General features: G+C 60.2%; 97 protein-coding genes, 1 tRNA gene and 1 riboswitch. Of the genes, 57 read left to right on the top strand and 41 right to left on the bottom strand.

The window, feature by feature from the left end; genetic code table 11:
- Window positions 1-244: 244 nt before the first annotated feature.
- A complete protein-coding gene (locus tag DXD48_RS00500; protein ID WP_117563557.1) occupies window positions 245-949 on the top strand; it encodes a class I SAM-dependent methyltransferase in 705 nt (234 codons plus the stop codon).
- Window positions 950-997: 48 nt separating this feature from the next.
- Here DXD48_RS00500 and DXD48_RS00495 read toward each other — a convergent pair whose 3' ends face one another.
- Entirely contained in the window at window positions 998-1,294 is a 297-nt protein-coding gene (locus tag DXD48_RS00495) for a hypothetical protein (RefSeq protein WP_117563556.1), read from the bottom strand.
- Between the two features lie 77 nt (window positions 1,295-1,371).
- On the opposite strand from DXD48_RS00495, the gene DXD48_RS00490 reads away from it, so the two are divergent.
- Window positions 1,372-1,860, top strand: a complete 489-nt coding sequence (locus DXD48_RS00490) for an N-acetyltransferase (RefSeq protein WP_117563555.1) — start codon at window positions 1,372-1,374, stop codon at window positions 1,858-1,860.
- Window positions 1,861-1,978: 118 nt separating this feature from the next.
- Here DXD48_RS00490 and mscL read toward each other — a convergent pair whose 3' ends face one another.
- A complete protein-coding gene (gene mscL / locus DXD48_RS00485; protein WP_117563554.1) occupies window positions 1,979-2,404 on the bottom strand; it encodes a large conductance mechanosensitive channel protein MscL in 426 nt (141 codons plus the stop codon).
- A gap of 245 nt (window positions 2,405-2,649) precedes the next feature.
- On the opposite strand from mscL, the gene DXD48_RS00480 reads away from it, so the two are divergent.
- The 3 genes from DXD48_RS00480 to DXD48_RS00470 all read left to right on the top strand — a co-directional run bounded on the left by DXD48_RS00480 (window position 2,650) and on the right by DXD48_RS00470 (window position 8,410).
- The gene (locus DXD48_RS00480; protein ID WP_117563553.1) at window positions 2,650-4,653 is read left to right on the top strand and encodes a translation factor GTPase family protein; all 2,004 of its coding nucleotides are present in this window, start codon (window positions 2,650-2,652) and stop codon (window positions 4,651-4,653) included.
- A gap of 93 nt (window positions 4,654-4,746) precedes the next feature.
- Window positions 4,747-5,865, top strand: coding sequence for an AAA family ATPase (locus tag DXD48_RS00475; RefSeq protein WP_117563552.1), 1,119 nt, complete (start codon window positions 4,747-4,749; stop codon window positions 5,863-5,865).
- A gap of 52 nt (window positions 5,866-5,917) precedes the next feature.
- Window positions 5,918-8,410, top strand: coding sequence for an excinuclease ABC subunit UvrA (locus tag DXD48_RS00470; RefSeq protein WP_117563551.1), 2,493 nt, complete (start codon window positions 5,918-5,920; stop codon window positions 8,408-8,410).
- Between the two features lie 29 nt (window positions 8,411-8,439).
- On the opposite strand, the gene DXD48_RS00465 is transcribed toward DXD48_RS00470, so the two are convergent.
- The 4 genes from DXD48_RS00465 to DXD48_RS00450 form a co-directional block, all read right to left on the bottom strand.
- A complete protein-coding gene (locus tag DXD48_RS00465) occupies window positions 8,440-9,039 on the bottom strand; it encodes a tRNA (cytidine(34)-2'-O)-methyltransferase (RefSeq protein ID WP_117563550.1) in 600 nt (199 codons plus the stop codon).
- Window positions 9,040-9,132: 93 nt separating this feature from the next.
- Complete coding sequence (locus DXD48_RS00460; protein ID WP_117563549.1) at window positions 9,133-10,263, bottom strand: GTP-binding protein; 1,131 nt, start codon at window positions 10,261-10,263, stop codon at window positions 9,133-9,135.
- A gap of 86 nt (window positions 10,264-10,349) precedes the next feature.
- Window positions 10,350-10,691, bottom strand: a complete 342-nt coding sequence (locus DXD48_RS00455) for an arsenate reductase family protein (protein WP_022093957.1) — start codon at window positions 10,689-10,691, stop codon at window positions 10,350-10,352.
- A gap of 185 nt (window positions 10,692-10,876) precedes the next feature.
- Window positions 10,877-11,500, bottom strand: a complete 624-nt coding sequence (locus DXD48_RS00450) for a flavodoxin family protein (RefSeq protein ID WP_117563548.1) — start codon at window positions 11,498-11,500, stop codon at window positions 10,877-10,879.
- A gap of 334 nt (window positions 11,501-11,834) precedes the next feature.
- Between DXD48_RS00450 and DXD48_RS00445 the strand changes: the two genes are divergently transcribed.
- Window positions 11,835-12,155: a hypothetical protein gene (locus tag DXD48_RS00445; RefSeq protein WP_117563547.1), complete on the top strand. Its 321-nt coding sequence runs from the start codon at window positions 11,835-11,837 to the stop codon at window positions 12,153-12,155.
- Window positions 12,156-12,439: 284 nt separating this feature from the next.
- Here the strand turns inward: DXD48_RS00445 and DXD48_RS00440 are convergent, their stop codons facing one another.
- The 3 genes from DXD48_RS00440 to DXD48_RS00430 all read right to left on the bottom strand — a co-directional run bounded on the left by DXD48_RS00440 (window position 12,440) and on the right by DXD48_RS00430 (window position 16,813).
- The gene (locus tag DXD48_RS00440) at window positions 12,440-13,243 is read right to left on the bottom strand and encodes a diguanylate cyclase domain-containing protein (RefSeq protein WP_117563546.1); all 804 of its coding nucleotides are present in this window, start codon (window positions 13,241-13,243) and stop codon (window positions 12,440-12,442) included.
- Window positions 13,240-13,971 carry a GGDEF domain-containing protein gene (locus DXD48_RS00435; RefSeq protein ID WP_117563545.1) on the bottom strand — a complete coding sequence of 244 codons (732 nt, stop codon included), beginning with the start codon at window positions 13,969-13,971 and terminating at the stop codon, window positions 13,240-13,242. The genes DXD48_RS00440 and DXD48_RS00435 overlap by 4 nt, the downstream gene beginning before the upstream one ends.
- 124 nt (window positions 13,972-14,095) lie before the next feature.
- Window positions 14,096-16,813: an EAL domain-containing protein gene (locus DXD48_RS00430; protein ID WP_117563544.1), complete on the bottom strand. Its 2,718-nt coding sequence runs from the start codon at window positions 16,811-16,813 to the stop codon at window positions 14,096-14,098.
- Window positions 16,814-17,132: 319 nt separating this feature from the next.
- On the opposite strand from DXD48_RS00430, the gene DXD48_RS00425 reads away from it, so the two are divergent.
- Window positions 17,133-18,002 carry a patatin family protein gene (locus DXD48_RS00425; protein WP_117563543.1) on the top strand — a complete coding sequence of 290 codons (870 nt, stop codon included), beginning with the start codon at window positions 17,133-17,135 and terminating at the stop codon, window positions 18,000-18,002.
- Window positions 18,003-18,219: 217 nt separating this feature from the next.
- Here DXD48_RS00425 and DXD48_RS00420 read toward each other — a convergent pair whose 3' ends face one another.
- From DXD48_RS00420 to thiM, 3 genes are read right to left on the bottom strand one after another with little or no spacing between them, the layout of a single operon-like run.
- On the bottom strand, window positions 18,220-18,915 hold the full coding sequence (locus DXD48_RS00420) for a thiamine phosphate synthase (RefSeq protein ID WP_006234517.1): 696 nt from the start codon (window positions 18,913-18,915) through the stop codon (window positions 18,220-18,222).
- A complete protein-coding gene (locus DXD48_RS00415) occupies window positions 18,912-19,253 on the bottom strand; it encodes a thiamine-binding protein (protein ID WP_225093307.1) in 342 nt (113 codons plus the stop codon). The genes DXD48_RS00420 and DXD48_RS00415 overlap by 4 nt, the downstream gene beginning before the upstream one ends.
- Window positions 19,254-19,256: 3 nt before the next feature.
- The gene (gene thiM / locus DXD48_RS00410) at window positions 19,257-20,096 is read right to left on the bottom strand and encodes a hydroxyethylthiazole kinase (RefSeq protein ID WP_233502277.1); all 840 of its coding nucleotides are present in this window, start codon (window positions 20,094-20,096) and stop codon (window positions 19,257-19,259) included.
- Between the two features lie 51 nt (window positions 20,097-20,147).
- A riboswitch (TPP riboswitch) is annotated at window positions 20,148-20,258 on the bottom strand.
- 163 nt (window positions 20,259-20,421) lie between these two features.
- Here thiM and DXD48_RS00405 point away from each other — a divergent pair.
- The 4 genes from DXD48_RS00405 to DXD48_RS00390 all read left to right on the top strand — a co-directional run bounded on the left by DXD48_RS00405 (window position 20,422) and on the right by DXD48_RS00390 (window position 24,983).
- Window positions 20,422-21,330 (top strand): HAD-IIB family hydrolase, encoded by a 909-nt coding sequence (locus DXD48_RS00405; RefSeq protein ID WP_158548891.1) that lies wholly within the window; start codon window positions 20,422-20,424, stop codon window positions 21,328-21,330.
- 10 nt (window positions 21,331-21,340) lie between these two features.
- Window positions 21,341-22,237 carry a LysR family transcriptional regulator gene (locus DXD48_RS00400; RefSeq protein ID WP_117563541.1) on the top strand — a complete coding sequence of 299 codons (897 nt, stop codon included), beginning with the start codon at window positions 21,341-21,343 and terminating at the stop codon, window positions 22,235-22,237.
- Window positions 22,238-22,392: 155 nt separating this feature from the next.
- Window positions 22,393-23,526 carry a 5-methyltetrahydropteroyltriglutamate--homocysteine S-methyltransferase gene (locus DXD48_RS00395; protein WP_233502276.1) on the top strand — a complete coding sequence of 378 codons (1,134 nt, stop codon included), beginning with the start codon at window positions 22,393-22,395 and terminating at the stop codon, window positions 23,524-23,526.
- A gap of 122 nt (window positions 23,527-23,648) precedes the next feature.
- Window positions 23,649-24,983, top strand: coding sequence for a uracil-xanthine permease family protein (locus tag DXD48_RS00390; protein WP_117563539.1), 1,335 nt, complete (start codon window positions 23,649-23,651; stop codon window positions 24,981-24,983).
- A gap of 60 nt (window positions 24,984-25,043) precedes the next feature.
- On the opposite strand, the gene DXD48_RS10050 is transcribed toward DXD48_RS00390, so the two are convergent.
- The 5 genes from DXD48_RS10050 to DXD48_RS00370 form a co-directional block, all read right to left on the bottom strand.
- Entirely contained in the window at window positions 25,044-25,196 is a 153-nt protein-coding gene (locus DXD48_RS10050) for a hypothetical protein (protein WP_158548890.1), read from the bottom strand.
- Window positions 25,193-25,708, bottom strand: a complete 516-nt coding sequence (locus DXD48_RS00385) for an alpha/beta hydrolase-fold protein (RefSeq protein WP_117563538.1) — start codon at window positions 25,706-25,708, stop codon at window positions 25,193-25,195. Before DXD48_RS00385 ends, DXD48_RS10050 begins: the two co-directional genes overlap by 4 nt.
- Before the next feature lie 207 nt (window positions 25,709-25,915).
- Complete coding sequence (locus DXD48_RS00380) at window positions 25,916-27,706, bottom strand: hypothetical protein (RefSeq protein ID WP_158548889.1); 1,791 nt, start codon at window positions 27,704-27,706, stop codon at window positions 25,916-25,918.
- Between the two features lie 302 nt (window positions 27,707-28,008).
- On the bottom strand, window positions 28,009-29,781 hold the full coding sequence (locus DXD48_RS00375) for a carbohydrate-binding domain-containing protein (protein ID WP_158548888.1): 1,773 nt from the start codon (window positions 29,779-29,781) through the stop codon (window positions 28,009-28,011).
- A gap of 207 nt (window positions 29,782-29,988) precedes the next feature.
- The gene (locus tag DXD48_RS00370) at window positions 29,989-31,302 is read right to left on the bottom strand and encodes an NCS2 family permease (protein WP_117563535.1); all 1,314 of its coding nucleotides are present in this window, start codon (window positions 31,300-31,302) and stop codon (window positions 29,989-29,991) included.
- A 193-nt stretch (window positions 31,303-31,495) separates the two neighbouring features.
- Between DXD48_RS00370 and DXD48_RS00365 the strand changes: the two genes are divergently transcribed.
- Together DXD48_RS00365 and bsh are read left to right on the top strand one after the other, a co-directional pair.
- The gene (locus tag DXD48_RS00365) at window positions 31,496-31,915 is read left to right on the top strand and encodes a peptide deformylase (RefSeq protein WP_117563534.1); all 420 of its coding nucleotides are present in this window, start codon (window positions 31,496-31,498) and stop codon (window positions 31,913-31,915) included.
- A 131-nt stretch (window positions 31,916-32,046) separates the two neighbouring features.
- Window positions 32,047-33,012 carry a choloylglycine hydrolase gene (gene bsh, locus DXD48_RS00360; protein WP_089573355.1) on the top strand — a complete coding sequence of 322 codons (966 nt, stop codon included), beginning with the start codon at window positions 32,047-32,049 and terminating at the stop codon, window positions 33,010-33,012.
- Between the two features lie 79 nt (window positions 33,013-33,091).
- Here bsh and DXD48_RS00355 read toward each other — a convergent pair whose 3' ends face one another.
- Both DXD48_RS00355 and DXD48_RS00350 read right to left on the bottom strand, forming a co-directional pair.
- Window positions 33,092-35,341 (bottom strand): KUP/HAK/KT family potassium transporter, encoded by a 2,250-nt coding sequence (locus DXD48_RS00355; protein WP_117563533.1) that lies wholly within the window; start codon window positions 35,339-35,341, stop codon window positions 33,092-33,094.
- A 211-nt stretch (window positions 35,342-35,552) separates the two neighbouring features.
- Window positions 35,553-36,464, bottom strand: coding sequence for a DMT family transporter (locus tag DXD48_RS00350; protein WP_117563532.1), 912 nt, complete (start codon window positions 36,462-36,464; stop codon window positions 35,553-35,555).
- 118 nt (window positions 36,465-36,582) lie between these two features.
- Here DXD48_RS00350 and DXD48_RS00345 point away from each other — a divergent pair, with 118 nt between their 5' ends.
- Together DXD48_RS00345 and DXD48_RS00340 are read left to right on the top strand one after the other, a co-directional pair.
- Window positions 36,583-37,440, top strand: a complete 858-nt coding sequence (locus DXD48_RS00345; RefSeq protein WP_117563531.1) for a LysR family transcriptional regulator — start codon at window positions 36,583-36,585, stop codon at window positions 37,438-37,440.
- Between the two features lie 162 nt (window positions 37,441-37,602).
- Window positions 37,603-39,123, top strand: a complete 1,521-nt coding sequence (locus DXD48_RS00340) for an aminotransferase class I/II-fold pyridoxal phosphate-dependent enzyme (RefSeq protein ID WP_117563530.1) — start codon at window positions 37,603-37,605, stop codon at window positions 39,121-39,123.
- A 183-nt stretch (window positions 39,124-39,306) separates the two neighbouring features.
- On the opposite strand, the gene DXD48_RS00335 is transcribed toward DXD48_RS00340, so the two are convergent.
- On the bottom strand, window positions 39,307-39,717 hold the full coding sequence (locus tag DXD48_RS00335; RefSeq protein ID WP_117563529.1) for a peptide deformylase: 411 nt from the start codon (window positions 39,715-39,717) through the stop codon (window positions 39,307-39,309).
- Window positions 39,718-39,921: 204 nt separating this feature from the next.
- Here DXD48_RS00335 and DXD48_RS00330 point away from each other — a divergent pair, with 204 nt between their 5' ends.
- Window positions 39,922-41,337, top strand: coding sequence for an MFS transporter (locus DXD48_RS00330; RefSeq protein WP_117563528.1), 1,416 nt, complete (start codon window positions 39,922-39,924; stop codon window positions 41,335-41,337).
- A 152-nt stretch (window positions 41,338-41,489) separates the two neighbouring features.
- Window positions 41,490-42,329, top strand: coding sequence for a hypothetical protein (locus DXD48_RS00325; protein WP_117563527.1), 840 nt, complete (start codon window positions 41,490-41,492; stop codon window positions 42,327-42,329).
- A 339-nt stretch (window positions 42,330-42,668) separates the two neighbouring features.
- Here DXD48_RS00325 and pdxT read toward each other — a convergent pair whose 3' ends face one another.
- On the bottom strand, window positions 42,669-43,256 hold the full coding sequence (pdxT, locus tag DXD48_RS00320) for a pyridoxal 5'-phosphate synthase glutaminase subunit PdxT (RefSeq protein WP_117563526.1): 588 nt from the start codon (window positions 43,254-43,256) through the stop codon (window positions 42,669-42,671).
- 20 nt (window positions 43,257-43,276) lie between these two features.
- Entirely contained in the window at window positions 43,277-44,167 is an 891-nt protein-coding gene (pdxS, locus tag DXD48_RS00315; RefSeq protein WP_117563525.1) for a pyridoxal 5'-phosphate synthase lyase subunit PdxS, read from the bottom strand.
- Window positions 44,168-44,312: 145 nt separating this feature from the next.
- Here pdxS and DXD48_RS00310 point away from each other — a divergent pair, with 145 nt between their 5' ends.
- Both DXD48_RS00310 and DXD48_RS00305 read left to right on the top strand, forming a co-directional pair.
- Window positions 44,313-45,752, top strand: a complete 1,440-nt coding sequence (locus DXD48_RS00310) for a PLP-dependent aminotransferase family protein (protein ID WP_117563524.1) — start codon at window positions 44,313-44,315, stop codon at window positions 45,750-45,752.
- A 565-nt stretch (window positions 45,753-46,317) separates the two neighbouring features.
- A complete protein-coding gene (locus DXD48_RS00305) occupies window positions 46,318-47,175 on the top strand; it encodes a hypothetical protein (protein WP_124786405.1) in 858 nt (285 codons plus the stop codon).
- Window positions 47,176-47,417: 242 nt separating this feature from the next.
- On the opposite strand, the gene DXD48_RS00300 is transcribed toward DXD48_RS00305, so the two are convergent.
- Complete coding sequence (locus DXD48_RS00300) at window positions 47,418-47,981, bottom strand: ferritin family protein (RefSeq protein ID WP_070097113.1); 564 nt, start codon at window positions 47,979-47,981, stop codon at window positions 47,418-47,420.
- 253 nt (window positions 47,982-48,234) lie between these two features.
- Here DXD48_RS00300 and DXD48_RS00295 point away from each other — a divergent pair, with 253 nt between their 5' ends.
- From DXD48_RS00295 to DXD48_RS00260, 8 genes are all read left to right on the top strand, one after another.
- Window positions 48,235-49,455, top strand: coding sequence for an iron-containing alcohol dehydrogenase (locus tag DXD48_RS00295; protein WP_117563523.1), 1,221 nt, complete (start codon window positions 48,235-48,237; stop codon window positions 49,453-49,455).
- Between the two features lie 8 nt (window positions 49,456-49,463).
- Window positions 49,464-50,843, top strand: coding sequence for an aldehyde dehydrogenase (locus tag DXD48_RS00290; RefSeq protein ID WP_117563522.1), 1,380 nt, complete (start codon window positions 49,464-49,466; stop codon window positions 50,841-50,843).
- A gap of 264 nt (window positions 50,844-51,107) precedes the next feature.
- Window positions 51,108-51,287, top strand: a complete 180-nt coding sequence (locus DXD48_RS00285) for a hypothetical protein (RefSeq protein ID WP_117563521.1) — start codon at window positions 51,108-51,110, stop codon at window positions 51,285-51,287.
- Between the two features lie 51 nt (window positions 51,288-51,338).
- Window positions 51,339-51,899, top strand: a complete 561-nt coding sequence (locus DXD48_RS00280) for a metallophosphoesterase (protein WP_117563520.1) — start codon at window positions 51,339-51,341, stop codon at window positions 51,897-51,899.
- Window positions 51,900-51,972: 73 nt separating this feature from the next.
- Window positions 51,973-52,809, top strand: a complete 837-nt coding sequence (locus DXD48_RS00275) for a PRD domain-containing protein (RefSeq protein WP_158548887.1) — start codon at window positions 51,973-51,975, stop codon at window positions 52,807-52,809.
- A gap of 340 nt (window positions 52,810-53,149) precedes the next feature.
- The gene (locus tag DXD48_RS00270; protein ID WP_117563518.1) at window positions 53,150-54,598 is read left to right on the top strand and encodes a PTS transporter subunit EIIC; all 1,449 of its coding nucleotides are present in this window, start codon (window positions 53,150-53,152) and stop codon (window positions 54,596-54,598) included.
- 77 nt (window positions 54,599-54,675) lie between these two features.
- The gene (locus DXD48_RS00265) at window positions 54,676-55,440 is read left to right on the top strand and encodes a ChbG/HpnK family deacetylase (protein WP_117563517.1); all 765 of its coding nucleotides are present in this window, start codon (window positions 54,676-54,678) and stop codon (window positions 55,438-55,440) included.
- Window positions 55,441-55,579: 139 nt separating this feature from the next.
- Window positions 55,580-57,337, top strand: coding sequence for a DUF2130 domain-containing protein (locus DXD48_RS00260; protein WP_117563516.1), 1,758 nt, complete (start codon window positions 55,580-55,582; stop codon window positions 57,335-57,337).
- Window positions 57,338-57,417: 80 nt separating this feature from the next.
- Here the strand turns inward: DXD48_RS00260 and DXD48_RS00255 are convergent, their stop codons facing one another.
- The 3 genes from DXD48_RS00255 to DXD48_RS00245 form a co-directional block, all read right to left on the bottom strand.
- Window positions 57,418-60,099 (bottom strand): RNA helicase, encoded by a 2,682-nt coding sequence (locus tag DXD48_RS00255; protein WP_117563515.1) that lies wholly within the window; start codon window positions 60,097-60,099, stop codon window positions 57,418-57,420.
- A gap of 232 nt (window positions 60,100-60,331) precedes the next feature.
- Window positions 60,332-61,246 (bottom strand): tRNA (guanosine(46)-N(7))-methyltransferase TrmB, encoded by a 915-nt coding sequence (locus DXD48_RS00250; RefSeq protein WP_233514948.1) that lies wholly within the window; start codon window positions 61,244-61,246, stop codon window positions 60,332-60,334.
- A 118-nt stretch (window positions 61,247-61,364) separates the two neighbouring features.
- Window positions 61,365-62,237 carry a hypothetical protein gene (locus DXD48_RS00245; protein WP_117563514.1) on the bottom strand — a complete coding sequence of 291 codons (873 nt, stop codon included), beginning with the start codon at window positions 62,235-62,237 and terminating at the stop codon, window positions 61,365-61,367.
- A gap of 267 nt (window positions 62,238-62,504) precedes the next feature.
- On the opposite strand from DXD48_RS00245, the gene DXD48_RS00240 reads away from it, so the two are divergent.
- The 5 genes from DXD48_RS00240 (at window position 62,505) to DXD48_RS00220 (ending at window position 66,998) form a co-directional block, all read left to right on the top strand.
- Window positions 62,505-62,828, top strand: a complete 324-nt coding sequence (locus DXD48_RS00240; protein ID WP_117563513.1) for a helix-turn-helix domain-containing protein — start codon at window positions 62,505-62,507, stop codon at window positions 62,826-62,828.
- A 108-nt stretch (window positions 62,829-62,936) separates the two neighbouring features.
- Window positions 62,937-63,218 carry a hypothetical protein gene (locus DXD48_RS00235; protein WP_117563512.1) on the top strand — a complete coding sequence of 94 codons (282 nt, stop codon included), beginning with the start codon at window positions 62,937-62,939 and terminating at the stop codon, window positions 63,216-63,218.
- Window positions 63,215-64,114, top strand: coding sequence for a DUF4097 family beta strand repeat-containing protein (locus DXD48_RS00230; RefSeq protein ID WP_117563511.1), 900 nt, complete (start codon window positions 63,215-63,217; stop codon window positions 64,112-64,114). Before DXD48_RS00235 ends, DXD48_RS00230 begins: the two co-directional genes overlap by 4 nt.
- Before the next feature lie 97 nt (window positions 64,115-64,211).
- Window positions 64,212-66,119 (top strand): elongator complex protein 3, encoded by a 1,908-nt coding sequence (locus tag DXD48_RS00225; RefSeq protein WP_117563510.1) that lies wholly within the window; start codon window positions 64,212-64,214, stop codon window positions 66,117-66,119.
- Entirely contained in the window at window positions 66,120-66,998 is an 879-nt protein-coding gene (locus tag DXD48_RS00220) for a spermidine synthase (protein WP_117563509.1), read from the top strand.
- 27 nt (window positions 66,999-67,025) lie between these two features.
- Here DXD48_RS00220 and DXD48_RS00215 read toward each other — a convergent pair whose 3' ends face one another.
- The 9 genes from DXD48_RS00215 to DXD48_RS00175 form a co-directional block, all read right to left on the bottom strand.
- Window positions 67,026-69,470 carry a DEAD/DEAH box helicase gene (locus DXD48_RS00215; RefSeq protein ID WP_117563508.1) on the bottom strand — a complete coding sequence of 815 codons (2,445 nt, stop codon included), beginning with the start codon at window positions 69,468-69,470 and terminating at the stop codon, window positions 67,026-67,028.
- Window positions 69,471-69,586: 116 nt separating this feature from the next.
- The gene (locus DXD48_RS00210) at window positions 69,587-70,891 is read right to left on the bottom strand and encodes an ATP-binding protein (RefSeq protein ID WP_117563507.1); all 1,305 of its coding nucleotides are present in this window, start codon (window positions 70,889-70,891) and stop codon (window positions 69,587-69,589) included.
- Window positions 70,884-72,644 carry a TerB N-terminal domain-containing protein gene (locus DXD48_RS00205; protein ID WP_233514947.1) on the bottom strand — a complete coding sequence of 587 codons (1,761 nt, stop codon included), beginning with the start codon at window positions 72,642-72,644 and terminating at the stop codon, window positions 70,884-70,886. Before DXD48_RS00205 ends, DXD48_RS00210 begins: the two co-directional genes overlap by 8 nt.
- An 87-nt stretch (window positions 72,645-72,731) precedes the next feature.
- A complete protein-coding gene (locus tag DXD48_RS00200; RefSeq protein ID WP_199407860.1) occupies window positions 72,732-73,448 on the bottom strand; it encodes a DUF554 domain-containing protein in 717 nt (238 codons plus the stop codon).
- A 118-nt stretch (window positions 73,449-73,566) separates the two neighbouring features.
- The gene (locus DXD48_RS00195; protein WP_117563506.1) at window positions 73,567-74,997 is read right to left on the bottom strand and encodes a hypothetical protein; all 1,431 of its coding nucleotides are present in this window, start codon (window positions 74,995-74,997) and stop codon (window positions 73,567-73,569) included.
- A gap of 18 nt (window positions 74,998-75,015) precedes the next feature.
- Window positions 75,016-75,231: a hypothetical protein gene (locus DXD48_RS00190; RefSeq protein WP_147325407.1), complete on the bottom strand. Its 216-nt coding sequence runs from the start codon at window positions 75,229-75,231 to the stop codon at window positions 75,016-75,018.
- A 49-nt stretch (window positions 75,232-75,280) separates the two neighbouring features.
- Entirely contained in the window at window positions 75,281-75,880 is a 600-nt protein-coding gene (locus DXD48_RS00185; RefSeq protein ID WP_117563504.1) for a hypothetical protein, read from the bottom strand.
- A 90-nt stretch (window positions 75,881-75,970) separates the two neighbouring features.
- Window positions 75,971-76,480 (bottom strand): hypothetical protein, encoded by a 510-nt coding sequence (locus DXD48_RS00180; RefSeq protein ID WP_117563503.1) that lies wholly within the window; start codon window positions 76,478-76,480, stop codon window positions 75,971-75,973.
- The gene (locus DXD48_RS00175; protein ID WP_117563502.1) at window positions 76,477-76,773 is read right to left on the bottom strand and encodes a hypothetical protein; all 297 of its coding nucleotides are present in this window, start codon (window positions 76,771-76,773) and stop codon (window positions 76,477-76,479) included. Before DXD48_RS00175 ends, DXD48_RS00180 begins: the two co-directional genes overlap by 4 nt.
- A 346-nt stretch (window positions 76,774-77,119) precedes the next feature.
- Here DXD48_RS00175 and DXD48_RS00170 point away from each other — a divergent pair, with 346 nt between their 5' ends.
- The 3 genes from DXD48_RS00170 to DXD48_RS00160 are packed head-to-tail and all read left to right on the top strand — an operon-like array spanning window position 77,120 to window position 80,745.
- Window positions 77,120-78,721: an FAD-binding oxidoreductase gene (locus DXD48_RS00170; RefSeq protein ID WP_117563501.1), complete on the top strand. Its 1,602-nt coding sequence runs from the start codon at window positions 77,120-77,122 to the stop codon at window positions 78,719-78,721.
- Window positions 78,722-78,723: 2 nt separating this feature from the next.
- Window positions 78,724-79,539 (top strand): electron transfer flavoprotein subunit beta/FixA family protein, encoded by an 816-nt coding sequence (locus tag DXD48_RS00165; RefSeq protein ID WP_117563500.1) that lies wholly within the window; start codon window positions 78,724-78,726, stop codon window positions 79,537-79,539.
- Window positions 79,540-80,745 carry an electron transfer flavoprotein subunit alpha gene (locus DXD48_RS00160; protein ID WP_117563499.1) on the top strand — a complete coding sequence of 402 codons (1,206 nt, stop codon included), beginning with the start codon at window positions 79,540-79,542 and terminating at the stop codon, window positions 80,743-80,745. It abuts the gene before it with no gap.
- On the opposite strand, the gene DXD48_RS00155 is transcribed toward DXD48_RS00160, so the two are convergent.
- Window positions 80,742-81,554 carry an HD domain-containing protein gene (locus DXD48_RS00155; RefSeq protein WP_117563498.1) on the bottom strand — a complete coding sequence of 271 codons (813 nt, stop codon included), beginning with the start codon at window positions 81,552-81,554 and terminating at the stop codon, window positions 80,742-80,744. The two genes, DXD48_RS00160 and DXD48_RS00155, sit on opposite strands and share 4 nt — an antisense overlap.
- Before the next feature lie 126 nt (window positions 81,555-81,680).
- On the opposite strand from DXD48_RS00155, the gene DXD48_RS00150 reads away from it, so the two are divergent.
- From DXD48_RS00150 to DXD48_RS00135, 4 genes are all read left to right on the top strand, one after another.
- Complete coding sequence (locus tag DXD48_RS00150) at window positions 81,681-82,373, top strand: AzlC family ABC transporter permease (protein WP_117563497.1); 693 nt, start codon at window positions 81,681-81,683, stop codon at window positions 82,371-82,373.
- Window positions 82,363-82,686: an AzlD domain-containing protein gene (locus tag DXD48_RS00145; RefSeq protein ID WP_117563496.1), complete on the top strand. Its 324-nt coding sequence runs from the start codon at window positions 82,363-82,365 to the stop codon at window positions 82,684-82,686. The genes DXD48_RS00150 and DXD48_RS00145 overlap by 11 nt, the downstream gene beginning before the upstream one ends.
- A 142-nt stretch (window positions 82,687-82,828) precedes the next feature.
- Window positions 82,829-83,851: a 2-keto-3-deoxygluconate permease gene (locus DXD48_RS00140; RefSeq protein WP_117563495.1), complete on the top strand. Its 1,023-nt coding sequence runs from the start codon at window positions 82,829-82,831 to the stop codon at window positions 83,849-83,851.
- Window positions 83,852-84,041: 190 nt separating this feature from the next.
- Window positions 84,042-85,184: a diguanylate cyclase gene (locus DXD48_RS00135; protein ID WP_117563494.1), complete on the top strand. Its 1,143-nt coding sequence runs from the start codon at window positions 84,042-84,044 to the stop codon at window positions 85,182-85,184.
- A gap of 101 nt (window positions 85,185-85,285) precedes the next feature.
- On the opposite strand, the gene DXD48_RS00130 is transcribed toward DXD48_RS00135, so the two are convergent.
- Both DXD48_RS00130 and DXD48_RS00125 read right to left on the bottom strand, forming a co-directional pair.
- A complete protein-coding gene (locus DXD48_RS00130; protein ID WP_117563493.1) occupies window positions 85,286-86,221 on the bottom strand; it encodes a DMT family transporter in 936 nt (311 codons plus the stop codon).
- Window positions 86,222-86,320: 99 nt separating this feature from the next.
- A complete protein-coding gene (locus DXD48_RS00125; protein ID WP_117563492.1) occupies window positions 86,321-90,067 on the bottom strand; it encodes a phosphoribosylformylglycinamidine synthase in 3,747 nt (1,248 codons plus the stop codon).
- A gap of 184 nt (window positions 90,068-90,251) precedes the next feature.
- Here DXD48_RS00125 and DXD48_RS00120 point away from each other — a divergent pair, with 184 nt between their 5' ends.
- The gene (locus DXD48_RS00120) at window positions 90,252-91,814 is read left to right on the top strand and encodes a cation:proton antiporter (protein WP_006234446.1); all 1,563 of its coding nucleotides are present in this window, start codon (window positions 90,252-90,254) and stop codon (window positions 91,812-91,814) included.
- Between the two features lie 222 nt (window positions 91,815-92,036).
- Here DXD48_RS00120 and DXD48_RS00115 read toward each other — a convergent pair whose 3' ends face one another.
- Both DXD48_RS00115 and DXD48_RS00110 read right to left on the bottom strand, forming a co-directional pair.
- A complete protein-coding gene (locus DXD48_RS00115; protein WP_089573313.1) occupies window positions 92,037-92,786 on the bottom strand; it encodes an SDR family NAD(P)-dependent oxidoreductase in 750 nt (249 codons plus the stop codon).
- A 214-nt stretch (window positions 92,787-93,000) separates the two neighbouring features.
- Entirely contained in the window at window positions 93,001-94,344 is a 1,344-nt protein-coding gene (locus DXD48_RS00110) for a homoserine dehydrogenase (protein ID WP_089573312.1), read from the bottom strand.
- 251 nt (window positions 94,345-94,595) lie between these two features.
- On the opposite strand from DXD48_RS00110, the gene DXD48_RS00105 reads away from it, so the two are divergent.
- From DXD48_RS00105 to DXD48_RS00070, 8 genes are all read left to right on the top strand, one after another.
- A complete protein-coding gene (locus DXD48_RS00105) occupies window positions 94,596-95,762 on the top strand; it encodes an ABC transporter substrate-binding protein (RefSeq protein WP_117563491.1) in 1,167 nt (388 codons plus the stop codon).
- A gap of 271 nt (window positions 95,763-96,033) precedes the next feature.
- Complete coding sequence (locus tag DXD48_RS00100; RefSeq protein ID WP_117563490.1) at window positions 96,034-97,221, top strand: ABC transporter substrate-binding protein; 1,188 nt, start codon at window positions 96,034-96,036, stop codon at window positions 97,219-97,221.
- A 139-nt stretch (window positions 97,222-97,360) separates the two neighbouring features.
- Window positions 97,361-98,242 (top strand): branched-chain amino acid ABC transporter permease, encoded by an 882-nt coding sequence (locus tag DXD48_RS00095; RefSeq protein WP_089573309.1) that lies wholly within the window; start codon window positions 97,361-97,363, stop codon window positions 98,240-98,242.
- 9 nt (window positions 98,243-98,251) lie between these two features.
- On the top strand, window positions 98,252-99,331 hold the full coding sequence (locus DXD48_RS00090) for a branched-chain amino acid ABC transporter permease (RefSeq protein WP_089573308.1): 1,080 nt from the start codon (window positions 98,252-98,254) through the stop codon (window positions 99,329-99,331).
- The gene (locus tag DXD48_RS00085) at window positions 99,321-100,181 is read left to right on the top strand and encodes an ABC transporter ATP-binding protein (RefSeq protein ID WP_089573307.1); all 861 of its coding nucleotides are present in this window, start codon (window positions 99,321-99,323) and stop codon (window positions 100,179-100,181) included. The genes DXD48_RS00090 and DXD48_RS00085 overlap by 11 nt, the downstream gene beginning before the upstream one ends.
- A 12-nt stretch (window positions 100,182-100,193) precedes the next feature.
- A complete protein-coding gene (locus tag DXD48_RS00080; RefSeq protein WP_117563737.1) occupies window positions 100,194-100,895 on the top strand; it encodes an ABC transporter ATP-binding protein in 702 nt (233 codons plus the stop codon).
- Window positions 100,896-101,221: 326 nt separating this feature from the next.
- A complete protein-coding gene (locus DXD48_RS00075; protein ID WP_089573303.1) occupies window positions 101,222-101,899 on the top strand; it encodes a copper homeostasis protein CutC in 678 nt (225 codons plus the stop codon).
- A 3-nt stretch (window positions 101,900-101,902) separates the two neighbouring features.
- Window positions 101,903-102,700: a DUF4931 domain-containing protein gene (locus DXD48_RS00070; protein WP_117563489.1), complete on the top strand. Its 798-nt coding sequence runs from the start codon at window positions 101,903-101,905 to the stop codon at window positions 102,698-102,700.
- Window positions 102,701-102,730: 30 nt separating this feature from the next.
- Here DXD48_RS00070 and DXD48_RS00065 read toward each other — a convergent pair whose 3' ends face one another.
- Window positions 102,731-103,729 carry a bile acid:sodium symporter family protein gene (locus tag DXD48_RS00065; RefSeq protein WP_089573301.1) on the bottom strand — a complete coding sequence of 333 codons (999 nt, stop codon included), beginning with the start codon at window positions 103,727-103,729 and terminating at the stop codon, window positions 102,731-102,733.
- 276 nt (window positions 103,730-104,005) lie between these two features.
- Here DXD48_RS00065 and recJ point away from each other — a divergent pair, with 276 nt between their 5' ends.
- From recJ to rplT, 9 genes are all read left to right on the top strand, one after another.
- Window positions 104,006-107,293, top strand: a complete 3,288-nt coding sequence (gene recJ / locus DXD48_RS00060; RefSeq protein ID WP_117563488.1) for a single-stranded-DNA-specific exonuclease RecJ — start codon at window positions 104,006-104,008, stop codon at window positions 107,291-107,293.
- A gap of 15 nt (window positions 107,294-107,308) precedes the next feature.
- A complete protein-coding gene (locus tag DXD48_RS00055) occupies window positions 107,309-109,669 on the top strand; it encodes a bifunctional (p)ppGpp synthetase/guanosine-3',5'-bis(diphosphate) 3'-pyrophosphohydrolase (protein WP_089573299.1) in 2,361 nt (786 codons plus the stop codon).
- A gap of 84 nt (window positions 109,670-109,753) precedes the next feature.
- Window positions 109,754-110,437: an MBL fold metallo-hydrolase gene (locus DXD48_RS00050; RefSeq protein ID WP_089573298.1), complete on the top strand. Its 684-nt coding sequence runs from the start codon at window positions 109,754-109,756 to the stop codon at window positions 110,435-110,437.
- A 194-nt stretch (window positions 110,438-110,631) separates the two neighbouring features.
- Complete coding sequence (gene fba / locus DXD48_RS00045; RefSeq protein WP_035137086.1) at window positions 110,632-111,498, top strand: class II fructose-1,6-bisphosphate aldolase; 867 nt, start codon at window positions 110,632-110,634, stop codon at window positions 111,496-111,498.
- Between the two features lie 351 nt (window positions 111,499-111,849).
- On the top strand, window positions 111,850-113,283 hold the full coding sequence (locus tag DXD48_RS00040) for a transglutaminase-like domain-containing protein (protein ID WP_117563487.1): 1,434 nt from the start codon (window positions 111,850-111,852) through the stop codon (window positions 113,281-113,283).
- Between the two features lie 39 nt (window positions 113,284-113,322).
- A tRNA-Leu gene (locus DXD48_RS00035) sits at window positions 113,323-113,409 on the top strand.
- A gap of 431 nt (window positions 113,410-113,840) precedes the next feature.
- A complete protein-coding gene (gene infC / locus DXD48_RS00030) occupies window positions 113,841-114,410 on the top strand; it encodes a translation initiation factor IF-3 (protein WP_089573296.1) in 570 nt (189 codons plus the stop codon).
- 32 nt (window positions 114,411-114,442) lie between these two features.
- Window positions 114,443-114,634, top strand: coding sequence for a 50S ribosomal protein L35 (gene rpmI, locus DXD48_RS00025; protein ID WP_006234422.1), 192 nt, complete (start codon window positions 114,443-114,445; stop codon window positions 114,632-114,634).
- Between the two features lie 46 nt (window positions 114,635-114,680).
- Window positions 114,681-115,040: a 50S ribosomal protein L20 gene (gene rplT, locus DXD48_RS00020; RefSeq protein ID WP_022094123.1), complete on the top strand. Its 360-nt coding sequence runs from the start codon at window positions 114,681-114,683 to the stop codon at window positions 115,038-115,040.
- The last annotated feature ends 303 nt before the right edge of the window (window positions 115,041-115,343 follow it).

Genomic DNA, 115,343 nt, shown 5'->3' with positions numbered 1-115,343 from the left:
ATGAAGGCGTAACAAGGAGTTGGTCTAAGGAGGAGCCATGATGTACGGAACAGGGCAAGTGCGCGAGCCGCGGTCGTTGGGAAGGCGCATGAGTGATTCCGTGATCGCTGCCGTATGCACGGGATTGATGGCGGTGCTTTGCATTGGGATGCTGTGGGCCATGTCGCATGTGGGACAATAGCGGACGGTTGAGTGCCGACAGGGGCGGCGCTCACGTATTCATTTTGCTTGTGAAGGAGTGTCCATGGGCGTTATCGATCCCTTTTCTGTTGCTCGGGCCGCGGGGCTTGAGCTGATCGGGAAGTCCGAGGGCCTCACGCTCACCGACGGCGCGATGGAGCTGCGTGCCGATTTTGCCCGCATGCTTCCACGGCTCAAGCAGGGCCGTCTGCAGCAAGAGCTGCTGGTGAAAGCTGCGCGCACAAAAGGCATCGAGAGCCCATGGGCGATTGACGCCACGGCAGGCTTTGGCGAGGATTCGCTGCTGCTGGCCGCCGCGGGCTTTACCGTCGATTTGTATGAGCAGGACTGCGTGATCGCGGCGCTGTTGCAGGATGCCTTGGACCGCGCGGCGGATGATCCGGCGCTTGCGGCTGCTGTGGCGCGCATGCGCTTACATGCGGGCGAGGACAGCATTGCCGGCCTTCGCCATACAGCTGAGCTGGTCGAGCGCGGTGAGCTCGCGGCTCCCGATGTGGTGTATCTGGACCCCATGTTTCCCGAGCGCACCAAGAGCGCGGCGGTGAAAAAGAAGTTCCAGCTCTTGCACCATTTGGAACAGCCGTGTGCCGATGAGGAGGCGCTGGTCGAAGCTGCGCTTGCGCCGTGCCCGCGCAAGGTTGTTATCAAGCGGCCAGTGAAGGGGCCGCTGCTTGCCGGCGTTAAGCCGAGCTATCAGCTTGCGGGCAAGGCCGTTCGTTACGATGTTTTGGTGCCGCCGCGCCCGTAGCCTGCGCGCGATGGCCGGTGCTGCGTGAGCGCCGCGCCGATGCGGGGCCTATTTCCAAGGGTGGGACGTCAGGTGCCATCCGCCGCAGTATTCGCATTTATAGCAGGCCAAGCCACGACGCCCGTGGTTTTCGCAGTCGGCCATAACGGCCTCGGCCTCGGCGCGTGTGTCGTAGCGGTTTTTGCGCTCGCACGACTTGTAGCGCCAAGCCTCATCGCGCTTGGCGTCCAGGGCGTCGCGGCGCTCGTCCTCGCGCGCAAACAGGTCGCTCATATCGCCGCCGGTGGCAGCGCCCAAAAACTCGCTTTTGGCCTTTGACCAGGCGGCTCGCTTTTTGCTTCCCATCCGCATCGCGCCCCTCTCCAAACGTTGGTATCATTGCTCAATCAAAGTGATACCAATAAACGTGAGGTCGCCGCGTGATGATAAGAAAAACCCTCGATACCGACATTCCCGCCGTCATGGCTATCTATGGCGCGGCCCGCGCCTTTATGCGCGCGCATGGCAACGCCACGCAGTGGCCCGAGGGCACGCCTTCTGCCGAGCAACTGGCTGCCGATATTGCCGCTGGTGGCAGCTATGTGTGCGAAGTCGACGGTCGCGTGGTGGCGACGTTTGCCTTTTTACCGGGCCCGGACGAGTGCTATGACGTAATTGAGGACGGTCAATGGCGTAGCGACACTCCGTACGCCGTGCTGCACCGTGTGGCGTCCGACGGCGCCGTGCACGGTATCGCGGCTGCGATGTTTGCCTTTGCCAAGGAGCGTGCCGACCATCTGCGTATCGATACGCACGCGGACAACCTGCCCATGCAGGGCGCGAGCATGAAGGCGGGGTTCGAGCGCGCCGGCGTCGTGTATGTGTCAGACGGCACGCCGCGTGTTGCGTTCGACTGGCTGCGCGAGGCATAAGAGCGGGGACGCGTATCAACAATTCGCGCGAACGAAAATGGCCCCGGGTGGGGCCATGTTTGATTGCCACGTTGGTTTGCGAGGCGGTAGATGTGGCGCGCTGTTGGCTCTAAGGCGCCTACGCCCGGGGCAGCTCGCTTCCGCAGTGGCAACACTTGGTCGCGCCCTCGTGCACCTCTTCCAGGCAATAGGGGCAGACGGGCTTGGGCGCGGCTTGCTCGGCGGCGGTGCCGGCGAGCTTGTCGCCAATTTCCTGCGCCTTGTTGAATGCCTTGACGATGGCAAAGACGATCGCCGCCACGATCAGAAAGTTGATGCACGCGCCAATGAAGGCGCCAAAATCGATATTGGTACCCGGCACCACCAGCCCCGAGATCTCGGTGGCGCTACCGCCGGCAATCACGGCGATGAGCGGGTTGATGATGTTGTCGGTCAGCGAGGTCACGATGGCGGTGAATGCGCCGCCGATAATAACGCCGACGGCCATGTCTATCATGTTTCCGCGATTGATGAATTCCTTGAACTCGTTGAGTAATGCCTTCATGGTGGCTCCTCGCTGTAGTGGGGCTCGCGTTGCTACAGCCCCAGATGAGCCCCGGCAGACAAAAGGGGAGGTGCCGGCTTTCGCAAGGCGCGAACCTACGAAAATCGCCGCGCGGCAACGCAGGGCGATGAGCTCGGTTGGGGGGATAGGGCCCACTTCGCCCGCCGGCCCGTAAATTGTATCATCCAGTGTGGAACGAGGATGCCCGTTGCCGCGTGCGATGGGCTTGCAATAAGAGGAGAGCCATGTCGAAGCAAGCTGTCGTTGGAATCTTGGCGCATGTCGATGCCGGCAAGACCACGCTGGCCGAGGCCATGCTGTTCAACGCAGGTCGTATTCGCAAGCGCGGCCGTGTGGACGACGGCGACTCGCACCTGGATACCAACGCTATCGAACGCGAGCGCGGCATCACGATTTTCTCGTCGCAGGCTGTGCTCGATCACGACGAAACCCACGTTATGCTCGTGGACGCTCCCGGCCATGTCGATTTTTCTGCCGAGGCGGAGCGCACGCTGCGTGCCCTGGACTACGCGATTCTGGTGGTGGGCGCCAACGACGGCGTGCAGGGGCACACCGAAACCCTGTGGCGTCTGCTTGCACGCTATGACATCCCGACGTTCATCTATATCAACAAGATCGATTTGGAGAATCCCGGCCACGATGTTTTGCTGGCACAGCTCGGGCAGCGTCTTTCCGAGGGCTGCCTGGATGCCAACGAACTGCTGGCGGGCGGCGCCGTTCAGGAGGACGCTGCTGCGTTGGACGAAGCGGCGCTCGAGGAGTTTCTCGAGACGGGTGAGCTTTCTGTCGCAACGCTGTCGCGCATGGTTGCCGAGCGCAGGCTCTTTCCCTGCTTTGCCGGCTCGGCGCTCAAGGACCAGGGCGTGGGCGAGCTGCTGGATGGCATATGCATGCTGATGCGTGAACAGGCGTGGGCCCCGGAGTTCGCCGCGCGCGTCTATCGTGTCAGCCGAGGCGTTCGCGGCGAGCGCTTGGCTTGGGTTAAAGTGACCGGCGGCACGCTGCGCGCAAAGCAGATGATTGAGGGGCGCTCCGGTGCCGAGGTGTGGGAACAGAAGGTCGATCAGGTACGCATCTATAACGGCGAGAAGTACGAGCTTGCCCAGGAAGTTGCCGCTGGCGGTATTTGTGCCGTGACGGGTCTTGCGTACGTTCGCCCGGGTGATGCCCTGGGCGCGGAGCCCGCGGGCGATGCACCTGTCATTGCGCCGGTTCTCACCTATACCGTGCTACCGGGCGAACACGACGTCCATGTGGTATTCAAAGCGTTGGCTGAGCTGGCAGACGAAGACCCCATGCTCGGCGTAAGCTGGAACACGCATCTTGAACAAATACATCTGCAGCTCATGGGAGCGGTGCAGCTCGAGGTCGTGCAGCGCGTGCTGGCCGATCGTTTTGGCCTTGCGGTCGAGTTTGAGCCCGGCGGCATTCTCTATAAGGAGACTATTTCGCAGCCGGTTGAGGGCGTGGGCCACTTTGAGCCGCTGCGCCACTATGCCGAGGTGCACCTGCGCCTTGAGCCGTTGCCGGCGGGCTCGGGAGTGCAGTTTGGCACCGTGACCTCGACCGACGAGCTCGATCTTAACTGGCAACGTCTGGCGCTCACCAACGCTATGGAGCGCGATCACCTGGGCGTGCTGACCGGCTCGCCCATCACCGATGTGCGCATTACGCTCACGGGCGGCCGTGCGCATGCCAAACACACCGAGGGCGGTGACTTTCGGCAGGCAACGTACCGCGCGATTCGCCAGGGGCTCATGCAGGCGCGTGAGGCTGCCGCGGCGGTGCTGTTGGAGCCGTGGTATCGCTTTGAGCTCGAGGTGCCGGGGGAGTGCGTGGGCCGGGCGCTCTCGGATGCCACGCGCATGGGTGCCGAGTACGAGCCGCCGACGATGGCGGGAGACCGGGCGAAGCTTGTGGGTCGCGTGCCGGCATCCGAGGTGCAGGATTATGCGCTGGAGGTGGCTGCCTATACGAGTGGTCGTGGGCATCTGTACCTAGAGTTCGCCGGCTATGCGGCTTGCCATGATGCCGAGCGCGTCATCGAGGCGGCCGCCTATGAGCCCGAGGCCGATCTGCCCAACACGCCCGACTCGGTCTTTTGCGCTCACGGCGCCGGCTATACGGTCAAATGGTACGACGTACCCGCCGCGGCGCACGTAAAGATCGATCCCGCCACCTTCCGTCCCTATCGCCCCGCCGACGCGGAATTTTTCGGCCACATGTAACAAAGGGATCGTCCCTTTGTCACATCGAGTTGGTATAACTCGGTATAAGTTGGTATAACTATTATCAGCGTTTGCCAATCCGAGGAGGCCGATATGAATCCAAATCCCTTTAAGCCCACGGCTGGTAAGCGGCCTCCGATACTCATCGGTCGTGAGTCGGTCGTCGAAGATTTCGAGGAAGGGCTCGATAACGGCGCCGGGGCGCCGGGCAGGCTCATGCTCATTACGGGAAACCGCGGCTGCGGCAAGACGGTTCTCCTACGGGAGCTGCAACGTCTGGCCAGCGAGCAAGGATGGGCGGTTGTCTCCGATTCCGCTTCGCTTGGCTTATGCGACCGCTTGGCCGACGCGCTTCGCTCGAATAAACCCGTTGTGTCGTCGTTGGAGTTCGGTCCGTCGTTTGGCCGGATGTCAGTCGAGGCGGCGCGAGCAAAGGGCGAGACGTTGCGAGGGCTGGTCAACGAGCGCCTCAAGAAGCTCGGTCCAGGCAAGGGCATACTGTTTGCGATTGACGAGGCGCAATCTGCGTCTATCGAGGAGCTGGCGGCTCTTGCCGTTCTCTATCAGCAGGTGCTCGGAGACCAGGATGCCACGGGCTTGTCCGATAGCGACCAGCGTGGTCTTGCGCTGGTGTTCGCCGGCTTACCCAGTATGGTTGACGATCTGCTCGAAGAGCCGAGCGTGACGTTTTTGCGGCGTGCCCAGCAGCGTACGCTGGGGGCGATATCTTTGCCCAAGGTGCGCGACTCGTATATCCAGACGGTCAAAGACGCTGGTCTTTACGTTGACGCGGAGGCGGCGGACCTTGCGGCGCGCAAAAGCATGGGGCATCCCTATATGGTTCAGCTGGTGGGCTATTACATGTGGCGGTCTGCTGTCCGGCGTGGCTCGCAGGTCATCGAAAGGCGCGATGTCGAGGATGGCCATGCGGATGCCGTCTCCGAGTTCTACGAAGCGGTTGACGCGCCCCTGTATTACGGGCTGCGCAGTCCACAGCGCCTTTTTATCGAGGCCATGGCGGTTGACGAGGGTAAACCAACTCGCATGGCGGATATCATTGAGCGCTGCGATCGCACTCAGAGCTGGGCGAGTAAATATCGCGCAAGCCTGATTCGCGAGCGCGTCATCGAGGCTGCCGGATACGGCCTCGTCCGGTTTACCGTGCCCATGCTGGGCGAGTACATTCGAGATCGTGTTTTATGGCACGAGTAATGTGACAAAGGGACTGTCCCTTTGTCACATTCGATCAACAGGAAGGGAAGCGATGACGGTGTTGCAACAACCAAGTGCTATCGAGGTGCGCGGTGCACGTGTCCATAACCTCAAGGACATCGATATCGACATTCCGTTGGGAAGGCTCGTGGGCATTGCCGGTGTGTCGGGTTCGGGCAAGAGCTCGCTGGCACTGGGAGTTCTTTATGCCGAGGGCTCGCGCCGTTACCTGGAGGCGCTCAGCACCTATACCCGCCGTCGTCTGACGCAGGCCGAGCACGCCCAGGTGGACGAGGTGCTGCACGTGCCGGCGGCGCTCGCATTGCATCAGCGCCCCAGCGTACCGGGCGTGCGTTCCACTTTTGGCACCATGACCGAGCTCAACAATAGCCTGCGTCTGCTCTTTAGCCGCTGCGCCCATCACGTCTGCCCGCATTGCGGGGCGCGCGTGGAGCCGAGCCTTAACGTGGCCGCGGGCCTGTCGCTCACATGCCCCGCATGCGGGCGCGAGTTCTATGCACCGGGTGCCGAGGACCTTGCCTTTAACAGTGGCGGCGCGTGCCCTACCTGCGGTGGTACCGGCGTTATGCGCGAAGTGGACGAGGCGAGCCTGGTGCCCGACGAGTCAAAGACCATCGACGAGGGCGCGGTGCTTCCCTGGGGCACGCTCATGTGGGATCTGATGAAACAGGTGGCCGGCGAGATGGGTGTGCGCACCGACGTGCCGTTTAACCAGCTCACGCCCCAAGAGCGCGATATCGTGTTCCATGGCCCGGCGGTTAAGAAGCACATTCTCTACGTTCCCAAAAACGGCGAGGGCGCCACGCCGCTCGACTTCACCTATTACAACGCCGTCTATACCGTCGAGAATGCGCTCGCCAAGGTTAAGGACGATAAGGGGCTTAAGCGCGTGGCTCGCTTTTTGCGCGAGGGCCCATGCCGCGATTGCGGCGGCACTCGTCTCTCCGAGGCGGCACGCCAGCCTCAGGTGCGCGATATCAATCTGGCGCAGGCCGCGGCCATGACGCTGGGCGAGGCGATTGAGTGGGTGCGTGGGGTGCCCGCATCCTTGCCGACCGAGATGCGGCCCATGGCCGGGGACATCTGCGATTCGTTTTTGAGCACGGCCCGTCGCCTGATCGACCTGGGTCTCGACTACCTTTCGCTCGACCGCGCCGGTGCCACGCTGTCGACGGGCGAGCGCCAGCGCGTGCAGCTTGCCCGCGTGGTGCGCAACCGATCGACGGGCGTGCTGTATGTGCTGGACGAGCCTTCGATCGGCTTGCATCCTGCCAATGTCGATGGCCTGGTGGGCGTGATGCGCGATCTGGTGGATGACGGCAACACCGTGGTTGTTGTTGACCACGACACGCGCGTGCTGGCAGAAGCCGACTATCTGGTCGAGATGGGCCCCGTTGCCGGAGCAGGCGGCGGTCATGTGATCGCCGCCGGTACGGTGGGCGAGGTCGAACAATCGCAGGGTAGCCGCATCGCGCCGTTCTTGCGCTCGGACCCCAAGCGCTTGCGCCCGCAGGTGGCTGACGACGAAATGTTCGATCTGGGCCATATCCGCATGGCGACCGATGCCATCCATACCGTCAAACCGCTCGAAGTCGATATCCCGCGCGGCCGCCTTGTCGCGGTAACGGGTGTTTCAGGTTCGGGCAAGACGACATTGGTGCTCGAGACGCTCATCCCGGCGCTCAAGGCGCAAGCGGCTGGCGAGCGCCTGCCGAGGCACGTGCGTTGGGTCGATGCCGAGGGCATCGCGCGCGCCAACCTGATTGACGCCACGCCCATTGGCGCCAACGTGCGCTCGACGGTGGCGACCTATGCCGACATCCATGATGAGCTGCGCCGCGCCTTCGCCCGCACGCCCAAGGCCAAGGCGGCAGGGTATAAGGCGGGTGCCTTTAGCTACAACACCGGCGCCTTGCGCTGCCCCACATGCGATGGCACGGGCTCGATATCGCTTGACGTGCAGTTTTTGCCCGATGTCGAGATCGTCTGCCCTGCATGCCGTGGCTCGCGTTATGCAGACGCGGCTTCGCATATTCATCGCGAGGGCAAGGACGGCAGCCTGCTCACGTTGCCGCAACTTATGGATATGAGTGTGGACGAGGCCATCGACGCCACACTGGGACTCAAGAAAGTCCAGACGCGCTTACAGACCTTGCGCGACCTGGGATTGGGTTATCTCACGCTTGGTGAGCCCACGCCGGCGCTCTCGGGCGGCGAGGCGCAGCGTCTTAAGCTTGCGAGCGAGATGGGCCGCGTGCAGGATGATGCCGTATTTGTATTCGACGAACCCACAATTGGCCTGCACCCGCTCGATGTTCAAGTGCTGCTGAGCGTGTTTGACGGCCTCGTTGCCAAGGGCGCCACGGTTATCGTGATCGAACACGATCTCGACCTTATCCGCAATGCCGATTACGTGATCGACATGGGCCCGGGCGGTGGCGACGCGGGCGGGCAAATCGTCTGCGCCGGTACGCCGGGCGACATCGCGGCCTGCCCCAAGAGCATTACCGGCCGCTACCTCTAGCCGAATGTGACAAAGGGACTGTCCCTTTGTCACATTCCCGGAAAGCCTGTCTGGCGCAGGGCCTCGTAGAGGACGATGGCGGCGCTGTTGGAGAGGTTGAGGGCGCTGATGCGGTAGTCGTCCGGATTGACGAAGTTGCCGCAGATATCCTGCCGAAGGATGGCTTCGTGGCTGTCCTCGGTATGTCCGAGCGCCTCCTCGTGGGCTTCCCAAGCCTCGGCGTTATCGAGTGAGTCGCAATCGCGCAGCATCGGGATGCGCTCGCAGCGCGCGGGCGCCGCAGCAAGCAGGTCTTCGGGAATCCCCGAGCTCTCACTGCCAAAGACCAGATAGTCACCGTCGCGGTAGGTGCTTTGCGCATAGGTGCGGCGCGCCTTTTTGGTCAGCAGGTGCAGGCGTTCGTCGGCGGGGGAGAGGTCGTTGCGCGTAAGGAAATCCTCCCAGCCGGCATAGATCGTCACGTCCAAGTTTTGCCAGTAGCCCAGGCCGGCGCGACGCACCGTCTTGTCGTCGAGCGAAAAGCCCAGCGGCTCCACCAGGTGCAGGCGGGTACCGGTGACCACGCAGGTGCGGCCGATATTGCCCGTATTGGCCGGAATCTCGGGCGCGTACAGCACGATATTGAACATGAATCTCCTTGGCTCAGAATGAAAAACCACCACGAAGGGCACCTTCGTGGTGGTTTGGCGGTTACGTGGGCGGAAAACGCCCGCTTCGATAGCCTAGGCGCGGTGCCAGTCGGTCAGGCAGGCATCGAGGGCGGCGATGAGCGCCTCCTTGTCCATGTGACGGCCGATGATGCACAGGCTCGTCATGCGGTCGCCCGTCTCGTCGTCCCAAATCTGCATGATCTCGGGGTTCTCGTCGATAATCTTCTGCTTCTCGCCCTCGGGCGCGGAGTCAACGAACAGACCGTTCTCCATCAGGCGCATCTGGTGGCCGGCCTGCTCAAACATGTAGCACATGTCCGGATCGCCGGTCTGCCACAGCGGACCCTTGACGCGAATGACCTCATCGGGCCACTCCTGCTCAACAAAATCGGTGAACTTCTGCAGGTCAAACGGCTTGCGGCGCGAGTACACAAAGGTCTCGATGTCGTACTCGAGCACCTCGGGGTCGTCGTGCTCCTCGGGATGCTCCATGGCCTCGATCCAGGCGGCGGAGTTGTAGGCGCGCATAAAGTCGAAGCGATCGGTGTCGAGCAGTTCCTCCATGGGAACCTCGCCGTTTTGGGCCTCGACAATCACGGCGTCCTTCTGCAGGCTGCGCACGATGGCCTTGAGCTCGGCAATCTGCTCAGGCGTGACGGTATCGGTCTTGTTGAGAATCAGCGTGGAGCAAAACTCGATCTGCTGAATGAGCAGGCTCTCGATGTCGTCCTCGTCGATATCCTCGGCCAGCAGGTCGCGGCCGCCATTGAACTCGTCGTACATGCGGGCGCAGTCGACCACGGCTACGATGTTGTCGAGCGCGAGCTTGGGCTCGCCGCCCACCTTGGCCTCATCGCAGAAGCTCGAGATGGTGTAGGCGATGGGGATAGGCTCGCAAATACCCGAGGCCTCGATGATGATGTAGTCGAACTTGCCCGAATCGGCGATGCCCTGCAGCTGGTTGGCCAGGTCGTCCGAAAGCGTGCAGCAGATGCAGCCGTTGGTGAGCGGGATGAGGTCGTCGGTCTCGGAAAGGCCGCCGTCGGCGATGAGGCTGGCGTCGACGTTGATCTCGCCGATATCGTTGACGATCACGGCAGCACGGATGCCGCCGTCGTTGGCGAGGATGTGGTTGAGCAGCGTGGTCTTGCCGGCACCGAGGTATCCGGTAAGCATGATGATCTTCACGGGTTTGTTGGGCATGTGCCCTCCTTTGTTAGACATGGCTTACAGTTGAATCTTATGCCAAACGCCTGCTCTTATACCCACGCGCCGACAAATAACACAGGCTACTCCCAGGCTCCCCACACGTCGGGACAATAACCGACGGTGGCCTTTTTGCCGTTGCGCACGATGGGCTCGGCCAGAACCTGCTGGTTCTCGAGCAGCTTATCAAAGCGCTGGCTGGGGGTGAGGTGCTGGATAAGCGCGAGCGTCTCCTCGTCCTTGGCTTTGGGGTTGAGCAGCTTGTCGATGCCGCCAACCGCCTGCATCACGCTCGTGAGCTCGCCCTTGCTCATCTCCTTTTCCTTAAGGTCAATAAACTGCACCTTAATGCGGCGCTCCTTAAAATAACGCTGGGCCTTCTTGGTATCGAAGGACTTCTTAGTCCCGAAAATTTGAATATTCATATCTATGTTCCGCCGTTCTAACGAACGGCGGTCACCTCGACGCTGCAAAGCCATCTGATGGGCAATCTGCCTTTCAATCCTCGGGCGCGGGCAAAAGCCCAGCGCCCTCCTCTTTCAAGGCACCTTGCCTCATCAGCTGGCTTTTCGCTGACATTGATAGAACATCGAGGTGACCACCGCTGGACTTATCGAATAAAGTTGGTCCTGGCGCGATCGGCCTTGGGGGCCTCGATGCCGGCGGCTTTTCCCGCCTCGATGCAACGCAGCAACCAGGCCATGTTTTTGCCGATGTTTCGCATGGTGGCCAAGCCCTCGGCGTCCTGGGCGGCTTCGCCCGGCTGGGCGCCAAAGACGTTGTTCCAGTAGGTGGAGGCAACCACCGGCATCTGGTTGATGGTGAAGTACTTGTTGAGCACGTCGAACGTGGTCGACGTGCCGCCGCGACGGGCAACGGCGACAGCGGCGCCCGGCTTGTGCGCAAAGGCCTTGCTGCCAGCATAGAATGCGCGGTCGAGGGCCGAGAGGATGCGCCCGCTGGGGTGCGCGTAGTAGACGGGCGAGCCAAAGACAAAGCCATCTGCCTGCTCGGCGGCGGCAATTAGCTCGTTGACCACGTCGTCGTCAAAGATGCAACGGCAATCGAGCTTGCCGCACTGGCCGCAACCGATGCAATCGCGAATGCGCTTGGCGCCCAGCTGGAACACCTCGGTATCGATGCCCTCGGCGTTGAGTTGCTCGGCGACCTCGGCGAGTGCGCGGGCGGTATTGCCGTTTGCCTTGGGACTGCCATTGACCAAAAGAACCTTCATCACAAACTCCCTCTGCTGTCGATGACTTCTGTAGAGGATTATCTCACGAGCGGGCAGATAGCGTGGGGCGCGATGCCGGCCCCGAGGGCCCACGGCAGGCTCGCTCACCAGGTACGAGCGGGATACGGTCCAGAGGATGTTGGAGTGCGGGGCCTCGTGCGAGCAGATTGTAAGGGGTCTGGGCGGGTCGCCCTCGATGGCGAGCCTTGAGGCCTTGGAAGGCGGGCTGCTGCGGCGGCTATGGTTTATACTAAGGCGGTTGCTATCGAGTAATTCATACTTGGTTTGATTCGATTGTGAATGCGTAACTGGGATGGAAAGCAAAGGAAACTCTATGGAAACAGAGGATGCTGTTTGCTTGATGACTTCGATTGCCTTGATTGTCCTTTCAATCCAATACCGAAGAGGAAGATGGCTCTGCTCAATTGCTGGATATGATGTCACAAAAAGGGAGAGCGACATTGATATACGCCCTTACGCAAAGCTGATTTCTTCTGTGACGTTATGGATGGGGCTGCTGTTTTTCTTGTGGGCGGTAGAGGGCTGGGTACGCGATTGGAATACCAGCGTTTTTGAAGTTTTGGTTCTACTTCTGTTCAGCTTGGCCTCTTTGTCGTTCGTGCGGCTCGTTAGGTTTGTGTTTATGAGGCGATAGCCAGCGGAAGTGGCTGGACGACAAAAAGGACCAATGCAGCCAATTGTCAATAGCATTTGATAGGCTTGGCTTAACAGATTTACTCGAGGGCATATCCGTGGCGGGGGATAGGTTCTATCTTGTTGAGCACTTATTTGCATCAGGCAAAGTAAACCAAGAGTATCGAAACGGTGCCCCCGGGCCCCGGGAGGGACTGCGGGGACGTTCGGCTAACTGCGGGTACGACCTATTTGCCCAATGTGTTCGGTTGAGATCGGAAATTAACCATCATGCGCCCCATAACGCTAGTTCAGTTTGGTGCCCGGTACCTGCGACGCTTCTTCAAGTAGCACTTTGAGCTCATTCAGAACGGAAACGGGCTGTCGGTCGACGGCGTCCAGATGAAGCGTCGCCACGCGAAGGGGCGGCTGATATTCAAATGAGCCAAGGAGCACGGGCGATCCCAAGAACCGTTCGATTTCGTCTGCAACCGCGTCGGTCTCTTCGGGATCAAAGTCGTCAAAGAGCGCCACGAACATCGGTCCGGTCGAGCGGAACAGACGACCCTTGCCGCGCGAGCAATCCATGAGGCAGGCGGCGCTTTCTGCCAAAACGCGGTCGCCTGCATCAAAGCCAAAGCGGGCATTGACCTGTGCGATTTCGTCGATTTTAATGGCGATCAAGCCCGCGTTTCGTGCCACGCGACGCATCTCGCCAATGGCGTTGACCAGGGCGTGGATATCGCCCAGACCGGTCACGGAATCGGTCGTATCTGCCAAGCTTCGGTTGGTGACAATGCCCACATACATGTTGGGCTCGGTATCGGTGCCGTCCAGGCGGTAACCTGTGCAGTCGCAAAGCGCGTATTTTCCGGCGGTATTCATGACGCGATACTGCATGCAGTGGAAGTGCCACGTGCCGTTTACCACCATATCGAGCTCGGCACGTACGTTGTCGCGGTCCTCGGGGTGAACACGGGCAAGCCATATATCGAGCGAGTTGTAGGGATGCTGGGAGGGTAGGTCAAAATCGCGCACGGCATTAACCGACCATTGCGATTCGCCGGTGTCGAGGTTAATGATGAACGGATAGCGTGTCTCGGAGCTCATGGAGATCGCTTGGAACACTCGGTCGTTGCAGGGGGGGGTTGTTCGGTGACCGGGCGTTGCGGCGCATCGCCTTCTTCCGGTTGTTGCACACGGTACATGAGCTTGTAGCGATACATTTTGCGGTCGGCGTCCTTTGTCATCTGGCGACGCGTATCGCCTGCAAGTGGGTCGACGCGCGAGCAGCCAAAGCTAAAGCTGGCGATCATGGGCGCCTTGTCGCCTGATGTTGCCTCGATAAGATTGGCACGCGTCCGCTCCAGGCGCTGCTCGAGCTCGGCTTCGTCTGTCGTGGGGGATATAAGTACAAATTCGTCTCCACCGATACGGAACAGCAGCTCATCGTGCTCCATTGTCTCGGTGAGTGCGCGGCAGATGCTCAGAATGTAGCGATTGCCCTCGGCGTGGCCAAACTTATCGTTGCAATGCTTAAGGCGGTCGATATCGATATAGGCGCAGGTGAAGGGGGTGCCTTTGCGCCAGAGCTGATCGACATGGCGGTCGAGTCCGCCACGGTTGCCAAGATTGGTGAGCGAGTCGATATAGGCGCCGTGCTCAAGCAGCTCGCGTTCTTGTTGCAGGATGGCGAGCGTTTTCTGCAGTTGCTCACCAATGGCACGCAACTCCGGGGGCAGCGCGGCAACATCGAGCTCGGTGGTTGAGGCCCCGTTCGCAAGTCGCTGAAGATGAGCGATGATTGATTGCTCGCCCAGGCGATACGACTCGTTCATGATGGATGACCTCCTTGGATGGAACAATGGTTTGTATCTTACTCCCAATTCGGTTTAGATTGGGGTATTAGTTAGCTCATGGGAACAAACGCTCCCTCGACGGTGGCGTTTGCGCACGAGCGTATTAGTTGCTGTCGCCACCGTCGAGCAGTGCCTCAAAATCCTCCGCCTGCATGGGACGGTAGTAGAGGAAGCCCTGAGCGTAGCGGGCGCCCATTTGGCGTAGCATGTTTGCCTGCTCATTTGTCTCGATGCCTTCGATCACAACGGGCAGATGGAGCGACTGTGCCATCTCGAGCATTGATGAAATGATTTGCACGCTGCGGCCTTGATCGCCGTCGACGGGCACAAACGTGCGGTCGAGCTTGATGACGTCGACGTTGACGTTCTTGAGCATCGCGAGCGTGGACTGGCCGGTGCCAAAATCGTCCATGTAGGTCGAGAAGCCGCGGTTGTGCAGGTCGGCCGTCAGCTTATCCACAGCTTCGGACTCTCCCGTATAAGCCGTCTCGGTGATCTCGATGCGCATGAGCTCGGGCGGCAGATTGTATTGGTCGGCGAGTGCCCCCATATGCTCGGCAACGTCGCAGGCAAGGATATCCACACGCGACACGTTTAGCGAGATCGGAACCACGCGAAGCCCTCGATCGATGCGCCCACGCAGCCACGAGGCAACGCCCTGCCAAACGTATTTGTCGAGCGTCACCACAAAACCGCTTTCCTCGAGAGCGGGGATAAAGGTGACGGGTGAAATGAGGGAGCCATCCTTGTCAATCCAGCGTGTGAGCGCCTCGGCGCCAACGATCTCGCCGGTTTCCATGTCGACCTGGGGCTGCAAGTAGTAGGTAATGCGGCCGTTTGAGAGCGCATACTGGAATTCGGTCAGCGTGCGGTGGAACGCGATTTCGTGTTCGTATTCCTCGGGGCGGAAAATGGCAATGCGCTCCTTAAAGTCGTTTTTTGCGCGCCGATTGGTAAACATGGCCTTGGCCTGCGCATCGATGGTGATTTCCTCGTTGGAGTCGATGGGGTAGACGCCCATGGACGGCCAGAAGCCCACGCCGTCATCATGCTTGGCCACGGCCTGGCGAATGCGGCTATAGATCTGATGGACGGTGTCGTGTTCAAAGGGGATGAGTACGCAAAAATCGTCTTGGCCCCAGTACCCTGCGACGCCCATGGCGGCATTCTCGATGTCCTTGAGAACCGTGCCCACATCGGCGAGTACGCGGTCGCCCTCGGCCTGTCCGTGCCATTCGTTGAACAGTCGCATGTGCCCCATATCGACGGTGGTGATACACCAGGCGCCGTTGCGCCTTGTCTCGAGAAATTCGTTGGCGCGGCGCATAAACTCGCTGGGTCGATAGAGACCCGTGAGCGGATCGATGCGTTCGGCGATGGCGCTTTTGCGCTCCACCTCGGGTATGGGGAGGCTGTCGTTGGGAACAAGCCCGCCGGCCGTGCGAATGCGACGGTCGAGTTCGCCTAAAACGGCGGCCGTTTGATTGGTCAGGTGCTCGTAAAAGGCCGGAACGACAAGACAGACGGGGGTAATAGTGTCGCCCGCGATTCGAACGGGAGCGAAAACGGCCTCTTTGAGATGTTGGATCAGTTGCTCGAATGCCTCGTGGTCCAGATCGTTGCTGAGCACGACGAACTGGGCGTTTCGCGAGCGGAAGACGCGACTTCTGCCGCGGGTGATCGATAGCATGCGGCCTGCGTATTCGGCGAGCATGTTGTCGACAGCCTCGGCCCCGTAGAGCTCGTTGAACTTTGCCGTGCCACAAATGCGGACCGCTATAAGCCCCGTCTCGCAACGGTCGCGACGGCAGGCATCGATAGCGTTGATCAGCATACGCTGCGTTCCGAGGCCCGTGGCGGCGTCGACGGTCTCGGCGAGTGAGTGGTTGACGAGCTCGCCGACATAGAGCGAGGGGGTATTTCCGTCGCCGTCGATGCGAAACCCGCGAGCGCGGCAGAGGACGTAGTCGCCCGCGGCATTGCGCATGCGGTACTGCATGACGCGGCGGTGTTTGGAGCCATTATAGATTTGGTCGATGTCGTTGATGTAGGCCTCAAGGTCATCGGGGTGGACGCGCGTTTTCCAGTAATCGTGGCAGTTGTCTACATGCTCAGAAGGAAGACCGAGATCGCGCAGGGCGCCTTGTGACCATAGGGTGCGATGTTTGTCCAAGTTCTCGATAAAGCAATAACGGCCTTCGTTGAGCATCGAAAAGGCGTCAAAAACGCGATCGCTTATTTCGAAGTCGTCGGTGTGGACTTGCGCGATATTGCGTCGATCAAGATGCATGGCATGGCGTAGCTTGTAGTCGTACATGCGATGGTCGGCATCGAGTGTCATGCGATTGGAGACTTCACCCAGGGCGGGGTCGGCGTGCGACACTCCGTAGCTAAACGAGTGAGGCATCTCGGAATCGTTGTTTTTGAGTAGGACCGTTCGGCAGTGTTCCAGGCGCTCGGCGAGGTCGTCCTCGGTCGCAATCGTAGACAGGATGGCAAACTCGTCGCCGCCTATGCGAAACGCCGCCTCGTCCACTTTCATATACAGCTTGAGATAGAGACTTACCTGCAAGATATAGCGGTTGCCCTCGTCATGCCCAAAGACGTCGTTGCAGTGCTTAAGGTTATCGATGTCGATAAACGCCATGGTCACGGGCAGTTCCTGCTCCCAGATTTCCTCTAGGGAACGGGCAAAGCCGCCGCGGTTGCCAAGTCCGGTGAGCTGGTCGGTAAAGGCCGTCCTAATCAGATCATCCTGACGCTCGAGAAGGTCACGGACGGTCTTTTCGAGCGTTTCGGTGTAATTGCTGGCGGTGTCCATGTTGTAAGCGGCTTTCTGAGGTCGGGGCGGATGGCGTCGGGCGAGCTCGTAGTGTACACGCGTCGTTGCTCGGCGCCTTGCGTGTATCCAGGCCCCCGCCTTGCTGCGTTGTTGAGTTACTTTGCCGGCTAATGTTCGCTGTTGATAACAGCTGAGTAGTATAGACAACAGTGCACAATTATATATGGGCGCACATGCTGTGGGCGGCTATTATTCGCCAAACGGCAACGCCTGGGTGCGCATGAAAAATGCGACTGAGTCGATATATGTTGACGGGTATACTTGTCCCGTTTTAAAACGCAGGAACGGAGATGGTCACATGGCACAGCCGGATACGACGCGCACGGTGGGGCTTGCGCTCGAGGGAGGCGGCTACCGCGGTATGTATACGGCGGGCGTGCTCGACGTTTGGATGGAGTGCGGCTTAACTTGCGACCATATGGTGGGTGTCTCGGCGGGCGCGGCATTTGGCTACAACTTTAAATCGCGCCAGATCGGCCGTGCCATCCGCTACAACAAGGCCTATTGCGCCGACAAGCGCTATGCGAGTGTAACGAGCTGGTTGCGAACAGGGGACATGTTCAATGCCGATTTTGCCTATCACGAGGTGCCCGTCGAGCGCGATCCCATCGACCTGGAGACATATCGTGCCTGCCCCATGCGGTTTACGTGCGTGTGTACCGATATCGAGACGGGCAAGGCCGTCTATCACGATCTGCCGTATGGCGACGAGCGCGATATCGAGTGGATTCGGGCGTCATCGGCGATCCCTGTGGCAACGCGTCCCGTTGCTATTGAGGGCCGCAAGTATCTGGATGGTGGCGTGGCCGATTCCATTCCCAGTGCTTGGCTGTTTGCGCAGGGCTATGACCGCAACGTGGTGGTGCTGACGCAGCCGGCGGGCTTTGTAAAGCAGCCCAACAGCGTGATGCCCATGCTGCGGCGCGTGTTCCGTCACTACCCGGAGTTTGTCGCAGCGCTTGAGCATCGGCATGAGGTCTACAATGCCACGCTCGATGACCTGGCGCGTCGCGAGGCGGCCGGCGAGGTCTTTGTGGTACGGCCGAGCGAATCGGTAAAGGTGCCGTCGCTGTGCCGCGAGCCCGATGAGCTCGAGCGCATCTACCAGGTCGGTCGTCGTGATGCGGAGGCGACCTTGCCGGCGCTGGAAACGTATCTGGCGGGGTAGGGGCTGCGGCGGAAAGCGCGTCCCAGAATCGGCGCCCAGAACGGGATGCAGTTTCCCGGACGGGAGGGTTTTGGAAACGGCGTCCCGCGTCTGGAATGGGATGCAGTTTCCCACTGGCCCTCTATACGGAAAGCGCATCCCAGAATGGAGGTCCAAACTGGGATGCGCTTTCCGTTGCTGAAGATATGAGGCCGCGGAGCAGCTGCTCGGCCTATGCCTATGCCTGCTGCCAGGTGTCGACAAGCTCCTTGGCCGCGGCGTAGGGATCGTCGGCGCTGCAGACGGCGCTCACCACAAAGAAGCCGTCGACGCCGGTTGCCTTGAGCTGCGGCAAGTCGGCCGTCTTAACGCCGCCGCCCACCACGATGGGCACGGGGCTTGCCGCGTGGAGTGCGGCCAGGTCCTCAAAGCTCTTGGTGATGATGGAGCCATCGGCTGCGCGTCCGCAGTCGCGCTTGGTCTCGGTCTCGTGGAGCGGGCCGATGCCCAGGTAGTCGACCAGACTCATGTCGGCGGTCTTGACGTACTCGAGCATTTCCTCGCAACGGGCCGAAAGGCCCACGATGGCGTCGGGGCCCAGCAGCTTGCGACAGACCTCGACGGGAATATCGCTCTGGCCCACGTGCACGCCGTCGACCGCAATGCCCTGCTCGCGTGCGGCGAGTACGCAGTCAAGGCGGTCATCGATCAGCAAGGCGACCTGACCGGTCTTGCCGGCCTGTGCGATTGCCTGCGCGGCGTCGCCGGTCAGCGCAATGATCTCGCGGGCGCTTGCCACCTTGGAGCGCACCTGGATGCAGGTAAAGCCGGCGTCGAGTGCCTGGGCCACCACATCGCCCACGGGGCGTCCGAGGGTATTTTCGGGGCCGAGTACCAGATAGGCCGAGATATCAAGGTTGTCGCGGATGCTCATCGTGCTTCCTCCTGCTTTTTGATCTGCGCTTCCATGCGCTCGAGTTTGCCGGTCATGGTGTCGGTAAATCCAGGTCGAATATCGGCTTTGAGCACGACTTCGGTTCGGATGCCCTTGCTCGCTAACACAAAGGTCGCGTCGCGCACGACCTGCATGACCTCGTCCCAGTCGCCCTCGATCTCGGTGAACATCGAGGTGGTGCGGTTGGGAAGGCCGCTCTCGCGAATGACGCGCACGACTTCGGCGACCTCGGCGGACAGTTCATCGCCGGTGCCGCACGGGGCGATGGCCACGGCGACGAGCGTGTTCATGCCGGCATTGGTTGCGGGCTCGGACATGGCTTATGCCTCCTCGAGCTCGAGTTGGTTATCGGCGATGTCTTGGGCGGTTGCGCGGTAGAGCTCGTCGATAAAGGCGGCCTTAAAGCTTGCCGGGGCATCGGCGACGGCGGCGGCACGCGTGCCGGCGACGTTGTAGACGGCGGTACCGCAGACTGCTGCCGTAAACGGATCGGCAGCGCAGGCGTACACGGCCAGCACGCCGCCCTGCGAGCAACCGCAGCCGGTAATCTTTGACATGAGCGGGCTGCCGCCGTGGGATTTGGCCACGGTCGTGCCGTCGGTAATCAGGTCGACTTCGCCCGAGACCACAACGGCGCCGCCGGTGTGGCGAGCGAGCGCCACGGCGGCATCGCGGGCGGCGTCGACCGTGTCGGTGGTATCGACACCACGTACGCGGCTCAGATCGGCCGACTCGCCCTCAAGACCCCACAGGCCGGAGAGTGCGATGATCTCGGAGGCGTTGCCGCGTACGATGGCGGGCTTGTACTGCTTGAGCTCGTTTACCAGCTGGGTGCGCAGGCTACCGATGCCCAGACCCACCGGATCGAGCACCCAGGGCTTGCCGGCGTCGTGTGCCGCCTTGGCCGCGCGGGGAATCGTCTGCTCGTAGATGGGGAAGAGCGTGCCCATGTTGAGATAGATGGCGGCGCCGCCGGCAACGAGCGCCTCGCCCTCGTCGGGCAGATAGACCATGGCGGCCGAACCGCCCACGGCGAGCTGCGCGTTGGCGACAAAGTCGATCGTCACCGTGTTGGTGATGGAGCCGGCCATCGGATTGGTGGCTCGAATCTCCTCTACGGCCTTGACCATATGTTGCTTAAGCTGTTCCGAATCAATCACTGCACATGCCTCCTTGGCATAGAAAAGGGGCGCTGTGCATAGACAGCGCCCCTGTAAAGGCGGCATGCTCCCTACGCCAGCATTAACTGACAGGTTCAAAGGATTGGGCCCTATGCCCTCTCAGCCTTGTGGTTTGCACCGCCGGCACTCCCGCATCGAATCTGTTGTTCCCTATACTAGCGCACCTGCCAATATGGGACAGGTTTATTTTGGCAGGTGGCAACAGGGGCGCTGCATTTTCCCAGATAAAACCTGCCAAGATAAACCTGTCCCTTATTGGCAGGTCGTTACAATAGACGGGATAAAGAATGACCGAGGGGACCTTATGATCAAACTTGTGCTGACCGATATGGACGATACGCTGATTCCTGCTGGACACGATGGCGCCAGCGACTGCGCCATCGAGGGCATTCATGCCATGCAGGCGGCGGGCCTGCATTTTGGCCCGGTTTCGGGTCGCCAGCCGTCCGCGATGGGCTGGATGTTCCGCAATCGCTCCGAGTGCTTCTCGACCGGTGCGTTTTGCAACGGCCAGGTGATGTTTGTCGATGGCGAGGCGGTTGCCTCGCGCGCAACTGATAACGATGCCCTTATGCGCCTGGCCGACTACCTGGAGCAAGAGACCGACGATACCTATTTGAAGGTCTACCGTCTGGGTGATGACTTTTGGGACAACGACGCCTATTGCGTGACAAGCGATCCCGAGCGTGTGCGTCGCGCCATGGAGTCAGGCGGCAACGCGTGGCTCAAGGGCGAAGAGGCTCCCTGTCGCCCTGTCGTTGACGATGCCCCGGTATACAAGGCGAATATCTGGAGTGCCCGTTCGCGCGAGGAGCTCGCCGAGCTGCGCGAGCGTGTTGCCGTCGAGGTGCCGGAGCTCTCGCTCGTGTTTCCCAACAACCGCGTGCGCCTGTTCGACGTTCTTCCGACCGGCTGGGACAAGGGCTGTGCTGCGCTGGAGCTGGCGCGCGCTTTGGGCCTGACGCCCGACGAGGTGGCCGTATTCGGCGATTCCGATAACGATTTGCCCATGATCGATGCCGTTCCCAATTCCGTTGCAGTCGCCAATGCCAACGAGGCCGTCACGGCTGCCGCGCGCTGGCATATCGGCGCTGCGGCAGATGATGCGGTTGCCGGGGCTCTGCATCAGATTGCCGCCTGCGCCGCGACGGGGGAGATGCCGTCGTTTATGCGTCAGATGGACGCGACGGGTTTCGACGTCACGAACGTCTAGGGAGAAAGCCATGAAGCTCCAGCAGCTCAGATATGTCGTCAAAGTTGCCGAATGCGGCAGCATCACCGAGGCCTCGCGCCGGCTCTTTGTGTCGCAGCCTTCGATTACCGCGTCAATTCGCGATCTCGAAAACGAGATGGGTGTACACATCTTTGAGCGCACCAACAAGGGCGTCATTGTGTCCGAGGAAGGCGAGACCTTCTTGGGCTACGCGCGCCAGGTGCTCGACCAGGCCGACCTGCTCGAGGGCAAGTACAAAGGCACGTCCGAGCAGGTGCCGCACTTTAGTGTGAGCTGCCAGCATTATTCCTTTGCCGTTAATGCATTTGTCGATGTGATCCGCGAGTTCGATGCCGCGCGCTACGACTTTACCCTGCGCGAGGAGCAGACCCACGAGATTATCGAGGACGTCGCGCATATGAAAAGCGAGCTCGGCATCCTGTATCTGTCGGAGCACAATCGCGAGGTCATCGAGCGCATGCTGGCGGCCAACGAGCTCGTATTCGAAGGACTCTTCTGCGCTACGCCGCATGTCTTTGTGTGCTCCGACCATCCGCTGGCGGGTCGCTCGAGTGTGACGCTCGAGGACTTGGAAGACTACCCGTTCCTGTCCTATGAACAGGGCAGCTACAACTCGTTTTACTATTCCGAGGAGCTGACCTCGACCTTTGAGCGCCGCAAGAATATCCGCGTGCGCGACCGTGCGACGCTGTTCAACCTAGCTATGGGCCTTAACGGTTACACGGTGTGTTCGGGCGTGATCAGCCATGAACTTAACGGCCCCGGTATTATCTCGATTCCGCTCGATGTAGACGAGTACATGGAGATTGGCATCATCACGCGCAAGAACACGACACTTACGCGCTACGGGCAGGCCTATATCGAAGCGATTCGTCAGCACATCTAGACTGCTGCGTTCTGCGCGGGTCAAATCTCTTTATGGCAGTCCAAACTGATATAGGAAGCGTCTATATCAAACTGTTATAAACATATATTTTACGATGTCCATATGAGCGCTCATACTCTGTCCCAGTAAAGCAACCAATGCAAAGGGAGATATCTATGAGCACTTCGATTCAACCGAACGCGCCGTTTCGTGCCGATATCGTCGGCAGTTTTCTTCGTCCGCAGGCTGTAAAGGACGCCCGTGCCGCCTATGTCGCGGGTAAACTCGACGCTTCCGGCCTTAAGGCCGTCGAGGACGAGGCCATCCGCGACTTAGTGGCCAAGCAGAAGGCTGCCGGCCTGCAGGTGATTACCGATGGCGAGTTCCGCCGCAGCTACTGGCACCTCGATTTTATGTGGGGCCTCAACGGCATTGAGCGCCGCGCCTCGCGCACGGGCTACATGTTCCACGATGAGGAGACTACCGCCGACACCGCCGTGGTAACCGGTCCCATTAGCGGCGAGAATCATCCGTTCGTCGAGCACTTCAAATTTATCAAGTCGCTCGAGGGAGAGGGCCAGGTCGCGCGCCAGACCATTCCGGCGCCGATCCAGACGTTCTCCGAAGTCACACTCGACCGCTGCGATGGCCAGCAGGAGAGTCTGCACGCCGTCTACAAGACCGACGAAGAGCTCGTCGATGCCATTGCCGCAGCATACCGCACCGTGATTGCTGACCTGTATGCCGCGGGCTGCCGCAACATCCAGTTTGATGACTGCACCTGGGGCATCTACTGCGATACCGATTTTGTTGCCAAAACCGGCATGAGCCCGGTCGACCTGCAAAAGGTAAGCGAGCTGGGCGTGGCGCTCAACAATGCCGCCATCGAGGGCAAGCCCGACGATCTGGCTATCAACACGCATGTATGCCGCGGCAACTACCACTCCACCTACGCTTTTGAGGGCGGCTACGACCCCATCGCGCCGTACCTGTTTGCGCATGAGGACGTTGACGCGTTCTATCTGGAGTTCGACACGCCCCGCGCCGGTGGTTTTGAGCCGCTCAAGTACGTTGCTCCCGGCAAGAAGGTCGTGCTGGGCTTGGTGACCACCAAGGCGGCAGAGCTCGAGAACGAGGATGTTATCGTCGAGCGCATCCGCGAGGCGGCAAAGTACGTGCCGCTCGAGAACCTGTATCTGTCTCCGCAGTGTGGCTTTGCCAGCTGCGAGATTGGCAATAAGCTGACCGAGGACGAGCAGTGGGCAAAGATTGCGCTGGTCAGGCGTATTGCCGAGCACGTTTGGAAATAGCGCTAGCGTTTGCAGGTGGCGGCGCGTGCGAGGTACTGCATATCGCGTACAATGGTTCGGATCGTATCGTTCGGGCAGGTTATCCGATATGCCTGATCGCCCTTCCATTCGAAAGGACTTCCATGTCCCAATCCTCGACGCCCGCCGTCACCGATGCCATCTACGATGCATCGTCGCTCGGCCGCCCGCGCATGTTCGTGTTGGGTTTGCAACACATGTTTGCGATGTTCGGAGCCACGGTGCTCGTGCCCGTGCTCACCGGCCTTTCCGTTTCGACGACGCTTCTGTTCGCCGGCATCGGCACACTGCTGTTTCATTTTCTATCGCGCGGTAAGGTGCCCGCGTTCCTGGGCTCGTCGTTTGCCTTTATCGCGGGTTATGCCGCCATTGCGCCCAACGGCGAGGCCGAGCTTTTGCCCTACGCTTGTCTGGGCGTTGCCTGCGCCGGCCTGCTCTATCCGGTGCTGGCAGCGCTGTTCCGCGCCTTTGGCGCCAAGCGCATCATGCGCTTCTTCCCGCCGGTGGTGACCGGTCCCATCGTCATTTCCATCGGCCTGATCTTGGCAAGCTCTGCTATCGCCAACTGCCAGACCAACTGGTTTGTTGCTGCTATTGCCGTTGCCGTGATCATCATCTGCAACATTTGGGGCCGCGGCATGGTCAAGATCGTGCCGATTCTGCTGGGCGTTGTGGTGAGCTATGCCGTTGCGGCGGTGCTGGGCGAGGTTGATTTTTCGGGGGTTGCCGCCGCGCCGTGGGTCGGTCTACCTGTCGTGTGGGACAACACCGTGTTCGCGCTCTTTGGACCGCAGTTCGATAGCAGTCTTGCCACGACGGCCATTATCACCATCATGCCACTGGCCTTTGCGACCATGATTGAGCACATTGGAGATATTTCCGCCATTGGCTCTACCTGCGAACGCAATTACATTGCCGATCCCGGTCTGCACCGTACCCTGCTCGGCGATGGCCTGGCGACTATCTTGGCATCGCTCTTTGGCGCCCCTGCCAATACGACATATGGTGAGAACACCGGTGTGCTTGCCCTGACGCGCGTGTTCGACCCGCGCGTGATTCGCATTGCCGCCTGCTGTGCCATTGTGCTTTCGTTCTGCCCCAAGTTCGCTGCTGTGATCGCTGCTATGCCGGCATGCGTTATCGGTGGCGTGTCGCTTGTGCTCTACGGCATGATCAGTGCCGTGGGCGTTCGCAACCTTATCGAGAACCAGGTTGATTTCCAGAACAACCGCAACGTGCTGGTGGCGGCTCTGGTGCTCGTGCTTTCGCTCGGCATTGCCTACAGTACCGCCGGTGCCATCGTGCTGGAGCTGGGCGGCGTGACGATTTCGCTTTCGGGCCTTGCCGTGGGCTCGCTGGTGGGCATTGTGCTCAACGCCATCCTGCCAGGTAATGGCTTTGAGTTCGATACTTCCGAGCTTGAGGAGACTGCTGAATAGTAGCTGCGTTCAGCCAAATTAAAAATGGCGTCCATGCGTATGTACGCGTGGGCGCCATTTTTAATGCGTCAGTATCCAGTGGATGCCGCGCGCCATGCGCAGGTCAGTTTGGGCAAAGTGATTGCCGGGGTTGAGCTCCAGCATTGTTGGAATGTCACGCTCGATAAACAGCTCTTCCATCGCGCGCGTATCGTCGAGTACGTGCCGCATCATGCGGTTGGGCGTCTTGGTTTCCTTTTACCGAGTGACAGATAGACGGCCTGTGGGTTGCCGGCAAAAGGGGCCGTGCTGGCGCGATCGACAAAGTCGGGAAACCACAACGACCCCGATGCGCTTGCGGCGCGGCTAAAGGCGTCGGTTTGCCAGAGGGACCAGAGCGCGAAGAGGCCCGCGAGCGAGTAGCCGGCAATGCCGCGCCAGGTGGGCGGCTGAGGAAGCGACGACTCGGCCTCTGGGATTATCCAGTTCAACAGCTCATCGAGAAATCCGGATGCCTGACCGCCAAAGGGCTCGGCATCGCGCACGGTTCCGTCGCATCCCCAGGGGCTCAGCTCGCGATTCCAGTTGAGGCTGCCAATGCCGACAAGCGTGAAGGGCGGGCAGTTGAGCTCTCGGCAGCGTTCATAAACCTCCGTGCCATCGCCCATGACCACGGGAAGATAGATGACTGGTGCGCTTTCGGCATGCTGTGCATGAACGGTTATCTGCTTTTGATGCGCTTCCATGACGGGCTTCTCTCGGCGTTGTGATATCGACGGCCCCCATTGTTGCACGCCGGCTCATGCAGGTTGGGCTAGACCAAAGACAATCTCGTGCATACCCTGCGGACGCATATGGAAAACGCCACCGCCGGAGGGGAGCTCGGCGGTGGCGTTGTTAAACGGTGCTGGGACTCGGGGCCTTCGCGGGAGCTGCCATGTGCGCAGAGGCGTCTAAGAGCGCTTGCGGCTCGCCATGGTGCCTGCGGCGATAGCGGCTGTTCCCGCAAGGACGGTTGCCACGATGGCCGCACCCGAGGTGTCGCCGGTTGCCGCGAGCACGCCGGTAGTCTTGGCTTTCGTGATTGAAGCCGCAACGGCCTTGGTCGGCTTTGAGCCCTCAGGCTTGGGGTTCTGCTTGGACTCCGCGGGCTTGCTTTCTGCGGGCTTGGTCTCGTCGGGCTTGGGGTCTTCCGGCTTGGCTACCTCGGGAGGTGCGATGACCATGCTCTTGGCGACAGCTTCGTTATAGGGGGAGTCGATCACAGCGTCGCCCGTGCCGATGGCTTGGCCTGCCTCGTAGATGCCGTCACGGAGCTTGCGATAGTCAATGACCTTGCCGCCTTCGGGCGTCTGGATGGCGGCGTTCTCAATCTTGATGGTGCCGATTGTCTTGCCGTCAGCGCTCATGGCACGGGCAAAGATTGCCGCTGTATCTCCTTCGGCCGTTACCTTGCTGCGGATGATCGAGATGACTGCGGGTGTGACGCCCTCGCTGGTCTGGGCGATGATGCCGATGTTCTCGCCTTGGGGCTCGGGGCTCGTCTCACCATCTTGGTTTTCGCTGTAGGGGATGGGGCCGTCGCCGTTCTCGACATAGCGGGCTATGGCCTTGACAACGGAGTCGCTGATGTAGATGTGGCCACCCTCCTCGTTGGGTCGATCGTTTCTGGTGGAGAATGCAGCCGAAACCTCGCCTTCCGCAAACGCGTCCACGGTGGAGCCGTTCTTGACGACGATATCGTCTTGGTAGGTGAAGAGGGCAATGGCGCCACCGTATCTGCCTTTACTTGCGCGGACTGTCACGTTTGCATGATCGAGTGTGATGCCCTTGTGGGCATAGACGCCATATTCAACACCGTTTGCGTTGAGGGAGGCGTTTGTGGCTGCGAGGCTGCCCTTGGCCTCGACGGCGGCGTCTTTCTCGGAGCTCGCCTTGACCTGGCTGCCGTCCGAGATATTGATGTTGCCGCCGCTCCAAATGGCCTCACCATCGGCTGAGCTTGCCTCGACTGTGCCGCCACCCTTGATGGTGAGGTTCTTGTCGGTTCCGATACCCTTATCCTTGGTAGCCCTGGCGGTGACGGCCCCGCTGTCGTCAATCGTGATATTGCCGTTTGCCCTGATGCCATCCGATACGCCCGTGGCGTTGACGTTGCCCGAACCTTTGATAGCGAGATCGCCCTCGGCGTCGATGGCATCAAATCCAGCGCTCGTGGCGTTGACGGATCCGGCTCCGTCGATGTTGATATTACCCGTGGAGAGGATAGCGTCCTCAGTAGATGTCACGCTGAGCGTGCTGCCCGCGTCGCCTTGGATATTGAGCTCGGCGTTCTCATTCTTGCCATGAGAAGCCTTGATGCCTTCGATCCAGTCGGCAGTGACGATGTTGTTTCCCGAGTAATTCACGTTGAGCTTGCCTGCGGCCTGGATCTCGCCGCCGTTATAGTTGTTGAGCTTCAAGTCGTCGGCGCCGTCCCACGACCAGGTGCCGGTCTCGTCGCCCGCCGCAGTGCCGGCGTTGTATTTGGTTTCGCCGACCTTGACCCATTCCGCCGCGAGCGAGACGCTCGGCATGAGCAGCGAGCTCGCCGTGAGCGCGCACACGGCGCCTACGACGATGCGGCGCGTCACGCGGCGCCAGCTGCCGTGCGCGAGTCCTATGCGACGGCGAACGTCGGGTTCGGCAACATGGGTTCCGGCGGTAGTGTCATTGCGTTTGGGGGTCGTGAACAAGGCTGCCATGGTTGCTCCCGTTCTCATAGGGCCTATACGGCTAGGTTCAGCGTATCTGCTGGATGTTGCCGGCGGTAGTGCCGTTTGGAGGGCAAAATGTCCAAAATCCGGAAGAGGAATAAGCTGCGCACCTACGCGTTGTCGGGCATTAATCACAAAGCGCGGAGCCGCCTGTTGCGACTCCGCTCGCGTGTGCACCATACGAGTGCAAACAGGAAACGCCACCGCCGGAGGGGAGCTCGGCGGTGGCGTTGCTAAACGGTGCGCGGACTAGGCGGCTTTAAAAGTGTCGGTTCGTGTATGAAGGGCGTCTATGAGCGCTTGCGGCTCACCACGGCGCCCGCGGCGATGGCGGCTGTTCCCGCAAGGGCGGCTGCCACGATGGCTGCGCTCGAGGCGTCGCCGGTCGCTGCGAGTTTGCCGGCGATCTTGGCTCCCGTGGCTGCAACTGCAACGGTCTTGGTTGTCTTCGCGCTCTTAGACTTGGAACCCGGCTTGGTCTCGCCGGGCTTTTCCCCGGGTTTGGTCTCTTCGGGAGGCGCGATGACCGTGCTCTTGGCGACAGCTTCGTTATAGGGGGAGTCGATCACAGCGTCGCCCGTGCCGATGGTTTGACCCGCCTCGTAGACGATGCCGTCGCTGAGTTCTTCCTTGTTGCGATAGTCAATGACCTTGCCGCCTTCAGGCGTCTGGATGGTGGCTCCTTCGATTTCGATGGTGCCGATCGCCTTACCATCCGCGCTCATGGCAAGGGCGAAGATTGCCGCCGTGTCTCCCTCGGCCGTGACCTTGCTGCGGAGAATCGAAATGGTTGCGGGCGTGATGCCCTCCTTGGTCTGAGCAAAGATGCCGATGTTCATGCCTCGGGGCTGAGGGTTAGTTTCGCCATCCTGGCCTGCACTGTAGTGGCCGGGGCCGTCGCCGCCGGTCTCGGCATAGCGGGCTATGGCCTTGACAACGGAGTCGCTGATGTAGATATGGCCACCCGCTTCGCCGGAGTAGAAATTACTGGTGGAGATTGCAACCGAGAACCTGCCTTCTGCGAGCGCATCCACAGTCGAGCCGTTCTTGATGACGATGTCGTCCTCATCGGTGAAGAGTGCGCTGACTTCCCCGCCATCTGAGCTTGCGCGGATCGTCACGGTCGCGCCATCGAGCGTAATGCCCTTGTAGACATAGATGCCATACCCAACGCCACTTGCGTTGAGGGAAGCGTTCGTGACCGTGAGGCTGTTTTTACCGTCGATGGCGGCGTCTTCCTCGGAACTTGCCTTGACCTGGCTGCCATCCGAGATCTCGATGTTGCCGTCGGCCCAAATCGCATTGTCTTTGATAGAGCTTGCCTCTACCTTGCCGCCGCCCTTTATGATGAGGTTCTCGTTAGCATCGATACCCTGATTCTCGGTGGCCTTGGCGGTGACGGTTCCGCTGTTGTCGATCGTGATGTTGCCGTCGGCCCTGATGCCATCCGAATCGCCCGTGGCGTTAACGTTTCCCGAGCCCTTGATGGTGACATCGCCCCCGGCATCGATGGCATCGTGCTCGGTGCTCGTGGCGTTGACAGTGCCAGCGCCGTCGATGTTGATGTTGTCGACGGAAGTGATGGCGTCACGAGAAGATGCCACGTTGAGCGTGCTGGACGCGTCGCCCTGAATATTAAGCTCGGCGTTCTCGTTCGCGCCATCCTTAACCTTGATGCCGCGGCCGTCGTCGTTAGTGACGGTGTTGTTGCCCTCGTAGCTCACGTTGAGCTTGCCCGCTGCCTCGATCGCACCGCCGTTGTAGCCGTTGAGCTTCATATCATCGGCGCCGTCCCATGACCAGGTGCCGGCGGCGTCTCCCGCGGGCCCCGCGGCCGCTTCGTGGCGGACGCCATCGACGTCCACCCACTCCGCCGCGAGCGAGACGCTCGGCATGAGCAGCGAGCTCACCGTGAGCGCGCACACGGCACCCACGACGATGCGGCGCGTCACGCGGCGCCAGCTGCTGTGCGCGAGTCCTATGCGACGGCGAACGTCGGGCTCGACAAAATGGGCTCCAGAGGTTTTGTCATTGCGCTTGGGGGTCGTGAACAAGGCGGCCATGGTTACTCCCATCCTCATAGGGCCTATGCGATTACGCCCAGCATATCTGCAGGATGTAGCCGGCGGTAGTGCCGTTTGGAGGGCAAAATGTCCAAAACTTGGGAAGCAATACATCGCGCGTCCGTGTGGCGCCTGGCTTTAAAAGCAAAGCGCGGAGCCGCTCGATGCGACTCCGCGCTTTGCTGTTTGGTATTGCGAATCTTGCGCCTACGCTACAAAGAAGTAGACGAGGAAGGCAAGTGCTGCGATCCACATGAGCGGCTTGATCTTGGAGGCCTCGCCCTTAAAGAGCGCGACGATCACGTAGGCGATAAAGCCCAGGCCAATGCCGGCAGAGATGGAGTAAGTGAAGGGCACGCCGGCGACAATCATGAACGCCGGGAAACCTTGCGACACGTCGGACCAGTCGATCTCGGAGGCCTCGCTCATCATGAGGTAGCCGACGTAGACCAGAGCACCGCAGGTGGCGGCGCTGGAAACGATGGTGACGATGGGGGAGAAGAACGCGGCGAGGATGAACAGCACGCCGGTGGTGACGGAGGTGAGACCCGTGCGGCCACCGTCGGCAGCGCCGGACGTGGACTCGACGAAAGTGGTGATGGAGGAGACGCCCATAAAGCCACCGGCAGCAGCGGCCACGGAGTCGACGACCAGGATGGGACGGATGTCCTCGACATTGCCGTCCTCGGTCAGGAACTCGCCCTGCTTGGCGACGGCCATCGCGGTGCCCATGGTGTCGAAGAAGTCACTCATGAGCAGCGAGAAGGCCACGACGAGCAGCATCGGGTCGGTCAGGACCTTCACGATGGCAATGTTGCCATCGGCAGTGCTGGCAAACGGGGCGCCGAAGGTCGAGAAGTCGAGCGGTGCGATGAGGCCCTCGGGCGCATGGGTGACGCCCAGCGGGATTCCGGCGATAACGGCGACGATGATGCCGATGAGCAGCGAGCCCGGCACGTTGCGGGAAGCCAGGGCAACCGTCACGACGATGGAGATGATGCCGACGATAAAGGTGGGGGAGGCGATGTCGCCCAGGCCGACGAGCGTACCGGCGCCAGCGGTGATGATGCCGGCGTCGCACAGGCCGATCATGGCGATAAACAGGCCCAGACCCACCGAGATGGCGTGGCGCAGGACCACGGGGATGGCGTCCATGATGGCCTCGCGCAGGCCGCACAGGACGAGCAGCAAGATGACGATACCCTCGAGGAAGATAACGCTCATGGCCACGTGCCAGTCGCCGCCGCACATGGTGGTGGCGATGCCCGCGATCATGGCGTTGATGCCCAGACCCGACGCGCAGGCGAGCGGGCGGTTGGCGAAGATGCCCATGCAGATGGTCATGATGCCGGCGCCCAGGCAGGTGGCGCAGGCGAGCGCTCCCGCATCAATGCCAGCGCCCGAGAGCACTGCGGGGTTGACGGCGATGATGTAGGCCATCGCCAGGAATGTTGTCAGTCCAGCGCGAAGTTCGGTCCCGATTGTGGACTTGCGCTCACTGACGTGAAAAAGTTCGTCCATGCATACCCTTTCCTTGTTCGGCCCCGAGTTTAGGCCGATTGACACGAACTCATTTACTATATCGCCTTTACAACCTTGCTGTTCCTCGCATGTTAATGTTCGGCGCTTTGTAACAGACGGACGGTATCTATCGCATGAAAATGTGTGGGTACCGTATACTTAAGCGGTTACAACGACCCCTATGGAGGAACGTATGATTAAAGAGCTTTGCCACGACGAGGCTATCCTGTCCCAGCGTTGCGAGGTTGCGACCGTCGAGGACGAGTCGGTTGCTCAGGACCTGATCGATACCATCAAGTCGCTCGATGATGCCGGCTGCTTGGCCGCCAACCAGATCGGCGTTACCAAGAAGGTCTGCGTCTACCTGGACGACGCCGGCGAGCCCCACGTGCTCTACAACCCCCGTCTGGTGTTTGGCCTGGGCGCCAGCAAGATGGAGGAGAGCTGCCTGACGCACGAGGAGGTCACCAAGTCCACGCGCTATATCAAGTGCAAGGTTGCCTTTGACCAGATCGTCGATGGCAAGATGCGCGAGCGCAAGCAGGACTTTGTGGGCTTCGAGGCGCAGATGGTCCAGCATATGATCGACCACTGTCTTGGAAAGTTGGTCTAAGGGGACCAAAGCACCGCACTTCGTCTCTTTTGGTCCGGGCGTGACATTGTTGTCATGTCCGGGCTTTTGTGTTTAGCGCCTTTTTGTTTGGTGACAATGAGCTTAACAAGAACGTAAAGCTAGGAGGCGCTATGTGTACGAGCATTCGATTTACCGATAATTCTGGCCACATGTATCTAGGCCGCAACCTCGACTGGAGCTTTGACTACGGCCAACAGGTTCGCGTGATGCCGCGCGGGTTTCACATCCCGTATTCGTTTATCGACGATGCGTCGGCGGCACACGCGGTAATCGGCATGTGCATCGATTACAAGAACTATCCCATGTTTTTCGACTGTGGTAACGATGCGGGTCTGGCTGTGGCGGGGCTCAACTTTCCCGGCTATGCCGAGTATGCCGAGGGCCCGGTTGATGGAAAGACCAATATCGCGGCCTATGAGTTTCCCCTGTGGGTGGCAGCGACGTTCTCGACGGTCGATGAGGTCGAGGCCGCGCTGCGCGACACGGTGATTGTCGCCAAATCTGCCGGAGAGGGGCTGGGCGTGTCGCTGCTCCATTGGATTATCGGCGACAGCCAGCGCAGCATCGTGGTCGAGATGATGGCTGACGGCCTGCATGTATACGACGATCCGGTCGACACCCTTGCCAACCAGCCGACCTTCCCGTGGCACATGGAAAACCTGCGCACCTATATCACCGCCACAAGCGATTTTCCGCAGACGGCGACATGGCGTGGCGCCGAGCTTAAGCCCTATGGAGCCGGTGCCGGCATGCGCGGCATTCCGGGCGATTGCTATTCGCCGAGCCGTTTTGTAAAGGCGGCGTACCTCAATGCCAATTACCCGCAAAAGGAGAGCGAGACCGAAAACGTCGTTCGCATGTTCCGCTCGCTCGAGGGCGTGGTGATGATCGAGGGAGCGTCCAGGATGGGCGATGGCAAGTTCGAGAAGACTATCTACACCGGATGCTTTAGCGCGCGCACGGGCAATTATTACTACGCGATGTATGGGGATCCGTCGATTCGCTACGTGAGCCTGATGGATGCCGAGGGCGCGAGCCCCGATAGGCTCGTGGTTCCCGAGCCGCGTCGTTCGTAGCCCATAGCTTTACTGCAATGCAAAATGGCCCTGCATCTCCCGTGAGGTGCAGGGCCACTGTCATCGATGTGTGACGTCGCTAGAAGTTGACGTCGTTGAGCTGGGCACTCTCGAGGCCGTCGAGCTGTTGCTGTTCGGGCGTATCGGCGACGCTCTCGAGCAGCTCGGTGGGATCGACGTTCATGTCCCTACCGGCCTCGTTGCCGTTGACCAGGTCGTCCGAGAAGATATCGACTTCCATTTCCTCGGCTTCTTCGATCTGGACCTCGAGCGGCACATGGGTGCGTACGAGTTTGACCGCCGGACGCATGCGGGCAAAGAGAGGCACGTACTCGATGATGATCGCCGAGTTCTCAAGACCGTACCAGCGTGCCGGGCTTCCGCAGGCGCGGCGGACGGCGTACTTGATGGCCATCACGCGGTGGTCGTTGCGGTTGATGTCCGTTTCGGGGGCAAGCATCTTGCGCAGCATGCAAAAACGGAAGTCGCCCACGTTGCCGCGTGTCTCGTAGATGGAGTAGGTGTGATGCTGCGGTGGCAGCTCACCCGATGTCATCAAGTCGCCAACGATCTGACGCAGATAGGCGTTGATGCGCTGGTTGACCTTAAAGCCCAGGTCCAGGCGCACGCGGAACAAAAAGTCCGTGCCAAAGGTCTCGACGGAATACTCGTGCGTATAGGGCTCGTCGGTAACGTGCACGTTGATGAACCAATATGCCTTGGCGCGCTTGGGGTGCTTGTCCAGGATGGAATAGAGCACGTCGCGGTCGAGCGTGAGCGGGTCGGGGCTGTTGGTGAGGAACACCAGATTGTCGGCGAGCACGGGGTAGGTCTCGTCGTTGCGCAGGCGGTTGAGCTGATCGATGTACTTGGAGACGGGCAGCAGGATCGTCTGCGTGCGCTCGATGGCGGTGCCGCGGCGCCACACGTACATAAGGCCAAACAGCAGCGAGGCCAGGAAGATCATCACATAGCCGCCGTCAAAGAACATGGTGAGGCACGAGGCAAAGAAGCAGAGCTCGATGGCGCCAAAAAGCAGGGCAAAGACGCAGGCGCCCAGCTTGTGCTTGAGGATGCCGGCGATATAGCTCGTCAAAAGCGTCGTGGTCATGAGCATAGTCACGGTGATGGCGAGGCCGTAGGCGCTCTCCATGCGCTCGGAGTTTTGGAACAGCAGCACGATGAAGATACAGCCGACCCACATGATGTTGTTGACGAGCGGAATATAGAGTTGACCCTTGGTGTCGCTGGGGTAGTGGATGCGCAGATGCGGCATAAGGTTGAGACGCGTGGCCTCGGATACCAGCGAGAACGAGCCGGTGATAAGCGCCTGCGAGGCGATGATGGCCGCTACGGCCGATAGCACGATGGCAAAGGGGCGCAGGGGCTCGGGAAGCATCATGTAGAACGGGTTGACGATGTCCATCGCGAGCATCTGGGGATTGGAGTTGTTGGCGAGCAGCCAAGCGCCCTGACCCAGATAGTTAAGGATGAGGGCCGCCTTTACGAACGGCCAGGATGCGTAAATGTTAGCCTTGCCCACGTGACCCATGTCCGAATAGAGCGCCTCGGCGCCGGTCGTCGACAGGAAGACGAAGCCGAGCACCATGATGCCCGAGTGGTTGATGGGCGAGAACAGGAACATGATGCCGCGGATGGGGTTGAGTGCGCGCAAGATGGACAGGTTGCCGAGCATGTTGAACAGGCCGGCGCCCGCCAGGAACAGGAACCATAGCGTCATGAGCGGGCCGAAGAGCTTGCCGATTGACGAGGTGCCGGCGCGCTGCATGGCAAATAGGCCGCAGATAATGATGATGGTAATAATGATGACGTTGGTCTGGCCGTCGCCCAATAGCGCGTGGCCCCACTCGATGGTGCGCAGACCCTCGATGGCTGTGGTGACCGTGACGGCGGGGGTGAGGATGCCGTCGGCAAGCAGCGCCGCACCGCCGATCATGGCGGGAAGGATCAGCCACGGCGCCACTTTGCGCACGAGACTGAACAGGGCGAAGATACCGCCCTCGTTGTGGTTGTCGGCCCTCATGGCGATTAGCACGTACTTGACCGTGGTTACGAGCGTCATGGTCCAGATGACGAGCGAAAGCGCGCCCAGGATCATGTCCTCGCTGACGGTACCGATGCCGCCGTTGTTGGCGACGATTGATTTCATGGTGTACATAGGGCTCGTGCCGATGTCGCCATAGACGACGCCGAGCGTTACGAGCAACATACCAGCAGAAAGGGGAATGGCTCCATGCCCGCTCTGTCCGTGCTGGTCTTGGAGGTTTGCCTCCAGTTTGTTGTGTGCCACGTGGACTCCCTTAGACATCCGGTTATCTGTCTAGGGCAGATAACCTTTATGCCATCTTTATACATATAAGAGCAGTTTGGCACATCGGGGTGTTTTAGACAATAATCCCCATCTGGGGATTATTCATGTACGCAGGTAGCATTTCAAAACAGGGGCGCACCGGCTGTATGGTCTTGCTGCAATGTGATAACCACGGACGCGCCCCTGCTTTGAAACTGAAGAGGGGCTTTTAGGCGCGTGCTACTTGGGCGATGCTTGCTTTGGTGTCTGCGCGTTTGCCGGCGACTTCGCAAAAGATCGCGCCGCCGATGATCAACGCGGCGCCCATGAGGCGGATGGGCGTCATGGTCTCTCCCAAAAGGGCAACGGAGAACACGACGGCCGAAAGCGGCTCGAGGTAGCCGACGACCGCGACGGTCTGGACGGGCAGCTTGGCGACGGCACTAAAGTAGAGCAGGCAACCGATGCCGGTGTTGACGACGCCGAGCATGGCGACGGCGCCCCAATCGATGCCGGCGGCAATGCTGGGGGAGAGGAACGAGGGGGCACCTTGCGTGAAGAGCGTAAGGATCAACGCGGTTACAAAGGCGGCGCTCACCTGGAGCGTGGAGTTCTCGAGGCCTTCGATGTGTGGCGCACCCTTGCTAGCGATGACCATCAAGGCGTAGCAGAAGGCCGAGGCGATGCCGCAAGCGATACCCGCAATGGGCATATTGCCGCCTAGACCTTGCGCCGCAATGAGAAAGGCGCCACAGGCAACGGCGATAAACCCGGCGATTTTGCCGCCGGTCAGCTTTTCGCCAAAAATGAGCGGGGAGAGGGCCATAACGATGATGGGGCCGCAGTAATACAACAGCGAGGAGATGCCAACGCCGATCGTCTGATAGGCGCGGAACAGGAAAATCCAGCTGGCGCCCAGCGCGGCGCCCGAGACGATGAGCGCTGCGGCCTCGCGGGGGCGAGACGGAGCCTGCAGGTTATGGCGCTTGGTTATGAAGAGGGTGGCGGCAAGGGTGAGAGCGCCCAAAAACGTGCGCAACAGTACGATATCGGAGCTCGGCAGCGCGATGGCAGCGGCGATGATGTCGTTGGAGCCAAACAATAGCAATGCTGCTAAGTACGTAAACAGTCCGTTGTTCATGTGCTGACATCTCCTCTATATCCGAGCATGTTCACTATGGGTGAGGTGGCTTTAGAAGAAAAGCGAATATAATGCATGGATAACATGACAAAAACTCATGTAAAGGTGGAGGGATGCCGTGGAAACGAATATTCAAAAGATGCAAGTGCTGCTCGAGACGGTGCGTGCCGGCAGCTTTACGCATGCTGCAGAGCGGCTGAGCTATTCGCAGTCGGGCGTGAGCCGCATGGTGGGCGACCTTGAGGCAGACTGGGGTTTTAAGGTGCTTGATCGCAGCCGCGAGGGCGTGGTGCTTTCTGCCGACGGGCGGCAGGTCATGCCGGCAGTCGAGGCGTTATGCGAAGAGTTTGGCCGCCTGCAGCGACGCGTGGACGAGATGCGGGGGCTCATGCGTGGCAAGATCTGTATCGGTACATTCTCGAGTGTGGCGACCCATGTACTGCCGCCGGTGATCGCGCGGTTTCGCGCTGATCACCCGGAAGTCGATTACGAGCTGCTGATGGGTGATTACTCCGAGATTGAGCAATGGGTGGCGGAAGGCCGCTGCGACCTGGGCTTTATTCCGCGCGAGCCACGCGGCGCCGGTATGGCGTCGCGGCCGTTGGTGCAAGACGAGCTGATGGCCGTGGTGCCAGCGGACTCCTCGCTTGCCACCGCGGAGGTCGTTTGCCTTGCCGATTTGGCCAACGAGCAGTTTATTCTGCTGGAACGCGGTAGCGACGACGAGATTACGCCGCTGTTTCGCCGCGCGGGTCTGGCGGTGCGTTCTAAGCTATCGACCTGGGATGATTATGCGATTATGGCCATGGTCGAGGACGGTCTGGGCGTGAGTATTCTTCCGGCGCTCATCTTGCGCCGCTGTCAGTTCGATGTCGCCGTGCGTCCGCTCGAGGGACATCCCCATCGGCAGATCAACGCGATATATCGCACGGCTGACGTTTCGCTTGCCGCCGCTCGATTCCTTGAATATCTCTAAACGCGTGCGCGTCATTGTCCGCCTTGGGCAAATCTCGGAGTTCGGTACGTTTTCTTGTGAAATTGAACTTCCGAATAAGGTACGGCGCTATACTGCTGCCTAAATTGAACTTAGGTTCAATTCGTGTTCTATAAATTGAACTTTGCCAGCAAGGAGGTTCTAATGGCCCAAGAGACGTTTAGCGATCGCCTGCGACAGACCATGTCCGATCGCGACGTTCGCCAGTCGGACGTAATCCGCGCATCGGAGATGCTCGGAAAAAAACTCGGCAAGAGTCAGATGAGCCAATATGTGAGCGGCAAGACGATCCCGCGGCGCGATGTGGCAGAGCTGCTCGCTCGTATTTTGGAGGTCGATGTTTCCTGGCTGCTCGCCGGTGACGCCGATCAAGGCGAGGAATCATCGCCTCGCAACGTGCCCAAGCCCGAACCCCATCCCTCAGCTCAAATTCCAAGGAGCACCACCATGCGTACTTTTTCTAAATCCACCAAGCTCGATAACGTCCTGTATGACGTGCGCGGCCCCGTCGTCGACGAGGCCGCCCGTATGGAGGACGAGGGCGAGCGTATTCTCAAGCTCAACATCGGTAATCCGGCGCCCTTTGGTTTCCGCACGCCCGATGAGGTCATCAAGGACATGCGCCAGCAGCTGCCCGACTGCGAAGGCTATTCCAACTCGCGTGGCCTGTTCTCCGCGCGCAAGGCAATCATGCAGTACTCGCAGATCAAGGGCCTGCCCAATGTTCAGATGGAGCACATCTACACGGGCAACGGCGTGTCCGAACTCATTCAGCTTTCGATGAACGCGCTGCTCGACAATGGCGACGAGATTCTGATCCCCAGCCCCGACTATCCGCTCTGGACGGCGTGCGCAACCCTTGCCGGCGGTCATCCCGTTCACTATCTGTGTGATGAGCAAGCGGATTGGTATCCCGACCTGGAGGATATGGAGTCCAAGATCACGAGCGCGACCAAGGCCCTCGTCATCATCAACCCCAACAACCCCACGGGTTCGGTCTATCCGCGCGAGGTACTCGAGGGCATCGTTGAGATCGCGCGCAGGCACCAGCTCATGATTTTTGCCGATGAGATCTACGACCGCCTGTGCATGGACGGCTACGAGCACGTCTCGATTGCCTCGCTCGCTCCCGACCTGCCCTGCGTCACCTTTAGCGGCCTTTCCAAGTCGCACATGATCGCGGGCTATCGTATTGGCTGGATGGTGCTTTCGGGTAACCAGCGCTGCATGAGCGACTTTATTATGGGCATCAACATGCTCTCGAACATGCGCCTGTGCTCCAACGTGCCGGCTCAGTCAATCGTCCAGACGGCGCTCGGCGGCCATCAGTCTGTTAACAACTACATCCGCCCCGGCGGTCGTGTCTACGAGCAGCGCAACTTCGTGTATGAGGCACTCAACAAGATCGACGGCATCTCGGTGGTCAAGCCGCGTGCGGCGTTCTATATCTTCCCCAAGATGGATGTGAAGAAGTTCAACATCACTGACGACGAGCAGTTCGCCCTTGACCTGCTGCACGAGAAGAAGATCCTGATCACGCGCGGCGGCGGCTTTAACTGGGGTGAGCCCGACCACTTCCGCATCGTGTACCTGCCGCGCATGGAAGTGCTCAAAGAGTCGCTCGAAGACCTCGCCGACTTCTTCGATCATTACCGCCAGAGCTAATTAGTTCCGCCGTTCTACCGAACGGCGGACCACTTGACGCTGCGCGAGCCGCATTCACGCCAATCTGACGTTCAATTTCGAGGGCGCGACCAGAAGGTCAGCGCCCTCTCATTTCACGTCACCTTGGCGCAAATGCGGCTCGCTCGCTGTCGTGTGCTCAACCTGCATCGTTACCCTGGCTGTCTAAATAACAATCCCGTTGCAGTGGTCGATTTCGTGTTGGATGATCTCGGCGGTGTAGCCCGAGAAGTTTTTGATGCGGTGGACGAAATTCTCGTCCAAATACTCAACCTTAATGCGGCGATAGCGAGTACAGGGGCGCTCGCCGGAAAGCGAGAGACATCCTTCGCTCGTCTGATAGGAATTGACCTGCTCAAGAATTTGAGGGTTGTACATCAGCAGCGCCCTGTTGCCGTCCTTTACGCAGATGATGCGTTTGCGCACGCCAATCATGTTGGCGGCAAGGCCCACGCACTCGTGCTCATGCTCATGGAGCGTATCCAGGAGGTCCTGCCCGGTCACGGCGTCATCGGGGCCCGCGTCTTCGGAAGGCAGGCGCAAAAAGAACTCGGATTTCATGATGGGCTTAATCATGGCGGGCTCCTCATGTCTCATGCTTTCGTGGACTTTTAATAATAGCGCGGAAGGAAAGCTGCGCGTTCGCGTTACAATCTTTCGACGTTGGACCATGTTGCCAGACTCGTCGCGTGCGGCGTCTGGCGTAAGTCTAGGGCTCATCCTCGCCCTGGACTGTTCCTCTGGGGCGATACGACTGTCGTTCCAAGAGGAAGGAAATGCATGGGGAGCAAATCTCAGCAACAAGTTCAAGTAGCGCCATCGGCCACTTCGGCGTTTCTCGCCGTAATGTATATCGCGGCCTTTGTTGCCGCGTTTAACGAGAACATCATTAACGTGGCGTTGCACGACATCATGGCGGCCTTTTCGGTGAGTGCCATCACGGCGCAGTGGCTTGTTTCGGGCTACATGATCGTGACGTCGATCTTTACGGCCATCATGGCCTTTCTTTCCGGTCGCTTCTCGACGCGCAAGCTGCTGTTTTTCGCATGTGGATGCCTGGTCGCCGGAGAAGTCCTGTGCCTGGTCGCCCCAACGTTTACTGTCTTGCTGCCAAGTCGTATTTTGCAGGCTGCGGGATCGGGCATCTTGTTCCCGCTCATGATGAACGTGGTGCTGTCTTGCGCCCCGCGCGAGAAGCTCGGTCTGTATCTGAGCCTGGGCGGTGCCTGCATTACGCTAGGGCCGGCATTTGGTCCCGTGATCAGCGGTCTTATGTGCACGTTGTTTGGCTGGAGGGCGGTGTTCGTAGTGCCGCTGGTGGGCGGTGTCGTGGTCGCCGCGGCGGCAGCAAAGCTCGTTCGGAATGTTGGAGAGCGCTCGAACACTACGCTTGATATTCTGTCGGTTGCTTTGCTAGCGGCCGGAATCACGGCGTTTGTATATTCCGTAGGCGAGTTCTCGACCAATGTGATGACCGGTATCGTGACGCTTTTCGCCGCTGTGGTGCTGCTTGGCCTGTTTGCGGTCCGCCAGCTCAAGCTCGAACATCCGGTGCTCAACGTGCGCCCCATGGCGAGCGTTCGTTTTTGGCCTGCGTGCCTGCTTGTGGTGGTGTCGATGATGACGACGTTCTCGATGAGCGTTTTGCTGCCGCTCTATTTTGAGGGCGCATACGGCATGACTGCTCTTGTTGCGGGCCTGCTCATTTTGCCGGCGATTGCCTGCAACGCCGTGACCTCGATTGTGGGCGGACGCGTGATGGACGCCCGTGGCGCATGGCCGCTGCTGCCGGTCGGCTTTGCCCTGATTGCCGTGGGGCAGACTGCCATTTCGATGACGGCGGCAAGCATGAACATCGGCGTCGTCGTGGCACTGACCATTGTGGTGTATGCTGGCGTCGGTTTAGTGCTGAGCCCCTCGCAGACGGCCGGCTTGGAGACGCTGCCTGCCGCTGAGCATCCTCACGGAACGGCATTGCTCAACACGTGGAACATGATTGCCGCGTCGCTGGGTCCATCGCTGTTTATCGGTCTGCTTTCGAGTTCTGCGGCGGTTGCCGGCGCCACTGGCGTTGCGGCGGACGTTGCCCAGGCGATCGGATTTGCGGCTGCCGTGCGCGTGGCGGCCGTGATTGCCGTGGTTGGGTTCGCGGTGTCGCTGGTGTACGCCCGCCGCGAGTCGCACATGTCGCATTAATGTGTGCACATAGATTCTGCAGCTAGATTGGCGGGCGACACCATAAACTAATGGACGTTTTGCCGAGAGGCATGATTGTTTAAAGCGCAAAGAGTGCGCGACGGGCCCCGCGAATGGGGCGATGATGCCCGAGAGGGCCAAGAAGGAGTCTCATGTCCGAGAACGAAGAGATCATGAACGAGACCGAGAACGAGACCATGGCTGCCGAGGTCGAGGCAGTCGAGACCGTGGAGACCGAAGCTGCTGAGGTTGAGGCTGCTGACGAGGTTTCCGCCGAGGAGGCCGAGGTTGTCGAGGCCGCCGCTGATTACGATGACGAAGAGCTGATGGACAAGATGCAGAAGGCCGCCCGCCTGCTGCGCAGCCGTCGCTTTGCTATTTCCAAGGAGGAGGAGGCCAAGGCCGAGCGCATGGCGAACATCGAGCGCGCCATCAAGCTTCTTGACCTCAAGCCCAAGATGGAGCAGAAGGAAATGTCCGACCTGCTGGGCATGCGCCTTCGTGAGCTCGATGGCCTGATGGCCGAGGCCGAGGCTGCCGATCTGGTCGGCCGCATCGACGACGCCGAGGGCGATATGCGCAAGATCGTTGTCTTCGCTGCCGAGGATGCCGCTGAGGGCCTGACCGAGCTTGCCAACAAGAAGGAGAAGCTCCTGCCCGAGCTTTCTTACGAGGAGGCCACCGAGCTGATGGCCGCTCTCGATAAGGTTATCGCTCCGCTCGTCGCCATGGGCCTGGACGAGGACCGCGGTCCTCGCGGCGGCCGTGACGAGCGCGGTGGGCGTGGCGGCGACCGTGGCGGTCGCGGCGGCTTTGGCGACCGTGGCGGCGACCGTGGCGGTCGCGGCGGCTTTGGTGGCAACCGTGGTGGCTATGGCGATCGCGGTGGCAACCGTGGTGGCTTCGGCGGCAACCGTGGCAACGACCGCGGCGGTCGCGGTGGCGACCGTGGCGGCCGCAACGGTGGCGGCTTCCGCGGCAACCGTTTCTAATTAGTTACGGCGTTTTACCAAACGCCGTAACCACTTGACGCTGCAAACCCGCCAGAGCGGCAATCTGCCTTTCAACTTCGGCGGCATGACCAGAAGGTCAATGCCGCCTTGTTTCAAGGCACCTTGCTCGCTCTGGCGGGTTTTCGCTGTCGGTACCAAGACATCGGCGTTGCCTTAATCCAAGCCTGCCAAAAAGTAGTCATTGGGGACGTTCTTAAACGACTACATAGCATGAGAGTGGATAATCTCCCGGTTTGGGCCTGTGTTCGAGCTCAAAGTGGGAGATTATCCACTCTCATTTGTTGTGTGTGCGAAAATCCACGCTCGTTTCTATTCCGCCTACATTTGTAGGAACAGTTCGTGGAGGCGGGTGTCTTTATCGAGTTCGGGGTGGAAGGTTACGCCGAGCTGGTTGCCCTCGCGGGCGGCGACGATGCGGCCATCGACCTCTGCCAAGGCCTTGGCGTCGCCGTGGACCTCGACGATGCGGGGCGCGCGGATAAACGTCAGCGGCACTTCACCGTCGATGCCGTCTACCTGTCCCTTGGTGCGAAAGCTGCCGAGCTGCCTGCCGTAGGCATTGCGCTCGACAAGTACATCCATGGTTGCCAAACGCGGCGTGCCCTTATCGTCATGGGCGGCAAGGTCGTGAGCCAGCAGAATCAGGCCGGCGCAGGTGCCCAGGACGGGCATGCCTTTGGCGATGCGGGCACGAAGCTGCTCGAGCATGCCCAGCTCATCAAGCAGCTTCCCTTGAACGGTGGACTCGCCGCCGGGGAGGACCAGGCGGTCAAAGCTCTGCTTCAAATCAGCCGCCTGCCTCAGCTCAATATAACGTGCGCCCAGCTCGGACAGCCTCGCCTCGTGCTCGGTAAAAGCACCTTGGACCGCCAGCACGGCGACCGTCTGGTCTGCGTAATCGCTCATGTGCGATCCTTTCTGCTGGACTAGCGTCCGCGCTCCTCCATGATGATCTCGATCTCGTCGGCGTTGATGCCCACCATAGCCTCGCCCAGGTCCTCCGAAAGCTCAGCGATGAGTTTGGCGTCGGTGAAGTTGGCCACGGCCTTAACGATGGCGGCGGCGCGCTTGGCGGGGTCGCCGCTCTTAAAGATACCCGAGCCGACAAAGACGCCCTCAGCACCCAGCTGCATCATCAGCGCGGCGTCGGCGGGGGTCGCTATGCCGCCGGCGGCAAAGTTCACGACGGGAAGCTTGCCTGTGGCATGGACCTCGCGGACCAGCTCAACCGGAACCTGCAGTTGCTTGGCTGCCTCAAAGAGCTCGTCGTCGCGCAGAGCGACAACGTCGCGGATCTGCTTTTGGATTTTGCGCATGTGGCGCACAGCCTGGACGACGTCGCCCGTGCCCGGCTCGCCCTTGGTGCGAATCATCGTGGCGCCCTCGGCAACACGGCGTAACGCCTCGCCCAGGTCGCGGGCACCGCAGACAAACGGCACGTCAAACTGGGTCTTGTCGATGTGGTAGACATCGTCGGCAGGGGAGAGGACCTCGGACTCATCGATGTAATCGATTTCGATGGCCTGCAGGATCTGCGCCTCGACAATGTGGCCGATGCGGCACTTGGCCATAACGGGGATGGAGACGGCTTCCTGGATGCCCTTAATCATCTTGGGATCGCTCATGCGCGAGACGCCACCCGCGGCACGGATGTCGGCCGGGATGCGCTCAAGCGCCATGACGGCGCAAGCACCCGCCTCTTCGGCGATGCGTGCCTGCTCGGGCGTGGTGACGTCCATGATGACGCCGCCCTTGAGCATCTGCGCGAGCTCGCGGTTGAGTTTAACGCGATCGGCCTTGCTGGTCTGTTCTGCCATGGTTGCTCCCTTGGTTGGCATGTGTATTGCTTGACGGAACATCCTATCGGGGAGCTGGGTATGGCGAAATACTCAGTTTTCGAGATAATAGCAAGGTCAGACTAATGCCAGATTGAATGACTCGATAAGGTCAGGTGACAAACTCATGCTTGACTATAATTTGGAAAACCGCGGCGAAGCATCGCTCTATGAGTATGTTTACCAGCAAATTCGAGATGATATTGTAGCTGGACGTATTGCGGCGGGGGAGCATCTTCCGTCTAAGCGCGCCTTTGCCAGTCATCTGGGAATTAGTGTCATTACAATCGAAAATGCATATAGCCAGTTGCTTGCCGAGGGTTATATTTGCTCAAAGCCGCGCTGTGGTTACTACGCGTGCGAGCTTCCCGATGCACCGGTTTTGGCTTCGGCTGCGGAGGGCATCGACCGAGATGACGCCTCCGTGGGCCCCAGCGCGCATGATGTCAACGGACAGGTCGAGCGATTCGATGCGCTTTCTCCTTCCGCCTTGGAGGCGGCGCGGCTTTGGCAAAGTGCGCTACGGGCGACGCTGACGTCCGAAGACGAACGTGAAATCTTTTCGCCCGCACCGGCGCAGGGCACCGCTCGACTGCGACGTGCGATTGCGCGCCATCTGCGCGGGACAAGGGGCATGAATGTCAATCCCGACAATATCGTTATCGGTGCGGGCGCCCAGCTGCTCGATACCATGTTGGTTCAGTTGCTTGGCGCGGACAAGGTGTATGCCGTCGAGGATCCAGGCTATTTGCGCTTGACGCGCATCTATCAGGCCATGGGTTGCGAAGTGCGGCATGTCCCGTTGGATGCTGAGGGCGTGGACTTGAGCGCGCTGCAGAAAACCGGGACCGATGTCCTTCACCTGATGCCGTCTCATCAGTATCCGACCGGTCTTGTGACGAGCATTGCACGTCGCTATGCGTTGCTGAGCTGGGCCGCCGAGCGGCCAGGTCGGTATCTCATCGAAGACGACTTTGATTGTGAGTTTCGCCTTGCCGGCAAGCCGATTCCCGCGCTCGCGTCGATCGATGCCGCCCAGTCGGTTATCTACACCAACACGTTTTCGAAGAGCCTTTCATCGGCGTTACGTTTGGCGTACATGGTGCTGCCCGATGAACTAATGGAGAGGTTTAAACGCAACCTTGGTTTCTACGCCTCGTCGGTAAGTTCTGTTGATCAGGTTGCCTTGGCGCGTTTGCTGGAATCGGGTGATTACGAGCGACATGTGAACCGCGTGCGCGTTCGTGCTCGTGGGGCGCGTGATGGCCTGGCGGCGCTTGTACGGAAAACGTTTCCGGCAGGGGAAGTCTCGATCGAGTACGCGGACGCCGGCCTTTACTGCGTCGTGGCCGTGGAGTGTGACGCGGGCGGAAGCTCTTTTGCACGGGCCCTCACGCGCTCGAGCATCCCTTTTATCGATATCGGTGACTGTTTTTGGTGTGCCGATGGCGCATCTGTCCCTGAAAACTCAACTCAAATTCTTGTTCAGTATGACGATCTGAGTCCAAAAGTACTAACTACCTTGGAATTGCAGCTAATGGGGGGGGGCACTCTGCAACCTAAGTGAGTAGACTTTTAGCACTTTGGCGACCAGGCAGTTTTGTAACAAGCTATCTACCTGCGGTTTTGAAAAGCAGGATGACCGGCCTGCTCGGGATGTTCAAAAAAGTCTACTCACTTGCCGCGCAAAGCTCCTGCATGAGAAAAAATGGGGTTTTCAACAGGGCTTCGTCCAGCTCTCGGCAAGCTTTTGGCCAGTTGGGGAGGGCTGTTGAAAACTTGGCAGTCCGTTCGGCGCCATTTTTGGTGCGTTCGCGCCAATGCGTGACTGACTGGGTTGAAATTCGTGTTTTCCTGTGCCTATGAAGGATCTACTTTGTGACATATCAGCTTTTAGGTACTGGCGTTTGCCTCCTCAAGTCCGCGCTTTGTGTCCGCCGCTTCCACGACCGGAAGAAGACCGGCAGCGATATGATCTCGCCCGCAACCCGACGGCTGCGGTCGCGCTCGGTTTTCCGTTGTATACATTGGTTCGGTCGAGAAACAAACGGACTTGTCCTGCCAGCATTAGGCAGCGGCTGTTTCTTGGTGAGCTTCCCAGGGAATCCGTGCTGGGAACGGAGCATGGGGTTTTGATTACGTCTCCTCTACTGACGGCATTCATCATGTTGCGGCATCTGACGGATCTTCAGCTTCTTTTGGTATTGGCGGAGATGTGTGGCTTGTTTGCGGTGTGTGCCCTGCCGGCGGCACTTGAGGCGGAGCTTTCGCGTGCAATTGATTCGGGCGCGATTTCGACAACGTTCGGTTGGGTGCGCTGCCCGTCCGAGGACGGCACCGCCTCAAATTTATGGCGTCGAGACGCTTTGGTTTTGGGCGGAGACCTTGACCGTTTTTGTTCAGATGTTTGCGGGATGCGTTACGGCAATAGATTTATAGCGGTATCGCAACTCGTTCCATTGGGCGCCGCGTCGCCTTTTGAGGTCGAGGCGTATTTGCTACTTGCACTGCCGCGATCCCTGGGAGGCGAAGGTTTTTGCGGCATAGAGCTTAATGTTGAAGTGATGCTAAGCACAAGTGCTCGAGCGATTGTGGGAAAGTCCCGTGTATATATCGACCTACTTCTTTCTTCGCCGGACGGCAGGCGACAGGTGGCCATTGAATGTCAGGGAAAGGCCTCGCACGGACGCGCAGGGGATGGCTTGCGTGACGCTGACCGCATGACGGCCCTTCAGGCCATGGGCTACGATGTACTTCTCCTGACACACAGACAGATATCCGATGAGGATAGATTCCGCGCGATCGTTAAGGCCATATGCAGGATGCTCGATGCTGAATATCGTGATAAAAGCTCAGATGAGCAAAGGGCTGAGACATTACTCCGGTCTGAACTATTCGTTGACTGGACAAAATTGGGAGTAATCGACGGAAAGATGCCCGTTAGACGCAAAACAGCTCGATCGTGGACGGCTGCGGTTCTAAGTGAGTAGGCTTTTGGCACTTTGGCGACCAGGCCGTTTTGAAACAAGTCATTTACCTGCGACTTTATAAAGCAATACGGATGGTCTGCTCGGCAAGTTTCGAAAAGTCTACTCACTTAGTTTTTGACGAGAGACCGATGCCGAAGATAGCTCTATTTCAGGGCGTTAACGAGTCCTCGAGACACAAAAAGGCCCGAACCAATACGGTCCGGGCCTTCTTCGAGCTAGAGGTTATGTCTCAGGCAGTTGGCTTAGCCAAAGTAGCGCTTGAGCAGGCCAGCGAAAGCCTTGCCGTGGCGGGCCTCGTCGCGAGCCATCTCGTGCACGGTGTCGTGGATGGCATCGAGGCCAGCGGCCTTGGCGCGCTTGGCAAGATCGGTCTTGCCGGCGGTGGCGCCATTCTCGGCCTCAACGCGCATCTCGAGGTTCTTCTTGGTGGAATCGGTCACGACCTCGCCCAGGAGCTCGGCGAACTTGGCGGCATGCTCGGCCTCCTCGTGGGCAGCCTTCTCCCAGTACAGGCCGATCTCGGGATAACCCTCGCGATGAGCAACGCGAGCCATGGCCAGGTACATACCGACCTCGGAGCACTCGCCCTCAAAGTTGGCGCGCAGATCGGCAACGATGTCCTCGGAGACGCCCTCCATCTTGGCGACGCCCACGACGTGCTCGGCAGCCCACTCGAGCTGGCCCTCCTCCTGCTTCAGGAAGCGAGAGCCGGGAACGCCGCACTGGGGGCACTTGAAATCCTCGGGCAGCTGGTCGCCGTCGAACTCTTCCACATAACCGCAAACGGGGCAAACAAACTTCATGATTCGATCCTTTCGATCGATGGCGATGGTGCGCTCGTCCGGTCCCGTAAGGGCCCTCTCCGGACGTGCGTCTTGACGAGTTCTATTATCCATAAATGAGACCGAATGTGAAGCCTATTAGGAATGATTTTTAATAAAACAATTTAAGCATGTGTAGATGTTGATTGATTAACGATTGCTAGACCTCGTGCGACCTCCGATGAGTACAATCGGTCGAGCAAATGTTGACCAATCAACAAATGAAGGAGCTTCCTTTATGCATCTAGCCCGCCGCGCCTGGTGCCGAACGTATCAAACGGTTTTTCGCATCGCATTGCCGGTGCTGCCCTATACCGAGCCACGCATTTTAGAGCACGCTGAGGAAGTGCCCGCAGTGCTTCAAAAGCGTTCAATACACCATGTTCTTATCGTGACAGATCCCGGCATTGCCCGTCTGGGGCTCACGGCACCGCTCGAGACAGCGCTCGCGTCCAAGGGAATTAGCGCTGCGGTCTATGCCGAAACATGTGCGAACCCCACGGTCTCAAACGTGGAGGAAGCGGCATCTCTGTATCGAGAGAGCGCCTGCCAGGCCATTATCGGCTTTGGCGGCGGTTCGGCCATGGACTGCGCCAAGGGCGTGGGCGCGCGCATCGCGCAGCCAAAGAAGCCCATCAACAAGATGCGCGGCCTGTTGCGTATCCATCGTCGCCTGCCGCTGCTCATCGCCGTTCCCACCACGGCGGGCACGGGAAGCGAGGTCACGCTTGCAGCGGTAATTACCGACGACGAGACGCACTACAAGTATCCCATTAACGACTTTGTGCTGATCCCGCGCTTTGCGGTGCACGACCCCGAGTTTACGCGCGGCCTGCCCGCCTCCATTACGGGGCAAACGGGCATGGACGCCCTGACACATGCCGTCGAGGCCTTTATCGGGCGCAGCACCACGCCCTATACGCGCAAGATGGCGCGCCAGGCGGTGCAGCTCATCCACGACAATTTGCTCGAGGCCTATGAGTGCGGTGGCAACATGCGTGCGCGCCGCAATATGCTTTCGGCGGCGTATAAAGCGGGCGTTGCCTTTACGCGCTCTTATGTTGGATACGTCCATGCCATCGCGCACAGCCTGGGCGGGCGTTACGGGATTCCCCACGGCTTGGCCAACGCCATCATCCTGCCGCACATGCTTCGCGCCTATGGCGAAGCTGCTGCTCCCAAGCTCGCCGATCTCGCCCGCATGGCCGGCATTGCGCCGGCTAATGCGCTGGACAACGTGGCTGCTGAGGCCTTTATCGATTGGGTCGACCGCATGAACGCCGCCTTGGGCATACCCAAATATGTGACGGGCATTCGCCGCTCCGACATTCCTGAGATGGCGGCGCATGCCGATGCCGAGGCCAATCCCCTGTACCCCGTTCCGCTTTTAATGGACCGTTTGGAGCTCGAGCATATGTACGAGGTCGTTGCGGGTGGTATGTTTGAAGACGAGAACTAGGAGGGCCCATGAACACCGAGGAAATCGCGCGCATCGTTGCCGATCAGCGCGCCTATTTTAAGACGCACGCCACGTTTGATGTCGATGCTCGACGTCGTGCGCTCGTGAGTTTACGCGATGCGGTACGGGCCCACGAGGCCGATATTGCCCATGCGCTCAAGACCGATTTGGGCAAGTCGCATGACGAGGCCTATATGTGCGAGATTGGCACGTCGCTTTCCGAGATTCGTTATCAGATCGCTCATGTGGCTCGATGGAGTCGTCCGCGCCTGCGTCCGTGCGACCTTGCCAATGCCGTGAGTGTGTGCAAGACGCAAGCCGTGCCCTATGGCGTCACGCTCATCATGGCTCCGTGGAACTACCCGTTTTTGCTAACACTCGAGCCACTCGCCGGCGTCCTTGCCGCGGGCAATACTGTGGTCATCAAGCCGAGCGCCTATGCTCCGGCATCGAGCGCGGTGCTCAAGCAAATCTGTGAAGAGGCATTTGATCCGCGCTTGGTGACGGTTGTCGAGGGCGGGCGCGCCGAGAACGAAGCGCTGCTCGATGAGTGCTGGGACAAGATCTTCTTTACCGGTAGCGTTCCGGTCGGCAAGCTCGTCATGGAGCGCGCAAGTAAAAACCTTACGCCCGTGACGCTTGAGCTGGGCGGAAAGAGTCCCTGCGTCGTGGATGCGACGGCAAACTTGAAGGTCGCGGCGCGGCGTATCGCCTTTGGTAAATGGCTCAACGTGGGGCAGACCTGCGTGGCGCCCGACTACCTGCTGGTCGATGCGCGCGTGCACGACGAGCTGCTGGGTCTCATCAAGGAGGAAGTCCGCCGTATGTTTGGCGAGCATCCGCTCGACAACGAGGATTACGGCCATATCGTCAACGCCAAACATTTTGTGCGCGTACGCGGGCTGATCGATCCCGATAAGGTTGTGCTGGGAGGTACCGCGCGCGAGGTTTCGCTCAGGATCGAGCCGACGATTTTGGATGGCGTGTCCCCCGATGACGCCGTGATGCAGGAGGAAATCTTCGGCCCCATCTTGCCAGTGCTGACGTTTGAGAGCTTAGACGAGGCCGAGACGTTTATTACTGATCGTCCGACGCCGCTGGCCCTGTATATCTTTAGTCAGGATCGCGCGGTTCAGCAGCGCTTTGTGCGTTACGTGCCCTTTGGCGGCGGCTGCGTCAACGACACGATTATGCACTTGGCTACGAGCCATATGGGCTTTGGCGGCATGGGTGCGAGCGGTATGGGTCAGTATCATGGACGCGAGAGCTTCGATACGTTCAGCCACAGGAAGAGCATCGTGAACAAGGCAACCTGGCTGGACGTGCCATTCCGCTATGCTCCTTACGCAAGCTGGAAGCACAAGTTCGTGCGCATGTTTGTGCATTAGAATCAGATGACATAGGGGCAAACAAAGTGGCCGCCCCCGCGTAAGCGAAGACGGCCACTTCTCACGATGAAAACGTGTATCGGAGTTGGCAAGACCCGCTGCCACGGGTGCCATCCGTGTTCCCATCTTATCTGCAAGCGTTCCGTTGCGCAAGCGTTGCGGCAAACGATTGAAAGACGCAGACAGGATGAATTTGTGTCCGCACGGGCCCGTAGACTTCTCAACTACGTTGTGGATGCTCGCTAATCGGTAATGGAGGCGCACGTGTTTGATGACGATGACCTGTTCGATCTGACAGACGATCCGTTTGAGTGGGATATGCTACTCGATGACGATGAGTTGGAGCAGGACCGTAAGAAGCGGCAGGGCAAGAAGACGCGGGATGACGCTTCGAAAAAGCAGGACAAGCGTCGCCGAGGTCTGTTCGGCGGGCTCTTTGGGTGACTGTCTCATCGCCGCGTCTGTATACTAAACAGGTCTTATACGCGTTGCGAAATGAGGACAGAGACGATGATGTGGTTTACCGCCGACCTGCACCTGGGCGATACGAATATCTTGCACGACATGGATCGACCGTTTGATTCGGTCGAGGAGATGAACCGCAAGGTCATCGATGCCATCAATGAGTGCGTGGCTGTGGACGACCGCCTCTATATCTTGGGAGACTTTACCTATCGTTTGCCCCTGGCGGAGGCGGTGCGCCTGCGCGAGCGCATCGAATGTCAGAACGTAACGCTCATCCGCGGTAACCATGACGGCGACTGGGAAGATCCAGACGCGCCGCACATTTGGGATGAGGTGCGCGATTATCTGGAGGTCGCCCCCGGTTACGCGAAGGGCCATCGCCTGGTAATGAGCCATTACCCCATGCTCAGCTGGAACGGCAAGGCGCGTGGCGCCATCATGTTGCACGGGCATATCCACAGCAGGGGAGACCGCACCAACGCGCGCAACCGCGATCGCGAGCGCCCGGTTCTGCGCTACGACGTTGGCCTCGATGCCAACAACTACAAGCCCGTAAGCCGTGACCAAATCCTAGGCTTCTTTGGACTGTAGCTGTAAGTGCAGGTAGAATGAACGCGCCGCGCGGATGGTCTGTGCGGCGCGTTTCAGTAGGAGCGATGAATCCATGAGGGCTATCCAGCGCATTAACCATAACGCTGCCATCTGCGAAGACGGCGCGGGGCGTCAGCTTATCGCGCTGGGTCGCGGTATCGGCTTTGGCGATATGCCGCATGAGGTCGACCTGGATGTCATCACGCGTACCTTTTACGGCATTGATTCAAAGTACCTGGCGTTTATTGATGAGGTCGACCCCGAGGTGCTGGAGTTTTCTGCTCAGCTGGCTGATATCGCAACCGGACAGCTTTCGTACGAATTGAGCCCTAACCTCCCCATTACACTGGCGGACCATATCCAGTTTGCCATTAAGCGCGCCCGCGAACACATGGTGGTGTCGTTGCCGCTCGAGCGCGATCTGGAGCAGCTGCATCCCATCGAATACCGCTTGGGCGAGCTGGCTGTTCGCGGCATCCAGAAAAGCTTCCGTGTGCGTATGCCCCGAAGCGAGGCCGCGGGCATTGCCATGTCGATTGTCAACGCATCGGTTAAGCCGAGCGAGCGGCGCGTGCTTGCCGAGCAGCACGAGGAGCGACTGCTCGATATGACGGTCGCGATTATTCAAGAAGAGTTGGGTGTGACGGTCGATCGCTCGTCGTTCGCCTTTGCCCGCTTTGCCACTCATGTGCGCTATCTGCTCGACCGCGTGGCAAAGAAAGAGCCGATCGATACCGAGAACTCCGGTCTTTACGACGTGCTCGTGGAGCAGTATCCGGCGGCATCGCGTTGCGCTCACCGTGTCGACGATCTGATTCAAGAGACCTTTGGCGAGCCATTGGCCCAAGAGGAGCTCGTCTATCTGATCATGCATGTGAATCGCGTGGCTTCTGTCCACTCGGATAAATAGGCTCTCTGGTATTTCCTTTCCGTCATGGCGACCGTTCGCGGGTCGTTTGCTACCGTTCGTCGGTAATCTGAGCCGCAACGAACGCATCTGCCGCATATACTCGCCGTGTGTTGGGTGTTACTCACGGCGCAGCTCCGAGAGGCACTACCGATTCTGCCGAGACCATAATTGGGTCTCTGTCGGTTGTGCGCGGGGCTTTTTTCATGTCGATCCACCCGGGAATCACATGCAAATCAATCTCTTGCCAACTGGTATCGCGCGCTGCGCAGGCGCGAGCGGAATCGTGCGTCTTGGTGCCGTGAAGTCCCACGGCCTTTAGTTGGAAGAGAAGGGATTCGACATGGCTGTCGATAACAAGAAGATTGCCGAGGACGTGCTCGCTGCCGTCGGCGGCGCCTCCAATGTGACGAACGCGACGCACTGCATGACCCGCTTGCGTCTGAACCTCAAAGATCAGTCCATTCCCAATGATAATGAAGTTAAGAAGATCAAGGGTGTGCTGGGCGCACAGTGGTCTGGCGGCCAGTATCAGGTCATCATTGGCCAGAACGTGCCGAAGGTCTATGACGCCGCCATTGCGCTGGGCGTCAAGGGCGAAGGCTCCATTGACGAGAACCTCGATGACGGCACCAAGGAGCCACTGACGGTCAAGACTGCGGGCAAGAAGGCCCTTAACTACCTGTCCAAGACAATGTGCATGACGATCCCCATTATCATGGGCGCCGCCATGTTCCGCACACTTGCCGTACTTTGCGGCGACGGCATGCTCGGTATCTGGTCTGCCGATTCTGACATCTACAACTTCTTCTACAACTGGATTTACAACGCCGGCTATTATTTCCTCCCTGTCTATCTGGGTTGGGCTGCCGCAAAGCAGCTCGGCTGCAGCCAGCCGCTCGGCATGATGCTCGGCGGCGTGCTCATTGCCCCCGAGTTCATGACGTTGGTCAACGCCGCTGCGGATTCTGGTGCTACGACCACGATGGTTTACGGCGTGCTCCCGGCTCAGCTGAACAACTATTCTGCGACCGTGCTCCCCATGCTGCTGTCTATGCCGGTGCTGATGGTCGTCGAGAAGTTCATGAAGAAGATCATCCCCGACATGCTCTCCACGGTGTTTGTGCCCGTGTGCACCATGGCTGTGATGACCCCCGTTTCCCTGTGCGCCCTAGCTCCGATTGGTTCCATTCTGGGCGACCTGGTCGGCAACTTTATGTTCGGCCTCGGAAACGCTGGCGGCATCGTCACAATCCTCTCCCTCGTCGCCATTGCCGCGCTTTGGGAGTTCCTGGTTATGACCGGTATGCACCAGGTTCTGATTGCCCTCGGCATTGTGCAGGTGCTCACCTCAGGGTCTGACTCCTGCGTTATGGTCGCGGGTGCTATCGCTCAGTTCGCCACGTGGGGCATGGCCTTCGGTGCCTTCCTGCGCCTTAAGGAGGTCGACGAAAAGGGCGCTATGCTTGGTTTCTCGCTCTCCGGCATTGTCGGTGGCGTGACGGAGCCCGCGCTGTATGGCTGCGGCTTTAAGTATACTCGCTGCCTGGGTGCCATGGTCGCGGGCGGCGCTATCGGCGGCCTGATCGCGGCTCTCACTAATGTGACCACGTATGTTTTGGGCGCAACTAATATCCTTGGTATTACAGGTTATGTTGCAGGCGGAACTGCTAATCTCGTATGGGGCTGCGTTGCATCGGGCACTGCATTTGTTGCCGCCGCTGCCATCGCCTACTTCTTTGGCTTTACCAAGGAGCAGCTCGACGAAGACGCTGCTGCCGCCAAAGCCTAAAGCATCCGTTCGGTAGGACAATTATCTGGGGCACTTGGCTGCGCTTCAAGTGTCCCTTTCCGTAGATGGGGGTCAATATGAAGCAATTGCTCATTCGTGCCGATGATATCGGTTATTCGTATGCCGTTAACCTGGGGATTGCCCGCAGTATCAATGAGGGCCTGGTGCGCTCGGCGGGACTTATGCCCAATATGCCCGAGGCCGAGCGTGGCTGGTCGCTCGTGGCGGATGCCGGCATTGCGGTGGGTCAGCATACCAACGTGTGCCTGGGCAAGCCGTGTGCCGACCCGGCGCTCATTCCGAGCATGCTCAACGAGAATGATGAGTTCCATAGCAGCCGTACCTTCCGCGATCATTTTAAGCGCGGCGAGGAGTTGATAGACTTCGACGAGGCCTGCATCGAGATCCGCGCGCAGCATGACCGCTTTGTCGAGATCGTGGGCCGCGAGCCCGATTACTTTGAGGCCCATGCCGTCATGAGCAAAAACCTTAACCGAGCGATCTCGGCGGTTGCTCAGGAGCTGGGCCTTAAGGAGCAAAAGGCGAGCTTCGACCCCGCGGCTGTGGTGCATTGCGGAGATACTGATCTGCGCATGGTGATGCGCTCGATGGAGCCGGGCTACGAGCCCAAAGAGGCAATCATGCAGACGGTTCGCGGGATGGTGGACGGCGAGACGGTCGTCTTTGTGTGCCATCCGGGTTATCTCGATCGTTTTATCCTGGAGAACAGCTCGCTCACGACCGATCGTACCAAGGAAGTCGATGCACTGATCGACCCCGAGCTTCGCGCTTGGCTCGAGTCTCAATCCGATCTTCGCCTGATCGACTACCGCGACCTGTAAGGACCCAAGTCACCACAAAGGGGACAGTCGCCTTTGTGGTGGTTCTGGCGCCGTTGCCATTATGGCAGCGGCGCCTTTTTTGTCCGTGCGGCGCGGTAGAGTGTAGGCGGTTGAAATTTGCGTCCATCGAGGAGCTGCTATGAACGAGATCAAGTGCCCGCATTGTGGCGAAGTTTTTAAGGTCGATGCGTCCGGCTATGCGGATATCGTCAAGCAGGTGCGCGATGCCGAGTTCTCGCGCGACCTGGATGAGCGCGTGAAGGCGGTCCAGCGCGAGGGCGAGCAGGCACTGGAGCTTGAGCGCTCGCGCTCGACGGCTGCTTTGCAAAAGGCAGAGTCTCAGCGCGACGCTCAGCTTGTCGAGCAGAAGAACGCTGCAGCTCAGCAGCTGGCACAAGAGGTTGCCAAGCGCGACGCTGAGCTTGCCGAGCTGCGCGCCAAGCTCGAAGGCGCTGCCGCAGAGCGCGAGAGTGCAAGTCAGCGCGCGGCGGTTGAGGCTCGTTCCGATGCTCAAAAGGAGAATGCCGAGCTTCAGCGCGAGATCGACAATTTACGTGCGCAGTTGGAGCGCAAAGATGATGAAGCCAGGCTTGCCGAGGCGGCGGCACGCAATGCTGCTCAAAACGACCTGTCCGCGCGCGACGCTCAGATTGCCGAGCTGCAGGCCAGGATCGCCGCGGCGGACAAGGCCCAGGAGATGGCGCTTGCCGCTGCCGCGGCAGAGTCGCAGCGTGAGCTCGATGCCGCTCGCAGCGAGGCCGAGCGCGCGCTTACTGACTATCGCGCGAAGGTGCAAGAGAAGTTTTCCGCCGCAAAGGCTCAGTCCGAGCAAGAGGCCGAGGGCCTGCGTGCCCAGCTGCGCGAGCAGGAACTGATGGCAAAAATGAACCTGTCAGAGGCGGTCGCCGCGGCGGAGCGAGAGCGCGATGAGGCACGTGCCAAACTGACGAGCGAGCTGGCGGTGCGCGATTCTCGCGAGGAGCAAGCCAAGGCGGCACACGAGCTCGAGCTTGCGCAGGCCAAGCGCGCGAGCGATGACCTGATTCGCTACAAGGATGAAGAGATTGAGCGCCTTAAGGACATGAAGGTTCGCCTGTCCACCAAGATGGTGGGCGAGTCGCTCGAGCAGCACTGCGAGACCGAGTTTAACCGTCTGCGCATGACGGCGTTTCCCAATGCGTACTTCGAGAAAGATAACGATGCATCCGAGGGCACCAAGGGAGACTTCATTTTCCGTGAGCGCGACGCGAGCGGCAACGAGGTCATTTCGATTATGTTCGAGATGAAAAACGAGAACGACGAGACCGCGACCAAGCATAAAAACGAGGACTTCTTTAAGAAACTCGATCACGATCGTCGCCAGAAAGGCTGTGAGTACGCGGTGCTCTGCACGCTGCTCGAGCCCGAGAGCGAGCTTTACAACGCGGGAATCGTGGACGTGAGCTATCGCTACGAGAAGATGTATGTGATCCGCCCGCAGTTCTTCATTCCCATCATTACGCTGCTACGCAATGCCGCCATGGGTTCGCTTCGCTATAAGCAGGAGCTGGCGGAGTACAAGCAGCAGAATATCGATGTCACGAACTTCGAAGCCAAGATGGAGAAGTTCAAGAACGATTTCGGCCGCAACTACGAGATCGCGAGCCGCAAGTTCCAAACGGCAATCGATGAGATCGACAAGACGATTAGCCATCTGCAGAAAACCAAGGAGGCGTTGCTGTCCTCCGAGAACAATCTGCGCCTTGCCAACAAGAAAGCCGACGATCTTACCATTCGCAAGCTCACGTGGGGCAACAAGACCATGAAAGCAGCGTTTGACGAGGCGCGCGGGGCCGCGACAGAGACGAACGATGAGCCAGCCGAGGCGGATTCGTATGAGGTCGAGGATGCCGAGTAGGGGATAGCGTATCGCGCAAAAAGCGGGGCCGCTGGCGATGTTGCCAGCGACCCCGCTTTGTTTCGTCCCATTGCGCCCGGCTAGTCCTCGAGCAGGTCCTCGATAAAGCCGACACGGTAGTTCTTGAAGATTACCTCGCCGCCGTCTTGCGTGGCGTCCAGATCGACATCGCCCATGATGCCAAAATCGTGGTCGCCATCCTCGTCAGCAAAGATCTGGTGCACGTGCCATACGTGCGCGGTCTTCTCGTCGGACTCGTCGATGGAAAACATCGCGGCGCTGCGGGCATCTCCGTCGGTGAGGATTTCCTCGTGCTGCTCGTGGTAAGCGTCGAGTGCTTTTTGCCAGCGGATCTCGCTCATGCCCCAGTCGTCGTCGAGCTCGCCCAGGTCGCGAACGTGCTCGCGGGCGGCAAGGGTCACGCGGCGGAAGAGCGCGTTGCGCACCAACAGCGTGCAGCCGCGGCGGTCCGCCACGACCTCGTCGATGCCCTGCGGCGGCGCAGCATCGAGGGCTGCCGGGTTGCCGGCGTTCTCCCACTCGTCCACCAGGCTCGAGTCCACCGAGCGCACCACAAAGCCGAGCCACGAGATAATGTCGCGCAGACGCTCGTCGCGCTTCTCGATGGGCACGGTGCGGTTGAGCGAACGGTAGGCCTCTGCCAGGTAACGCAGCAAAATGCCCTCGGAACGGGCGATGCCGAGCTTTTGAATGTAACCCTTAAAATCGCTCGCGCTTTCCAGCATATCGCGCAGGACGCTTTTGGGAGAGAGCTGGTAGTCGTTTGCCCAGGGCACTTCCTGGCAGTACTTGTCGAAGGCGGCGTCGAGCAAGTCCTCGAGCGGTTTTTCGTAGGTGACATCCTGGATGCGCTCCAGGCGTTCCTCATATTCGACGCCGTCAGCCTTCATTTCGGCCATCGCGCGGTCGCGCGCTGCGCGCTCCTGAGCGCGCAGCACCTGCTTGGGATCCTCGAGCGTTGCCTCGACCATCGAGATCAGGTCCATGGTATAGGTCTCGCTCTCGGGATCGAGCAGCTCCAACGCGGCAAGCAAAAACGGCGAGAGCGGCTGGTCGAGCGCAAAGTCCTCGGGCAGGTCGACCGTCAGTGCGTAGTCGATGTCCGGCGCGGCGTCAGCCGGAGCGTCGGGTGCGGGCGGCACCTCGGTGCGCACGACGACGCCGGAATCGATGAGCGTGGCGAAGATCTCGTCGGCACGAACCTCGAGCTTAGCCTTTTCCTCGGGGGTCTGCAGGCTCGTCTCGATGAGGTCGTGTACGCGGGCTCGGGCATCGCCACCCTGCTCGACCACGCCAATCACCATGGAGTGCGTGATGCGCAGGCGCGGCTTGAGTGTCTCGGGCTGCGTCTCGATCAGGCGCTCGAACGTCTGCTTGTTCCAGGTGACAAAGCCCTCGGGGGCCTTCTTCTTTTTAATCTTGCGGAGCTTTTTGGGGTCGTCGCCCGCCTTGGCCATAAGCTTGGCATTCTCGATCTCGTGCTCGGGTGCCTCGGCGATGACCATGCCCTCGGTATCGAAGCCCGAGCGGCCGGCACGACCGGCAATCTGATGGAACTCGCGGGCGCGCAGACGACGCATCTTATAGCCATCGAACTTGGTGAGCGCGGTGAGCACCACGGTGTGGATGGGCACGTTGATACCGACGCCGAGCGTATCGGTGCCGCAGATGACGGGTAGCAGGCCCTGCTGCGCCAAGCGCTCGACCAGCAGGCGGTAGCGCGGCAACATGCCAGCATGGTGCACGCCGACGCCGCATCCGAGCAAGCGCTTGAGGATTTTGCCGAAGGCCGTCGAGAAGCTCGTGCCCTTGGCCGCCTCCTTGATGGCCTCGCGCTGCTCCTTGTTGGCAATGCCAAAATTGGCGAGCGACTGTGCCGTCGCAAGTGCGGCATCCTGGCTAAAGTGCACGATATAGAGTGGGGCCTCGTCGCGGCGCATGGCGAGCTCGACCGTGCCCTCGAGGGAGGTCGTCACATAGTCGTAACTCAGCGGAACAGGACGCGGGGCGTCGACGACCAAGTCGCAAGCAGCGCCGGTGTGCTCCTCGAGTGAGGCGGCGATGGCAGTGACATCGCCGAGCGTGGCGCTCATGAGCATGAATTGCGTGTGAGGCAGGGTGAGCAGCGGCACCTGCCAGGCCCAACCGCGATCGGGGTCGGCAAAGTAGTGGAACTCGTCCATGGCGACGCAGCCAACATCGGCATCTTCGCCCTCGCGTAGTGCGTCGTTGGCGAGGATTTCTGCCGTACAGCAGATGACGGGCGCCTTGGTGTTGATATGCGTGTCGCCGGTGATCATACCGACGTTATCGCGGCCGAGCACCTGCACAAGGTCGAAAAACTTCTCGCTGACCAGAGCCTTGATGGGGGCCGTGTAATAGCAGCGTTTGCCCTGTGCCATGCCCATAAAGAGCATGCCCAGCGCGACAAGCGACTTGCCCGATCCGGTCGGCGTGCCCAGAATGACGTGATCGCCGGCGGCTAGATCCATGAGGGCCTCTTCCTGGTGGTCCCACAGCTCAATACCGCGATCGCTCGTCCATTCAAAGAAGCGCTCGAAGGCCTGGTCGGGCGTGAGCCACGGTTCGGGCTCGCTGCCGTCCTCGGGCTCCCACCAGGTGGGGGAGAGCGCACCGAGTGAGCCGAATTCGGCTTCGGTTCCCGTGCCGCCCGAGAATGAACTGGCGGCTCCGGCACCGGGGACGGTGCTGGCGGCGATATCTGTCGTGGTCTGTGCCATGTGTTTGCTTTCTCTCGCGATTGTCCGCCAACTATTATGGCGTAGCGTCGCATCGATGCGTTCGCAGGCAAGAAAATGCAGGAAATGGGCGTTCTGCCCAGCCGTTTAGTGTAGTCGCTAGCCAAGTGAGTAGACTTTTTGCGATATTGCGAGCACATGACTTTTGCGCAAGGGTTCTACCTGCGGTTTTATGTTTCGCTATGCGGGCTGTGCCTGGCTATTGCAAAAAAGTCTACTCACTTAGGTTTGAGGGCCGTTCGCTGGCGCCAATTTGCGCTTGTTTGCCGACGCCGCGACCATCAGAAGCCCCTAGGACTTGCGGCAGGCGCTTCTTGCCTTTGCGGGCGCGGTTTCTAAAGTTCTCGACGGCCTCTTCCATGCCCAGAGGTACATAGGTGAGCTCATCGAGGTTTTCGGGCAGGTAGCAGGCAAGGCTTTGCTCCTGCGCGCGGCCCGCCGCGAGCTGTTCATTGCTGGGCTGCGCGCCGGGTGTGGCGCAAATGCCATAGACGACGGCACCCATCTCGCGCGTGCGGCATTCGTACTCGGTCTCGGGATGCTCGGGATGGTCGCGGCGGACGTCGTCGCTTACCCAAAGCGTGTCGTAGCCGGCCGCGGCAAACTGCCCCAGGGCGTAGTCGCGCAATGGCTTACTGTCGGTTCGCAGTGTGACGGTGGCGCCGGCTGAAAAGAGCGGGCGGTAGAGCATCAGATGGTCGACATGGACGAGTCGTTTTTTGGCGTACTTGGCCTTGGGCTGCGGCGTGGGAAAGTTAATGGTAATGGCATCGAGCTCGCCTGCGGCAAACAGCTGCGGCAGCGATGCGGCGCCTCGGGGCAGGACGAGTGCGTTGGACAGCTCCTGCTCGCAGATTTTCTGTGCGGCATAGGCGATGCAGATGGGCTCCTGGTCCATACCGATAAAGAGGGTGTTTGGCTCGTGGGCCGCGCGCTCTACAAGGTACGTTCCCTTGCCACAGCCAAGATCCAGGTGAAGGTGTTCGAAGGGCTTGCTGCCAACTGGCGCGCAAGCCTCGCGCCAATCTCCGGCATAGGCCTCGGGGTTCGTCTCAATCGCATCGGCGTAGCGCTCCAGGCGCTCCTCGAGCACAAAGTTCTTAGGCGTGCGAACGTGGACGGCTCCCATGAGGCTCCTTGATCATGAGTATGGAACGCATGGCAGCACGTTCCATCAATGGGTTGAAAAGGGTGGGGCATAGCTTGCCCGAAAGTTGCGGTGCGGCTCGGCGGCAAGTCGCCGATGCCTACAGGCGCTTGAGAATCACGTAACGGTTGAGCTCGCCGCTGCGACCGTCGGCATGGAAGCGCTCAAGCTCGCGCACGGGGACCTCGCCGCTCTTGTAGAATGTGCGCACGCCGCGCACCAGGTCGGTGATCTGCTGATCGTCAAAGTGATGGCAATAGCGGTAGGCGTGGCGGTCGTTTTGCCAGCCAATGAGGTGGTCGCCGGCTTCAAACTGCGCGGAATCGTAACTTTCAAACGGCGGGGTGAGCTCGGCGCGGGCTTCGGCGCGAACGGCCTTGCGCGCCATGCGCTCGTCGTTCATAAACTCCCAAAAGCTGATGGCGATGATGCCGCCTGGGCGCGTCTGGCGCACCAGGGCGTCGAGCACGCGTACGCGGTACTCGCACGACGGCACGTGGTGCATAAAGCCAAAGCAGACCGAGATGTCGGCGAGCGGGGCGTCGAAAAGCACGTCGGGTGTCTCGGCGGGGTTGAGCTTCATGAGGGCATCGAGTACGTCGAGTTCCTGGAAGTGCAGGTTGGGAATGCGCAGGGCGTGACCGTGCGCATCGATAGCCAAATCCTGACACGAGTCAACACCATAGAACTCAAACGGGCAACTGGCGTCTGCCGAGGGGTTTGCGCCGTCGACGCCCTTGGCGGAAAGTGCGCCGCCGGCGGCAAAGTTCTCGAATCGCATGTTGCCGCAGGCAAGATCGAAGACGCGGACGGGATGCTCGATCGTGGCGACGTCGAGCTGCTCGAGCGCTATGTCCATGGTGCGTACCCAGCCGGGCCACGGTGCCTGGCGCGTATCGGAGAAGGAGGCGGAGTGCTCGCGATAGAACGTATTGTTGAGCTGAATGAGCGATGAGGCGAAATCGCGGTTCACGGCGCGGAACTCCCTCCGTTGGCGGTGCGGAATAAACAGTACGACCATACTACCGGTAACGCCGCAACGGGGACAACCGAGCTGCGGGTCATTGCTTTGTTTGGACACATTTCCGCAGCTCATATATGCCCGCAACCGCCGGTTGTCAAAAATCTCACTAGAATAGGTGGCATGCTTTTGGCGGTGGCGGATAGATTTTTAACTGTGCAAGGCGCCTTAAGAACAAAAACGGTCCGGCGGCACGGCTGGCATCGCATAGGAGGAACCATGAATGTAGAAACTGCGCAGCGGCTCGCCGACCTTCGTCGCAGCAAGGGTTTTAGCCAAGAAGGGCTGGCGCGAAAGCTGGGGCTGTCGCGCCAGGCGGTCAGTAAATGGGAGCGTGCGGAGAGCTCGCCCGATACCGAGAACCTGATCTCGCTCGCAAAACTCTATGGCGTGAGTTTGGATGAGCTCCTTAATCCGAGCGATGAGATCGAGGACGATATCGAGTTTGAGAACGAGGACCGCGCCCGTCAGCGCGAGGCCGAGGCAGCGGAGCGCGCCCGTACCCATGAGGCAGCGGCACGTGCTACCGAGGCGGCAACATAGGCGAGTGATGCCGCCGCCAAGGCGGCGCAAGCGGCAAGCTGGAGCGCGCAGGCCGCCAATGCCGCTACGGCGCAGGTGACGAGTGGCGGCGCAGCTGGCTCGACTCCGGTGAAAGGTCCGTTCCAGTCGTTTCCGTATTGGGCCGTGTGCTGGCTGCTGTTCTTTTTGCTGATGTTCCTGTTTGGTGGCTCCTTTGCCGCGCTGATCTTCTTTACAATCCCCATCTATCACTGGGTGGCGCGTGCGCTCGATGGCGATTGGGCACGCGGGGATATTCAGGTTGGTCCGGCGCCGGAGGCGGCTAAGGCTCAGGATGTTTCCGCTGCGGTTGATACTGACGTGGCTTCCTCGACCGCCGCTGAGCCGAGCGCCAAAGAAGGTGATGAATGATGAAGCTCTCGCATGAGTCCAAGGTCCGCCTGGGCGTCGGTATCGGAGCGTTCGTGCTCATCATCGGGCTTATCTTTGGCACTTCGCGGATATTGTTTCATTTTGATGGCCCGTGGGATCTCGGCGATATTGCATCCGGTTTGTCCGGTATGGACGATGTGGTTGACGGGGACGATTCTTTGGATGGCGGTAACTATTCCGCTCAGTCTCGGCAGCTTTCGAGCGAAACGTTTGATGCCGACTCATTCCAGTCCCTTGACCTGGATGTGACATCGGGTGAGGTTGAGATCAAGTGCGTTTCCGGCGGGCAGGTGCGTGTCATCGAGAGCAGTCGTGTTGCAAAGGGGGTAGCTACCTACGATGCTGCCACTCAGAATCTGGCCGAGGTTAAGGGTTCTGCGCTCAAGATTCGCCAGTTCGATTGCGATGACGAGCGCGCCATTGACCGCACGGTTACCGTCGAACTGCCGCGCGAAGTTGCCGATAACATGGTGGGCATTACAGCGAATGTAGGATCGGGCGATCTGACGGTCACGGACATTGCGTGTCATGACCTCAACTTGACTTTGGACTCGGGAGACATCGAGTTTGCGGGCACCGTAACCGACACCTTGGATGCCGAGGTCGGTTCGGGCGATGTGGCGTTCGAGCTCTACCAGGCCCCCGCGAAGTCGATGGACGTAAGCGTGGGCTCGGGCGATGTGGAGATATCGGTTCCGAACTCTACGGGCTTTAAGGCGAGCCTCACCGTGGGCAGCGGTGACTTTGAGAGCGATTTCCTTCCGCTTGGCTACGATGGCGAGACCATATTGAATGCTGAATTCGACAACGTTGACAAGTCTGCAACGTATCGTTTTAAGGTCGGTTCGGGCGACATGTCGTTCGAATCGGTGTGACATGCGGTTTTCGGAGATCGGTGCATATAGGCATGCTCTTTGATGGAGGCGCCGGGGCCGTGACTGGCTCCGGCGCCTTTGCCTTTACAATGGGGGCATGGAACAGATTATTTTGAACATACTCGAGGCTCTGCGTCGCGGCGAGACCGTGGACGACAAGGCACTCGTCAAGCTGATACATGCCGAGGCGCGCCGTGAGGGCGCCGACAAACGCGATTTGGCCAAGCGCCGCCTGCTGCCGTTTTACCAGCGGGTGAAGCGCGAGGAGCCGGCTCGTTGGGCTGGATGGAATGTCGATGCCGATCTGGAACGCCAACTGCTGCAGGTGCTGCGTATGAAGCCGCGCCGAACGGCCTCGGGCGTGGCGACCATTACCGTCATCACCAAGCCCTGGCCATGCTCGGGCGATTGCCTGTTTTGCCCCAACGATCTGCGCATGCCCAAAAGCTACCTGCACGCCGAGCCGGCGTGCGCCCGTGCGGAGCAAAACTGCTTCGATCCGTATCTGCAGGTGAGCGCCCGTTTGACGGCGCTTTCGCAGATGGGGCATGCGACCGACAAGATCGAGCTCATCGTGCTCGGCGGTACCTGGAGCGACTATTCGCAAGGGTATCAGGCATGGTTTATGTCGGAGCTCTTCCGTGCGCTCAATGATGATGCGGTGGCGGGCGTGGCGGCAAACCCCATGTTGGCGCGTCCGGGCATCAGCCGTGCCGAGGCGGGGCGCCTGCTCGATGACGCTCCCGCCGATGCCCTGCCGCCGGTGGTAACAGAGCGCCGCGAGCGCTATCGGGCTGCCGGCATTGCGACAGACGAGGCCAAGCTCGCTGCCGGCGTTGCCGACGAGCAGGAGCGTGTGGATGTTGCCGTGGGCGGCTATAACCGCGCGGTGCGTCGTCTGTACGGCCCCGGTACGCCGTGGGGCGAGGTCACCGAGTGGCAGACGGCAACGATGGAGGAGCTCGAGCGTCAGCAGCGCATCAACGAGACGGCGAAGCATCGCGTGGTGGGACTCGTTATCGAGACGCGCCCCGATGCCGTAACGCCGCAGGCCCTCACGCTTATCCGCCGTCTGGGCTGCACCAAGATTCAGATGGGTATCCAGAGCCTCGACCAGCATTTGCTCGATATCAACGAGCGTCGCATTTCGGTGGCGCAGATCGAGCGGGCGTTTTCGCTTGCGCGCCTGTTTGGCTTTAAGATCCACGCGCATTTTATGCTCAACTTGCTGGGCGCCACGCCCGAGGGGGACAAGCGCGACTACGAGCGCTTTATGACCGAAGGGGCCTTTATGCCCGACGAGGTCAAGGTTTACCCGTGTGCGCTCATCGAGGGCTCGCGTCTGGTGGGCTGCTATGAGCGTGGCGAGTGGCGCCCCTATACCGAGGAAGAGCTGCTCGATGTGCTGGCCGACGACATCGTGGTGACGCCGGCGTTCTGCCGCATCAGCCGTATGATTCGCGACTTTAGCTCCGACGACATCATGGTGGGCAACAAGAAGCCCAACCTACGTCAGCTCGTCGAGAACCGCCTGGCTGCTCGGGGTGACGGTGCGACGGTGCGTGAGATTCGCTATCGCGAGATCAGCACGGCGGGTGCCGACCTGGACGAGTTGACCCTTGATGAGGAAGTGGCGTACGAGACGCCGGTGACTTACGAGCACTTTTTGCAATGGGTGACGCCGCGGGGCAAGATCGCGGGCTTTTTGCGGTTGTCGCTGCCCGATCGCGCTTTTGTTGCCGCGCATGTGGACGAGCTGCCGACGACGCCGGACGAGGCGATGATTCGCGAGGTGCACGTGTACGGTATGGCGGCGCGCGTGGGCGACCAGGGTCAGGCGGCGCAGCACCATGGATTGGGACGTTTGCTCGTGGAGCGTGCGTGCCAGATAGCTCGGGATGCCGGTTATATGCACATCAACGTGATCAGCGCGATTGGTACGCGCGAGTACTATCGCCATCTTGGGTTTTATGACCATGGACTCTATCTGCAGAAGGAGCTCTAGATGAACAAGCCAAGTGTTTCTGCCGGCGTCGTTGCCGGCGTTGCCCTGGGAGCCGCGGCGCTTGGTGCGGCCGCCGTCGCTGTTCGCGCTGCCTGTTTGCAGGTCGCGAGGACCCGCAACGGGCTGGCGCGGGTGAAGCGCATGCACAATGAGGGCGGTGACGAGGTCCGTGTGCTCGTGCAGGGCGGCGTCTACCAAAGCGCGAGCTATGTTGGCGATCGTTGGGCGGAGCCGGCCTTTGCGTACTATCGTGCATTTGACGATGTGTTTGAGGCCGAGGATGCAATGCGCGACGCTTATGGTCACGGCATCGACCGCATGCTTATGCTCGGCGGCGGTGGGTTTTCCTATCCCAAGTTTGCACTGTTGTCGCATGAGGGCTTGCGTATGGACGTCATCGAGTATGACGGAGAGATAACGCGCTTGGCGCGCCGTTGGTTCTATCTGGATGAACTGGAGCACACGGTGGGCGATCGCCTGCGGGTGATTACCGCCGAGGCTCGCTCGTATCTGGGTGTGACGAGCGTGGGCCATCGTCGCTACGACGTCGTTGTGAGCGACTGCTTTGGCGGTGCCGAGCCTGTGCGCGAGCTGGCGACCGTTGAGGCGCTGCGCCTGGTGCGGGGCAGCCTGAATGCCGGCGGCATCTACGTTGCCAATATCGTGAGCGCAAACGAGGGGAGCGATGTGACGTTCCTGCGCGATTGCGTTGCCACGGCACTTGAGGTGTTCAACCGCGCTTGGGTGGCGCCTTGTGGCGATACGGAGTTCGGCGGCGAGGAGAACTACCTGCTCATCGCCAGCGACGGCGACTACGCCTTTGCCGAAGCCGTGCCCTTCGACACCGACTTCCTCGGCACCGTCCTTCACGACAAGTAAGTCTCCCCGTCCCAAAAAAGACTGGTCTTAGGCGTGGTCGCGCCAGCCGAGAACGCGCTGCTTCATACCCTCGATGTCGAGCACGCCTTCGGCAAAGCCCTTGCGCACGAGCTCTTCGGGAACAAACTCGTCGTAGCGGTCAAAGTAAGGCACCTCGCCAGGATAGACGAGCTCGATGGGATCGAAGTCCTTTTCGGCCTCGGCGGCGAGCACCTCAAAGAACGTCTCCTCGTCGGCCTTCATCTTAAACTGCATAAAGTACGGGCGTGACGGATCGAGCCCGCGAAGGCCCAGCTCCGCGGCACATTTAATCTTGAGCATGCGCTCGAGCGCCAAAAAGGCGTAGCTGCCCAGCCAGGGGAAGAGCACCCAGGTATCGCCGCCCAGGTTAATGAGCGGCTTGGTTCCCGCCCCCGAAATCTCGGCGGTATGACGAGCCTGCGCCAAGCGGGCCCGTGCGTTACCCATAAGGTACGGATATGTCGCGTGCTCGTTGAGCGCCTTGCGCATGCGCTCGAGCACATGCGTGTTAATGTCGCCGGGGCAGTCGCCAAAGTAGGCCGGCACCCGGCCCTTGACCTGCGTGGCAAAGACAGTGTGGCGCTTCCAGTCCACTTCCTCGACAATCCAACAGTGTCCGGCGATGGCGATGCGCTCACCGGGCGGGGGCGGATTAACGATCGTGCCCAGCTCGGCCGATTCGCTCCGGACGGTAAACTCCTCGTTTTCCTGGAACACGGCGTAGAACTTAAAGTTGTTGATGATGCGCTCGCCCGCGAGACCCACGATGAGCCCGCCACCTTCGGTGACCTGGATATGGTCGATCTTAATGAGGTGACGTAGCAGCACGCGGTAATCGTCTGCCGAGACACGGTGGAAATAGCTGAGCGTGAGCACGCGCTGGGCAAGTTCGGCCGGCGTGAGCTCGCCGGTGCTGGTGAGGGTCGACATAGTCTGGTGATAGAGCAGGCTGTAGGGGAGACGATCGAGCTTGGGTGGCTCGACCCACTTTTCCTCGCGATAGAGTTGTACGAGCGCGATACCCTGCAGGAGCTTCCAGGGAATGGTTTCGGGCATCATCGTGCGCGGCTCGGGCTCTTCCTCGCGCATGACAAACCACATCTCGGGCGGAAGATCGCGACGGCCCGTGCGCCCCATGCGCTGCAAAAAGGAGCTAACGGTAAACGGCGCGTCAATCTGGAAGGCGCGCTCCAGGCGGCCGATATCGATACCGAGCTCCAACGTAGAGGTGGTGACGGTTGTCTGTGTCTGCTCCTCGTCGCGCATGAGCTCCTCGGCCGTCTCGCGTAGCGATGCCGAAAGATTGCCGTGATGGATGAGAAAACGGTCGGGCTCGTGCCGGCTCTCGCAGTAGCTGCGCAGCATGGAGCACACGGCCTCTGCCTCCTCGCGCGAGTTGGCAAAGACCAGGCATTTGCGGCCGCGCGTATGCTCAAAGATATAGCCCATGCCGGGGTCGGCGTTGTCGGGCGCCGTGTCGGTGGGGTTGAGAAGCGCCTGCTCGGTCGCTCGTGGGATGTCGACTTCGCCCTCGGGGGCCGAGGAAGTGCGACGGTCTTTGGGAGCGGCCTTGCCCCGCGCCTGCTCACGACGTTGACGGTGTTCTTCCTGTGTAAGCTGTCCGCTGTGGCACATGTCTTGTCCGGATGCGGGCAGCGCCGCGGGCGCCGCCGTCTCAATACGCTCGCAAGCAAGCACCTCGGCTTCTTGTGGACCTGTGCCTACGAATCCTCGTTGCTGAGCCTGGGGGCCCGAGTTGTAGAAGTGCTCCATGGAGATGCGCCACACGCGGTGCGGTTCCTCAAAGCGGGGGATAACGCAGTCGCGCCCCGTTCCCTGCGAGAGAAAGGCGCCCGTGCGCTCGGGGTCGCCGATGGTGGCCGAAAGGCCAATGCGGCGGGGCTGCACGCCTGCCATGCGCGAGAGGCGCTCGATAAGACAGAGCGTCTGCCCGCCGCGGTCGCCGCGCATGAGCGAATGGACTTCGTCGATAACCACATAGCGCAGGTCGCAAAACATGCGCGGGATCGCCATGTGCTTATGGATCAGGAGCGCCTCGAGCGACTCGGGCGTAATCTGTAGGATGCCGCTCGGTTTTTTGATGAGTTTGGCCTTGTGTGATTGCGAGACATCGCCATGCCAGTGCCAGACGGGGATATCGGCTTCTTCGCACAGGTCGTTGAGGCGGACGAATTGGTCGTTGATGAGCGCCTTGAGGGGGCCAATGTAGAGGGCGCCCACGCTTGCGGGCGGGTTCTCCCAAAACTCGGTCAGGATGGGAAAGAAGGCTGCCTCGGTTTTGCCGGAAGCCGTGGATGCCGTCAGGAGCACATTATCTTGCGTGTTAAAGATGGCATCAGCTGCTGCAACCTGGATAGAGCGTAGGCTCTCCCAATCGTGGGAGTAGATGAAGTCTTGGATAAACGGGGCGTAGCGGTCAAAGGCGTTCACGGGGCCTCCTTTCAACAACGAATCTCTCAACGCTGCCGACAACGGCTTGCTGCATTACGGTCTCAACGTTTGCCCAGATAAAACCTGCCAAAATAAACCTGTCGCTTATTGGCAGGTTAGATGGTGAATTCGGCGAAGTTACGGTCGCCGCCTGCGGTATCGGTGTCGCCTGTTGCGGTTGCCGGCGCCAACGCGTCGCCGCCGACGCTTTGCAGCAGCTCGGCCACGTTAGCATCGGGGTTTTGACACAGGATATCGAGCAGTTCGATAAAGTCGCGGATGACCTCGCGGGGCGTCAGATGCGTGTCGGCCCCCACGCGGCCAAACTCAATCTTGAGAAAGTCCACCAAGTCGTTTTCGGTAAGCGTGGGTGTCCAGCCAAAGTAGCCGGCATGGATCTGCATGAGTTTTTCGATGAGCACCAGCAACTCCTCATAGGTGAGTGGCTGCAGGCGGATGATGGGCGCGAGCATGTCCTTAAGGTCCTCGCGCGCAAAGCGACCCTGAGCGAGTCGGCTGCGCAGGGCCTCGTAGGAGAACACGCCGCGGCGGCGGTCTTCGATGGAGGTTGGCGTGCCGCCCATGATCATGCCCAGGTACTGCGCCTTGCCCTGGAGCGTGTCGTTGTACATAGTCAGGATCTTCTCGTAGTTGTATTGGCGCGTGATGGCGTTGGGAATCTTATACAGATTCACGAGCTCGTCGATGAGCACCAGCATGCCCTTGTAGCCGCTGCAGACCAAAAAGCGCGCAATGAGCTTAACGTAGTCGTACCAGTCGTCATCGCTGATGATGGTCGAGGAGCCCAGCTCGGCGCGTGCCTCGCTCTTGGTGCGGTATTCGCCGCGAATCCATTTGGTCACGCGGCTCATGGCCTCTTCGTCGCCCCCGGATGCGGCCATGCGATAGCGGCGGAGCATGCGGGTGAAGTCGAAGCCGTGGACCATCTCCTCGAGCGGGGCCAGTTGGGCATTGACGACCGACTCGTCGACGTCGGCACACGAGGCGACCCAGCGATCCAGAATAAGGTTGAGCGCACCGCCCTCGGGGCGCGTCTTGGTCGATATATTGCGGATGAGCTCGCGGTAGGTGGCAAGGCCCTGTCCCTGACCGCCCTGCAGGCGGCGCTCGGGCGACAGGTCGGCATCAGCGACGACGAATCCCTCGCCCATGGCGTGCGTGCGGATGGTCTGGAGCAAAAAGCTCTTGCCGGCGCCGTAACGACCGACCAGAAAGCGGAAGCTCGCGCCACCGTCGGCGATGAGACTCAGATCGGTGAGCAGGGCGCGGATCTCGACCTCGCGCCCTACGGTGATGTAAGGAAGGCCGATGCGCGGGACCACGCCGCCCTTGAGCGAGTTGAGAATGACGGCAGCGACGCGCTTGGGCACGCGAGGTGCTGCGGATGCGGTATCACTCATGGTCTAGGTATCCTCTCACGTCTGCTTCGTAGTCCTCGATAATCTGCGGCCCTGCCGCGCTAAATTCAATTACGGTGTCGCCCACCAGGTCAAAGAGCGCCTCGTTGATGGTATCGACGAGCATGTCCTCGCTCTGCCCCGACCTCTCAACCGCCGACGCCGCCTGCGCCGTGTTCTGCTCGAGCAGTGCGCGCAGATAGACGGCTGCGGCTGGTGCGAGTTCGTTCGCAGCGTCAGCGGAGGCAGTTGCTGCGGACGTGGGCGTCGGCACGAGAAGCGGTGCCACGACGCCAAACTGTTCGGTGGATATGGTCGGCTCGTCGTCCTCGTCCTGCCCTGCGGCCGCCGCGACCGCCTCGACCGTCGCGGCGGTCGCGGGCTCGGCTTCCGGTTGCCCTGAGTCCGCTGTCTCGGCATCTGCAAGCGTGCTGTCTTCGCGCTCCTCGTCGATCAAAAGCGCCTCGCGCGTTTGTGCGGCGGCGCTCCGAATGTGCCCCAGCTGGCTCAGGTCGATATCGATCTTGACGGGCTGATGTGCGGCATCCCATGAAAGCCATGCCACAATCTCGTCATCGATAATCTTGGCCAGATATTTGGGGACCTTCTCTTCCTTAAGGGGATGGGCGGGGTCCAGGGCCAGGCGTAGGCGCTGGTCGCAGGCGCGCATCATCTCACCGAGCTTGCTACTTTTTTGTCTGCTGCCGTGAATGCGCATGCATTCCCAAAACCCGTTTTGGCAGCGGTAGACGTGAATGGGGTCCAGGCGATATTCGCAGTCCTCGTGGCGCTCGGGCGCAAAGAATACGGCCGACGCAAACATGGTGTAGGGCATGGCCGTCTCCTCCCCAAATAAACTCGCCACGATGCCAGTCTTTCGGTGCGTGTCATAGTAGCGCGTCATGCGGACATACGCGGCGCACGCCACGTGGCGCAGATCGCGGTGGTGGCTGCGGTCGAGCCGCGAGTTACTTAGGTTGTACGTGGAGAGGGCATTGATGGCGGCCATGAGTCGTTCCTCGCGCGCCTCGTCGGGCGGAAGGGGGAGCGTGGGCTCGGAGGCCTTGCGACGCTTGGGCGCCTGGTCCGACGGTGCCGGTGCTGGTACAAGGTCTCGTGCCGCGCGCCGCAGCTCGATAAGGGCGTTATCGAACATGACGGTTTTAGAGTCACGAAGCAGCTTGGGGTCGAGCCCGTGGAACACGGCGTAGTCCTGCAGCCACACGCGCGCAAACCGGTCGATGCCGGGCTCGAAGGCGCGATAGACATCCCAAAAAGCCTTGATCTTGTTAAAACCATCGAGCGGATCATCTACGCCAATGCCGCAGATCAGCTCGTAGAGATACAAGAAGGCAAACGAGGTCGATGTCTCCTCGATATTCCCGCGGCGCACTTGGGCACGCCAGGTAAAGTAGCCGCGCAACTGCCGGTCGCTCATGGCGTTGTAGGTGGGAAAGTACGACTTAAAGGTGCCGTTGTAGGGACAGTCGTCCTCAAAGTCGGCCATCAGCAGGCCTTGGCGGTAGAAAAGTTCGGCTTCCGAAAGCCAACGGCCCGCGCCGCCCTTTGGGTCTTCTTGCCAACGCGATATCTCACGCATCTTGCGGTATTGGTCGGGGAGGAAGTTCTGCATCTGTCGGCCGGTCTTGAGAATCGGCTCGTCTGCGTAGATTTCGTTTGAGAAGCGGGCGGACTGATGGGTCCGAGCCTCGGCCATAATGCGCTCGATGAGCATCTTGATGTCCTGGTCGGCCACCGCTCCTCCTCTCGAACGCAGCTACGGTGACCTCATATCATAGCACAGCATCAAACAGATGTTCGAGATACCGCTACGTAGATAGATTTAGAACAGGAGGGCGTAGATGACGGCGATGATGACGGAGGGAAGCATATTGGCAGTGCGGAAGGTCTGAGGACGGATAAGGTTGACGCCGACGCAGAAGATGAGCATGGAGCCTACGAGCGAAAGGCTGTCGAGGGCTGCCGTGGTCATGATGGGGGAGAGTGCACCGGCAAACAGCGTGATCGTCCCCTGGAACACGGCGACGGGCAGGGCGGAAAAGATGCAGCCGCGGCCAAGTGAGGCCGTCATGGTGCAGACGATGATGCAGTCCAGTGCGCCCTTGAGGGCAAGCGTTGACCAGTCGCCGAGCAGGCCGTCCTGAATCGATCCCACAATGGCCATGGCGCCGATACACACGGTGAGCGAAGTCGAGACAAAAGCGTTGGTGAACTCGTTATCGCCCTCGCTGCCGGTTTTGCGCTTGAGCCATTCGCCAAGGTTCTCAATGGCGGCTTCCAAGTCGACGGCCTCGCCGATGAGCGAGCCGAGCGCAAATGAGACGATGAGCATGGTGGTACCGGTGGTCGCTAGCGCCTTTCCATCGATGATGAGCATCTTTTGCATGGTGCCGCCCAGGCCGATAAACAGGACGCACAGCCCCGATGCTTTCATGAGCGTGTCTTGGATGCGCGGTGTAATGAAGCGGCCGCCCGCTAATCCCAAAAGACCGCCCGCAACTAAAAGCGCAACGTTGATGATTGTTCCCAAGCCCGGCATGAGCCCTCCTGTATTGATGCCAACGTGGCAATCGTAGCAGAACGAAATGCGAGGCACATCGCGACTCATCTAATACGTTATATAAGTGGTATTAGGAATGATGCGCAGCATTTAAGCCTCAGGTGGTTGTCGGGACATAGGGGTAGTAGTCAAAGCGCAGTGTCATAAGCCGCTGCGGGGATTCAATAGCCGCGGCGATGATATTGGCATCGCGGGCACGATCAAACCCTTCGAGTTCGATCTGATACGAGACGTCTTGCATAATGTCCAGACGTCGCCAGGCTAGAAGTGTGTCGCCATCGAATTCCAAGGTCTTGCCTCCGTCTGGGGCAACGGCGTATAGACGCAGTTTAGCGGTGGTTGCAGGGTCGACAACCGTGACCTTTTTAATTTCGTTTCGAGTATTCTTGGCGCCCAACAAGGTGAGCAGTGTTGGGGCCACGACCTCGCCCGATGGCAAAAAGACGACTTCGATGGATTCGGGAAATGCGATGATGGCCGACTTGCGGACGGGCTGATTGGCGGCGGCAACTTCGATGTTTGCAGCATCGATGACCTCTGTGTGGTCGAGGGCGGCAAGCACGCAGCAGTTACCTTCATCGATCTCCTGAGGATCAGCAAGCCCCAGACTGTCCGCGAGCTCGGGATCGTTTGGACCGGTAGCGGGCTCATTCGGTGCTTCGAAAGAAGCTGGGACGCTGTTTGTCGGCGACGGCGTGTCGCCCGCACCTGCTTCTTTGTCCGTGCTCTCTTCTTGTATGGTTGCGTTGATGGGTTCGTCGTTTGAGGGGAGCGTCTTGGCGTCAAGCGCGGAGGGGACAATCCCGACGGCTCCGGATCCGTTCCACTCCATCTCGAGAAGCGCCGGGTCGGCAAGAATGCGTTGCCTGCCTAGCGTGTGGGTATCGATCGCAATAGGGCCTGCCTCCGTCCCGCGCGTAAGGCTGAGCGATCCGGCTGGCTTCTCGAAATGAATGTCTGTGTCTTCGGTGCTGGCGGCGTAGAACAGCAGGGATGCTTCTCCCGCCGCGATGGCATCGGTGCCCGCCTTGGTCAGCCGCAGCGATGCCGTGAATGAGAGGGTGGGCTGCACATCGTCTGCATTCGCGGCGGCGCAGCCCAGACATATACCGCCTCCTTTCTCGAAAAACGCACCGTCGAAGGCGACCTTCGCTCCGTTCGCCGAGTCATCGACCGAAGCGATATCGATGCGCAACCCCAAATCGCACGGATCGCCATCTGCATCGAGCACAATCGAGCGCCACGTGCAGACGGCGCACCCCGCCTGGGAGCCGTTTGCCTTGTTCGAACGATTGATATCCACGACTATCGAGCCGTCCGTATTACGACGAAGGCATCCCGAGGTTGAGATTGCGGCCTGTGCGAACGAAAAACGCTTGCACGCAATGGCGCTCGACGGATTTGGTGCGGAGCTTAGGGCTGCTGGTAAGGAGTCTGCCATGACGGGAGTCGCCCAAGCGGCGACAGGCGTTCCGGTTGCGAGCGCGCCGCAGAGTGCGACGACGGGCAAAAGGTTCTTCGATGCCATGGGGTCTCCTTAGCTAATTTAGTGCGGCCTGTCCGTGTTTCGTTTCTGGCTGCGTTTGATGTGCAGACCGAGGCCGGCGGTTCCCGCGCCTGCTGTCGTGGCGCCTGCTGCCAAGAGCCATCGTCTGTCGTCTGTCTGTGCCAACGGTTCCTTGCAGTTGCCGCGGTCGAGCTCCGAGAGGTCGACCGTCACCTGCGTGGCGGCCTGCGCCTGTTCTTGCTGGGCAAAGGCCATGGCTGGCCCAAACGCTAGGATACTGACGGCGGTGGCCAGGGCGACGGCCTTATGCCGTGTGCGCACCGGGCTCGACCGTCCAGGTGATCGTTGCAACTTGATCGCCTTCGCCGGTTACGCGGAAGATGTCGCGCGTGACGCGGGCGACGTTTCCGCTTGTCTTGAGCTTAATTTTGTCCGTGCCGCCGGCAATGCCCTGGTAGCCCATGTCGAAGGCTGCATTCTTGGAAAGATCGAGGCCCGTCTCCTGCATTGCGGCGCTGGCGTTCTGGAGTGCGCCGTTGGGGCCGACCTTAAAGTCGATGGAATTCTGCGCGGTTCCGGCCTTGGCGTCGGCGGCAATGGTCCAGGTGTTCATGGCGTCGATCTTCATGTTGGTGACATGGATGCCGTAGGCCGAATGATTGTCGATGGTGGTCGCGTCTTCTGAGGGGCCCTGAAGCGTGCCGTCGGCCTTGGCGACGAAGGGAATAACCGTCGGAACTTTGAACTCTACGTTGTCGATCTCGGTCCTGACCATTACTTTTGTGGTTCCAACGCGCCCGGCTGCCAGAGCTGGCGTCGGGGCGGCGCCCATTGCGAGCGAGAGCGCGAGCCCTGCGCCCACGACGAGCGCTCTGGCTCCGTTCATGTTCCTGGTGATGTCCATGGTCGTTCCTTTCTATTCGCCGCGGGCCGTCCCCGCGATGATTGGACGAATGCTGGTGAATTGCGTGCGGTGCCGCGTCGGTCGAAAAAGCTAGTTCTCGGCTTGCTCAACCCGTACCTTGACACGTGTCGGATTGCCGTGGCTGTCGAGGGTCTTGGCATCGAGTGCCTGGATCTCGATGTATGCCTCGCCTTCTTTGATGTCGCCGGCGGGGCACGTCTCGATTGTCTTGCCGGTCTCGACCACACCGGATTCGTACATGGTCTCGTCGTTTTGGATGACGCGGAATCGCTGGGGAAATTTATTGTCTTGGACGTTTTGCACGTTGACGCGCAGCTTGCCGTCCTCCTGTAGCTGAGCGACCGGCGCGACCGAAATCGTCATCATGTTGTCGCGGACGATGGCATCGAGCTCATCTTGGATTTCTTGTCGCGATTTACCCTCTGCCGTCGTGACTGAGGTGCCCGCTTCGGGCACGGGCTGCGACTGCCAGGCGTATAGTCCTACGGCGACAAGGGCGCAGACGATAGCCAGACAGACAACGACGAGTTTCTTGCGACGCCCCAGTCCTGCGAGGCGGGGCGGCTTCTTCGCACTCATGCGGCGTCCTTGGTGGTGTAGACACGTGCGAACGTGGACGGGTCCGCTCCAAAGAGCATGTGAAGCATCAGGCGGCGCGAGTAGATGAGCTCGTCAAAGTCGTGAGGGAGCTCGATGTCGTGGATACGCGCGATGTGGTGGGCGAGCGCCGAGAACGACTCGGGGTCGCAGATAACATCGGTGGTGACGTGGTAGACCGCCGTTTCGGGGAACGCCTCTTCGTCGAAAGGCAGGAGATAGGGATCGTCGTCGACCTCGATGGCGACGCCGTACTGGGGCCAGTAATATGCCATGGGAACCTCCCTGCTTCTGGGGCCAAAACTTCTATCGGTTTTGGCTGTCGACGCCGACCGTATCAGCCGCTACTTGACCAATTTCTGACCAAATGCTTGACGGATTGACATCTCCGCAGGTAAAAGGTGGAAAAAATTACTTCAACTTTTTTCGAGCGACAATCGAGCGGTCGGCGACGGCGGGGCGATATGTGTCAAAAGCATCGTCTGCCGAGGAAGCCTTGCCGTTCGCCGAATTGCACAAACGTAAAAATCGCCAATTATGGAGACGGTCTCGAACACGTCGACGAAACGATGCGGTAACATCTCCCTGCAAACACTGTAGTTAGCTAAAGGGGGAGTTCGCGTGTCTGCAACCATTAAACCCTTCACCGACGAGTTCGAAGAGTATGGCCGCGATGAATCTCGCGCATCGGGCGAAGCATCGAGCATCTCGTTTCCGACAACGGAAGACGAGGTCCGTGCCATTTTGGAAACGCTCCATGCCGAGCGTGTCCCGGTAACGGTTCAGGGCGCCCGAACCGGCCTTGCCGCCGGTGCCGTGCCCCACGGTGGGCATATCCTCAATACTTCCCGTATGAATCGCTACTTGGGCCTTCGCCGCGATGAACAAGACCAATTTCTGCTGCGCGTGGAGCCGGGCGTTGTGCTCTCGGAGCTGCGTAAGCAGCTGAGCAAGAAGGTACTGCCGACCGCTGGTTGGGACCAGGCATCGCTTGAGGCCTACGAGGAGTTCCAAGAGTCCCCCGAGCAGTTCTTTCCCACCGATCCCACCGAGGCATCTGCCTGTCTGGGCGGCATGGCGGCATGCAACGCCTCCGGCGCCCGCAGCTACGCTTACGGTCCCATGCGCCCGCATATCACGGGACTCCACGTCGCGCTGGCTGATGGCGATTTGCTTGAGCTTCAGCGCGGCGAGGCTTTTGCCCAGGACCGCCACCTGTCGCTCGTGACGGCAGCGGGCCGTACGCTCGAACTCGATCTTCCCGGCTATACCATGCCCGAGACAAAAAATGCCTCAGGCTATTTCGTTGCGGACGATATGGACGCCATCGACCTCTTTATCGGCGCGTGCGGCACGCTCGGCGTTGTCACCGAGCTCGAGATCGCCCTGCAGGCGGCACCTTCGGTCGTATGGGGTGTGAGTTGCTTTTTCGATAGCGAGGACAAGGCGGTGTCCTTTACCGATTCCGTGCGCCCTGTCCTGTCCCATGCGGCTGCCATCGAGTACTTCGATGCTGGCGCCCTGGATATTCTACGTCGCCAGCGCGAGCAGTCGACGGCGTTTGCCTCGCTGCCGGCGCTCGACGACGAGGCAAAGGTCTGTGTCTACGTGGAGCTTGACTGCGACGACGAGGCGCAGGCGACCGAGGAGCTGTACCACCTGGGATGGGTTTTGGAGCTTGCGGGCGGCCGCGACGATGCGACATGGGTCGCGCGCACCGAAGTCGATCGCGAATGCCAGCGGTTTTTCCGCCACGCGGTCCCCGAGAGTGTCAACATGCTCGTTGACGAGCGTCGCCGCACCGACCCCACCATTACCAAGCTGGGATCGGATATGTCGGTGCCCAATGCACGCCTTGCCGATGTCGTGGTCCTCTATCGCCGCACGCTGGCCGAAAGCGGGCTTGAGCCTGCTGCCTGGGGACACATCGGGAACAACCATCTGCATGTGAACATCCTGCCGCGCGATGCGCAAGACTACCGTCGTGGTGGAGAACTCTTTGCCCAGTGGGCTTCCGAGGTCACGGCCATGGGCGGTGCCGTTTCTGCTGAGCACGGCGTCGGCAAGATCAAGGCGGGCTTCTTGGAGACGATGTACGGCCACGAGGCCATGGTCGAGTCGGCGCATCTCAAACTCCAGCTCGATCCTGCCGGCCAGCTGGGTCGCGGCAACCTGTTTACGGAGAAGCTCTTGGATGAGCTCGTCCAGAAAGGGGGCGCGTGAAGATGAGTGATTTTCATATGGTGGTGTGCGTCAAGGCGGTGCCCGGAAGCACCGAGGTCAAGATGGACCCCAAGACCAATACTATCGTGCGTGATGGCAAGCAGGCGGTCGTTAATCCCTTCGATGCAAGTGCTCTCGAATGTGCGCTAGCGCTGAAGGACGACTTTATCGGCTTTGGCATGGACGTGCGTGTGACGGTGGTGTCGATGGGCATCCCCGCGACCGAATCGCTGCTGCGCGACTGCATCGCCCGCGGTGCCGACGACGCGCTGCTGCTGACCGATCGCGCCTTTGCGGGCGCCGATACCCTAGCCACCACCTATGCCCTCAAATGCGGCATCGAGGCACTCGATGAGGACTTTGACCTGCTCATCTGCGGCAAGATGGCAGTGGACGGCGATACGGCCCAGATCGGCCCCGAGCTGGCCGGCGCCTTTGGGGTCCCCTGCGTGACCGACGTGAGCTGTGTGCAGAGCGCGGGATTTACGACGTGTGGCTCGCTGGCGCTCGTTCACGGCTGCGATGCCGGCGAGGAGACGGTGTACCTGGAGATGCCGTGTGCGATGACGACCGCCAAGGAGATTGGCCAGCTGCGCATGCCGAGTATTGCCGGTATTCGCGCGGCCGAGGATGCAGACGTGCGTGTGGCCAGCGCTGCCGACGTAAACGCCGATCCCTCGCGTTGCGGCCTTGCCGGATCACCGACGCAGGTCGTGCGCTCGTTTGTGCCCGACCGTGACCAAACGTGCGAGGCCGTTGAGGGAACGGCGTCCGAGCAGGCGGTAAAACTTGCCAAGATTATTGAGGGGATGGCATAGATGAGCGGGCTGATTATCGATAGCGAAGCCTGTATCGGCTGCGGTCGCTGCGTTCGCGCCTGCGCCTCGGGCGGCATTGTGGTGGAGGGTGAGCGCCCCAATCGCTGTGCCCGCGTAACCGACGGCTGTATCCTGTGCGGTGGGTGCGTCGACGCCTGCCCCGTCAACGCCATCTCGATTGAGCGCGACGAGGCCGCCGGCGCGGCAGACCTTGACGCATATCGAGACATCTGGATCTTCGTGCAGACTGACGAGCACGATGCCGTTGCATCCGTGGCCTTCGAGCTCATGGGCAAGGGGCGCGAGCTTGCCGATGCCCGCGGCTGCCGTCTGGTGGCACTGGTCGGCATGAGCCCCGAGGGCTCACTCGGGGACCTGGAGCATCTGATTTGCGCCGGTGCGGACGAAGTTCTGGTCTGTCGTGACGAGCGCCTGCGTCAGAACGACGCGGAGGTCTACGCTCGCTTGATCTGCGATTTGGTAGCCGAGCGCAAGCCCGAGGCCATTCTGTACGGCGCGACCGCCTTTGGTCGCGAGCTGGCGCCCGGTGTGGCCGTGCGCTTGCAGACGGGTCTTACGGCCGATTGCACGGTGCTTTCTATGGATACGGAGACGGGTCTGCTGCAGCAGACGCGCCCGGCGTTTGGCGGCAACCTGATGGCCACCATTATCTGCCCCAACCACCGTCCTCAGATGGCAACGGTGCGCCCCGGCATCTTTAAGGCGCCCGAGTTTGACTATAGCCGCTCCGGCACGATTACCCAGGTAGTGCTTGCGGATGACGTTAAGGCCCGCGTCGAGATCTCGATTCCCGCCGAGGAGTGGGGACAGCAGGCCTCAATTGCCGATGCCGAGCGTCTGGTCGTGGTGGGCCGCGGCATCGGCTCCAAGAAGAATCTGCCCCTGATGCGAAAGCTCGCCGATGCCCTGGGTGCCGAGCTTGGTTGCACGCGTCCCATTGTGGAGGCAGGCTGGTTGGAGTATCGCCACCAAATTGGCCAGACGGGTGTATCGGTCTCGCCCAAGCTTCTCGTGAGTATCGGTGTTTCGGGCGCCATCCAGCATCTTGCCGGCATCGGTGGGGCGGAGTGCATTATCGCCATCAACGAGGACCCGGATGCCCCCATCTTTGGTGCTGCCCAGTACAAGGTTGTCGGTGATGCCGTCGAGGTCGTCGAGGAGCTGCTGGCCCAGTTTGAGCGCTAGGCACGCACCAGCCAGTCGCGCATCTCGTCCTTTAGGCGGCTCCAGGTTGCCTGCGTGGCGGGGTCGGTAAAGGGCCGCGTAATGCCAAAGGGCGCGTCGAGCAGGCGGTAGATATCGCCTTGCTCGCGCGCCAGCGCGCGGCTTGCCGGATAGACGAGCTCAAACATAAAGCAGATAAGCCCCACCAAGAAGTCGGCGGGCTCATCGCGCTCGTCGCGCGCGACGCAGCGGTGCTCGTCAAAGGCGGTAAGCGCCGGTGTCGAGAAGTGGCTGGCGAGAAACGTGTCCTCATCCACCTTGAGGACGGTGTCGACGGTGCTGTCGGCGATGGTGCGCATAATGTCGATCTTGTCGCCATCGCGCACGATGTCGCAGAAGCTCCGCGTGCGCTCGTCGAGCTGTGCGGGTAGACGGAAATCGCTGTGATAGGCGATGCTCGCTCGGATGAGCTCATCTTCTGCCGGGTCATCGATAAAGTCGCGGATGCTCATTACGGCGGGTGCATCGGCGGGATTCTCGCCAAAGAGGACCTCGATGCCCAGCACTGCATGGCTCATGCTCTCGGCGTCCTTAAAGGTGTCCCAGCGTCGCAGCTGCTCAAAGCGGCCCATATCGTGCAGCAGGCCGCAAAGCCATGCCAGGTCAATATCTTCTGACGACCAGCCCTGCTCGCGCGCTACGGCATCGCATGCCTCGGCCACGTGGTACGTATGCTCGATTTTGAGCGCAATGCGTGGGTTGGTGGCGTCGTAGGCATCGGTGTAGCTTTTGAAGGCCGCGCGCGCCCGGTCTCGATCGATAGCTGTCATAATGACTTCCTAAAAAGTTGTGTCTTTCGATCCGGTGGCAATTGTAGGTGAACTTTATTGCCACCGGTTGATATTTCTGCTGCGTTGCAAGGCGCGCTGCAGACGACTTACCAGAATGGGAGTGGCATGGTCCTTAGGATCTTTAAAATCGTCTGGCCAGTGATGCTTACCTATGTTGCAATAGGCGCGCCGTGCGGAATGATCATGGGGCAGACGGGAATGGAGCCCTGGATGGTCTTTGCTCTGAGCAGCACGTTTGTGACGGGCAGCGGCCAGTTTATGATCTGCAATCTTTGGCTGGCGGGCGTGCCTGCAGCATCGATCGTCGCGAGCGTTGCTGCCATCTCCTCGCGCTTTGCGCTTTACTCGGCATCGATCGCGCCGCATCTGACGGGTGCCTCGAAGCGTCAGACGCTGGCTGTTGCCGCGACACTTACCGAGGAGGCATATGGCATCTCGCTTGCCAAGTTGGTTGAAGGGGAGGATTGGGGCCCGCGCGAGTCCTTCGTGCTCAACGTGATTCTCATCGCAACATGGGGCGTTTCGTGTACGATGGGCGCCATCGTCGGCGCCGTTGTCGATGTTCCCACCGCCATTGCAGCCTTTGTCTGCACCTCGCTCTTTATCTGCCTGCTCTTTTCGCAGCGGCTGTCGCGCGGCAACGTTGTCGCGGCGGTTTCGGGCGCGGTGTCCGTCGCCGTATGCAAGTTCTTGGGCCTCACGAATATTGCCGTGCCGGCAAGCGTCGTGGCCGGCATTGCCATTGCGTTGGCGTGCGATGCTGTATTTGACGGAAGAGGTGCCCGCGATGCCCGTTAACGAGTTCTTGGTTCTGTGGCTGTTGTCGTGGGCTGCTATCGCGTTCTTTCGCATCGCGCCGGCGTTTGCCTTGCGCGGGAGAACGCTGTCGCCCCGCATTACCGAGGCCCTGGGTTATATCCCGCCCGCTGCCTTTGCCGCGCTGGTCGCCAACGACTTGGTGAGCCCCGGCGCGTTCGACGCGGGACCCTGGCCTGCCTTGGTTCCCTGGATTGCGGCTGCCGGCGTCGTGGCCGTGGCGGTCAAGACAAAATCGATGCTGTGGTGCTGTGTTTCGGGCATCGTGTTCTATATCGTTTTGAGCCTCATATAAGAGCGGGGCACGTTTAGCGCCCCTGTCCAACGAATCGAATTTCTCACCGAGCTGGTCTATTTCTTCTGGTACCATGGTCAAACTTTACTGTAGCAAAGTGTGACGTGGGCTTTTGTACCCCGTCAGCGGAAATGGGGGTTTCATGGCACAGGAAGCGACCGCCAACGAGCAAAAGAAATTCAAGGTCCCGCGCATCCCGGGCGACATCATGATCTATCCGATGATCGTCGGTCTTTTGCTCAACACCTTCTGCCCGCAGGTTTTTGAGATCGGCGGCTTCTTTACGGCTGCCTGCCGCGGTGGCTCCAATACCATCGTCGCCGCGATCCTGCTGTTTGTGGGCGCCGGCATCAGCTTTAAGTCCACGCCGGGTGCCATCAAGACCGGTATCGTTGTGCTGATCCCCAAGCTGGTCGTCGCAGCGGCTCTCGGCCTGGGCGTGGCATATTTCTTTAACGACAACTTCCTGGGTCTGAGCTCCGTGTCTATCATCGGCGGCATCACGTTTTGCAACATGGCGCTCTATACGGGCATCATGGGCGAGTTCGGCGATGAGTCCGAGCAGGGCGCCGTCGGTATCCTGTTCTTTACGGCTGGCCCCGCCGTCACGATGATCATCCTCGGTGTTTCCGGCCTCGCCAACATTCCCATTGGCACCATTATCGGCTCCATCTTGCCACTCGTTATTGGCATGGTTCTGGGCAACCTGTTCCCGTTTATCAAGAACCTGCTGGTTCCCGGTGCCAATCCCGCGATTGCCGTCATCGGATTTCAGCTCGGTGCGTCCATGAGCCTTTCGAGCTTCATCACCGGCGGTATTTCCGGCATCTTGCTGGGCCTTGTCACGCTGTTTGTCGTCGGTCCCATCACCTTTGCGTTCGAGCGTCTGTGCGGCGGCAATGGCAAGGCCGCTGTGGCTTGCTCCACCATTGCCGGCACGGCTATGACCACACCGGTTGCCCTCGCCGAGGTCGCACCGCGCTACGCCGAGCTTGCGCCCATCGCGTACGCTCAGATCGCCACCGCCGTTATCATCACGGCGATCATGGCTCCGATTCTGACTGGCTGGGTCGACAAGAAGTTCTGCCAAGGCAAGGAGGATCTGTCGCCTGTCGGTGTCGAGGCCATCGAGGAGGCCGTCGCGACTGACATCGATGGCGAGTAGCAATCGATACCCATCAATGATGCCGGCGTGTGCAATTCGCGCCGTATGGGCGCCCGAACAGAAACTGTTTTGCAGTGATGTTCGGGCGCTCTGCTATTATCCCCTTTACCCCTGCGGAGTAAAGGGGTGTTTATTGCCCTGATTCGAATTGGGCGATTCTGACCACTTGGGTATTGAAGGGGTGGCGCTAGTGGTTAAGGCACTCAAGATTGAGATATTCGTGCTATGCATGATTGTTCTTATCGGGCTTGCCGTGCGAAGTCGTCGCTCCTTGTTCTCGAGCACCCAGCAGCTATTGTTTAGCATGCTGGGCTACACGTCTGCTGCCTACATTTTCTTCGATATGATCTGGACGCTCTCGGATGGCTTGAGCACTCCTGTAGGCATCACGGCCAACTGGATTTCCAACGCGGTTTCGTTTTCGCTCTTTGCTATCGCGTGTCTCATTTGGTTTATCTATTCCGAGACGGTGCAGGGTTCTCGCCTTTTGACCTCGCGCTATAGGGTGGTGCTTGTTGCGTTGCCTACGGCTCTGGTGGTCGTGCTGGCGTTTACCAGTTACTGGACGCACGCCCTGTTCTATATCGATTCGCAGGGCGTGTATCGTCGCGGCTTTGCCTATATGATCCAGCCCATCGTCAGCTACTGTTACGTTATACATACGTCCCTGCATGCATTTGTGCAATCTCGCAGGGTCGAGAGCCTGCAGACGAAGGCCATCTATCGAACCTTGGCATTTTTCGCCATTCCGGCCCTGGTGGGCGGTACCTTTCAGGTCGTATACTCGGTGCCCGGCCTTTGTGTCGGCATAATGATTAGCATGTTGCTGCTCTACATCATCTACCAGGAGCAGCTCATCTCGACCGACCCGTTGACTGGACTTAACATTCGCAACCGTTTTGAGACCTATATGCTGTCGCTCTTCTCAAATGTGGATCAGGCCGAAGATGTATATCTGCTTATGATGGACGCCGACGGCTTTAAGCAGATTAACGATCGCTATGGGCATGTGGAGGGCGACCACGCTCTTCAGGTCATATCCGCTGCGCTCAAAGAAGTCTGCTCGGCGTCTGGCGGCTTTATCGCACGTTATGGTGGCGATGAGTTCGTGGTGCTCCAAAAGGCAGTGGCGGAACAGGATATCATGCATCTGTGCGCGACAATCAACGATGAGCTCGCGCGCGCCGAGGTTCCGTATCTGTTGCGGATGTCCATCGGCTACGCACGGGTTGGTGATGGCGTCGATACCTGGCAAGACTTGCTTCGTGCTGCCGACGCGGAGCTCTACCGCGTAAAGCGCGAGAAGAAGAAAGCCGGCGTTCAGATACGCTAGGAAAAGGGGCACACGCTGGCGTGCGTGGCGGCCCTCGGCTCTCCGATGTACTCCATTAAACTAAAGTATGTGAATCCGCTCTGCTAAATAAGGGCAGTTCATTAGGCCTTTTTGGGCCTGTTGACGATGATGATGCCGCCGCAGACCAACAGCAGGGCAACAAGTACGGTCACAGGGCTCGTGCCAGCGCCCTCGCCGAGCAGCAGCGCGCTTAACAGTACGCCAAAGACTGGATTCATAAAGCCAAAGACCGACACACGGCTGACGGGGTTGACGGCAAGCAGACGCGACCATAGCGAGTACGCGACGGCGGAAATGAGTGCCATATAGATAATGAGCGCGATGGCGGGGGCGATTTCAGTGGGGGAGAGCGCGCCGCCCATCAAAAAGCCGATGGCGGTGAGGACCAGTCCGCCGACCAAGAACTGCCACCCGGCAAGCAAGACGCCGTCGTGCTTGCGCGAGAAGATGCCGATCAGGCAGGTCGAAAGAGCACCCGCGACAGTGGAGGCTAGGATAAAGCCCTCGCCATCGAGCCTGAAGCCAAAGGTGCCATCTGCGCCCGAGAGGTTGACGAGCGCGACGCCGGCAAAGCCCAGCGCACAGCCAAGCACCTTGGCCGTATTGAGCTTCTCGGTGTGAAATGCTAGGGCGGCAAAGAGGATTGCGAGGAAGTTGGCGCTGGCCTCGATGATGGAGCTCGACATGGCGCTGGCGCACGAGAGGCCCAGATAGAAAAAGAAGTACTGCCCGATAGTCTGGAAGAGCGACAAGACAAAGATGGGCTTGATGTCGCGAGCCTGCGGAATGAGGGGGCGGCGTTGGGCCGCACTCATCCCAACGATAACCAGGGCGCCGGCAAGCGTGAAGCGCAAGCCCGCAAAGAGCAGCTGCGAGGCGCTATCGTGCGCCGGGATACCAAAGAGCGCGTAGCCGATCTTGATGCAGGGAAACGCCGATCCCCAGAGTGCACAGCAAACAAGACAACCCAGGATGAGTCCGGGCAGGGTGGCGAGATACGGCTTGCGGCTTTCCATGATGTCCTTCCTGCATGCGCGAAGCAAAAAAGAACCCGCCACCGGATGCGTCGGTGGCGGGTGTTGTTACCCGAGGGGATTGTACCCGATGGGAAAGGTTTAAGCGAAGTAGGCCACGCCGCTCTCAAAGATCGGCATGAACTTATCGCCGGGGACATGCTCGGGCACGTTGCGGTACAGGTTGTCGCCGCGACGCTCGGCATGGCCCATCTTGCCCAGGACGCGGCCGTCGGGGCTCGTGATGCCCTCGATGGCGAGTGCGGAGCCGTTGGGGTTGACGGAGAGATCCATGCTGGGCTTGCCGTTCTCGCCCACGTACTGCGTGGCGACCTGGCCGTTGGCGATCAGCTGGGCGAGCACTTCGTCATTGGCGACAAAGCGGCCCTCGCCGTGGCTGATGGCGACGGTGTAGGGGTCGTCCAGGCTGCACTGCGACAGCCACGGGGACAAGTTGGACGAGATGCGGGTGCGCACCAGACGGCTCTGGTGGCGACCGATGGTGTTGAACGTCAACGTGGGCGCATCGGGCGTGGCGTCGACGATGTCGCCGTAGGGCACCAGGCCGAGCTTGATCAGGGCCTGGAAGCCGTTGCAGATGCCCAGCATCAGGCCATCGCGGGCCTTGAGCAGGTCGCGGACTGCCTCGGTGACCTCGGGAGCGCGGAAGAACGCCGTGATGAACTTGGCGGAGCCATCGGGCTCGTCACCGCCCGAGAAGCCACCGGGGATCATGACGATCTGGCTTGCACGGATGCGGCGGGCGAGCTCGTGGGTGCTCTCGGCGACGGCCTCGGGCGTGAGGTTGTTGATCACGAAGGTGTCGGCCTCGGCACCGGCGGCACGGAAGGCGCGGGCGCTGTCGTACTCGCAGTTGTTGCCGGGGAACACGGGGATGATTACGCGCGGGCGGGCGATCTTGGCGCCGCCGTACACGTGGATATCCTTGGCGCGGAAGTCGATGGTCTCGACCTCGGCGGTCTCGCCGGTGCTGCGGTAGGCGAAGACGCCCTCGATGCCGCTCTCCCAGGCCTCCTGGAGCTCAGCGAGCTCGATGACTTCGGAGCCGGTGTCGATGACATAGCCCTCGACGGTGGTACCCAGGGGCTCGACGACAACGCCGTCGGCGACCTCGGGCAGCTCGGCGTCCTCGGCGAGCTCGACGATAAAGCTGCCGTAGAGCGGGGTGAAGAGGCTCTCCACGTCCACGTCCTCGGCAAGCTCGATGCCGATCTGGTTGCCGACGCACATCTTAAAGAGGCTCTCGACGCCGCAGCCGTAGCCGGGCGTGGAGACGGCCAGGGCGTCGCCGTTGGCGGTGAGCGCCTCGACGGCGTCAAACGCGGCGAGCAGCTGCTGAGCGTCGGGGCGGTAGTCCTCACCATAGGTGGCGGGGGCGATGCGCACGACGCGATGCGTCAGACCCTTGAACTCGGGCGAGACGGCACGGGCGGCCTTGCCCACGGCCACAGCGAAGCTGATCAGGGTGGGCGGAACGTTGAGCTCACCGGCCTCGTCCTCAAACGAGCCGCTCATAGAGTCCTTGCCGCCGATGGCACCGGCACCCAGATCGACCTGGGCCATAAGGGCGCCCAGGACGGCTGCCATGGGCTTGCCCCAGCGCTCGGCCTCGGTGCGCAGACGCTCGAAGTACTCCTGGAAGGAGAGATAGGCACGCTTGTGCTCAAAGCCGGCAGCCACGAGCTTGGCGATGGACTCAACCACGGACAGGTAGGCGCCCGCAAACTGGTCGGCCTCCATCAGGTAGGGGTTGAAGCCCCATGCCATAGCGCTCGCCGTGGTGGTCTCGCCGTCCACGGGGAACTTGGCAACCATGGCCGAGCTCGGGGTGAGCTGCGTCTTGCCGCCAAAGGGCATGAGCACGGTTGCGGCACCGATGGTGGAGTCGAAGCGCTCGGACAGGCCCTTGTTGGAGGCGACGTTGAGGTCAGTGACAAGCGAGGTCATGCGCTCGGCAAGCGTGGTGCCGGCCCAGCTGGGCTGCCACACGCTGCGGGCACAGACGTGGGCGACCTGGTGCTTGGGCGCGCCGTTGGAGTTGAGGAACTCGCGGGACAGATCGACGATGGCGACACCGTTCCAGGCCATGCGCATGCGCGGCTCGGCGGTAACCTCGGCGATAACGGTCGCCTCGAGGTTCTCCTCGGCGGCGTAGCCCATGAACTCCTCGACGTCACCGTCGGCGACGGCGCAGGCCATGCGCTCCTGGGACTCGGAAATGGCGAGCTCGGTGCCGTCCAGGCCGTCGTACTTCTTGGTCACGGTGTCCAGGTCGACATACAGGCCGTCGGCAAGCTCGCCCACGGCGACTGAGACGCCGCCGGCGCCAAAGTCGTTGCAGCGCTTGATCAGGCGGCAGGCGTCGCCGCGGCGGAACAGACGCTGCAGCTTGCGCTCGACCGGGGCGTTGCCCTTCTGGACCTCGGCGCCCGAGGTCTCGATGGACTCGGTGTTCTGGGTCTTGGAGGAGCCGGTGGCGCCGCCGATGCCGTCACGGCCGGTGCGGCCGCCCAGCAGGATGATCTTGTCGGTGGGGGCGGGGCACTCGCGACGCACGTGGTTTGCCGGGGTAGCGCCCACGACGGCGCCGACCTCCATGCGCTTGGCAACGTAGCCGGGGTGATAGAGCTCGTTGACCTGGCCGGTGGCAAGGCCGATCTGGTTGCCGTAGCTGGAGTAGCCGGCGGCAGCGGTGGTTACGAGCTTGCGCTGCGGCAGCTTGCCCTCGAGCGTCTCGGACACGGGGACGGTGGGGTCGCCGGCGCCGGTGACACGCATGGCCTGGTACACGTAGCTGCGGCCCGACAGCGGGTCGCGGATGGCACCGCCCACGCAGGTGGCGGCACCGCCGAAGGGCTCGATCTCGGTCGGGTGGTTGTGGGTCTCGTTCTTAAAGAGGAACAGCCAGTCCTGGTCCTCGCCGTCGACATCGACCTTCACCTTGACGGTGCAGGCGTTGATCTCCTCGGACTCGTCGACATCGGTCATGACGCCGGTCTTCTTGAGGTACTTGGCGCCGATGGTGCCCATGTCCATGAGGCAGACGGGCTTGGTGTCGCGACCGAGTTCGTGGCGCATCTCCATGTAGCGGTCGAAGGCCTGCTGCACCACGGCGTCGTCGATCGTCACGTCGTCCAGGACGGTGCCGAAGGTGGTGTGGCGGCAGTGATCGGACCAGTAGGTGTCGATCACGCGGATCTCGGTGATGGTGGGGTCGCGATCCTCATCGCGGAAGTACTGCTGGCAGAAGGCGATGTCCGCCTCGTCCATGGCAAGGCCGCGCTCGGAAATAAAGGCGGCAAGGCCGGCTTCGTCGAGCTCGCGGAAACCGTCGAGCACCTCGACGGGCTGGGGCTCGGGGGTCTCCATGTACAGCGTCTCGGGCAGGTCGAGCGAGGCGATGCGCGCCTCGACGGGGTTCACCACGTAGTGCTTGATGGCATCAATGGCGGCCTCGTCCAGAGCGCCCGAGATCATATAGACCTTGGCGGAGCGCACGGCGGGGCGCTCGCCCTGGCTGATGAGCTGCACGCACTCGCTGGCGGAGTCGGCGCGCTGGTCAAACTGGCCAGGCAGGAATTCGACGGCAAAGACGGCGCCATCGCTTGCGGGGAGCTCGTCGTAGGTCACATCGACCTGGGGCTCGCTAAAGACGGTCGGCACGCAGGACCGGAAAAGCTCCTTGTCGATGCCCTCGACGTCGTAGCGGTTGATAATCCTCAGGGCCTCGATGCCCTTGATGCCGAGAATTTCGGTCAGCTCGCCCTTGAGCTGCTGAGCCTCGACGTCGAACCCGGGTTTCTTCTCCACGTAGATACGAGAGACCATTGGTTCCTGCCTTCCTGATCGGTTGGGCGTACGGTACGGTATGCGGCAGCGGTCGGTTTGCGGGGTCTGCCCTGCGGTCGCCTTGAGCCACATGTTTGTAAACCTCACTATGATACGACAGCTCGCGGCGCGTTGAGGACGGCGAGGGTGCTACAGTGAAGCGCAAACAAGAGAAAGGCATCACATGGCATTCGTTTCGCTCGCCATCATCGCACTCGTGGCCTTTGCGAGTCCTTTTATCGCCTCGGCGATTCCCGGAAAACCCGTTCCCGAGACGGTCTTTTTGCTCGTGCTCGGCGCGGTACTGGGACCCCATATGCTCGGCGTCATCCATGTAGATGCTGAGGTCTCGCTTGTGTCCGAGCTGGGCCTGGCCTTTTTGTTCCTGCTTGCCGGCTTTGAGATCGACCCCAAGAGCATCACGGGCGTCGAGGGGCGCTACGGCTTGGCGACGTGGGTCGTCACGTTTGGTATCGCCTGGCTTGCCGTGCGCTTTACCCCGTGGTTCTCAGTCAGTCATTTCGACGGTATCGCCGTGACGCTTGCCCTCACTTCGACGGCGCTCGGTACGCTTGTGCCCATCATGCGCGAGCGCTCGCTCACCGGCACGCGCGTGGGCGACTCGATTCTCGCGTATGGCACTTGGGGCGAGCTCGGTCCCGTGCTCGCCATGTCGGTGCTGCTGTCTGCCCGCACTGGCATCCAAACGCTCGTAATCCTTGGCTTGTTTGCGGTGGTTTGCGTGTTGCTGGCCGTGGTCCCAAGCCGCTCCAAGCGCGTCGGCAGCCGCTTCTTTGCGTTTGTCGAGGAGCGCGCCGATACCACGTCGCAGACCTTCGTGCGCCTGACGGTGCTCATCCTGGTCACGCTCGTGGCGTTCTCGGCCGTCTTTGATCTCGACATCGTGTTGGGTTCTTTTGCCGCCGGCTTTGTCCTGCGCTATATCATCCCCGAGGGCAACCATACGCTCGAGACCAAGCTCGACGGTCTGGCCTACGGTTTTTTGATTCCGGTGTTCTTTACCGTATCGGGCGCAAAGATCGATCTGACGGCCGTGGCGTCGCGCCCGGGTCTGCTCGTGGGCTTTATCGTGGCGTTGTTGATTATTCGTGCCGTGCCTATTCTTATTTCCATGAGCATTTGTCCTGCGACGCGCGATGTGTCGGCGTATGGTCGCATTACCGTGGCCCTGTACTGCACCACGGCGCTGCCGATCATCGTTGCCGTTACGAGCGTTGCCGTCAACGCGGGCGCGCTGTCGCAAGATATTGCGTCGGTCATGGTTGCCGCCGGTGCCATCACGGTGTTCTTGATGCCATTGCTCGCGCAGCTCTTCTACCGCGTGGTGGATGCCGCACCGGTCGCCGCCGTGGCAGAGGTTGCCGAGCATCCATCCGATGCGCTCGACATCTTGCGCGCCCACCACGACCTAGCGAGCTTGCTCGCGCGCGAGCACGAGCTGCTGACCTCGCATGGCCATGGTCGCGTATTCGAGGGCCTGCCTACGCTCGATACGATTGCCGAGCGTCTTTCCGCCGAGGCAGCGAGCGGCCACATCGATGCCCGCATCGTGGACGCGGCGCACCTGCTTGCCGATAAGACCTATGGAGACGAGGTCGACCCGTCCGAGCTGACTCCGCGTGAGCGCCGCCGCCTGGAGCGCGCCAAGCTCGCTGTGCGCGAATACCGCCGCCGCATGCTGGAGCTCTATGCGCGCGAAGAAGCCGAAGACGACGACGGTAAGTAGTCGATACTTTCTCGGGGAAGCCGCGTCCCGCTTTGAAGGCTCGGAACGGGATGTGGTTTCCGCAAGGAGGTCCTGGGGGAAACCGTGCCCCGTTCTGATCCGAAATACTGGGACATAGTTTCCCTTTCATAACAGGAGAAGGCGCGCTGTCTGTAGTTGATTCAGACGGCGCGCCTTTTTGGTTGAGCTATGTTGAAACTTGAAGCCAAAGCTTGTGGCTCCTTAGGAGCGGGCGGCTCCGTCGACGGGGAGCACGGCGCCCGTGACATAGGAGGACATGTCGCTCGCCAGGAAAACAAAGGCGTTGGCGACATCCTCGGGCTCGCCCATGCGACCCAGCGGAATGGTGGCGATGATGGGCTTGATGACCTCTTCGGGCAGGTTGGCGACCATGTCGGTCTTAGTCACGCCGGGGGCGACGGCGTTGACGCGGATGCCCATGGGAGCGAGCTCGCGCGAGAGCGACTGGACCATACCGTTGACGGCAAACTTGGACGTGGGGTAACCGACGCCGGAGGGCTGGCCGTACTTGGCGACCATCGAGCTTGTGGTAGTGATGGTGCCGCCGTGGCCGGCCTCGGTCATGATCTTGGCGGCAGCCTGGTGGCCATTAAAGACGGCGACGACGTTAAGGTCCATGACCTTTGCGAACTCCTCGGCCGTATAGTTAAGGAGCGGCGAGCGCTGGGAGATGCCGGCATTGTTGACGACCGTGTCCAAGCCGCCCATGTCAGCGGCAGCCTGGGTAAAGGCCTCGGTCACGGCTTCGAGCGAGGTGAGATCGCAGGAGCGACCCCAGACCTTGGCGTCGGGATAGGCGGCTGTCAGCTTCTCAACGGCCGTGTCGGCAGTCTCCTGGCGCGAGCCAAAGACGGTGACGGCAGCGCCTTCCTCGATAAAACGGCAGGCGATGGCATAGCCGATACCGCGTGTGCCTCCGGTGATGATTGCTTTCTTGCCCTCGAGCAACATGGTGCTTCCTCTCATCGCGGGCGGACATTCGCAGCACAGCGTAGCGGTAGTCGGAATCGGCCGCGTTTGCATATCGGTGAACGGTAGCCCGCGTTACCGATGAGCGGCTCGCGCAAATGTGCTTTGCCGTTGTGCTTAGGGCAGGTGACAAAAGGGCTCCCGTCCCACATCGGACGGGAGCCCTCAAGGCGCGTATTGCTAGGCGAGCGTTGGGCTAGTTCGCCATGACGCCTTCGGTCCAAGCCTCAACGTCCTCGATGCGCAGGACGTTGGCGACCTCGGCCACGCAGCCGACGCTGGCAAGCTCGGCGGCGGCAGCCTGGACGTCCTTCTCGAGCGCGCGGTGCGTCAGGAAGATGACCGAGCAGGCATCGCTGACGCCCGACTTGCCGTCCTCGACCTGGTTGATGAGCGAGATCGAGATGTTATGCTTGGCAAAGATGTCGACCGTCTCGGACAGGGCGCCCACGCGGTCGGCGACCTTCAGGCGCACATAGTACTTGGTCTGGAGCTCGTCCATGGGCTTAAAGGCGAGGTTGTGGCCATAGGGCTCAATCTCGGGCAGCGGAGCCACGCCGCGGCTGATCTGCTCGGAGAGCGACAGGATATCGCCCACGACGGCGCTCGCGGTGGGGAAGGAGCCTGCGCCCGCGCCGTAGAACATGGTCTCGCCCACGGCGTCGCCTACCACGTAGACGGCGTTCATGGCGCCGTTGACCTTGGCGAGCATATGGTCTGCGGGGATCAGCGTGGGATGCACGCGAACGTCGACGCCAGCGTCGGTGTTGCGGGCGATGCCGAGCAGTTTGATGGTGTAGCCGAGCTCGCGGGCCTGGGCGATGTCCTCGGCGCCGATGGTGCGGATACCCTGCTGGTACACATCATCGGTGGTAACGCGGGTGCCAAAGCCGATGGAGGCGAGGATGGCCGTCTTGCTGGCGGCATCGAAGCCGTCGACGTCGGCGGACGGGTCGGCCTCGGCATAGCCCTTAGCCTGTGCGTCGGCGAGCACGTCAGCGTAATCGGCGCCCTCGGCGTCCATGCGCGACAGGATGTAGTTGGTGGTGCCGTTGAGGATGCCGGCGATGGTCAGGATCTTGTTACCCACCAGGTCGTGCTCGAGTGTGCTGACAATGGGGATGCCGCCACCGCAGCTGGCCTCGCACTTAATCTGCACGCCGCACGCACGCGCCTTCTCGGCAAGCGTCTCGACGTGACGGCCCAGCAGGGCCTTGTTGGCAGAGACGACGTGCTTGCCGTGCTCAAAGGCGGTGGTGAAGATCTCGGTCGCGGGGTGCTCGCCGCCGATGAGTTCGACGACGATATCGACGGCTGGGTCGGTGACGACGTCATGCCAGTCACTCGTAAAGGCCTCGCGCTCAATACCGGCTGCCTCGGCCTGCTCCCAGGCAAGCGCGCAGGCGCGGGTCAGCTTAAGGTCGATGCCGTAGGCTGCCAGGTACTCATCGTGGTGGCTCTTGATCAGACGGGCCACGCCGCCGCCGACGGTTCCCAGACCGATCAGACCGACGTTCACGGTGCGCAGGGATTCGCTCATAGATAGCTCCTTCGTGCATCTTATGGATGGATTAACCGCTTAAAGGTTGAGTGCATTCTAGCGTGAACCGGGGGCGCGTGCTCGCCAGGCAACAGGAGCCGCACAAAACGGCACCCCCGAAACGCTGCGGAAACATTGGAAACACGCTCGCTACAAACGGACTTCTGTAACAAACTGTCAACGTTTGCGCCATAAGGTTTGCCCTGTACCGCAAGACGGCCGCACCGCGGCCAGCGAAAAAGGGGGACACCATGTTCAGCATCAACAGCACGCTCAGCCGTAGGAACTTTCTCGCCGGCGCTGCGGCGCTCGGCAGCACCGCCGCACTCGCTGGTTGCTCGTCGGGTGGCTCGGACGGCGGCACCGCCGATGACGGCAAGACCTTCAAGATCGGTGTCATCGGCCCTCTGACCGGCGCCGCGGCAACCTATGGCGTTTCGGCCGAGAAGGGTGCCAAGCTTGCCGCCAAGGATTTCTCGACCAAGGACCTCAAACTCTCGCTTAAGTCCGAGGATGACGTCGCCGACGGCGAGAAGGCTATCAACGCTTTCAATACCCTGTGCGACTGGGGCATGCAGGCGCTCGTCGGCCCCGTCACGACTGGTGCCGCCGTCGCTGTCTCGGGCGAGATCGCCGACGATATGCTCATGGTCACGCCCTCTGCTTCGTCCCTCGACGTCACCAAGGACAAGACCACGGTTTTCCAGGTTTGCTTTACCGACCCCACCATGGGCGCGAGTGCTGCCAAGTTTTTGGCCGAGAAGTATGCAGACGCCAAGATCGCCCTGTTCTACAACTCCGGCGATACGTACAGCTCGGGTGTTGCCGATGCCTTTGCCGAGCAGGCCAAGGAGTCCAAACTTGATATCGTCGATACCGAGACCTTTAAGGACGACTCCTCCACGAGCTTTACCAACCAGCTCACCAAGGCCAAGGAGGCCGGCGCCACGCTCATCTTTGCGCCGATCTACTACACGCCGGCGTCCGTTTTGCTCAAGAACGCCAAGGACATGGGATACGACATGACCCTCATGGGTACCGACGGCATGGACGGCCTGCTCTCCGTTGAGGGCTTCGACACCTCCCTTGCCGAGGGCGTGCTGCTCATGACCCCGTTCTCTGCCGACGATGAGAAGAACGCCGACTTTGTCAAGGCATATAAGGACGCCTACGACGAGACGCCCAACCAGTTTGCCGCCGATGCCTATGACTGCGTCCATGCGATTGTCGAGGCTATCGATAAGGCAGACATCGATATTACGGCCGACGGCGCCGACATTGCCGGCGATCTTGCCAAGGCCATGCGCAAGATCAAGATCGAGGGCCTGACGGGCGAGCTCACGTGGAACGACGAGGGCCAAGTCGAGAAGCCCGCTACAGCCTATGTGATCCAGGACGGCAAGTACATCGCCGCCTAAGTGCGTATAAAGCGCTACCGGTGAGGCCGTTTTAATCAGGACAGGGAAGCTTGTAACAGAATGGAAACATTACTTTCACACAATAAAGTGGCTAAACTGCATAAACCAATAGAAATACGCATAATTATGGATAAACGGACAAAACAAAAGAATAGTTGAAATAATCGCCACTTTTCTCAACTAAAGCGTCTACTATTTTGCGAACGCCGAACACGGCGAAGGATGGCCTGTTGGGTAACCGAAACCCGACGAGATTTGAGAGGAGAGCCGCATGTCGAGCCTCACCGGTAAGTCATTGAACCCTGTTATGAATCGCAGGAGCGTTATCGCGAGCGCAGCAGGTCTGGGGGCGATGTCCATTCTAGCTGGCTGCTCCTCCAACGGCGGCGACAGCGGTTCCGCTTCGGGCGACGCTTCGTTTAAGATCGGCACCATCGGCCCGCTGACCGGTGCCGCCGCGTCCTACGGCAAGTCCGTTACCCAGGGCGTCGAGCTTGGCTGCAAGGACTTCTCCACCAAGGAGCTGCCGCTTGCCAGCAAGGCCGAGGACGACCAGGCCGACGGCGAGAAGGCCGTCAACGCCTTTAATACCCTGCTCGACTGGGGCATGCAGGCCCTTGTCGGCCCGACCACCACGGGTGCGTCGGTTGCCGTTGCCGCAGAGTGCGGTAACGACCCCAAGACGTTCATGATCACCCCGTCCGCGTCCTCCGAGGACGTCACCGACGGCAAGGATTGCGTCTTCCAGGTTTGCTTTACCGACCCCAACCAGGGCGTCAACGCTGCCAAGTTCCTGGCGCAGAAGTATGCGGACGAGAAGTTCGTACTGTTCTATAACTCCGGCGACGCCTATTCTTCGGGTATCGCAGATTCCTTTAAGGCCCAGGCCGCTGAGTCTAAGCTCGAGATTGTTGACGAGGAGACCTTTAAGGACGACTCTGCCACGAGCTTTACCAACCAGCTGACCAAGGCCAAGCAGGCCGGCGCCACCATGATCTTCGCGCCGATCTACTACACGCCGGCGTCCGTCCTGCTCAAGAACGCCAAGGACATGGGCTACGACGTCAAGATGATGGGCTGCGACGGCATGGACGGCATCCTGGGCGTTGAGGGCTTCGACACTTCTCTTGCCGAGGGCCTGCTGCTTATGACCCCGTTCTCCGCCGACGACGAGAAGAATGCCGACTTCGTCAACGCTTACAAGGATAAGTACGGCGATACCCCCGACCAGTTTGCCGCCGACGCCTACGATGGCGTGCACGCGGTGGCTGAGGCCCTCAAGGAGGCCGGTCTTGGTGTCGACGCCGATCCGACCGAGGTCGCCGAGAAGCTGCCCAAGGCTATGCTCAAGATTACCGTTGACGGTCTGACCGGCAAGCTCACCTGGAACGATAAGGGTCAGGTCCAGAAGGACCCCACGGCGTACGTTATCACCGATGGCAAGTACGTACAGGCCTAATAGACCGCCTTACATAGAGCGGTTTTGATCCCAAGCAGGGGAGGTTTTGGCCTTCCCTGCTTGCTTGGTATCTAGGGACAGTGTAACGTCCCTGTTTCATACATCAACTGGAAACCTATTCGAAAGGGGGATGTGGAACATGACGGTCTTTATCCAATACCTGGTCAACGGCCTGTCCATGGGCAGCGTCTACGCCATCATCGCGTTGGGCTACACCATGGTCTACGGTATCGCCAAGATGCTGAACTTCGCTCACGGCGACGTCATCATGGTCGGTGCCTATGTCTCGTTCTGCGCCACGTCGTATCTCGGCCTCCCGGGCTGGGCATCTGTAATTCTCTCTTGCGTGGTCTGCACGGTTCTCGGTGTTCTCATTGAGGGTCTGGCCTATAAGCCGCTGCGCCAAGCAGGCCCGCTGGCCGTTTTGATCACGGCCATCGGCGTGTCCTACTTCCTGCAGAATGCCGCGCAGCTTCTGTGGGGCGCCACGCCCAAGAACTTCACTTCGCTCGTCACCTTCCCGGTGCCGGAGTTCTTGGCCAAGTTCAACGTGAGCGCCGTGTCGCTCGTCACCATCGTCGCCTGCCTGGTTATCATGGCCGGCCTGATGTTCTTTACAGGTAAGACCAAGATGGGCAAAGCCATGCGCGCCGTGTCCGAGGACAAGGCCGCCGCTCAGCTCATGGGCATCAACGTCAACCGCACCATCTCGATGACGTTTGCCATCGGCTCTGCCCTTGCCGCCATCGCCGGCGTGCTCCTGTGCTCCTACTCGCCGGTGCTGCAGCCCACGACGGGTGCCATGCCTGGCATCAAGGCCTTCGACGCCGCCGTCTTTGGCGGTATCGGCTCCATCCCCGGCGCCTTTGTCGGTGGCATTCTCATCGGCATCATCGAGGCGATGGCGCAGGCCTACATTTCCACGAGCCTTGCCAACTCCATCGTCTTTGGTGTTCTGATCATCGTCCTGCTCGTCAAGCCTGCCGGCCTCTTGGGCAAGTACGTCCCCGAGAAGGTGTAGGTGAGCGTTATGAAGTTTCTTAAAGACAAGCAGACGCGTCACGACTTTGTTACGTACGCCATGTGCCTTGTGGCGTTCGCCATCGTGTTCTTTATGCAGTCCAACCACATGATTCCGCGCATGATCGCCGGTCAGCTGGTTCCCATTACGGCCTATATCGTCATGGCCATCTCCCTTAACCTCGTCGTCGGCATCGCGGGTGACTTGTCGCTGGGCCACGCGGGCTTTATGAGTGTCGGTGCCTATACGGGAATCGTCACCGCCGTCGCGCTGGAGAGCGCCGTTCCCTCCGATCCGGTGCGCCTTATCATCAGCATCGTGGTCGGCGCCATCGCTGCCGCCATCCTGGGCTTCTTGATCGGCATCCCGGTCCTTCGCCTGAGCGGCGATTACCTGGCTATCGTGACGCTGGCCTTTGGCGAGATCATCAAAGAGATCGTCACCTGCCTTATCGTGGGCGTCGACTCCCGCGGCCTGCATGTGATCTTTAACATTACAGGTAACTCCACGATCGACGACCTGCACCTGCTCGAGGACGGCACCGCCATCATCAAGGGCGCCCAGGGCGCATCGGGCGTGTCGACGTACTCGACCTTCCTCGCCGGTGCCGTCCTGGTCATGGTCGCACTCGTGATCGTGCTCAACCTGGTTCGCAGCCGTACCGGCCGTGCCATTATGGCCGTGCGCGACAACAAGATCGCTGCCGAGTCCGTGGGCATCTCCGTCACCGAGTACCGCATGATCGCCTTCGTGGTTTCCGCCGCTCTCGCCGGCGCTGCCGGAGCCCTCTTCGGCGGTAACTTCTCGCAGCTTTCCGCCACCAAGTTCGACTTCAACACGTCCATCCTCATCCTGGTATTCGTGGTCCTGGGCGGTCTGGGCAATATGCGCGGCTCCGTCATCGCGGCGGCGTTGCTCACGGTGCTTCCCGAGCTGCTCCGTCAGTTCTCGGACTACCGCATGCTCATCTACGCCATCGTGCTGATCCTGGTCATGATCTTTACCAACAACCCGCAGCTCAAGGCGTTCTTCGCACGCATTAAGGACCGCTTTGCTTCCAAGAAGGAGGTAGCAGCCGATGCCCAGTAAGTTTGAGTTCAACAAGGGCAAGATGGTCCCGTATCCTTCTGGCGCCATCGTTCCCGACCGCGACCTGGGCCAGCGCCCGGCGCTCGAGTGCATCCACTTGGGCATTGAATTTGGCGGCCTTAAGGCAGTCGACGACTTTAGCCTGACCATCGGTAAGACCGAGATCGCCGGTCTGATCGGTCCCAACGGTGCCGGTAAGACCACGGTCTTCAACCTGCTCACCAAGGTGTACCAGCCCACGCACGGTACTATCCTGCTCGACGGCGAGGACACCTCGGGCAAGTCGGTCTATCAGGTCAACCGTATGGGTATCGCCCGTACCTTCCAGAACATTCGCCTGTTCAACACCATGACGGTGGAGGACAACGTTAAGGTCGGCCTGCACAACCAGGAGCGCTACTCTGGTTTTGAGGGCGTGCTGCGTCTGCCGACGTACTGGAAGCACGAGAAGGCCGCCCACGAGCGCGCCATGGAGCTGCTGTCCATCTTTGATATGGAGCACCTGGCAAACGAGCAGGCCGGCTCGCTGCCTTACGGCGCCCAGCGTCGTCTGGAGATCGTCCGCGCGCTTGCCACCAACCCCAAACTGCTGCTGCTCGACGAGCCTGCCGCCGGCATGAACCCGTCCGAGACCGCGGAGCTCATGGAGAACATCGTCAAGATCCGCGACACCTTTGGCATCGCCATTATGCTTATCGAGCATGATATGTCGCTCGTCATGAACATCTGCGAGGGCATCTGCGTGCTCAACTTTGGTAAGGTCATCGCCAAGGGCACGGCCGAGGAGATCCAGAACAACGATGCCGTAATTGAGGCATATCTGGGCAAGCAGGATAAGGGGGAGAACTAAATGGCAGAGCCGATGCTTTCCGTCTACAACATCAACGTCTGGTACGGCGCTATCCACGCCATCAAGGACATCTCCTTTAACGTCAACGAGGGCGAGATCGTGGCCCTGATCGGCGCGAACGGCGCCGGTAAGTCCACGACGCTTAAAACCATCTCGGGCCTGCTGCGTTCCAAGACCGGCTCCATCAAGTTTATGGGCGAGGACATTACCCATACGCCTGCCGATAAACTGGTGGGCAAGGGCCTGGCCCAGGTTCCCGAGGGCCGTCGCGCCTTTTTGCAGATGACGGTCGAGGAGAACCTGGAGATGGGCGCCTACACGCAGCCCAAGTCCACGGTGGCTCCGGGCCTTGAGCGCGTCTACGAGCAGTTCCCGCGCCTTAAGGAGCGCCGTCGCCAGGTCGCCGGCACCCTTTCGGGCGGCGAACAGCAGATGCTCGTTATGGGGCGCGCCCTTATGAGCAACCCCAAGCTGCTCATGCTCGACGAGCCTTCCATGGGCCTGGCGCCGATTCTGATTGAGCAGATTTTCCAGATTGTCGAGGACCTGCACAAGGCCGGCACCACGGTGCTTCTGGTCGAGCAGAATGCGCAGATGGCGCTCTCGATCGCCACACGCGGCTACGTGCTCGAGACCGGCAAGATCACCATGACTGGCACCGGCCAAGAGCTCCTGCACGACGATAACGTCCGCAAAGCCTACCTGGGCGGTTAACTAGTTACGCGGTTTTACCAAACCGCGTAACGGCTCGACGCTGCAAGCCCGCCAGAGCGGCAATCTGCCTTTCAACTTCGGCGGCATGACCAGAAGGGCAATGCCGCCTCGTTTCAAGGCACCTTGCTCGCTCTGGCGGGTTTTCGCTGTCGTTGCCAAAACATCGACGTTGTGGCAGATGCCAACGACTATTCCCTTTAAGTTGCGGTGGAATAGGGACTAAATGGGAGCCTCAGAGGTCAAAAGAGTCCTTATTCCACCGCAACTTCATGGGGGTGTGTGACAATGCCCGTCGGAAAACATCTGCTGTCTTTGGGGGTCTAGCTATGCTGTACGAGTTTTGTGCCGAGAACTTTGAGCGTGTGCCGGCGGCTATCGATGCCGGTGCTAAGCGCATCGAGTTGTGCGACAACCTTGCCGTCGGTGGTACCACGCCCTCGGCCGGCGTTATCAGCACTACGGTCAGCTATGCTCACGAGCATGACGCGCGAGTGATGTGCATGATTCGCCCGCGTGGCGGTGACTTTCACTACAACCAGGACGAGCTGCGCATGATGGAGATGGACTTGGGTCTTGCCGTGAGCGCCGGCGTTGACGGCCTGGTCTTTGGCTGCTGCAAGCCCTGTGCCGGCGGCTGGGCGCTCGACGAGCTCACCCTCGGCGCCCTCGTGATGGCTACGGGCTGCGCGACCGAGGAGTGCAAGCGCGGGGCCATCGATATCACCTTCCACATGGCCTTTGACCAGCTCTCGCCCGAGGCTCAGCTGGACGCCATTGACACACTCGCCGACTGCGGCATCACGCGCATCCTGACGCATGGTGGTGCTGCCGGAACGCCGATCGAGGACAACCTGGAGCACCTGTCGCGTCTTGTCGAGTATGCGGGCGACCGCCTGACCATCCTTCCCGGCGGCGGCATTTCTACGGCCAACCGCGATACCGTGGCGGCGGCATTGAGCGTCTCCGAGCTCCATGGCACCAAGATCGTGCCGCTGGAGGCGTAACCCGTGGCGCTGGTATTTGACGTTCAGCAGGCGAACGGTAAGCCCGACGACAACCGGCGCCCTGGCACCGCGTGTCCCTTTTGCGATACCGAGGAACTTGCCGATATCATCCGGCGCGATGGTGACTGCATCTGGCTCGAGAATAAGTTCAAGACCCTGCGCGCCACCCGTCAAACCGTGCTGATCGAGTCGGCCGATCACGATGCCGACCTGGTGATCTATGAGCCGGATGAACTCCACCATGTGATGCGGTTTGCCCTGGGTTGCTGGCAGCAGATGATCGATTCACAGCAGTATCGCAGCGTTCTCATGTACAAGAACAAGGGTCCGCTCTCGGGCGGTAGTCTCGTTCATCCGCACATGCAGATTGTGGGTTTGGAGCAGGAAGACGGCTACACTTCGCTGACTTCCGCCAATTTCGAAGGCATCAATGTCTGGCAACAGGGGAGAATCTCGGTCAATATCTCAACCGAACCGATCATGGGGTTCTTTGAGATCAACGTTTCAGCCCCGCAGGGAATCGCCGCCAGCGATGACGCACGAGACCAAGCCGAGGCGGATCTCTTTGCCGATGCGGTCCAGGTAGCTCTGCGCTATATCCTAAACGAGCACCACGGTGGTCGCGCAGAGTCGTACAACTTGTTCTTCTATCACCTGGGCGGTCGGACCATTGCCAAGGCGCTGCCGCGTTGGGTGGTTTCGCCCTACTTTGTCGGCTATCGTTTGGCCCAAGTCAATGCCGAGACGACGCTCGATATCGATGCTGAGCGTCTGCGTGCGCATCTGGAAACGCTCGTATAGCAAGACTAACACCCGCGTAATGCGGACAGCCTAGCGCGCCATGGCGTCGCGGCCGGCTTCGACCCGCTTGCGCTGTTTGGTGCGCTCCTCGCAGGTTAGGCACTCAAAGAGATGCCCGATAATCGAGGCCAGCACCTGCTGAAACAGCGTGCCGCACATGACGGGGAACACGACCTCGCCCGGAAAGTACTGCGTGGCGATGACGGCACCCGAAGAGATGTTGCGCATGCCGCAGGTAAAGCACATGGTAGTCGTCTCGCTATATGGCAGATGCAGCGCACGTGCGACCAGAAAACCGACGACAAAGCCGCTGATGGCGAAGACCAAAATAAAGAGGGCGACTTCCAGGCGCACCGCGTTTATGTGCAGCACGTACTCGCTCATAGCGGTGGAGTTGGACGCGATGACGCCCATCATCATGAACTTGCAGGCGGGCGAGAGCACGGGAGAGAGTTTCTCGTGGCCCCAGCCGCGCGTGAGTTCATTGATGGCAATACCGAGCACAGCGGGGATGGCGATCATAAAGGCCATGTTCTGCATCATGCTCGGCACGTCGATCGAGACGGTGGCGCCCAGCAGGAGCTTGAGCGTAAGCGGAATCGTCACAGGTGAGATGACCGAGGACGTCAGGATGATGGTGAGCGCGAGCGGGCCGTTGCCGCCGAACATGCTGATCCACATAAAAGCGGTGACGGCCACGGGCACGCTGTATTCGAGCACAATGCCGCAGACAAGGTTGGGGTTGGAGCCAAAGAAGAGTGACCCCATGGCATACGCCGCGATGGGAATAAGCACCGCCGAGACGAGCAGCGCCAAGACTAGGTGCAACGGACGGCGGAACACCTCGGTTACCTGGTGAAAGGTGTTGCTGAGCGCACCCTGAAACGTCATAAAGGCAAACAAGGTGGGAACGATGGGCTTGAGTACGCCAATCTGTTGGGGAAAGAGCACGCCGAGTGCCACGCAAATCGGAACGATGACCTGCATGTGCCCCGCGAGAAACTTGCCCAGTCCAACCCATTGCTTCATATGCGCTTGTGACTCCCTTTGCCCGTGAACCCGTTTTGAATGGATATGCTAGACGCTCGCATGCGTCCGTGCGTCAGAAACGCTCGAATATTTCGAGGCTATTACCGGCATCGTTTACCGAAACCGCGGCGTGCTGCGGCGATTTGCGTCTGCTCTGCACGGTATAATAAATCCGTTCAACAGATCTGCCTGCCGAAGCGGGCATACACAGAGGACTCATCGCTATGAACCGTGAGAGGTATCGCGGCGACCTGCCCCTATCGGGGGTGGGCGCCTATGTCATCGCTTAAGACGACGCATCGCTGGGCAGTCGCTCGGCAAAACCCCGAGCTCGAAAAGGAGTTTTCGGCTGGCCTGGGCATACCCGGGCTGGTGGCGCGCATTATGGTTGCGCACGGCATTACATCCATCGAAGAAGGCCAGCTGTTTTTGACGCCTTCGCTCGATCGCGACTGGGCCGACCCGCTCGTTATTCCGGGCATGGCGGTCGTCGCCGACCGCGTTGAGCGCGCTATTCGCAGCCACGAGCACATTGCGGTCTTTGGCGATTTTGATGTTGACGGTATTACGTCGACCTGCCTGTTGACCGAGGCATTGCGCACGTTTGGCGCCGATGTCACGCCGTTTATTCCGCATCGCTTTGACGAGGGCTACGGCCTGTCGCGTGCGGCGCTCGACCGCGTCAACGAACTCGCCCAACCCAACCTGATTGTGACCGTCGATAACGGTATTGCCGCCAAGGAAGAGGTTTCCTATCTGGAGAGCCTGGGGATCGATTTGGTGGTCACGGACCATCACGAGCCCTCCGACCAGGTGCCGCAGGGCGTGCCCCTGACCGACCCCAAGCTCGAGGACGAGGGTCCCTCGCGCGAGCTTGCCGGTGCCGGCGTGGCGCTCAAGCTGGTGCAGGTCCTGGGCGAGCGTTTGGGCAAGCCGTCGTATTGGCGTTCGCTGATAGAGGTCGCAGCGCTGGGCACCGTGTCCGACATGATGCCGCTCACGCCCGAGAATCGCGCACTGGTCGCCGAGGGCATCCAGCAGATGCGCGTGACGGCCCGCCCCGGCTATATCGCGCTTGCCGCACTTGCCAAGGCCGACCTTTCTACCATTACGGCCGACGGCCTGTCGTTTTCGCTCATCCCTCGTCTGAATGCTGCCGGCCGCATGGCTGATCCCAAGCTGGCGCTCGACCTGCTGCTTGCCCGCGACCCCATCGAAGCGAGCACTCTTGCCGCCGAGCTCGAGGAAATCAATCGCCAACGCCGCGAGATCGAGGCCGAGCTTACGCGCGATGCCATGGCGAAGGTCGAGGAGACTTATGACGGCGGGCGCGCAATCGTCGTGGGTGGCGAGGGCTGGCACGAGGGCGTCAAGGGCATCGTGGCAAGCCGTCTGACCAACCGCTATCACGTGCCGGCGCTACTGTTCTCGATCGAGGACGGTATCGCGCGCGGCTCTGGTCGCTCGGTGGGCAAAGTTAACCTGTTTGACGCCGTCGAGCGCTGTTCCGACCTGCTGATTCGTCGCGGCGGACATGCCGGTGCGGTGGGTGTGACCATCGAGGCATCCAAGCTCGATGAGTTCCGCCGCCGCCTTTCCGCCGTGCTATCGGAGCTTCCCGCCGAGGACTTTGAAGACACCGACGAGGTCGCCGCCACCGTCGACCTTTCCGAGCTGAATATCGAGACCATCGAGCAGATCTCCCGTCTTGAGCCGTTTGGCCAGGGCAACAAGGTGCCGCTGCTGGCTGCCGAGGGCGTGACGATGTGCGACCGCGCCGTGGTGGGCAAAACCGGCGAGCACATGCGCTTTGTGGCGACCGATGGCGCCGCGAGTGTGCCGGCCATTATGTTCCGCGTGCCGCAGATCGATAAGCTCATCAATTGCGATAGCGCCGTCGACTTGGTGTTCGAGGCCGTGGCCGAGCATTGGCAAGGTCGCGTAAAGCCAAAGCTCATGATCAAGGATGTTCTGGTTCGCGATACCACGCTGCCCAGCGTCGATGATCCGGCGTGCGAGCTTCGCCGCGGCGTGCAGCCGGCGGATTCTGGCCTGCGCCTGGAGTCGCGTAAACGCGAGACGCTCGCCCAGCTTTCCTATACCGAGCTCACGCGCTCGCTTATCCATAGCTTTATCGGATCGAACCAGCCGCACCGCGCGCAGGTTGAGGCGCTCGATGCCTTGGCCGACCACCAGAGCGTCTTGGCCGTTATGGGAACGGGCCGCGGCAAGTCTCTCATCTTCCATGTACATGCTGCGCGCGAGGCTGTCCTTCGCGGACGTGCGAGCATCTTTGTCTATCCGCTGCGCGCGCTTGTTGCCGACCAGGCCTATCACCTCTCGTCGACGATGGCAGCGCTTGGCATTGGCGTTGGCGTGCTGACCGGCGAGACCGTGGAGGCCGCACGCGATGATGTGTTCGCCGGCCTAGCTTCGGGCCGCACCGGTATCGTGCTCACGACGCCCGAGTTCCTATCTATCCACCGTGACCGCTTCGCGCGTTCGGGCCGCATCGGCTTTGTCGTTATCGATGAGGCGCACCACGCCGGCCTTGCCAAGGGCGGCGACCGCAGCGCCTATCTCGACATGCCCGATATCCTCAAAGCCCTGGGCGACCCGGTTGTTATGGCTGCGACGGCCACCGCGACGGCTCCGGTCGTGGCCGAGCTTGCCCGCATGCTGCCGATTACTCGCACGGTGGTCGACGAGACGGTGCGCGAGAACCTGCAGCTCGAGGACGACCGCGACCTTGCGAGCCGCGAGAACCGTTTGGTGTCGATCGTGGCGACGGGGGAGAAGACCGTCATTTACGTCAATTCGCGCGACCAGTCCGTGGCGCTCGCCAAGACGTTGCGCAAGCGTGTGCCCGATTGCGCAACCCATATCGCGTTCTATAACGCGGGGCTTGCGCGCTCCGATCGCCGCCGCGTGGAGGAAGCATTCCGAGACGGAAGCCTCAGCTGCATCGTCTCGACCTCTGCCTTTGGCGAGGGTGTCAATCTGCCCGATATCCGCCATGTCGTGCTGTACCACATGCCGTTTGGCGCCATTGAGTTCAACCAGATGAGCGGGCGTGCCGGTCGTGACGGACAGCCCGCCGTGATCCACCTGCTCTATTCGTCGCGCGACGCCCGCATCAACGAGCGCCTGCTCGACTGCTACGCACCCGAGCGCGACGAACTCGTCACACTCTATCGTGCGTTGCAGACCATGTGGCGCTCCAACCGCGGTAAGACCGGGGATGATTCATTCTGCGCAAGCGATATCGACATCGCGCAGATGTGCCTTGCCATCGATGCTCGCACGCCGGTCGACGAGCGCTCGGTGGAAAGTGGCCTGGGAATCTTCGAAGAGCTTGGTTTCTGTCGCATTTCGGGGTTTGACGACACCCGTCGCATCGCGATGGCCGAAAACCCCGGCCGTGTGCAATTGAGCAGGTCAATTCGCTATTTGGAGGGCTTGCGCTCGCGCATGGAGTTCTCGGCTTTCCGGAGTTGGGCGCTCGATTCGTGCGCTTCTGATATGCTAGCCAAAGTTAACCGCCCGATCGTACCGCGGGCCTAGGGGAAGGGGACCTCGATGGATGCCGCAGCCCGTACCGCCCATGATTCCACCCTCCAGCCGTTCTCGGAGATGGAGCACTATAAGCATGCCGATGAGCTGCCGCCCGAGATTATGGCGGACAGCTACGACAAACTGGAGCGCCTGTGCCTCAAATATATGAATGAGGACGACTTTTCTAAGGTGGAGCAGGCCTATTGCTTTGCTGCCGAGAAGCACTGCAACCAAAAGCGCCGCTCGGGTGAGATGTACATCAACCATCCCGTCGAGGTGGCCATCATTTTGGCCGATCTCAAGATGGACTGCGATGTAGTGTGCGCCGCGCTGCTGCACGATACCGTCGAGGATACCGAGACCTCGCTTGCCGATGTTTCCGGCCTGTTTGGCGATACGGTGGCCGAGCTCGTCGATGGCGTGACCAAGCTCACCAACATCGAAGTCGACAGTATGGACGAGAAACAGGCGCTCACGCTGCGAAAGATGTTCCTCGCCATGTCCAAGGACATCCGCGTCATCATCGTTAAGCTTGCCGACCGTCTGCACAACATGCGCACCCTTGCAGCCCTGCGTGAGGACCGTCGCCTGTTTAAGGCTCGCGAGACCATGGACGTGTATGCGCCCCTGGCCGACCGTCTGGGCATGAGCTCCATTAAATGGGAGCTCGAGGACCTGTCCTTCTTCTACCTGGAGCCCGATGCCTACCAGCGCATCGCACGCATGGTGGCGGAGTCGCGCGAGGTCCGTGAGCGCTATCTGGCCGAGACCATCAAGACGCTCACCGACGAGCTCAACCGCATTGGCCTGGAAGACTTCCAGATCAACGGCCGTTCCAAGCACTATTGGTCCATCTACCAAAAGATGAAGCGCAAGGGCAAGGAATTCTCCGAGATCTACGACCTGGTGGCACTGCGCGTCATCACGCATTCGGTGCGCGATTGCTACTCCACGCTCGGCGCGGTGCACACGCTGTGGCACCCCATGCCCGGCCGCTTTAAAGACTATATCGCCATGCCCAAGGTCAATAACTACCAGTCGCTCCACACGACGGTCATCGGCCCCACGGCTCGCCCGCTCGAGATTCAGATTCGAACCTATGAGATGCATGAGCAGGCCGAGTACGGCATTGCCGCCCACTGGCTATATAAGAAGTCGGGCGGATCGTCTGCTTCCAAGACCAATGACGCTCAACGTTTGGACGACCAGATCAACTGGCTCAAGCATTCGCTCGATTGGGCGGCTTCCGACGAGATCACCGATGCCAAGGAATACCTGCATTCGCTGAAGGTCGACCTCTTCGATCAGGAGATCTTTGTCTTTACGCCCAAGGGCGAGGTCATGGCGCTTCGTGCCGGCTCCACGCCGCTCGACTTTGCCTACGCCGTTCACACCGAGGTGGGAAACCATTGCGTCGGCGCCAAAATCAACGGTGCGGTGGCTCCGCTCACGCACGAGATTAAGACGGGTGACCGTGTCGAGATTCTGACTAACAAGAGTTCCAAGCCGTCGCGTGATTGGCTCAAGATCGTTAAGACACCTTCCGCCAAGTCAAAGATCCGCCGCTATTTTGCCGCTGCGACCAAGGACGACGACGCTGCTGCTGGTCGCGATATGCTGGCTAAGGACCTGCGTAAGCGTGGCTATGGCATTTCTACGCCGCGTTCGACGCGTGCGCTCAACGCCGTGGCGGAGCAGTTTAACTTCAAGCAGCTCGAGGACCTGTTTGCCGCCGTCGGCGCCGGCAAGGTTGCCCCGCGCGCTGTGGGCAATAAGGTCGAGCAAATCTTGGACCCCAAGCCCGAGGAACAGCTCACCAAGGCCGAGGCTATCGCCGAGGTCGTGAAGCAGCCTGCTCGCGGCTCCAACCGCAAGCCGCAAAAGCGCGGCAAGAGCGCCAGTAACGGCATTATCGTCAAGGGCGAGAGCAACAGCGGCCTACTGGTCCGTCTGGCTCATTGCTGCAACCCCGTGACGGGCGACGACATCGTCGGCTTCATCACGCGCGGTCGTGGCGTTTCGGTGCATCGCGCCAACTGTCCCAACGTCAAGGGTCTTATGGAGCATCCCGAGCGCATGATCGAAGTGGAGTGGGACGGCGCTGCCGACACCCTCTTCCAGGTCGAGATCGTGGTCGAGTGCCTGGACCGCATGGGCCTGCTCAAGGATGTCACCATTGCCATTGGCGATGCGGGCGGCAATATCCTTTCTGCCGCCACGTCGACCAACCGCGAGGGTATTGCAACCCTGCGCTTTATGGTCGAGATCTCGGACGCGAGTGGTCTGGATCCGCTGCTGGCCTCCATCAGCAGCGTTGACTCGGTCTACGACGCGCGCCGCCTGATGCCCGGTGAGGGTGGAGCCCAGCTTAAGCGCCGCGTTTAGTCGCGACGAACGTGTCACATTATCGATATTCGCTACACTCGAGGCATCGTTTGATGCCTCGAGTTCTATAGAGAGGAGAGGGACATGAGTGCTGTGTCCTTGGATTTAACTCCCAAGGGATCGGTCGAGATCGAGACGCTCGTAAACGGTCCCATTCAGACCAATAGCTATGCTGTTATTTCGGACAATGAGTGCGTGATTATCGATCCCGCATGGGAAGGCGAACGCCTGGTGGAGCATATTCGAGCCGAGCATCCCGGCGTACGCGTGTTTGGCGCCGTATGCACTCATGGCCATGCCGATCATGTTGGTGGTGTTGCAGGCGTGCGAACCACCGTTGGCGAGGGCTGCCAGTATGAGCTGTGTGCTAAGGATGTGGCGGTGCCGCATGCGAACATCGAGGAACAGCGAGCTATGTGGGGCATTGAGACGCCTGACCCCGGGGAGCCGACGCACCTGCTCGCCGAGGGAGATGCTATCAAGGTGGGCGATATCTACCTGCAGGTGATCGAGACGCCAGGGCATACGCCGGGCGGGATCGTCTTGTTTGCTGCCACCGAGCAGGGGAACATTGCCTTTGTGGGCGACACCCTGTTTCCGGGTGGGCACGGCCGCACCGATCTTTCTGGAGGAGACGAGGCGGCGATTCTGCGCTCGCTCTCCAAGCTCGCCCGGCTTCTCCCGCCCGATACCGTTTGCCTAACCGGTCATGGCGATTCGACCACCATGGCACGCGAGCTCATGCAGAACCCTTTCATGCAGATTTAGCTTAATAGTCGGCTTTTGAAGCACGAGAAGCGTCCAAACGTCAAGCTATTTTTCCCCAACGGGTCGATTTCGTAGGGCAAACGGTCAAAAAAGTCTGTTTGGACGATATTCGTGAACAAACGAACGTTTATGCTCGGGTGCGCCGTGGTAAAATCTCAGGCGTTATCGGAGCAACCTTACAGGAGGTTTCTTTTATGCTCGTCAACGCAGCAGACATGCTCAAGAAGGCCGAGGCCGGCAAGTACGGTCTTGGTGCCTTCAACACCAACAACCTCGAGTGGACCCTGGCTATTCTCCAGGCCGCCGAGGAGGCCAAGTCTCCGCTGATCCTTCAGTGCACCGCTGGTGCCGCTAAGTGGATGGGCGGTTTCAAGGTCTGCGCCGACATGGTCAAGGCTGCCGTCGAGGCCACGGGCGTTACCGTTCCCGTCGCCCTTCACCTCGATCACGGTTCTTACGAGGACTGCTTCAAGTGCATCGAGGCCGGCTTCACGTCCATCATGTATGACGGCTCTCACGAGGAGACCTTCCAGCTTAACCTCGACCGCACCAAGGAGCTCGTTGAGCTTGCTCACTCCAAGGGCATGTCCATCGAGGCCGAGGTCGGCGGCATCGGCGGCACCGAGGACGGCGTGACCTCCAGCGGCGAGCTCGCTGATCCTGCTGAGTGCAAGCAGATCGCTGACCTGGGTGTCGACTTCCTCGCCTGCGGCATCGGCAACATCCACGGCGTGTACCCCGCCGACTGGGCTGGTCTTTCCTTCGAGCGTCTGGGCGAGATTAAGGCCCAGACCGGTGACCTGCCCCTCGTTCTGCACGGTGGCACCGGCATCCCCGAGGATCAGATCAAGAAGGCCATCTCCCTGGGCATCTCCAAGATCAACGTCAACACCGACCTGCAGCTCGTCTTCGCCAAGGGCGTCCGCGAGTACATCGAGGCTGGCAAGGATCAGCAGGGCAAGGGCTTTGACCCCCGCAAGCTCCTCAAGCCTGGTCGCGACAACATCGTTGCCCGCACCAAGGAGCTCATGGAGGAGTTTGGCTCCGTCAACAAGGCGTAAGCGTCGCTAAACTTCCCGCCGGAAGCCCCGTCCCCCTACACTGTTTCCTTTGCGCTCACCTGGCTTTGCCAGAAGTCGCGCCAAGAAAACAGCTCCGGGGGACGGGGCTTCCTTCGTTTAACGCCGCAGGGTTACGAGTCTGAATTAAGATGGCTACTGGCTTTGCCAGAAGTCGCGCGACGGAATCAGCTCCGGGGAAACGGGGCCTCCTTTGTTAACTTGCTACAGGGTTACTGGTCTGATTTTAGTTATATGGTTACCGTTCAGCGGTGTTGATGGCTCCCTTGTTGGGGCTTTCTTTTTATCTCGCTACAATGGGCTTCAAGCGTTCTAGTGACTTGGAGTTTTGGTATGGCTGTTATTAATGTGCTGCCTTCGGATGGGAAGGTTATTGACGAGGGTCCAGTTGGTTGCTCTGCTGATGTTTGCTGTGATGACTTTCGTCATCTCGATGTTGGACTGCCGCCCGAGATTCTTCGTCTTATGGATGCCGGGTATTTGACGCAGGCTGTTGCTGCCTGCGATCGCCTTTTGGAGCAGAACTCCGAGCCTTCGCTGGCTGCTTGTGTTCGTGCCGAGCGGTATCGCATGCTCGAGACGCCGCTTCATTTTTCGGTGTCGCGCGACCAGGCTATTGCGATGATTCGCGAGGAGTGGCCAGAGTTTACCGAAGAGCAGTTTGATGACCTGATTAATCGTAAGCGTATTGACTGGCGCTTTATCGATGGCGAACTGTTCGTTCTCGACAACTTCCTCGATTCGCTTCGCGTATATCCCAAAGAGGTTCCCGGCATGCGGCCCGATTCTACGGACGGAATAGCACTGCGCAACGAGATGCTCAAGGAGATGGAGTCACAAAACGGATTGGCTCGCGTCATTACGCTTAAAGCGTCCGTGTCTGTCCCCGGCGCTCTGGAAAGGGAGACCGTTCGCGCGTGGCTACCCGTTGCCGCCGCCTGTCGTCAACAGTCTCATATCGAGGTTCTCGATATGACGCCGGAGGGTGCTGTTGCCCCCGCGAATGCTTCGGCGCGTACCGCCTCGTGGTCTTCTTCGAGTGAGCGCTCATTCTCGGTGACCTATCGCTATCAAATTGATGCCGCTTATCGTGATGTCTATGGGGGTGCGCTTCCGGTGCATCCTTGCATGGACACGCCACTGCCCGTGGACACCTCCGAGGACCGTCCGCACATTGCATTCACGCCGTATCTACAGCAGCTGACAGCCCGTGTCATTGACGGGCTCGAGGATCCGCTCGATCGCGCCCGTGCTATCTATGATTACCTGACGCAGTACATCGACTATCGCTATCAGCCGCCGTACTTGCTTTTGGGATCTATTGCCGATGACTGCGCGCATTCGCTCCGCGGCGATTGCGGCGTTATGGCGCTCACGTTTATCACCATGTGCCGTATCGCGGGCGTGCCTGCCCGTTGGCAGAGCGGCCTGTATGTTGCGCCCGATTCGGTGGGGTCGCACGACTGGGCAGAGTTCTATACGCCGCAGACCGGATGGCTCAACGCCGACGTGTCATTTGGATCTTCTGCTCGCAGGATGGGGGAGGAGTGGCGCCGCCGTCACTACTTTGGCAATCTCGACCCGTGGCGTATGGTGGCCAACAATCGATTCCAGGCAGAGTTTGAGCCCTCTTTCGACGGCATGCGCGAGGACCCTTACGATAACCAGATGGGTGAGGCTTCGGTCGACGGTCGCGGATGCCGTCGGCGCGAGATGCTCCGCACGGTCGAACTCATCGAAATGCTCGAAGTTCCATTTTCGGACTAATCGGTAGAAAGCTGTGATAAACTAACTCACGCATTGCGTGCCCGAGTGGCGGAATTGGCAGACGCAGTGGACTCAAAATCCACCGTTGGCAACAACGTGCGAGTTCGAGTCTCGCCTCGGGCACCATACATGCAAGTGAGCGTTCAAGGGGGTTGCGGCCCCCTTTTTCGTGCCGAACTCGCGTGAGCGCGCGAAGCGTTAAGCAAACAGGCCTGTGGCCTGTTTGTAGCGGAGCGTGGCGAGGGCGCCACGCGCCCGAAGCCCGGGGCTTCGCGAAGCGAAGGCCCTTCGAGTCTCGCCTCGAGCACCATACATGCAAGCGAGCGTTCAAGGGGGTCAAGGTCCCTTTTTCGTGTACGTAATGTGATAACGCGCTGTACGTGTTATTATTCGCAAGGCGTTGTTCCCGCAATGCCCTAAAGAGGAACCTGAGGGTTCCCACCTTTTGGCGCCAATGAGCAGCTGACTGGTCATACAACTTAGATTCCCTTCCTCAAATCGAGGAAGTCTATGTGTACGACCTGGTTGCTGAGAAGCGCCGGGTTATTTTTTTATGAATGGAGGTAGGGAAAATAGCTAAGTCTGATGACACCCGCATCAACGACGAGATCACTGCATCTTCGTGTCGTTTGATTGGCGTCGATGGCTCTCAGCTCGGCCTGTTCGCCATCCGCGATGCCCAGCGCGTCGCCGACGATCAGGGTCTCGACCTGGTCGAGATCGCTCCCAACGCGGAGCCGCCGGTCTGCAAGGTCATGGACTACGGTAAGTTCAAGTACCAGCAGGCCATGAAGGCCAAGGCTGCTCGTAAGAACCAGTCCAAGGTCGAGGTCAAGGAAATGAAGTTCCGACCCAAGATCGACGTTGGCGACTACGAGACCAAGAAGGGCCACGTTCTGCGTTTCCTCAAGAAGGGCGCACGCGTTAAGATCACCATCATGTTCCGCGGCCGTGAGATGGCTCACCCGGAGCAGGGCCTTAACGTTCTCGAGCGTCTCGCCGAGGATCTCAAGCCTTACGCTACGGTCGAGTCCAAGCCTAAGATGGAAGGCCGTAACATGCTTATGCTGCTCGCCCCGATTAAGGGCGCCTTCGATGAGGATAAAGCGGCAAGCGATAGCAAGTAACTAGTGTTCTGTAACCGATTAAGGAGTATTTCATGCCTAAGATGAAGTCCCACAGCGGCACCAAGAAGCGTTTCCGCAAGACTGGTACCGGCAAGCTTATGCGCGCCAAGGCTTTCAAGAGCCACATCCTGAGCAAGAAGTCCACCAAGCGTAAGCGTGGCTTCCGTCAGGAGACCGAGATCGCCGCTGCCGACCGCAAGGTCATCAAGTCGCGTCTCGCCTAAGTTCGCGTTCCCGTTTTTCGTTTTACCGTCTAGGAGTTGATAGAACATGGCACGTATTAAGCGCGCTGTTGCCGCCAAGAAGAAGCGCCGTACCGTTATGCACCGTGCGAAGGGTTACTACGGTGCCGCTTCGCGTACTTACAAGCATGCTAAAGAGCAGGTCCAGCACTCCCTGCAGTATCAGTATCGTGATCGCCGCAACAAGAAGCGCGAGATCCGTTCTCTCTGGATCACCCGTATCAACGCTGCTGCTCGCCTGAACGACATCTCTTACTCTCAGTTCATGCACGGCCTGAAGGTTGCCGGCATCGAGCTCGACCGCAAGGTCCTGGCTCAGATGGCTTACGAGGACATCGAGTCCTTCAACGAGCTGGCTGCCATTGCCAAGAAGGCTCTCGAGGCCTAATAGATTCTCTTGAATCGCTAGGGGAGTGTCGCGTTGTGCGCGGCGCTCCCTCTTTTTATCTGAAGCGCGGTTTACATTGCTAAAAGCGCGGGTAGATAGACACTTACAGGTGACCGATCTCTATATATTTCTAAACCAAAGGGTCATCATCTGATACGTGCGGAAGATCCGCACCAGTCTTTCTATTAGCTATAGAAAGCGATATGTTGTGTAGGACTTGTGAAGAGTGGAATTGACGACCCACAGGGCTTCGCGGTCTGGCAATATATCTCCTTGCCGCGCGGCCCGGTCGGACCGGATCAG

The sequence above is a fragment of the Collinsella sp. TM05-37 genome, from assembly GCF_003436455.1.
GTDB lineage: Bacteria > Actinomycetota > Coriobacteriia > Coriobacteriales > Coriobacteriaceae > Collinsella.
This window is presented reverse-complemented; position numbering and strand designations above follow the sequence as displayed.

Excerpts from the sequence above, each read along its gene's own strand:
- DXD48_RS00500 (WP_117563557.1), top strand. The coding sequence starts at position 245 with ATGGGCGTTATCGATCCCTTTTCTGTTGCTCGGGCCGCGGGGCTTGAG.
- DXD48_RS00495 (WP_117563556.1), bottom strand. The coding sequence starts at position 1,294 with ATGGGAAGCAAAAAGCGAGCCGCCTGGTCAAAGGCCAAAAGCGAGTTT.
- DXD48_RS00490 (WP_117563555.1), top strand. The coding sequence starts at position 1,372 with ATGATAAGAAAAACCCTCGATACCGACATTCCCGCCGTCATGGCTATC.
- mscL (WP_117563554.1), bottom strand. The coding sequence starts at position 2,404 with ATGAAGGCATTACTCAACGAGTTCAAGGAATTCATCAATCGCGGAAAC.
- DXD48_RS00480 (WP_117563553.1), top strand. The coding sequence starts at position 2,650 with ATGTCGAAGCAAGCTGTCGTTGGAATCTTGGCGCATGTCGATGCCGGC.
- DXD48_RS00475 (WP_117563552.1), top strand. The coding sequence starts at position 4,747 with ATGAATCCAAATCCCTTTAAGCCCACGGCTGGTAAGCGGCCTCCGATA.
- DXD48_RS00470 (WP_117563551.1), top strand. The coding sequence starts at position 5,918 with ATGACGGTGTTGCAACAACCAAGTGCTATCGAGGTGCGCGGTGCACGT.
- DXD48_RS00465 (WP_117563550.1), bottom strand. The coding sequence starts at position 9,039 with ATGTTCAATATCGTGCTGTACGCGCCCGAGATTCCGGCCAATACGGGC.
- DXD48_RS00460 (WP_117563549.1), bottom strand. The coding sequence starts at position 10,263 with ATGCCCAACAAACCCGTGAAGATCATCATGCTTACCGGATACCTCGGT.
- DXD48_RS00455 (WP_022093957.1), bottom strand. The coding sequence starts at position 10,691 with ATGAATATTCAAATTTTCGGGACTAAGAAGTCCTTCGATACCAAGAAG.
- DXD48_RS00450 (WP_117563548.1), bottom strand. The coding sequence starts at position 11,500 with ATGAAGGTTCTTTTGGTCAATGGCAGTCCCAAGGCAAACGGCAATACC.
- DXD48_RS00445 (WP_117563547.1), top strand. The coding sequence starts at position 11,835 with ATGGAAACAGAGGATGCTGTTTGCTTGATGACTTCGATTGCCTTGATT.
- DXD48_RS00440 (WP_117563546.1), bottom strand. The coding sequence starts at position 13,243 with ATGAGCTCCGAGACACGCTATCCGTTCATCATTAACCTCGACACCGGC.
- DXD48_RS00435 (WP_117563545.1), bottom strand. The coding sequence starts at position 13,971 with ATGAACGAGTCGTATCGCCTGGGCGAGCAATCAATCATCGCTCATCTT.
- DXD48_RS00430 (WP_117563544.1), bottom strand. The coding sequence starts at position 16,813 with ATGGACACCGCCAGCAATTACACCGAAACGCTCGAAAAGACCGTCCGT.
- DXD48_RS00425 (WP_117563543.1), top strand. The coding sequence starts at position 17,133 with ATGGCACAGCCGGATACGACGCGCACGGTGGGGCTTGCGCTCGAGGGA.
- DXD48_RS00420 (WP_006234517.1), bottom strand. The coding sequence starts at position 18,915 with ATGAGCATCCGCGACAACCTTGATATCTCGGCCTATCTGGTACTCGGC.
- DXD48_RS00415 (WP_225093307.1), bottom strand. The coding sequence starts at position 19,253 with ATGTCCGAGCCCGCAACCAATGCCGGCATGAACACGCTCGTCGCCGTG.
- DXD48_RS00405 (WP_158548891.1), top strand. The coding sequence starts at position 20,422 with ATGATCAAACTTGTGCTGACCGATATGGACGATACGCTGATTCCTGCT.
- DXD48_RS00400 (WP_117563541.1), top strand. The coding sequence starts at position 21,341 with ATGAAGCTCCAGCAGCTCAGATATGTCGTCAAAGTTGCCGAATGCGGC.
- DXD48_RS00395 (WP_233502276.1), top strand. The coding sequence starts at position 22,393 with ATGAGCACTTCGATTCAACCGAACGCGCCGTTTCGTGCCGATATCGTC.
- DXD48_RS00390 (WP_117563539.1), top strand. The coding sequence starts at position 23,649 with ATGTCCCAATCCTCGACGCCCGCCGTCACCGATGCCATCTACGATGCA.
- DXD48_RS10050 (WP_158548890.1), bottom strand. The coding sequence starts at position 25,196 with ATGATGCGGCACGTACTCGACGATACGCGCGCGATGGAAGAGCTGTTT.
- DXD48_RS00385 (WP_117563538.1), bottom strand. The coding sequence starts at position 25,708 with ATGGAAGCGCATCAAAAGCAGATAACCGTTCATGCACAGCATGCCGAA.
- DXD48_RS00380 (WP_158548889.1), bottom strand. The coding sequence starts at position 27,706 with ATGGCAGCCTTGTTCACGACCCCCAAACGCAATGACACTACCGCCGGA.
- DXD48_RS00375 (WP_158548888.1), bottom strand. The coding sequence starts at position 29,781 with ATGGCCGCCTTGTTCACGACCCCCAAGCGCAATGACAAAACCTCTGGA.
- DXD48_RS00370 (WP_117563535.1), bottom strand. The coding sequence starts at position 31,302 with ATGGACGAACTTTTTCACGTCAGTGAGCGCAAGTCCACAATCGGGACC.
- DXD48_RS00365 (WP_117563534.1), top strand. The coding sequence starts at position 31,496 with ATGATTAAAGAGCTTTGCCACGACGAGGCTATCCTGTCCCAGCGTTGC.
- bsh (WP_089573355.1), top strand. The coding sequence starts at position 32,047 with ATGTGTACGAGCATTCGATTTACCGATAATTCTGGCCACATGTATCTA.
- DXD48_RS00355 (WP_117563533.1), bottom strand. The coding sequence starts at position 35,341 with ATGTCTAAGGGAGTCCACGTGGCACACAACAAACTGGAGGCAAACCTC.
- DXD48_RS00350 (WP_117563532.1), bottom strand. The coding sequence starts at position 36,464 with ATGAACAACGGACTGTTTACGTACTTAGCAGCATTGCTATTGTTTGGC.
- DXD48_RS00340 (WP_117563530.1), top strand. The coding sequence starts at position 37,603 with ATGGCCCAAGAGACGTTTAGCGATCGCCTGCGACAGACCATGTCCGAT.
- DXD48_RS00335 (WP_117563529.1), bottom strand. The coding sequence starts at position 39,717 with ATGATTAAGCCCATCATGAAATCCGAGTTCTTTTTGCGCCTGCCTTCC.
- DXD48_RS00330 (WP_117563528.1), top strand. The coding sequence starts at position 39,922 with ATGGGGAGCAAATCTCAGCAACAAGTTCAAGTAGCGCCATCGGCCACT.
- DXD48_RS00325 (WP_117563527.1), top strand. The coding sequence starts at position 41,490 with ATGTCCGAGAACGAAGAGATCATGAACGAGACCGAGAACGAGACCATG.
- pdxT (WP_117563526.1), bottom strand. The coding sequence starts at position 43,256 with ATGAGCGATTACGCAGACCAGACGGTCGCCGTGCTGGCGGTCCAAGGT.
- pdxS (WP_117563525.1), bottom strand. The coding sequence starts at position 44,167 with ATGGCAGAACAGACCAGCAAGGCCGATCGCGTTAAACTCAACCGCGAG.
- DXD48_RS00310 (WP_117563524.1), top strand. The coding sequence starts at position 44,313 with ATGCTTGACTATAATTTGGAAAACCGCGGCGAAGCATCGCTCTATGAG.
- DXD48_RS00295 (WP_117563523.1), top strand. The coding sequence starts at position 48,235 with ATGCATCTAGCCCGCCGCGCCTGGTGCCGAACGTATCAAACGGTTTTT.
- DXD48_RS00290 (WP_117563522.1), top strand. The coding sequence starts at position 49,464 with ATGAACACCGAGGAAATCGCGCGCATCGTTGCCGATCAGCGCGCCTAT.
- DXD48_RS00280 (WP_117563520.1), top strand. The coding sequence starts at position 51,339 with ATGAGGACAGAGACGATGATGTGGTTTACCGCCGACCTGCACCTGGGC.
- DXD48_RS00275 (WP_158548887.1), top strand. The coding sequence starts at position 51,973 with ATGAGGGCTATCCAGCGCATTAACCATAACGCTGCCATCTGCGAAGAC.
- DXD48_RS00270 (WP_117563518.1), top strand. The coding sequence starts at position 53,150 with ATGGCTGTCGATAACAAGAAGATTGCCGAGGACGTGCTCGCTGCCGTC.
- DXD48_RS00265 (WP_117563517.1), top strand. The coding sequence starts at position 54,676 with ATGAAGCAATTGCTCATTCGTGCCGATGATATCGGTTATTCGTATGCC.
- DXD48_RS00260 (WP_117563516.1), top strand. The coding sequence starts at position 55,580 with ATGAACGAGATCAAGTGCCCGCATTGTGGCGAAGTTTTTAAGGTCGAT.
- DXD48_RS00255 (WP_117563515.1), bottom strand. The coding sequence starts at position 60,099 with ATGGCACAGACCACGACAGATATCGCCGCCAGCACCGTCCCCGGTGCC.
- DXD48_RS00250 (WP_233514948.1), bottom strand. The coding sequence starts at position 61,246 with ATGGGAGCCGTCCACGTTCGCACGCCTAAGAACTTTGTGCTCGAGGAG.
- DXD48_RS00240 (WP_117563513.1), top strand. The coding sequence starts at position 62,505 with ATGAATGTAGAAACTGCGCAGCGGCTCGCCGACCTTCGTCGCAGCAAG.
- DXD48_RS00230 (WP_117563511.1), top strand. The coding sequence starts at position 63,215 with ATGATGAAGCTCTCGCATGAGTCCAAGGTCCGCCTGGGCGTCGGTATC.
- DXD48_RS00225 (WP_117563510.1), top strand. The coding sequence starts at position 64,212 with ATGGAACAGATTATTTTGAACATACTCGAGGCTCTGCGTCGCGGCGAG.
- DXD48_RS00220 (WP_117563509.1), top strand. The coding sequence starts at position 66,120 with ATGAACAAGCCAAGTGTTTCTGCCGGCGTCGTTGCCGGCGTTGCCCTG.
- DXD48_RS00210 (WP_117563507.1), bottom strand. The coding sequence starts at position 70,891 with ATGAGTGATACCGCATCCGCAGCACCTCGCGTGCCCAAGCGCGTCGCT.
- DXD48_RS00200 (WP_199407860.1), bottom strand. The coding sequence starts at position 73,448 with ATGCCGGGCTTGGGAACAATCATCAACGTTGCGCTTTTAGTTGCGGGC.
- DXD48_RS00195 (WP_117563506.1), bottom strand. The coding sequence starts at position 74,997 with ATGGCATCGAAGAACCTTTTGCCCGTCGTCGCACTCTGCGGCGCGCTC.
- DXD48_RS00190 (WP_147325407.1), bottom strand. The coding sequence starts at position 75,231 with ATGGCCTTTGCCCAGCAAGAACAGGCGCAGGCCGCCACGCAGGTGACG.
- DXD48_RS00185 (WP_117563504.1), bottom strand. The coding sequence starts at position 75,880 with ATGGACATCACCAGGAACATGAACGGAGCCAGAGCGCTCGTCGTGGGC.
- DXD48_RS00180 (WP_117563503.1), bottom strand. The coding sequence starts at position 76,480 with ATGAGTGCGAAGAAGCCGCCCCGCCTCGCAGGACTGGGGCGTCGCAAG.
- DXD48_RS00175 (WP_117563502.1), bottom strand. The coding sequence starts at position 76,773 with ATGGCATATTACTGGCCCCAGTACGGCGTCGCCATCGAGGTCGACGAC.
- DXD48_RS00165 (WP_117563500.1), top strand. The coding sequence starts at position 78,724 with ATGAGTGATTTTCATATGGTGGTGTGCGTCAAGGCGGTGCCCGGAAGC.
- DXD48_RS00160 (WP_117563499.1), top strand. The coding sequence starts at position 79,540 with ATGAGCGGGCTGATTATCGATAGCGAAGCCTGTATCGGCTGCGGTCGC.
- DXD48_RS00155 (WP_117563498.1), bottom strand. The coding sequence starts at position 81,554 with ATGACAGCTATCGATCGAGACCGGGCGCGCGCGGCCTTCAAAAGCTAC.
- DXD48_RS00150 (WP_117563497.1), top strand. The coding sequence starts at position 81,681 with ATGGTCCTTAGGATCTTTAAAATCGTCTGGCCAGTGATGCTTACCTAT.
- DXD48_RS00145 (WP_117563496.1), top strand. The coding sequence starts at position 82,363 with ATGCCCGTTAACGAGTTCTTGGTTCTGTGGCTGTTGTCGTGGGCTGCT.
- DXD48_RS00140 (WP_117563495.1), top strand. The coding sequence starts at position 82,829 with ATGGCACAGGAAGCGACCGCCAACGAGCAAAAGAAATTCAAGGTCCCG.
- DXD48_RS00130 (WP_117563493.1), bottom strand. The coding sequence starts at position 86,221 with ATGGAAAGCCGCAAGCCGTATCTCGCCACCCTGCCCGGACTCATCCTG.
- DXD48_RS00125 (WP_117563492.1), bottom strand. The coding sequence starts at position 90,067 with ATGGTCTCTCGTATCTACGTGGAGAAGAAACCCGGGTTCGACGTCGAG.
- DXD48_RS00120 (WP_006234446.1), top strand. The coding sequence starts at position 90,252 with ATGGCATTCGTTTCGCTCGCCATCATCGCACTCGTGGCCTTTGCGAGT.
- DXD48_RS00115 (WP_089573313.1), bottom strand. The coding sequence starts at position 92,786 with ATGTTGCTCGAGGGCAAGAAAGCAATCATCACCGGAGGCACACGCGGT.
- DXD48_RS00110 (WP_089573312.1), bottom strand. The coding sequence starts at position 94,344 with ATGAGCGAATCCCTGCGCACCGTGAACGTCGGTCTGATCGGTCTGGGA.
- DXD48_RS00105 (WP_117563491.1), top strand. The coding sequence starts at position 94,596 with ATGTTCAGCATCAACAGCACGCTCAGCCGTAGGAACTTTCTCGCCGGC.
- DXD48_RS00100 (WP_117563490.1), top strand. The coding sequence starts at position 96,034 with ATGTCGAGCCTCACCGGTAAGTCATTGAACCCTGTTATGAATCGCAGG.
- DXD48_RS00095 (WP_089573309.1), top strand. The coding sequence starts at position 97,361 with ATGACGGTCTTTATCCAATACCTGGTCAACGGCCTGTCCATGGGCAGC.
- DXD48_RS00090 (WP_089573308.1), top strand. The coding sequence starts at position 98,252 with ATGAAGTTTCTTAAAGACAAGCAGACGCGTCACGACTTTGTTACGTAC.
- DXD48_RS00085 (WP_089573307.1), top strand. The coding sequence starts at position 99,321 with ATGCCCAGTAAGTTTGAGTTCAACAAGGGCAAGATGGTCCCGTATCCT.
- DXD48_RS00080 (WP_117563737.1), top strand. The coding sequence starts at position 100,194 with ATGCTTTCCGTCTACAACATCAACGTCTGGTACGGCGCTATCCACGCC.
- DXD48_RS00075 (WP_089573303.1), top strand. The coding sequence starts at position 101,222 with ATGCTGTACGAGTTTTGTGCCGAGAACTTTGAGCGTGTGCCGGCGGCT.
- DXD48_RS00065 (WP_089573301.1), bottom strand. The coding sequence starts at position 103,729 with ATGAAGCAATGGGTTGGACTGGGCAAGTTTCTCGCGGGGCACATGCAG.
- recJ (WP_117563488.1), top strand. The coding sequence starts at position 104,006 with ATGTCATCGCTTAAGACGACGCATCGCTGGGCAGTCGCTCGGCAAAAC.
- DXD48_RS00055 (WP_089573299.1), top strand. The coding sequence starts at position 107,309 with ATGGATGCCGCAGCCCGTACCGCCCATGATTCCACCCTCCAGCCGTTC.
- DXD48_RS00050 (WP_089573298.1), top strand. The coding sequence starts at position 109,754 with ATGAGTGCTGTGTCCTTGGATTTAACTCCCAAGGGATCGGTCGAGATC.
- fba (WP_035137086.1), top strand. The coding sequence starts at position 110,632 with ATGCTCGTCAACGCAGCAGACATGCTCAAGAAGGCCGAGGCCGGCAAG.
- DXD48_RS00040 (WP_117563487.1), top strand. The coding sequence starts at position 111,850 with ATGGCTGTTATTAATGTGCTGCCTTCGGATGGGAAGGTTATTGACGAG.
- infC (WP_089573296.1), top strand. The coding sequence starts at position 113,841 with ATGGAGGTAGGGAAAATAGCTAAGTCTGATGACACCCGCATCAACGAC.
- rpmI (WP_006234422.1), top strand. The coding sequence starts at position 114,443 with ATGCCTAAGATGAAGTCCCACAGCGGCACCAAGAAGCGTTTCCGCAAG.
- rplT (WP_022094123.1), top strand. The coding sequence starts at position 114,681 with ATGGCACGTATTAAGCGCGCTGTTGCCGCCAAGAAGAAGCGCCGTACC.